We start from the raw sequence: 112,103 nt of genomic DNA on the forward strand, positions 1-112,103 counted from the left end.
TGTCAACGCCTTCCGACGCGTTCACCCGTTGACGGTCACCGCGATCATCGCGGCGGCGGCGATGACGTCGAGGAAGAGGCAGAACTCGGCCATCGAGCGGACCACGACCCGGCCGGTGCGGTGGTGCCACGCGTCCCAGGCGGCGTGGCCGAGGAGCCCGGCGGCCACGAGGTAGGCGGCGGTGTCGCCGCCGATCACCATGACCGCGACGGCGGCCCCGCCGAACAGGACCATCGCCAGCGACTGGAGCGGCAGCACCTCGGCCGGGCGGACCGCGCCGCGGACCAGGCCGTACAGGGCGAACGCGGCGGCGATGCCGAGCAGGACCCAGGTGGCCGCGTCCTCCCAGGGCGTGAACCCGGCCGCGCCGATGACCACGAAGGACAGCCAGAACACGGGCCAGGCGGCGCGGGGCCGCTGGAGCGCGGCCGCGCCGAGGTAGACGAGGCCGGAGGCGGTGAGCACGGGCGCGAGGTCCGCGCCGGCGGCGAGGTCGTAGGCGACGAACGCGCCGAAGGCGATGCCCGCGGCGACGGGCCAGAAGCGGAGCACCCCGCTGCGGGCGGGGGCGGTGGTGGCGGTCGACATCGGAAGCTCCTTGTATACCTGGAGGGGGTATCTGACGTCCTCAACCATCCGCTCCGCGGGGCCGCAGGTCAAGCCGGGAGCCGGTCGAGGTCCGAAATCTTGGCATCCTGGTCTTCCGGACACCGCGCTTCCGGGCTTAGCCTGGAGGCATGGACCCGCACCGCGTGGTCGTCGTCGGCTACGACGACGCCGAACTCCTCGACATCGCCTGCGTCACCACCACCCTCGACGCCGTCCGCCAGATCAACCCCGACCTGGGGTACGACCTCGCGCTGGCGACCCCCGGCGGCGGGCCGATCACCTGCTCGACCGGGCTCGTCCTGAACGGCCAGGCCGTGCTCGAACGCGTCCGCGGCCCGATCGGGACGCTCGTCGTCTCCGGCGGACTCGGGCACGCCGACGCCGCCCGGGACGAGCGGCTCGTCGGCCACGTGCGCCGCCTCGCCCGCGAGAGCGAGCGCGTCGCGTCCCTGTGCACCGGCGCGAGCGTCCTCGCCGCGGCCGGGCTGCTCGACGGCAGGCGCGCGACCACCCACTGGCACTTCGCCGAACAGCTCGCCGCGTCCTACCCGGCCGTCCGGGTCGACCCGCGGCCGATCTGGGTCCAGGACGGGAACGTCTACACCGCCGCGGGCGTGACCAGCGCGCTCGACCTCGCGCTGTCGTTCATCGAGGCCGACTTCGGGCCCGACATGGCCCGCTGGGTCTCCCGGGCCATGGTCACCTACCTGCACCGGCCGGGGAACCAGGCCCAGATGAGCATGTTCACCGCCGCGCCCGCGGCCGACCACGACACGGTCCGCAAGGTCGCCGACCACATCGCCGGGAGGCTCGACGCCGACCTCTCGACCGAGGCGCTGGCCCGGCTCGCGCGGGTGAGCCCGCGGCACCTGACGCGGCTGTTCCGCGCCCACCTGCACCAGACGCCGGGCCGCTATGTCAGGAAGGCCCGCGTCACCTCCGCGGCGCAGCTCCTGTCGACCACCGACCTCCCGGTGGCCCGCATCGCCGCCCGGTGCGGCTTCGCCTCCGCCGAGGCGCTGCGGCAGGCGTTCGCGAAGGAGTACGGCATCGCGCCATCGCAGTACCGGTCGGTCGCGTCCCGGACCTAGGCCACGGACCTGATGGGCCACACCAGGATGCCCCCGAGTAGGGTCACGGCGGCGGCGACCGCGTAGAGGCCGGCGTAGCCGCCGAACCCGGCGATGATCGGGGCGGCCAGCGCCGGCCCGAGGACCTGCGGGACCGTGGAGGCGATGTTGATGATGCCGAGGTCTTTGGCGCGGTCGGCGGCGGCGGGCAGGACCTGGGTGATGAGGGCCTGGTCGACCGAGAGGTAGACGCCGAAGCCGGCGCCCATGATCGCGGCGGCGGCGATCGCGGCCGGCCAGGTGTGCCAGAAGACGAGGATGAGCGCGGCCGCGGCGATGACCACTGAGGACGCGAAGACGAGGATCTTGCGGCGGCCGATGCGGTCGGAGACGACCCCGCCGGCGACCGCGGTGGCGACGACCCCGCCGGTGTACAGGAGCGTGAGGACGAGGACGCCTTCCTCGGGGTTCGGGTGGTGGACGGCGTCGTCGAGGAAGTACAGCAGGTAGAGCGTGCCGGTGGCGTTGCCGAGCATGACCAGGAAACGGGTGAACCAGGCCCAGGCGAAGTCGGGGTGGGCGCGCGGGGAGACCCAGAAGGTCTCCAGGAGGGCCTTCCGGGTGAAGGGCGGGCGGGCCGCCCGCGGCAGCGGCGGATCCGGAGTGGACAGGACGAAGGGGAGGGCCATGGCGGCGGCCGCGAGGCCGATCACGGCGTAGCCGGCGGCGGTGCCGGTGACGAGCATGGTGACGATGACGGCGCCCACGACGAGGCCGAGGGCCTGCGGGAACCCGATCCAGCCGGACACGACGGCCCGCTGGCGCACCGGGACGTGGTCGGGGATGCCGGCGTTGAGGCTGGCGTACCCGGCGTTGAGGGCGGCCTGGGCGAGGCACCAGAACAGGAGGACCCCGAGGACGGTGGTCTGGGTGCCCAAGAGGCACAAGGCGACCGCACCGACGGCGAGGCCGCCGAGGGTCCAGGGGTGGCGGCGGCCGAAGCGGCCGGTGGTGCGGTCCGACAGCGCCCCGGCGAGGGGGTTGGCGACGACGGCGACGAGTGCGCCCACGCCGGTGACGAGCCCGAACGCGGCGACCTTGCCGTCCTCGTCGATCGCTTCGAGCTGGATCGGCAGCAGCACCTGGATCGGGGTGAAGAAGGCCATGTAGAGGCCGAGCATCGCGGTGGTGATGCCGCCGATCCAGACGCGGCCGACGTCGCGGTCCGGTTCGGCCAGCGCGGGGTGGGCGGGAGGGCTGGGGGCGGGCGGGGCGTCGGTCATCGGCGCTGGTCGCGGATGAGCGCCGCGTAGCGGTCGAAGGAGTCCTTGGGGGTGCGCTCCTGGGTCTCGAAGTCGACGTGGACGAGGCCGAACCGCTGGTGGTAGCCCTCGGCCCATTCGAAGTTGTCGAGCAGGCTCCACACCAGGTAGCCGCGGACGTCGGCGCCCTGGTCGACGGCGGCGGCGACGGCCTTGACGTGGGCTTCGAGGTAGTCGATGCGGGCCTGGTCGCGGATGCGGCCGTCGGCGTCGGGGCCGGTGCCGTAGGAGCAGCCGTTCTCGGTGACCCACAGCGGCGGGAGGGCGTCGCCGTAGTCGGCGGTGAGGTCGAGGAGGGTCTGGGTGAGGCCGGAGGGGATGACGGGCCAGCCGAAGTCGGTGGTGTTGACGTGCTCGAACTCGGCGAGTTCGAACGGGAGCGGGGTCTGGCCGGGTTCGGGGGCGGTGACGCGGGTCGGGTTGTAGTAGTTGACGCCGAGTCCGTCGAGGGGCTGGTTGATCGCGGCGAGGTCGCCGTCCTTGATGAACGGGAGGGCGCCGTCGAGGCCGAAGGAGCCGAGGTCGGGGTAGGTGCCGAGGAGGACCGGGTCGGTGAAGACGCGGCGGTGGAGGGTGTCGTAGGCGCGGGCGGCCTCGGTGTCGGCGGCGCTGCCGCTGTAGGGGATCGCGGGCGTGTACGAGTTGGTGAGCATGACGTGGGGGGCGCCGGCGGCGCGGAGTGCGGCGGTGGCGAGGCCGTGCGCGAGGAGCTGGTGGTGGGCGGCCGGGAGGGCGTCGAGGAGGTAGGTGTGGCCGGGGGCGTGCTGGCCGAGCGCGTAGCCGAGCGCCATGTGCTCGAAGGGCTCGTTGAGGGTGATCCAGTGGGGCACGCGGTCGGCGAGGCGGGCGGCGACGATGGCGGTGTACTCGGCGAAGCGGTGCGCGGTGTCGCGGTCGAGCCAGCCGCCGCGGTCTTCGAGCGCCTGCGGGAGGTCCCAGTGGAAGAGGGTCGGCATGGGGGCGATGCCGGCGGCGAGGAGGGCGTCGACGAGACGGTCGTAGAAGGCGAGGCCGGGTTCGTTGGCGGGGCCGGTCCCGTCGGGCTGGATGCGGGGCCAGGCGATGGAGAAGCGGTAGGCGTCGACGCCGAGGCGCTGGAGGAGGGCGACGTCCGCTTCGTAGCGGTGGTAGTGGTCGCAGGCGGTCGCGGCGGTGTGGCCGTCGCGGACCTTGCCGGGCGTCGCCGTGAAGGTGTCCCATATGGATCGCCCGCGTCCGTCCTCGGTCGCGGCCCCCTCGATCTGGAACGCCGATGTGGCGGCGCCCCAGACGAATCCTTCGGGCAGGCGCGGTATCGCGGCCACAGGCACCTCCGAAAACGTGACGTGAGTAACGTTCGTGAAGATACCAGGTCGTGAACCGGTCGGTAACCCCTCTTCGGCCGGGGCCTCCCGGTTGTTCACCGCGCCCGGAAAGGACCGGGCGCGGCGGGGCGGCCCGGCCGGGAGGCGGCGCCGGTGCAGGCCGGGACGGTTGCGGCGCAGTGATCCGATTCGCCCTCGCGTCGGTCGAATCCGCAGTACCGTGACGAGGGCGTTCGCCGGGAGTTCACTCGACGTTGGTGGAACCGCATACCCGCCGCGCATAGCGTCCGGGGCGAGAGACAACCGAACGCGAGGAACCCCCGCACGCGTTCCCCATCGGACTGCCATGGAGAAGTGAATGCATCCCCAGAACCCGGAGCGCCGCCGCCTGCAGCTGTTCCCGTCCGTGCACGGCGGACGGTCGGCGATGACCTGCCTGTACCGCTGCGGCGACGCCTGCAGCCACCCGGTTCCGAACACCTCCGACAACGAGTACCTGGGCGACGTGATCGCCAAGGCCGTCTCGCGCCGCGGCCTGTTCAAGGGCGGCGTGGCGGCGGGCCTGGTCGTCGGTGCGACGGGTGCGCTCGCCGCTCCGGCCGCCGCGGCGGACGCCGACGACGCGCCGGCCTCGGCGCGCTGGGGCCGCGCCCCGCGCGGCCTCGACTTCGAGCCGGTCGCCCCCAACCGCGAGGACGCCGTCACCATCCCCGAGGGGTACGAGCAGCAGGTCGTGATCGCCTGGGGCGACCCGGTCCTCGAAGGCGCTCCCGAGTTCGACCCCGAGAACCAGACCGCCGAGGCGCAGGCCGGCCAGTTCGGCTACAACAACGACTACGTGGCCCTGCTCCCCCACCCCGACAGCAGCCGCAAGAAGGTCCTCGTGGCCAACCACGAGTACAGCGACGAAGTGCTCATGCTGCCGGACTACGACGCCGCCGCCCCCACCGAGGAGCAGATCAGGATCGGCCTCGCCGCGCACGGCCTGTCCGTGGTCACGGTGCAGGAGGACCGGCGCACCGGGGCGCTGACCCCGGTCGTCGGCGACGGGCTCAACCGCCGCATCACCGCCGAGACCCCGTTCGTGATCGCCGGCCCGGCCGCCGGCTCGGACCTGCTCAAGACCTCCGCCGACCCCGAGGGCACCACCGCGCTGGGGACGCTCAACAACTGCGCCGGCGGCATGACCCCGTGGGGCACGGTCCTCTCCGGCGAGGAGAACTTCAACCAGTACTTCGCGAACGCCGGCGCGGTGACCGACCCGGTCCAGAAGGCCCGGCTCGCCCGCTACGGCCTCTCCGGCGGCGCCAGCTCGCGCAAGTGGGAGACCTACGACAAGCGGTTCGACGTGCTCCAGGAACCGAACGAGCCCAACCGGTTCGGCTGGATCGTCGAGATCGACCCGTACGACCCGGAGTGGGCGCCGCGCAAGCGCACCGCACTCGGCCGCTTCAAGCACGAGGGCGCGGGCCCGCGCCTGGCGCGCGACGGCCGCGTCGTGGTCTACATGGGCGACGACGAGCGCTTCGACTACATGTACAAGTTCGTCTCCAAGGAGAAGATGCGGACGGGCAACTCGCGGCGCGCCCGCGAGCACAACCGCAAGCTCCTCGACGAGGGCACCCTGTACGTCGCCAAGCTGACCGGCGACAGCCCGGCCGCCGAGATCGACGGCTCCGGTGCGCTGCCCTCGGACGGCGCCTTCGACGGCTCCGGCGAGTGGATCAAGCTCGCCAGCGGCGACGAGTCCTTCGTGGAGGGCTTCACGGCCGAAGAGGTGTACGTGTTCACCCGCCAGGCCGCCGACAAGGTCGGCCCGACCAAGATGGACCGGCCCGAGGACGTCGAGCCGAGCCCGAAGACCGGCAAGGTCTACGTGGCGCTCACCAACAACAGCAACCGCGGCACCGGCACGAACGCCAAGGCCGACGAGGCGAACCCGCGCCACGCCAACCGCCACGGCCAGGTCCTGGAGCTGACCGAGCGCCACAACGACCCGACGGCGCTGACGTTCGGCTGGAACCTGCTGCTGGTCTGCGGCGACCCGGCCGCGGCCGACACCTACTTCGGCGGCTTCCCGAAGGACCAGGTCAGCCCGATCTCGTGCCCGGACAACGTGGCGTTCGACCCGCACGGCAACCTGTGGATCTCGACCGACGGCAACGCGCTCGGCTCGAACGACGGCCTGTTCGCCGTCGCGCTCGAGGGGAGCTACCGGGGCATGACCAAGCAGTTCCTGACGGTGCCGGTCGGCGCCGAGACCTGCGGCCCGGTCGTCCAGGAGAAGCACATCCTGGTCGCGGCCCAGCACCCCGGCGAGCTCACCGGCGCGAGCTTCGAGAACCCGCTCTCGGAGTGGCCCGACGGCCCCGGCTCGATCCCGCGCCCGGCGATCGTGAACGTGACCAAGGAGGGCTTCGACAGCATCGGCTGCTAGAAGCCCGACCGAACGGCGGCGTCCCTGGCCGGGCGCCGCCGTTCGGCATCTCCGGCGGTCCGCCGCCCCGGGCGGTGCCCTGTCGTTTGGCGTCGCCCGGTGCCCTGCTGTCCGGAATTCCCACGCCAGGCGTTCCCAGGGCCGGTGTGCGTTGCCGTCCGGTGGCCCGCCGCCGTCCGGAAGTCCGGCCACGCCAGGCGCTCCCAGGGCTGGTGTTCAGCCGCCCGATGACCGCCCTCCGGAAGTGCGGTAACCGTCGGGTGTTCTCAGGGCCGGTGCTCCTGCCGTTTGAGCGTTCTGCCGTTCGGTGTTCTGAGGGGCGGGACGGGCTTGGCGGACGGATGTGGTTCCGCCTAAGTTTGACCCGGCCGAGATCCGGCCCCGAATCGGAGGTTCCCCGCATGCCCGTCGCAACCGGTCCAGTCGCCCTCGTCTCCGGCGCTTCGCGCGGCCTCGGCGCCGTCATCGCGCGCCGCCTGGCCGCCGACGGCTTCGCCGTCGCGGTCAACTACGGCTCCAGCAGGGACGGGGCCGAGCGGGTGGTGGCGGACATCCGGGAAGCGGGCGGCACGGCCGCGGCGTTCGGCGCCGACGTCACCGACGAGGCCGCGGTCGCGGACCTCGCCGAGCGGGTCCGGGCCGAGCTCGGCCCGGTGACGGTGCTGGTGGCGAACGCGACCGGGCCGCAGCCGGAGGTGCCGCTCGACCGGCTCGAGTGGAGCGACCACCTGGCGCAGCTCGAGTTCTTCGTGAAGAGCCCGACGCTGCTGCTGAAGGCGTTCCTACCGGACATGCGCGCGGCCGGCGGCGGCCGGGTGGTGCAGATCGGCTCGGACATGTTCGAGCGGGCGCTCGCGGGCTGGTCGGCGTACGTGGCGGCGAAGGGCGCGCAGTGGGGCCTCACCCGCTCGTGGGCGCGCGAGCTCGGCCCGGACGGGATCACCGTGAACCTGGTGGCGCCCGGCTGGATCCCGGTGGAGCGCCACGGCGAGCTCACCGACGACGACCTGGCCGGGTACCTCGCCGACCTGCCGCTCGGCCGCATCGGCAAGCCCGACGACATCGCCGCCGCGGTGTCGTACCTGGCCTCGGACGCGGCGTCGTTCGTGACCGGCCAGCGCCTGACGGTCAACGGCGGCCACACCATCGACTAAGAGCCCAACCGAACGGCGGCGCCCGACCGGGCGCCGCCGTTCGGCGTCTCCCGGGCCGGTGTGCGCGCTCCGCCGGGCCGCTTCCGATTCCGTCGTGAACCCCCCGAGCGGGGTCTCCCGCGCTTGGGCCGACGCGCCGCGGGCGGCGGGAGGGTTCGCCGTCTCCTGCGGAGTGGGCGAACGGCGCAGAGCGCGTTTCGGCGCAGTTTTCATGACATCGGCGTGCCATGCGGCCTGGGGTCGGGCCGAAAAAATCGGGCAGGAGATTAATCGAACACCAGTTTGAGGTTGCGTCGCGCCCGCAGTTCGGTATGTTGATCTTGATACACATGTTCGACAGAGCACGGGGGAACTGGTGGCGACATCCGTCGCGGCCGCGCTGGCCGCTGAGCTCGGTCTGCGCACGGCCGCAGAGTTGCACCCGGCAGCCGGGGCGCGCACCGCTGACGCGCCGCGGCCCGCCGAGGCGGGCCCGGCGGCCGAAGCGCGCGCCGCCGCGCTCGTCGGTGCGGCCCGCTCGGAGGTGCTCCCGCCGCCGAAGGCCATCCTGCCCGTCACCCCCGACATTTCCGCCCTCCTGCCCTACGGCGGACTCGCAACCGTGACCGCAATCACCGCCTCGGCCCGAGGAGCCACCTCGCTGCTGTGGCGGCTGCTGGCCGGGCCCAGCCGGGCCGGGGCGTGGTGCGCGCTGGTCGGGATGCCGCGCGTCTACCCGCTCGCCGCGACCGCCGCCGGGGTCGACCTCGGGCGGGTGGCCCTGGTCGACCCGGGGCCGCGCATCGCCGAGGCGGCCGGGGCACTGGCCGAGGGCGTCGCCGCGATCGTCGTCCCCAGCGAGGCCCTGAGCCCCGCGCAGGCGCGGCGCCTGGCCGCCCGCGCCCGCGGCAGCGGCACCTCCATCGTGTGGTGGGAGACGCGGCCCGTGGCCGGCGCCGACGCCCGGCTCCAGGTGGCCCGCGCCCACTGGAAGGGCCTGCGCGAGAACGCCGGCCGCCGCTGGGGCGCCGGGCGGCTCGACGCCTGCGAACTCGAGGTCGCCGCCCGCTGGCGCTCCGGCGGCGTCCGGCGGGCCTCGATCTGGCCGTACGGCGGCAGGCCCGGGGAACCACTCCCCGATCCCCGCGGCCGTGCCGCTGAACCGCACGCCGAGCCGCGCGACAGGGCCGGGCACCGCACCGTCGTGAACCTGCGCTCCCGCGCCGCCGAACCGTCGAGCGGCGAACGGCCTGCCCAACACCTCACCGAGGCGGGCGACCCGGCCGAGTGCCGCACGGACGACCGGCCCGCCGACGGCACCGCGGGCCCGCAAGACGGCGCCACCGCGGTCGTGGACCTGCGCACCCGCGCCGCCGAACCGCACCGTCCCGAAGGCGCCGCGGAGGCGCGCGGCGTGTTCCGCCCCGCCGCGCGCGTCGGTGGAGGTGAGCGGCGATGACCCGGGTCGGCCGGCCCCCGAGCCGGGTCCTGGTCATGCGCCTCGTCGACTGGGACGGCGAGGACGCCGCCGCGTTCGAACCGGTCCTGGAGGCCCTCGACCGGCTCACCCCGTACGTCGAGGTCCTCGAACCGGGCTGCGCGGCCGTACCGCTGCGCGCCGGGGCCGGTGACGAGGCGGTGTTCTGCGAGCGGCTCATCGACACCGTCGCCGGTCTGGTCGACCAGGACTGCCTCACCGGGGTCGCCGACGGCCTGCTGGCGGCCGTCCTGGCTGCCCGCGACGGCCGGATCGTCCCCGCCGGCGGCGACGCCACGTTCCTCGCCGGATGCGACATCACCGACCTCCAGGTCACCGGCCTGGTCGATCCCGAGACGTGCGAGACCCTGCGGCACCTGGGCATCGACACGCTCGGGAAGTTCCGGGAGCTGCCGCCGCAAGCCGTGGCCGAGCGGTTCGGCGCGCCCGTGCGGCGGGCCCAGCTGCTCGCCGCGGGCCGGTTCTCCCGCCCGCTCGTGCCCCGCCCGGCCGCGCCGGAACTCGCGGTCACCGAGACTCCCGAGACGCCCTACGAGACCGTCGAACACGCCGTCTTCGCCGCCCGGCCCCTCGCCGAACGGCTCCTGCGCGTCCTCGACGAACGCAACCTCGCGTGCACCCGCATCACCGTCACCGCCCGCACCGGCAGCGGCCTGGAGCGGCGCCGGACCTGGCAGATCGACCCCGCGATCACTGCGGCCGACCTCGCCCGCCGCGTCCGCTGGCAGCTCGAGGGCTGGCTCGCCGCCGGGCCGCTCACCAGTGCCGTGGACGGGCAGCCCGGCGGTGACGAGGCCGCGAACGCCGTCACCTCCCTCGAACTCGCCCCCGGCGGCCTCGTCGGCCTCGTCGAGGCCGGGCGCGGATTGTGGGGCACGAAGACCGCCGCCGCCGTCAAGGCCGAGGCCGCCCTGCGGCACGCCCAGAGCCTGTTCGGCCCCGAAGCCGTCCGCATCGCCGGCCCCGCCGACGGCCGCGACCTCGACGAGCGGTACGCCAGCGCCGCCTGGGAGGTCGAGCCGGCCCCGCCGCCGCCGTCGGGGCCGTGGCCGGGCGGGCTGCCCGACCCGCTGCCGCAGCTGACCGGGACCGGGCAGGACGTCGAGGTCCTCGACGCGGCCGGCGCGCCCGTGGCGGTCTCGGCCCGCGGCGACCTCTCCGCGACGCCGGCACTGGTCGCATTGGGCGGCAAGCGGATCAGGATCGCGGCGTGGGCGGGCCCGTGGCCGGTGACCGAGCGGTGGTGGAGCGCGGGCGCCCGCCGGTACGCGCGGCTCCAGGTGGAGCTGACCGACGGGAGCTTCGCGCTGCTGGCCCGCGAGGACGGCCGGTGGAAGGCGGTGGGCTGGTATGACTGACTACGCCGAGCTGCACTGCCACTCGCACTACTCGTTCGCCGACGGCGCGGACGCCCCCGCGGCCCTGGCCGCCGAGGCGGTGCGGCTGGGCTTGAGCGGGCTCGCGATCACCGACCACGACGGCCTCTACGCCGTCTCCCAGTTCGCCACCGCCGCAAGGAACATCGGCCTCCCCACGGTCTTCGGGGCCGAGCTCGGCATTGAACTCCCGCGGGCCCGGCGGGGCCAGGCCGACCCGGCCGGACGGCACCTGGTCGTCCTCGCCCGCGACGCGCACGGGTACCGGGGCCTCTCGCGCGCCCTCACCGAGGCCAAACTCGAAGGCGGCGAGAAGGACCTGCCCCGGTACCGCCTCGAACGGCTCGCCGAGCACGCGGACGGCCGCTGGCAGGTCCTCACCGGCTGCCGCAAGGGACCGCTGAACGCGGCGCTCGACGCGGACGGGCCCGCCGCGGCCGAGCGGAAGCTGCGGGAGCTGACCGACCTGTTCGGCGCCGAACGCGTCGCGGTCGAGCTGACCTGCCACGACCTGCCCGGGGACACCGAGCGGATGGAGGCGCTCGCGGCGGTCGCCCACCGGTGCCGCGTCCCGGTGGTGGCGACGAACAACGTCCACTACGCGTCCCCGGCCCGGGCGAAGGCGGCCGCGGCGCTGGCGGCGATCCGGGCGCGGACGACACTGGACCAGGCCGACCCGTACCTGCCGGCGAACGCGGGCGCGCACCTGCGCAGCGGCGCGGAGATGGCGCTGCGGTTCGCGGACTTCCCCGAGGCGGTCGAGCGTTCGGCGGCGATCGCCGCCGAGTGCGCCTTCGACCTGCAGCACCTGGCCCCGCGGCTGCCGCACTTCCCGGTCCCCGACGGCCACGACGACGTCTCGTACCTCAGGGAGCTGACCGAGCGGGGCGCCGAGGAACGCTACCCGGGCCGGCCCGCGAAGGCGTGGGAGCAGCTCGAGCACGAGCTGCAGGTGATCAAGCGGCTGGGGTTCAGCGGGTACTTCCTCATCGTCGCCGACATCGTCGACTTCTGCCGCCGGAGCGGCATCTTCTGCCAGGGAAGGGGGTCGGCGGCCAACAGCGCGGTCTGCTACGCCCTCGGAGTCACCAATGTGGACCCGGTCGAGTTCGGGCTGCTGTTCGAGCGGTTCCTCTCCGACGACCGGGACGGCCCGCCGGACATCGACATCGACATCGAGTCGGGCCGCCGGGAGGAGGTCATCCAGTATGTCTACAACCGGTACGGCAGGGACCGCGCGGCGCTGGTGGCCAACGTGGTCACGTACCGGCCGCGTTCGGCGGTCCGCGACGCGGCCAAGGCGCTCGGCTACAGCCACGACCAGGCGGTGGCGTGGTCGAAGCGGCTGCACCGCTGGGGCGGCATCGACCCCGATGAGGCCGAGGGCATCCCGGCGGAGGTCCAGGCGCTCGCCGGCGAGCTGCGGGATCTGCCGCAGCACCTGGGCATCCACCCGGGCGGCATGGTGCTCACCGAGGAGCCGGTCAGCCAGATCGTGCCGGTGGAGCCGGCGCGGATGGAGGACCGGACGGTCCTCCAGTGGGACAAGGAGGACTGCGCCGACGCCGGGCTCGTCAAGTTCGACCTGCTGGGCCTGGGGATGCTGGAGGCGCTGCACCGGATGGTGGACCTGGTGGCGGACTTCCATGGGACGCGGGTGGACCTGGCGCACCTCCCGCCCGATGACGGCGACGTCTTCGCGATGCTCCAGCGCGCCGACACCGTCGGCGTGTTCCAGGTCGAGTCCCGCGCGCAGATGGCGACGCTGCCCCGGTTGAAGCCCAGGGAGTTCCGCGACCTGGTGGCGGAGGTGGCGCTGATCCGCCCCGGCCCGATCCAGGGCGGCGCGGTCCACCCGTACCTGCGCCGCCGCAACGGCGAGCCGTGGCGCGACAAGGTGCCCGAGCTCCTGCACCCGGCGCTGGAGAAGACGTACGGGGTGCCGCTGTTCCAGGAGCAGCTCATGCAGATCGCGATCGTGGCCGCGGGGTTCAACGGCGGGGAGGCCGACCGGCTGCGGAGGGCCATGGGCGCCAAGCGGTCGGCCGAGCGCATGGAGGAGCTGAAGGCCCGGCTGTACGCGGGGATGAAGGAGAAGGGCATCGCCGGCGCGCAGGCCGACCAGATCTACGAGCAGCTCAAGTCGTTCGCGGACTTCGGGTTCCCCGAGTCGCACGCGGCGTCGTTCGCGCACCTGGTGTGGTCCTCGGCGTGGCTCAAGTGCCACTACCCGGCGGCGTTCTACGCGGGGCTGCTCGCGAGCCAGCCGATGGGGTTCTACTCCCCCGCGTCGCTGATCGCCGACGCCCAGCGGCACGGCCTGGCCGTCCTCGCCCCGGATGTGAACGCCAGCAAGGAGACCGCCTCGCTCATCCCCGCCGACCGCCCGTGCGAGCCGCCGCTGCACGGGGTGGCGGACCTGTGGCTGGGCCTCGACAGCGTCAAGGGTCTCGGGGAGGCCGCGGGGAAGCGCATCGTCGCCGCCCGCGAGGCCGGCGGGCCGTTCACGTCCATGGCCGACCTGGCCCGCCGCGCCGGCCTCGACCAGGCCCGGCTCGAGAAGCTCGCCGTCGCCGGGGCCCTCGGAAGCCTCGAACCCGACCGCCGCCGGGCGCTGTGGACGGCCGGCACCGTCGACGAGCGCCCCGGCACGATCCCCGGCACCGGCCCCGCCGCGCCGCCGCCCACGCTCCCGGGCATGAGCGCGGCCGAACTCGCCCGCGCCGACTACACCGGCCTGGGCCTGTCGGTCGAGACGCATCCGATGGAACTGGTCCGCGACCTCCTCGACGCCGACGGGGTCCTCCCCGCCCGGCGCCTCCCGTTCGTGCCTGACGGCGAACGCGTCGAGGTCGCCGGGATCGTGACCCACCGCCAGCGCCCGTCCACCGCCAAGGGCGCGACGTTCCTGAGCCTGGAGGACGAGACCGGCATCGCGAACGTCGTCTGCTCCGAGGGGCTGTGGAAGCGCTGGCGGACCGTGGCCTCGGTCGCGAAGGCGATGCGGGTCAAGGGAACCGTGGAGAAGGCCGTCGACGCGGCTTCGGACACGATGCCGATGATCGTGGCGTACAAGCTCATCCAACTGGACTTGAACAGCCCGGCGGCCCCGTCCCGCGACTTCCGCTGACGCCGCCGGCCGACCGGCGGCGTCAGGTCAGACCGGGGGCGTTCATGATCTGGGTCTGCTCCATGGCTTTGACGTACTTCGGGTCCTGCATGCGCCGGGCCATCTGCGCGGGGTCGACTTCCTCGACTCGTTCCTGGAGCCAATAGAGGTTGCCGAGCGGGTCTTGTACTCGTGCTATGCGGTCGCCCCACGCCTGGACGTCGGTGACCGGGGTGACCACGGCCGCTCCGGCGCCGACGGCGCGCTGGAGTGCCGCCTCGGCGTCGGCGACGTAGAGGCGCAGCATCGCCGGCGTGCTGGTCGCGAAGGGCGAGTCGAACATCATGACGATGGAGGTGCCGATACGGACCTCCGCGTGTCCGATCGACCCGGGAGCGGCACCCGGGACGCGACCGAGTTCCTCGGCGCCGAACGCGGCCTTGAGAAAGTCGATCAGCGCCGCGGTGTCCTCGGAGAGGATCCAAGGGGTGACCGTGCCGTAGCCGTCGGGGATCGTGTCAGGTCGGGTGGTCATGGCGGTCGCTCCTCCATCGGCGTGCATTGTCCCGCCAGTATATCAGAACGGAATCATATGTTCCAATCTTTGGCGACTGGCGCGGCCGGCGGTTCAGCGGAGCGGATCGGCGAGCACTTCTTTCAGCGTGCGGCGCTGGACGCCTTCAGGGTCGGTCCCGGAGACGCCCGCGATCATGATGAGGGCCTTCCACAGGGTCCAGGCCCGGGCGCGCGCCCAGGTGGCGTCGTCGAGGCCGGCCGCTTCGCGGAAGACGCGGCGTTCGGCGCCGGTGAAGTAGCCCCAGGCGATCTGGAGGTCGCAGGCGGGGTCGCCGATGCCGCAGGTCCCGAAGTCGATGAGCGCCGAGAGCCGGCCGTCCGCGGCGAGGAGGTTTCCGACGGCGATGTCGCCGTGGAACCACACCGGCGGGCCCTGCCACACCGTGCGCATCCCTTCGGCCCAGACCGCTTCGCACGCGGCGGTGTCCACGGTGCCGCCCAGGCGCTCGAGGGCGCGCTGGACCTCGTGGCCGTAGGCGCTGGGGTGGCAGCCGCGGTAGAACGAGTGATGCCCGGCGACCGGGCCCTCCCCGGCGGGGGCCGCGCGCAGCGCCGTCAGGACGGCCCCGAGGTCGCGCGCCAGCCGGAACCGGTCCAGGTCGGGACTGTCCTGGACGGTGGTGCCGTCGAGCCAGCGCCGGATCGACCACGGGTGCGGGTAGTCCTCGCCAGGGCGACCGGTGGCGACCGGTTCGGGTACCGGCACAGGCAGGTGCCGGGCGAGGACGGGCAGCACCCGGTCCTCCTTCGCGACGGCCAGTGCGTACGTCGGACCGGTGGGCATGCGGACCGTGAGCCCGCCCCCGAGCCGGAACGTCCGGTTGTCCCAGCCTTGGCGCTCGACCGGGGTCACGGGCAGTCCGGCCCAGTGCGGGAACTGCTCGGCGACGAGGGCGCGGGCGAGGTCGGCGGTGGGTTCAACCATGCGGGGTCTCCGTCGTCGGGGGCCGGTGTCCGGGCGTGAGTCTAGAACGGTGACCGTGGTCGGGTCGATTGGTTTGCGGTGCGACCGCCGGTCGTCCGGCGGTCGCACCGCGTGGTGCTCAGGTCGGCCACGGGAAGCCGAGCGCGTCGGCGCGGAGCGCGTCCGGTGCCGCGCGGGGCCGGGTCTGCGACGGGCTCAGCCGGTGGCGATGCGCATGTAGTCGCTGCCGAACGCATCGTCCACTTCGGAGGGGTCGAGGCCGTAGCCGAGCAGGGAGTGCTCGTGTCGGCGCACGCCGTCGCGGCCGCCGCCCTGGCCGGTGCGGGTCAGGTGCTCCTCGAGGCGCGCCTCGTCGTCGGGGCCCCACGGCAGGTCGAGCTGCCGGAACAGGTCGGGCACGGCGGTGTGGGGCGACCCGGTCAGGCGGTGGTACTTGACGTCGATGAACCGGCCCGGCCGGCCCGAGGCGGCCCGGACCCTGCGGCACTCCTCCATGCCGTCGGCGAGTTCGCGCAGCCAGAACCGCCCGATCTCCTTGGGGTCGACCGCGCCGCGCTTGAGGTGGATGCTGTAGAGGCTCTCCACCATCGAGCACAGCGAGGACATGACCGTGTTCGGGTCGCGGTGGGTCAGGACGATCTGCGCGTCGGGGAACACCCGCAGGATCGAGTCGAGGTTGAAGATGTTCCCGGGGTGCTTGAGGACCCACCGGCGGTGCGGCCGCCCGGCCTGGAGGACCTGGAGCGCGTCGCGCACGAACCGGAAGTCGGTGTCGCGGTCGTACGACTGGCGGTACCAGTCGAGGTAGCCCGGGAGCGGGGCGACCGTGGTGTGGAAGGTGGCGTGGAACTTCAGCCAGTAGTCCTCTTCGGGCCATTCGGCGTTCGTGGGGTGGATGGTGGTCCACGACTTCGACAGCAGCAGCGTCATGTCCAGGCGCTTCTGGGTCTGGCGGATGCGGCGCTCGCGCTCCTCGGGGGTGGGTTCGAGCCCGAGGTAGTACATCTCCCACAGGTACGGGGCCCGTGCGGCGTCCGAGCCGGCGATGATGTGCTGCGTCAGCGTGGTCGCCGTTCGCGGCAGGCCGAGGACGAAGATCGGGCGCTCGATCACCTCGTCGCGGACCTGCGGGTGCTGCGCCTGGAGGCGGCGGACGGTGAGGAGGTTCGCGATCCGGGCGGCGACCATGTCCTTGGCCGAGCGCCAGCCCACCCCGGACAGGGCCGGCGTCGCGGCCCAGCAGTGGAGGAGGAACCGCAGGCTCTCCATGATCTCGGCGTCCGCCTCGGACAGGACGAGGCCGGTGGTGTCGGTCTCCTTGCGGGCTTTGGCGGTCATCTTGTCGAAGAGCGCGTCGACGTTGCGGGTGCCGCCCGACTCGGACCGGCGCCGGCCTTCCATGAGGACGTTGAGGACGCCCAGCATCGGTGTGGTGCGCTGCAAGAGAGGTCTCCTTACGAGGTGGCCGACGGGAGGGACGCGCCGTCCGGCCGATCTGACACGAACGGTGACGGATCATCCGCTTTCTCGGTGCGCCACACGATACGCCGCCCGCTCGGGACCCCCGCTCGGAGGCCCTGGAGCGCAAGGGGAACCGGGCCCGGCCGCTGTGCGGCCGGGCCCGGTTCTCGATCGCTCGATCAGTGCGCGAGGGCCGGTGCCGCGCCTTCGGTAGCGGGCTTGCGGACGAAGAACGCCGCGGCCACGGCGATGACGGCCATGCCGGTGCCCCACAGGAACGCGGTGTGGATGCCGTCGGCGGTCGCGGTGACCGCGTCGGCGCCGGTCTCCAGGCTCGCGGTCGCGCCGGTGGTCATCAGCGTGATGAACACGGCGGTGCCCACGGCGCCGGCGAACTGCTGGAGGGTGGAGAGGACGGCGCTGCCGTGCGAGTACAGGTCCATCTTCAGCGACCCGAGCGACGAGGTCATGAGCGGCGTCATGAGCAGGCTCAGGCTCAGGCTCATGACGACGTGGATGACGACGACGAACCAGACCGGGCTCGACTCGCTCAGCAGGGTCAGCCCCCCGAGCGCGCCGAGGAGCCCGAACGAGCCGGGGATCACCAGCGGGCGCGGACCGAACCGGTCGTAGAGGCGGCCGATCGTCGGGCCGGTCAGGCCCATCGCGAGTCCGCCGGGGAGGACCACCAGGCCGGTCTGGAACGTCGAGAGCTCCAGGACGTCCTGCAGGTACATCGGCAGCAGGATGAGCGACCCGAACAGGGCCGCCATCGAGACCAGCAGCATGACGATGCCGACGGTGAACGTGCGGCTGAGGAACACCCGCAGGTCCATCAGGGCCGAGTCGGTGCGCTGGAGCAGGAGCTGGCGGTACACGAACAGCGCCAGGGAGACCGCCCCCGCGGTGATCGCCATCCACGGTTCGACGAACGGCTCGTGCCCGGCGGCGGCTTCGCCGAGGGAGCTGAGGCCGTAGATGAGGCCGCCGAAGGCGACCGCGGACAGCAGCGCGGAGAGCAGGTCGAACTTGACCGGGCGGGGCTCGCCGAGGTTCTGGATCTTGAAGGCGCCCAGGACCAGGCCGAGGACGGCGATGGGCAGCACCGACAGGAACATCCACTGCCAGGGCAGGTTCTCGAGGATGAACCCGGAGAAGGTGGGGCCGATCGCCGGCGCGACGGCGATGACGATGGTGATGAAGCCGATGGTGCGCCCGCGCCGGTCGGCGGGGACGAAGGTCATCACGGTGGTCATGAGCAGCGGCAGCATCACGGCGGTGCCGCTGGCCTGGATCACGCGCGCGGCGACGAGGACGCCGAACACCGGGGCCGCCGCGGCGAGGACCGTGCCGGCGGTGAACAGGGTCATCGCGGCGATGAACACGGTCCGGGTGGTGAAGCGCTGGAGGATGAGCCCGGTCATGGGGATCACGACCGCCATGGTGAGCATGAAGGCGGTGGTGAGCCACTGGACGGTGGAGGCGGTCAGCGTGAACTGCTCCATCAGCTCCGGGAGTGCGACGCCCATGATGGTCTCGTTGAGGATCATCACGAACGCCGCCACCAGCAGCACGCCGAGCACGAGTTTGATCTGGGCCGGGACGCCCGTCTCCGCGGCGGGTTCGACCGTCTCAGGGGGTCCGGCCGCTTCGGGTGTGTCGGCCGGTCGCTGGTCAACGCTCATGGGGTTCCTTCAGGTGTGGTGGCCTTGCCGGTGCGGTCGGGTCCGCGCTGCGGTGACGACGCGGACGCACCGGAAGTGTCAGTGGCTGTCAATCATTGCAGTTGCTACCATCCGGTGCATGGCCGCCGGTGGGAGTCTGCGAGAAGTGTCACGTCGGGCCGTGCAGTCGCGCATTGCACGGACCGCCGAGTCGCTGTTCGTGGCCAAGGGATTCGAGGAGACGACCGTCGACGAGATCGCCGCGGCGGTCGGCATGTCGCAGCGGAGCTTCTTCAGGTACTTCTCCTCGAAGGACGAGGTCGTGCTCGACAGCCTGGAGCGGCTGGGAGAGGACCTCGCGGCGCGGCTGGCGTCGCGCCCGCCCGGCGAGCCCGAGTGGGACTCCCTGCGGCGCGCGTTCGACCCGGTGGTGGAGCGCTTCGGCGACCCAGTATTGCGCAGCCACGACGCCGCGATCCAGCGAATTATCGACGGCAGCCCGCGCCTGCTCGCCTCGTACCTGTGCCGGCTCGAGCGCCTCCAGCGGGTGCTGACCGAGGCGCTCATGGAACGGGCCGGCGACGGCGCCGACGCGGTAGTGCTGCGCGCCATGGTCGGCGGGGCCTTCGCGTGCCTGCACGCCTCGGCGTTCCCGACGATCGAGGACCCTGAGGCGTTCGGCCCGTGCCTGGACCGGACCATGGCGGCGCTCAGGCCGGTCGCCGCGCGCTGACGTTTGCGCCGAATGCCCGGTGCCGGGCCCCCGCGCGGTGGAAGATCCACGGTGACGGGAGGGGCGCGGCATGGGCGAGCGGACGGGACCGGCGGCCGGGAAGACGGCGCCGGCAGGCGGGTACGCGCGCCTGCTCCTGCTCGCCGGCCTCGTCGGCGTCCCGGTGTCCGTGGCGGCGTTCGCGTTCCTGGCCCTGCTGCACTGGATGACCGCGTTCGTGTGGGAGGACCTGCCCGCCGACCTGGGCCTCGACCCGCTGCCGTGGTGGTGGCCGGCGCCGTGGCTGCTGGCCGCCGGGATCATCGTGGGCGCGGCCGCCGCGCGGCTGCCGGGCGGCGGCGGACACCGGCCGCTCGAGGGCCTGTCGGTCGAACCGGCGCCGCCCTCCTACCTGCCCGGTGTGCTGCTCGCGGCACTCGGCGGCCTGCCGCTCGGCGCCGTGCTCGGCCCCGAGGCGCCGCTCCTGGCCGTCGGCGGCGCGACCGCGCTGCTGCTGGCGCGGCGCCGGGGTCCCCGGCACGGGACGCCCGAAGCGGCCGTCCTCGGCGTCGCCGGCTCGGCCGCGGCCATCGCGGTGGTCTTCGGCGGCCCCCTCATCGCGGCCGTGTTCGTCCTCGAGGCCGTCGCCTCCTCGGGAGCGAAGCCGACCCGCGTGGTCCTGCCGTGCCTGCTGTCGGCGGGCGTGGGCGCGCTCGTGTTCACCGGCCTCGGCGACTGGACGGGGCTGCCGGTGTCGTCGCTGCACCTCCCCGGGCTCGAACCCGCGGCCCTGCACCTGGCCGACCTGCTGTGGACCGTCCCCGCGGCCGCCGCGATCGCCTTGGGCGTCAAGCAGATCCATGCGCTCGGGCACCGGCTCGTCCCACTCGCCGAGCGCCGCCCGACAGCCCTCGCCGTCGCCGCGGGCCTCGTCACCGCGGTGTGCGCCGGCGCGTACGCGCTGGCGACGGGCCGATCCCCCGTCGAAGTCGTCCTCTCCGGGCAGGACTCGCTCGCGCGGCTCAGCACCGACCCGGCCGGATTCGGCGCGGGCGCGCTCATCGCACTGATCGCGTGCAAGGGCGTCGCGTACGCGATGTCGCTGGCGGCGCTGCGCGGCGGGCCGATCTTCCCCGGCCTGTTCCTCGGCGCCGCCGCCGGCGTGCTGCTCGGCGCCCTGCCCGGGTTCGGGAGCGTCCCCGCGCTGGCGGTCGGAATGGCCGCGGCGACCGCCGCGATCCTGCCCCTGCCGGTCTCGGCGGCGGTGCTCGTGACGCTGCTGCTGGGCGCCGACGCGGCGCCGATGGCGCCGGTCGTGCTCATCGCGGTCGTGGTCGCGTTCGCGACCGGGCAGGTCCTCGAACGGCCGCGGACCGCGGAGGCGGCGGCATGAACCGGCCGAGGATGCCCGCGCCGGCGAGGTACGCGATCGCCTGCGCCGCGCTCGCCGTCGCGTACGCGGTCGTGCCGATCCGCGATGCCGGCGCGGTGTCGCTGGTCGTCCGCTGGGTCGCCACGGCCGCCATGCTGGTGGTGCTCGCGGTCGCCATCCGCTGGCAGGCGGTGCGGCAGCTGCGCGACCCGCGCGCGCCGCTGGGCGCGCTCATCGTCGGCATCGTCGCCGGGGTCCTGCTGTTCGCGCTCGTCGACTTCGCCCTCGCCGTGCACCGGCCCGGCGAGTTCACGGGCCTGGAGACCCGCGTCGACGGCCTGTACTTCGCGATGAGCACGCTGCTGACCGTCGGCTTCGGCGACGTGCACGCGCAAGGCCAGGTCGCTCGGGCGGTCCTGTGCGTCCAGATGGCGTTCAACATCACCGCGATCACCGGCTCGGCGTCGCTGGTCGCCCGCAAGCTCACCTTGCGCGCCCGCCTCCCGGGACGCGGCCGCGGCGGCGGTCAGCCGGGCCGGTAGCCGCGCCCGGGGTCGTCGCGATGACCGCGGGTCCGCCGAGCGTTCAAGGCCCGTCGAGCAGCGCCGCGTACAGCGTCAGGCCGGGGCCGAAGGCGAGCATGACGATCGGGCCGTCGGGCGGGCCGGTGCGGAGGATCTCGTCGAGGACCAGGAGCACGGTCGCGGAGGAGCAGTTGCCGTGGTCGGCCAGGACCCGCCGGGACGGATCGAGTGCGGTGGGGCCGAGGTCGAGGCCCTCGGCGACGGCGTCGAGGACGCGGGGACCGCCGGGGTGCACCGCCCAGGCGGCCACTTCGGAGCGGTCGAGGCCGTGCCGGGCGAGCAGGTCCTTCACCAGGGGGCCGACGTGCTCGGCGAGCGCGTCGGGGACCTCCGGCGACAGGCCCATGCGGAAGCCGAGATCGGTGACGCGCCAGGTCATGTGGCCGCGGCGGGCGGTGTCGGTGCGGGCGGCGACGTCGACCACGCGCAGGCGCGGGCGCTCGGCGTCGGGACGGAGCACGACCGCTGCGGCGGCGTCGCTAAACAGCGCGTGCACCACGGCCTGGTCGATGTCGCGGGTGCCGGGCTGGACGTGGAGCGAGGTGAGTTCGACGCAGAGGAGGACCGCGGGACGCCGGTGGCCGGCGACGTAGTCGGCGACCGCGCCGAGGGCCGGGATCGCGGCGTGGCATCCCATGTGGCCCACCAGGAGCCGCCGGGCGTCGGCGCGCAGCGGGAGCGCCTCGGCGAGGTCGATGTCGGTGCCCGGGGTCCCGTAGCCGGTGCAGGTGGCGACGGCGAGGAGCCCGATCTCGTCGGGCGCGGTGCCGGCGGCGGCGAGGGCCTGGCGGACGGCGCGCAGGCCGAGGGCGGGGGCGCGCTCGGCGTACCGGCGCATCCGCTCCTCTGTGGACCACTCGGCGGCGACGGCGAGTTCGTACGGCGGAGTCGAGGAGTGCCGGCGCTCGACCCCGGCGGTGTCGAACATGCGCCCGGCGATGCGGCTGCCGCCGAAGTGGTTGCGGAAGACGTCGTCCCACAGCCGCTGCTGCTCGTACTGCGGCGGCAGGGCGGTGCCGATCCCGGCGACGCGGGCGCTCACCACCGCGGGACCGCCGTGTCGCGGTCGGGGTCGCCGCCGAGGGCGGCCGCGCCGAGCCAGTCGGCGCAGACGTCCGATGTGGCCGGTTGAAGGGCGCCGCAGCGGGCGTCCCGGTAGAGCCGTTCGAGCGGGTGGCCGCGCCGCGAGGCCGAGGTCCCGGCCGCTTCGAGGAGCGAGGAGGCGACCTGGAACGCGGTGTCGCCGGCGATGAGCTTGGCGCGCCACACCCACCGGTTGGTCGTGTCGTCGCCGGGGTCGGCGTCGATGCGCCGCGCGGCTTCGGCGACCACGAGTTCGGCCGCGGCGACGGCGGCCTCGGCGCGGCCGATCCGGGCCCGGACCGGCGCGAGGGCGTCGAGGCCGCGGCCCCTGACGTGGTCGGCGGCGGCGTCGACGGCCGCGTGCGCGACCCCGGTGTAGACCGCGGCGTAGGAGGCCACGAGCCATTGCGGCATCGCCTCGGCGAGCAGCAGCGCGAGCCCTTCGACGCCGCCGAGGAGCGCTTCGGGGCCGACCTCGACGTCGAAGTGGACGTCGTGGCTGCCGGTGGCGCGCATGCCGAGCGAGTCCCAGGTCTCCTCGACGCGGATGCCGTCCCCGGCGGGGACGAGGAAGTGCGAGACCAGCGGCTCCTCGGAGTCGGCGTCGCGGGCGGTCACCAGGTAGGCGTCCACGTGGCCCGAGCCGGACACGAACGCCTTGGCGCCGGTGATGCGGAAGCCGTCCCCTGAGCGGCGGTAGGAGGTCGTGGTCCGCGAGAGCCGGGAGCCGCCGCCGCGCTCGCTCATGGCGACCCCGTAGAGCGCGCCGCCGGCGGCAGCTTCGAGGGCCTTGTCCCTGGCGGCGAAGAAGCTCTCGGGTGCGCCGAGCGCGCGCACCAGGTGCTCGGGGGTCTGGGCGAGCGCCCCGGTCACCGAGGCGTGCATGTTGAAGATGAGGGCCGTCGAGCCCGCGCCGCGCGCCAGGGCCGCCGCGACGGCCGCGTACTCGGCGAAGGAGGCGCCGAACCCGCCCAGGCGGGCGGGGACCATGAGCCCGGTCAGTCCGGCCTCGCGCAGCTCCGCGAAGTCGGCTTCGGGGAACCGGCCCCGTTCGTCATGCTCCGCAGCGCGATCGGCGAACCGCGGCGCCAGTTCGCGCGCCAGCGCGAGGGCTTCGCCGCCTCTGGACTCGGTCGGTGCTGGCATGGGCGCTCACTCCTCGGGTCGGCGGACGCGGCCGCGCGCGGGGCGCGCCGGCCGTCCGACCGCTGTGCCCCGGCGGCGGGATGCCGAAACCGGTTGGAGCGGCCCGGTCGGCCTGGGACGCACTGGTTCGCAGGGCGGCCCTCAGCCGGCGGGCACCCCAGTATGGAGGAGCAGGGCGACGTCGACAAGGGCCACGAGCAGCACGGCGTGGAACGCCGCCCGCGAGCCGGGGCGGCGCCCGAGGGCGAGGCCGGCGGCGAGGACGGCCGCGGCGAACGGGACGGCGGCGAGGACCAGCGGCGAAGGCGGACCGGGCGGGCCGAACGCGAGCAGTGCGGAGGCGGTGAGCACGAGGGCCGCGGCGAGGAAGCGGGTGGGTGCGGCGCCGAGGCGGTGCGGGAGGCCGCGGACGCCGGTGGCGGCGTCCGCGTCGAGGTCGGGGAGCACGTTCACGAAGTGGGCGCCGGAGCCGAGTGCGGCCGCGGCCGCCGTCAGCCACAGCGGCGGCCACGGGGAGCCGGGTTCGCCGAGGGAGACGATCGCGGGGAGGAGTCCGAAGGAGAAGGCGAAGGGCAGCACGGAGAAGGGCGTGGACTTGACGCCCAGGTCGTAGGCCCAGGCGGAGATGAGGGCGGCGAGGTGCGCGAGGGTGGCGGGGACGCCGGTGGCGAGGGTGAGGAGGACGGCGGCGGGGGCGCTGACGGCGACGGCGGCGCTGACGACGGCGGGGTGGAGTTCCCCCGAGGCGATGGGCTTTCCGGCCCGTTCGGCCTGGGCGTCGCGGGGGGCGTCGACGAGGTCGTTGAGCCAGCCGACCGAGAGCTGTCCCATGAGGACGGCGGCGGCGACGGCGACGATCCCGGGAATCGAGCGGCCGGTGGAGACGGCGAGGCCGGCGGTGACGAGGGTGACGGCGAGGGCCGGAAGCGGATGGGACGCTTGGATGAGCGACCTGCACATCGCCGCGGCCGGCCTTGCGAGGGTCAGCATGGGCCTCAGTGTGCCACTCTGGCCGTATGCGACGCCAGAGCCGAAGACCCGCCCCGGACGGCAGTGCCGCTGCGACGCGCGGTGTCATTCCGAACGATCCTGCCCTGTACGACCGGCTCGCCGGCGAGTGGTGGCGGCCGCGGGGCGTGTTCGCGGTGCTGCACTGGCTGGCCGCGGCCCGCGGCGCGATGGTCCCGGACGCGGAGCGGCCCGGCGCGGTGCTGGTGGACCTCGGCTGCGGGGCGGGGCTGCTGGCGCCGCACCTGGAGGGCAAGGGCTACACGCACATCGGGGTGGACCTGTCGCTCGAGTCGCTGCGGCGGGCCCGGTTGCACGGGGTCCTGGCGGTGCGCGGGGACGTGCTCGCGGTGCCGCTGGCGGACGGGTGCGCGGACGTGGTGGTGGCCGGGGAGATCCTGGAGCACGTGCCGGACCTGCCGCGCGCGGTCGCGGAGGCGTGCCGGCTGCTGCGTCCGGGCGGCCTGCTGGTGGTCGACACGCTGGCGGCCACGGCGCTGTGCCGGTTCCTGGCGATCACGGTGGCCGAACGCGTTCCGCGGATCGCGATGCGCGGCGTCCACGACCCGGCGCTGCTGGTGGACCGCGGCGTGCTCGTGGAGGAGTGCGCCCGGCACGGAGTGGCCCTGGAGCTCAAGGGCATCCGTCCGTCCATGGTGGATGCGGCGCTGTGGGCGCTCAAGCGCCGGGCGACGGTGCGGATGGTGCCGGTGGCGACGACGGCCGTCCTGTTCCAGGCGCGGGGCCGCAGGCGCGGCTGAGGCCGCGCCCTCGAAGGGCGCGGCCTCGGCGACGTCGAGCGGCCCGCTAGTGGGCCGTGCTGCGGTGGCTCCGCGAGGCGATGGCCTCGGCGACACCGATGAGCAGCACCGATGCGATCACCGCGACCACGAAGCCGAGGACGTTCAGCTCCCAGATGTCGCCGGTGCCGAGCAGGTTCGCGATGGTCCCGCCGATCACTGATCCGACGAGTCCGAGGAGCAGGGTGGCGAGGATGCCGAGCGACTGCTTACCGGGCTTGATCAGGCGCGCCAGCGCGCCGATGATGAGTCCGGCGACGATGAAACCGATCATGTTGGAACCTCCAGGTTCGTTGCGTTGGGAATGGCAGGTGGCGGTGCGTCAGCGCCGGGCGCTCCGGGCGAACGCGGCTCCGAGGCCGATCATGCCGACGGCCAGGATCAGGTGGAGCCAGTTGTCGGCGTCGTTGACCGGCACGAAGTTCGCGCTCGAGTCGAGGTCGATGAGCAGCCCGTACAGCCACAGCACGAAGTAGATCGCGCCGCCGACGATGAGATAGGTGACCGATCCGCTCACGGACCGGGCCATCAGGAAGCCGACGACCCCGAACAGCAGGTGGACGAGGTTGTGGAGCACCGACACCTCGAAGATGCCGAAGAGCTCGGCCGACGAGTGGTGGCCGGCGAATGTCATGGAGTCGTAGTCGGTGGTGATCCCCGGGACGAACCCGAGCAGGCCCACCAGTACGAACACCAGGGCGACGAACATCGTCGCTTTCTGCACCGGCGCACGTCCCCGTGGCGTCGCCCCCGCGTGTGCATGTGACATCTCTGCCTCCCTTTTCGATGGGCTGAGGTGTCTGGTGTGTACCCGCTGAAGCCGGTTTCACACTGGCGGACCGCTTGATGCGGCCCGGTTCAAGCGCTGGGCGCGGCGGCGTTTGGCGACGCGCAGCACGTACCGCACGAGCGCCATGCCGATCGCGATTCCGATGTTCCTCAGAATCCAGGTCATCATGCGCTTTCCTCCCCTCGGTGCACCCGGGTACCCGGGTGCGCCCAGAAGAATGCGCGACGGCACCGTGTCCTGGTTCAAGGTGAAGCCGACGTCCCGGGGCTTGTCGATGCCGGGGTCCGGGTTCGAGCCCTCGGGTGCACGGCAGCGATCGCCGCATCCGGACAGAGCTCAGTGGAGGTCGGATTAGGGGCGGCGCCGCCGGAGGGGCGCCCGGTCAGCCGGACCGCGGCGGGGACCAGACCCCTTCGGCCGTACCGGCGTTGACGCGGGCCTCGTAGATCACGACCTTGGCGTGGACGACCTGGAGGCAGGCGTCGAGCTCGGCGATCTTGGCGCGCACGTCGGCCTCGTGGCGCTGGAGGACCTTGAGGCGCTCGGCCTCGTTCCCGGGCCCGGCGGCCACCAGGCCCGCGAACTCGCGGATGGTCGCGATCGGCATGCCCGAGTCGCGCAGGCGGTTGAGCAGCGCGATCCAGTCGACGTCGGTCTCGTCGAAGACCCGGCGCCCGGCGGCCGAGCGCGGGATCTCCCGCAGGAACAGGCCCTCGCGCTCGAAGAAGCGGAGCGCGTGCACGCTCAGGCCGGTGGCCTCGGCGACCTCGCCGATCGAGAGTCCCTGGACGTCCATGGGCGACATCCTAGCCCGGTCCCGCCCGCCGTGATATTTAGCGGTCAACCGGCTTCCACCTGTCGAAATGGTTTGTCGAACGGGCCGATCGGATGCAAGCTGGTCCGGTGCCCGGCCCCGCTCGGGCACCCGTACGCCCGAAACATTCGATTGGACCGACGTGACCGAATCCTCCGTGCGCGAGCGCTCGCCCGGCACCGACCCCGTCCTGACGCGCTGGCGCAACGCCGTGTTCACGATCTTCGCGCTGTCGGGGTTCGTGTTCGCCAACTGGGCGGCGCGGGTGCCGAACATCCGCGACATCCTCGGGGCCTCGACGCAGGAGATGGGGGTCCTCATCCTCGGGCTCTCGGGGGGCGCGATCCTCGGGCTCGTCGCCTCCAGCCACGTGATCACGCACCTGGGCGTCAACCGGGCGATCCGCTGGTTCCTGGCGACCGCGGCCGTCGGGCTCATCGGTGCCGGGCTCATCGCCGGTTTCGTCCCGAACTTCTGGCTCCTGTTCGCCGCCCTCATGGTCTCGGGCGCGGGCAACTCGGTCCTCGACGTGGCGATGAACGTCGCCGGCGCGGCCAACGAGCGGCGCATCGGCAAGACCCTGATGCCGATGTTCCACGCCGGGTTCAGCGTCGGCACCATGCTCGGCGCCGGCTGCGGCGCCCTGACCGAGCAGCTCGGCATCCCCGTCGCGGCCCACCTCGGCGTCACCGGCGCCCTGGTCATCGCCGTCGACCTCTGGGTGGTCCGGTACCTCCAGCCCGCCGAGGAGCCGCACGAGCCGGGGACGGCCGCCGGCTGGCGCACCCGACTGTCCGCCTGGACGGACCCGCGGATCCTCCTCATCGGCCTCATCATCCTCGGCATGGCCTTCACCGAGGGCACCGCGAACGACTGGCTCGGTCTGGCGATGGTCGACGGCTACGGCCTGACCAACCCCGGCGGGGCCGCGGTCTTCGCCGTGTTCGTCACCGCCATGACCGCCGGGCGGATGTTCGGCGGAGCCGCGCTCGACCGGTTCGGGCGCGTCCCGGTCCTGGCCGGGTCGGCGTTCCTGGCGTTCGCCGGGCTCCTGCTGGTGATCATCGGCCCGACCGCGCCGATCGCGATCGCCGGATCGGTCCTGTGGGGCTTGGGCGCCTCGCTCGGCTTCCCCGTCGGCATGTCCGCCGCCGCCGACGACCCGCGCAAGGCCACCGCGAACGTCGCCGCCGTCGCCACCATCGGCTACCTGGCGTTCCTCGTCGGCCCGCCGCTCATCGGCCTCCTCGGCGACAGCGTCGGCCTGCGCAAGGCGTTCCTCGTGGTCCTCGTCCTGGTCGCGGTCGCCCTCATCTGCTCCCCCGCCGCCCGCAAGCCGAAGGTCCCCGCCGAGGACGGCGGGGACCGCGCGTGACGGCGGCGCCGGAACCCGGCGCCGCGATCATTCGCTGCGCAGCGCTTCGGCGATGGTCAGGCGGGCGGCCCGGCGCGCCGGCAGGTAGGCCCCGGCGACCGCGATCGCGAGCCCCGCGAGCGCCAGGAGCACGAGCAGCGGCGCGTTCCAGGTCCGCAGCAGCGAGTCCGGCATGTCGATCTGCGAGGCCGCCGCGGCCAGGCGCATGACCTGCCGGTGCGCGAGCACCCCGAGGCCGATGCCGGCGAGGCCGCCGATCACGCCGAGGGCCGCCATCGACGTCACCATCATCGCCTCGACCTGCCGCGGGGTCATCCCGATCGACTTGAGCATCGCCAGGTCGCGGCGGCGCTCGCGGGCGTCGAGGGCGACGGTGTTGAAGACCCCGAGGGCCGCGACCGCGCCCAGCATCAGCGCGAAGGCCGTGGCGAGGGCGACCACGGCGATGCCGGTCGCGTCCGACTGCCGCGTGGTCTGCCCGAACAGGCCCTCGTCCTCGACGGCGGCCAGGAACGCGGCCGGGTCGGTCCCGGACTCGAGCGCGACCTCGTAGACGATCGGCTGCCCCAGGCCCTCGACGTCCGGAGCCAGGCCGGTCAGGATGCCCCAGTCGGTGTAGACGGTGCCGGTGCCGCTGCCCATGACGACGCCGACGACCGACACGGTCGCGGTGCGGCCGTCGAGTTCGAGGGTGATCTCGTCCCCGGGCTCCACGCCGTTCTGGTGGACGAGCTTCGAGGAGACCACGGCCTCGCCGGGTGCGCCGAGCCAGCGGCCGTCCACGAGCTGCTCGTCGAACCCCATGTCAGAGGAGTCGCCGCGGATGAACCACAGCGTCGGCGTCTTCGCGAAGCCGAGCGCCGACACCGGCATCCGCAGGTTCGCCGTCACATTCGACACGTCCTCCATGCCCGCCAGCAGCGCCTCGGTCTCCCGGTCGCCCAGGGCGGTCCCCGATTCTGCGGCGGGACCGCCCGGGCCGCCCAGCACCTCGACCTCGGCGGCCTCGTGCCGCTGGATCATGGCGTCGACCTCGGTCGCGAACGCGGCCAGGCCGGCCGTGAAGGTCGCGGTCGTCACCCCGAGCACCACGGCCGCGGCCGTCAGCGCGGTGCGGCCGGGCCGCGCGAACGGCAGCCCCAGACCCAGGCTCACCGAGCGCGGCAGCGGCGTCCCGCTGAGCCGCCGCTGCACGCGCAGGCCGCGCCCGCTGCGGGGCGCGCCGCCCGCGCTGATCGCCTCGGCTGCCGAGAGCCGGTGGGCGCGCAGCGCGGGCGCCAGCGCGGCCAGGACCACCAGCAGCGGCATCCCCGCGAACGCGGCGGCGTCAGCCCACGGGCTGACCGTAGGGGACCCGAGCCCGGCGTCGCGGAACGTGTCGGCCATGACGCCCGTCGCCAGCAGGTGCCCGAGCACGGTGCCGATCGCGGCGCCGGCGAGCGCCGGGAGCGACACCATCGCCAGGTACACCAGCACCACTTGGCGCGGCGTGAAGCCGAGGGCCTTGAGGATGCCGATGTGGCGCAGCCCCGAGACCACCGCGCCGCCGACCACGTTGGCGACGATGAGGACCGCCACGGCGAGCCCCAGGATCCCGAACACGGTGAGCAGCACCAGGAAGATGCCGAGCTCCGCGGAGACGTCCTCTTTGAGGGCGAGGTAGGACTGGGCGCCGGTGAACGCGTCGGCGGGCACGGCGGCGGTGATCGCGGCCAGGGCCTCGTCGATGTCGGCGTCGGTCTCGTGCTCGGTGAGGCGGTACAGCATCTGGGTCGCGGTGGGGCCCATGGCGGCCATCTGGTCGGCGGTGACCCAGGCGCCGGCGGTCCGGCCGAAGCTGGAGGCGAAGCCCACTACGGTGAAGCCGGTGCCGTCCGAGGCGGTGAGATCGGTGCCGACCTGGAACGGCGACGCCGAGCTGCCCTGGTCGGCGAACGCGCTGCTCAGCACGATCTCGCCAGGGGCCTCCGCCCAGCGGCCCTCGCGCAGGTCGACGCGGTCGACCGGCCCGCCCGGATCGTCCCGGCCCGCGATCGTGACCGGGAGCTGGACGCCGTGCTCGCCCGGCAGCTCGAGGACGGTGGCGATCTGCCCGAAGGGTCCGGCCGCGGCCGAGACGCCCTCGAGGCCGGCGGTCGCGGCCACGTCGGCGTCGGAGGCCAGCGCGGCGTCGAAGGTGACGGTCACGTGGGCGCTGCGCTGCTCGGCGAAGACCCGGTCGAACGGTTCGGAGGAGGCCGCGAGGAGGGCCAGCGCGGCCACGGCGGTCGCGCTCGAGAACAGGACGACGAGTGCGATGGCGAGGGTCTGGAAGCGGCGTCGGCGCACCGCCGCGCGCACGACCGACCAGACGGCGCTCACGACGCGCGCTCCAGGGTGCGCTCGCCGACGATGCGCCCGTCGGCGAACTCCACGATGCGGCCGGCGCAGCGGACGGCCAGGTTCGGGTCGTGGGTGACGATCAGGAGGGTCTGGCCGATCTGGTTGAGGTCGATGAGAAGGTCCATGACCTGCTCCCCCGCCTGGCTGTCGAGGGCGCCGGTCGGCTCGTCGGCCAGGAGCAGGGCCGGGCGGTTGACCAGGGCGCGGGCGACGGCGGCGCGCTGGCGCTCGCCGCCGGAGAGCGTGGCCGGGTACAGGTCGCGCCGGTCGGCGATGCCGAGTTCGTCGAGCAGGTCGAGGGCGCGCTTGCGGGCCTGCGGGGCGCGGGCGCCGGCGAGCTGGGCGGCCAGGGCCACGTTGTCGAGGACGGTGAGGTCGTCGAGGAGGTTGAAGAACTGGAAGATCATGCTGATGGTGCGGCGGCGGAACAGGGAGCGGCCGGTCTCGTCGAGACCGCCGATCTCCTTGCCGTCGACGGTGACCGTCCCGGAGGTGGGTCGGTCGAGGCCCGCGATCATGTTGAGCATCGTGGACTTGCCGGAGCCGGAGGGCCCCATGACGGCGAGGGCCTCGCCGCGGCGGATGGTGAGGGAGACGTCGTCCAGGGCGGTGGTGTCGCCGTACTCCTTGCGGAGCCGGTCGAGTTCGACCAGGACGGGAGGGGGGTCGGTCGCATCGTTCATGCCGTCAACGTACGGCCGGGCGCGGGGCGGTCGCATCGGTCGCGGGAGGCATGTTCGCAGGCGGGTCATCCCGGCGATGTACGGGCGTGGACCCCGCGACCGATGCGCGGCCGGGAGCGGGCCTGCGAGACTTGACCGGTGTGGACATTCGGAGCGATCCTCGCGTCGGCGTGCGCGGTCGCGCTGGGCGCGGCGCTGTTGCGTTCCCGTCTGGCGCACCGGAAGGCGCTGGAGGAGCAGCGGTGGCTGCTCGAGCGGGAGCGGGCGAACGCGACCCGGGTGGCCGTCGGCGCCGAGCGGGAGCGGATCGCCAGGGAGCTGCACGACATCGTGAGCCACAACGTGAGCCTGATGGTGGTCCAGTCCGCGGCCGCGCGCGAGGTGCTCCAGGCGATGCCCGAGGCGGCCGCGGAGGCGATGGCCGCGGTCGAGGAGGCCGGCCGTTCGGCGCTGACCGAGCTGCGGCACCTGCTGGGCGTGCTCGCACCGGCGCAGGGCGGCGAGGACGACGGGACCGGGCTGGGTCCCCAGCCGGGACTGGACCGGCTCGATTCGCTGGTCGACCGGTTCGCGTTCGCGGGGCTGCCGGTGGAGGTGCGGATCTCGGGGTCGCCGCGGGCGCTGCCGCCGGGGATCGACGTGACGGCGTACCGGATCGTGCAGGAGGCGCTGACGAACGCGCTCAAGCACGCCGAGGGCTCGCAGGCGCAGGTGACGGTGCGCTACAGCGACCGCTCGCTGCGCGTGGAGGTGCTCAACGGCGGGCCGAGCGTCCTCACCGGCGACCGCCCGCCGCGTGCGGACCGGCCGGGCGCGGGCCGGGGGCTGGTGGGGCTGCGGGAGCGCGTGGGCGTGTACGGCGGCGACCTCGACGCGCGGCGGCGGCTCGGCGGCGGTTTCCGGGTGCGGGCGCGGCTGCCGCTGGGGCGGCCGTGAGCGGCGGGCCGCGGGTGCTGGTCGCCGACGACCAGGCGCTGGTGCGGGCGGGCTTCCGGATGATCCTGACGGCGCGGGGCATCGAGGTGGTGGGCGAGGCCGCGGACGGTGCCGAGGCCGTCGCGGCGGTGCGCCGGCTCGTCCCGGACGTGGTGCTCCTCGACATCCGAATGCCCAATATGGACGGACTGGAGGCGGCGCGGCGTATCCTCGCGCTCACGCCCTCGTGCCGGGTGATCATGCTGACGACCTTCGACCTCGACCGGTACGTGTACGCGGCGCTCGCGGCGGGGGCGAGCGGGTTCCTGCTCAAGGACGTCACGGCCGAGCACCTGGCCGCCGCGGTGCGGCTGGTGGGGACCGGGGACGCCCTGCTCGCGCCGTCGATCACCCGCCGCCTCGTGGAGCGGTTCGCGGCCGAGCAGCCGCCGGGCGCGGCCGCGGCCCACGGCCGCCTGCGGGAGCTGACGCCGCGGGAGCTGGAAGTCCTCGGGCTCCTGGGGCGGGGCCTGTCGAACGGCGAACTGGCCGAGCGGCTGACGCTGAGCGAGGCCACGGTCAAGACCCACGTCGCCCGGATCTTCGCCAAACTCGGGCTTCGCGACCGGGCCCAGGCGGTGGTCGTCGCGTACGAGACGGGCCTGGTGGTCCCCGGAGGCGGCGGGCCGCAGGACTGAGCGCCGGTGCGGCGAGCGGACCCGGCCGGACGGCGGCCGCCCGGGACGCTCGACCCCTGAAGGGGCCGAAGTCGTCCGGTTCGGACGGCTGTCCGGCCGGGTTCCCTCAACCGAGTCCGCAGGAGGGACACCGGCGGCGCCGACGCAGGTGATACGCGAGGGCGGCCGCGCCGAGCCCGGCGCCCCACAGGGGGAAGAACAGCTGCGGGACGTACATCGCCCAGGAGTCCCAGGCGATGTCGGCGCCCCCGAGGGTGTAGTGGCGGACATAGGAGAGCCCGGTCGAGGTGATCAGGAGGGCGATCACCGAAGCCGGGACGATCGCCGTGCGCGGGCGCACCGTCCGGCCCCGCAGCCCCGGCATCCAGCGCGGATACACTTCGCCCCACTTCTGGACCAGGCCCAGCGTGAGCACCGCGCCGCCGAGCGCCAGCGTCGCGAGCAGGGCGCCGGCCCACCAGATGCCCGGGCTTTCGGCCTCCAGCTCGTCCAGGCCCTCCTGGGGCACCCCGAGCGGGATGTCGAGCGCCCACGCCCACCTCGTGGCGGCGTACCCGACCGGCACGGCGACGGCGACCGCGACGGCCCAGCGGCCCCATCGAGCGGCGGCCGCCGGCGAGGTCCACCGGGACGCCTCCCGGTCGGATCGCCCGCAGCGCCGGCACGCGTCGTCGAGCCGCCGCCGGTGGGCGACGGCGGTTCCCGCCCACAGCAGGCCGCCCGCCATCAGCACGAGCTGGTTGACGACCGGCCAGGGCAGGAACGCGGAGAAGTAGTCCGCGGCCGTGAGGTCGTCGGGGACCAGGCCCAGTGGCGTTCCGATCAGCATCATGGGCGCGCGGATGAGGGCGATCATCGGCCGGGAGTCGGGGATCAGGACCGTCAGGCCCGCGGCCAGCGTCCAGGCGAACGCGGTCGGGCCGACCAGTCGGCGCCGCGGCCGCGGGCGGCTCATCGCCACCGCGATCACGGCTCCGAGCAGGCCCAGCGATGCCGCCGCCCATCCCGTCGGCTCCGGCTCGGCGCCGGCGAGGAGCGTGTTCTCCTCACCGAACGGGAAGGCGGCGCCGCCCAGCGCCCAGGAAAGGCCCAGCAGGCCGTAGGCGCCGGACCACACGGCCGTGACGTATCCGATCCATTGTGGCCAGTTCGTGGCGGTTCTCTTGCGGTGCTCGGCTTCAGCGTCCGAGGTGCTCATGGTCATGCGTAATTGTGGACGTTCGGCGAGGTCCGGCGCATGTGCCGTTGTGCAGCGATTTCGTCCGGCGGAACCGCTACGCCTGTGCCGTTGGGCATGGGCCGGGCCGTCCGGATGCGGATAGAGTCGAGCGGTGGCGACAGGGCAGCTCGATGCGTGAAGGACCGCACTGGCGAGTACGTGCCGCGGTCGTCGCCGCCACGGGGGTGGCGGCGGCCGGACTGGGCATGACGCCGTTCTTCAGCGCCTGGATGACCGTACCGGCGGCGACGGCCGTGGCGGGCGCTCTCGCAGTGATGGTCGCGGGGCCCCGTGCGCATGGCGCGACGGTGTGCGTCACCGGCGCCGTCGCGGTGGTCTCGTTGACGGCGACCGCGGGCATGATCCTCATGGATGCGACGTACGCGGAGCACGCCCGCGCCGCGACAGTGTGGGCGGTGGCCGAATCCTCGGCGCTGCTCGCCTTGATCGCGGTGACGGTGCGGGTCGCCCCTCGGAGCACCGGGAGTGCGGCGGCCGCCGCGGCGGCCGGACTGGCCGTCCCGGCATGGCTGCTGCGATTCACGTCGGGCCCGTGGGAACCGGAGATGCTGGCCGGGCTGGCGGTGTGGGCACTGGCGGGCGCGCTGGGGGCGACCGTCGGCCTCTACCTGCGAGCACTGGACGAGCGCCGGATCCGGGCCGTGGCCGAGGCGCGGAGCGTCCAGCGCCTCCAGCTCGCCCGCGACCTGCACGACTTCGTCGCGCACGACATCAGCGCCATGCTGGCGCAGGCGCACGCCGGCCAGATCCTCATCGAACGGGACACGGCCGCCGCGGCGGACGCGTTCCGGTCCATCGCGGACAGCGGGGAACGGGCCATGGCGTCCATGGACCGCGCCGTGCATGCGCTCCACGACGCCGAGGTCGGCGATCTCCGGTCCCTGGTGCCGGCGCTGACCGACCTCCCCGGACTCGCGGCGAGGTTCTCGGCCGCCGGTGCCGCGCAGGTGCGCCTCGACCTCGACCCGGATCTCGAGGCGCTGCCCGGCGAGATCACGGGCCTGGCGTATCGGATCGTCGTGGAGGCGCTCACCAACGTGCGCCGGCACGCGAACCGGGCGCAGCGCGTGGACGTGGCAGTGCACCGCACCGCCTCCGGGATCGCGATCACGGTCGCCGACGACGGTCCTGGACCGCGATCGGCGCCGGCCCCGCGCCGCAGCGGTCTGGGCCTCGCAGGGCTCACCGCGCGGGCGAGGACCCTCGGGGGATCGCTCGCGGCAGGCCCGGCCGAACCGACCGGCTGGCAGGTCACGGCGTTCCTGCCGGTTTCGACGCACCGTCCGGAGCACCATGGGTAGCACCCCGATTCGCGTGCTGATCGCCGACGACCAGGCAGAGGTCAGGGGCGCGTTCCGCATCATCATCGACGCCGAGCCGGACATGGCCGTGGTCGCCGAGGCGGCCGACGGCGCCTCGGCCGTCGACCAGGCCCGCCACCTCAGGCCCGACGTGGCACTGGTCGACATCCGGATGCCGCGGATGGACGGACTCGAGGTGACCCGCCGGCTCGCCGGACCAGAGGTCGCCGACCCGATACCGGTCGTCATCGTCACCACGTTCGACCTCGACGAGTACGTCCACTCGGCGCTGTACCACGGCGCGTGCGGCTTCCTCCTGAAGCGCTCCGGTCCCGCCCTGCTCACGGCGGCGGTCCGCGCGGCCGCGGTCGGCGACACCCTCATCAGCCCGCAGATCACGGTCCGCCTGCTGCGCCATTTGCGGGGGCGCGGCGGTTCGCCGAAGGAGCGGGCCGCCCCCGGGCTGACGGAACGGGAGATCGAGATCGCCCGCATCCTCGCGCACGGCAAGACGAACGCCGAGATCGCCGCCGAGCTGTCGCTCGCTCCAGGCACGGTCAAGAACCACGTCGCCGCCATTCAGCGCAAGCTCGGCACGCGCAACCGGGTGGGAATCGCCGCGTGGGCCTGGGGAACCGGTGTCGTGGGCGACGATCGCCGAGGACCATGAGCCGGCGCGGTCGGCGCCGCTGGTCAGCCTTCGAGCCCGGTCAGCCTTTGAGCCAGGTCGCCCAGGTCGGGACCGCGTCGAGCATCGTGGTCAGGGCGGTGACGGAGCCGCGCAGGTCCCGCCCGAACTGCGCCTGCTGCTCGGCGCTGCCGCCGCGGTGGCCGCAGGCCATCCACAGCTGCCACGCGGCCGAGGACAGGCGGCCGGCGAGGATGCCGATGAACGCCGACTCGCCGGCGTCCTGGATCCGGCCGCCCGCGGCGGCGTAGCCGGCGAGGCAGGCGTCGATGCTGGCCCGGTCGGGCTCCATGACGCCGAGTCCGGGGGCGCCCATCTCGATGGCGATCGCGACGAGCTCCCACCAAGGCACGTTCGGTCCGCCGGAGTCGAAGTCGATGAGCTTCGGGCCGTCGGGGGTCACCATGATGTTCAGGTGGCTGAAGTCGCCGTGGACGACCAGCGTGGCGGGCTTCGCGGCGACGGCGGCTTCGCCGATGGCGGCGATCCGCAGCGCGGCGTCCTTGAGCGCGCGGGCCCCGGCGGCGTCGAGGACGCCCAGGTCCCGCGCCTGACCGAGCCATTCGTCCCAGTCGGATTCGGGGTGGAACCGGAAGGCGTAGTCGCCGGCTCCGTCCGGATCGGGGGCGATCGCGAGCCGTTCGAGGGCCGCGAAGGTCGCGCCGGCCCATTCGGCGAGGTGCGGCGGGACGGGGGCGGGGGCGGGCGCCCCTTCGAGGAATCGCGCGGCCCGGGCGTGCACACCGTCGCCGACCGGCGCCCACATGCCGGACGCGTCACCGGCGGGGAAGAACGGCTCGGCCATGTCGACGCCGGCCCGCCAGGCCGCGGCCTCCAGCCGCCCGGTCTGCGCCACGTCGTCGAACCAGTAGTCGCCGTGCGGCGCTATGGCCTTGACCACCCACGCGCCGGAGTCGGTCTCGAGCCGCCACACGGGCGACAGTTCATCGCGTTTGAGGATGCCGACCGGTCCGCGGAGGTCGCCGAGGCCGAGTGCGGCCGCTGCCGCTGCTGGTTCCATGGCGGCCATTCAACCGCGACGCGATGTTCGGGCACAACCGAATTGCGGCCCGACGGACGGCCCCGATTTAGACTCTGTCTAAACTGCGAGTAAGTTGTTGTTTAGACCCGGTGTAGGGCCGCCCTGGCAGGGGTTCGGGGCCCCCGGCGATCGAGGAGGGAACTTTTTTCATGTCTCAGGACCACGAGGCCATCGTCCACGACCCGGACGCGGGGGCCGAGTCGAAGTGCCCCGTCGCGCACGGTCGGGCGCCCGTCCCGGCGCAGGGCGGCGGGAACCGCGGCTGGTGGCCGGACCGGCTCAACCTGCGGCTCCTGGCCAAGAACCCGGCCGAGGGCAACCCCCTCGGCGAGGACTTCGACTACCGCGAGGCGTTCCTGTCGCTCGACCTCGACGCGGTCAAGGCCGACATCGAGCAGGTCCTGACGACCTCGCAGGACTGGTGGCCGGCCGACTTCGGGCACTACGGCCCGCTCATCATCCGCATGGCCTGGCACAGCGCGGGCACCTACCGCATCAGCGACGGCCGCGGCGGCGCCGGCTCCGGCCAGCAGCGCTTCGCACCCCTGAACTCCTGGCCCGACAACGGCAACCTCGACAAGGCCCGCCGCCTGCTGTGGCCGGTCAAGCAGAAGTACGGCCAGCGCCTGTCCTGGGCCGACCTCATGATCCTGGCCGGGAACGTGGCGCTGGAGTCCATGGGCTTCCAGACGTTCGGGTTCGCCGGCGGCCGCGAGGACGTGTGGGAGCCGGACGAGGACGTGTACTGGGGCCCGGAGACCACCTGGCTGGGCGACGCCCGTTACTCGGGCGACCGCGAGCTGGAGAACCCGCTCGCCGCGGTGCAGATGGGCCTGATCTACGTCAACCCCGAGGGCCCGAACGGCGAGCCCGACCCGATCGCGGCGGCCCGCGACATCCGCGAGACCTTCGCGCGCATGGCCATGAACGACGAGGAGACCGTCGCGCTCATCGCGGGCGGCCACACCTTCGGCAAGACCCACGGCGCCGGCCCGGCCGAGCACGTCGGCGCCGAGCCCGAGGGCGCCGCGCTCGAGGAGCAGGGCCTGGGCTGGAAGAGCACCTACGGGACCGGCAAGGGCGGCGACGCCATCACCTCCGGCCTCGAGGGCATCTGGACCAACACGCCGACCCAGTGGGACAACAGCTTCTTCGAGATCCTGTTCGGCCACGAATGGGAGCTGTTCAAGTCCCCCGCCGGCGCCCACCAGTGGCGGCCGAAGGACGGCGGCGGCGCCGGGACCGTCCCGGACGCGCACGACCCGACCAAGAAGCACCAGCCGACGATGCTCACCACGGACCTGTCGCTGCGGTTCGACCCGGTCTACGAGCCGATCTCGCGCCGCTTCAAGGACAACCCGCAGGAGTTCGCGGACGCGTTCGCGCGCGCCTGGTTCAAACTGACCCACCGCGACATGGGCCCGAAGGTCCGCTACCTCGGCCCCGAGGTCCCCGAAGAGGACCTGATCTGGCAGGACCCGCTGCCGGAGGCCGACCACGACCCGATCACCGAGGCCGACATCCCCGACCTGGAGGCGCGGATCCTCGACTCGGGCCTGACCGTGCAGCAGCTCGTCTCGACCGCGTGGGCCGCGGCGTCCTCGTTCCGCGGCAGCGACAAGCGCGGCGGCGCCAACGGCGCCCGCATCCGCCTCCAGCCGCAGCGCGGCTGGACGGTGAACGAGCCCGACAAGCTCGGCCTCGTGCTCGGCAAACTCGAGGAGGTCAAGGAGGCGTTCAACTCGGCGCAGCTCGACCGCAAGCGCGTCTCGCTGGCCGACCTGATCGTCCTCGGCGGCACCGTCGCGGTCAAGAAGGCGGCCAAGGACGCCGGGTTCGACATCGAGGTGCCGTTCGCGCCCGGCCGCGTCGACGCGACCGAGGAGCAGACCGACGCGGACTCGTTCGCGCCGCTCGAGCCGACCCACGACGGGTTCCGCAACTACCTCGGCAAGGGCCACCGCATCCCCGCGGAGTTCCTGCTGGTCGACAAGGCGAACCTGCTCACGCTGACCGCCCCGGAGATGACCGTCCTCGTCGGCGGCCTGCGCGTCCTGGGCGCGAACTACGAGGGCGCCCCGCACGGCGTGTTCACCGACCGCCCCGGGCAGCTGACGAACGACTTCTTCCGCAACCTGCTGGCGCCGGGCGTGACCTGGAAGGTCGCCGACGACTCGACGTACGAGGCCCACGACGACGCCACCGGCGAGATCAAGTGGACCGGCACCCGCGTGGACCTGCTGTTCGGCTCGAACTCCGAGCTGCGGGCCCTCGCCGAGGTCTACGGCAGCGACGACGCCGCCGAGAAGTTCGTGAAGGACTTCGCGGCCGCATGGGTCAAGGTCATGAACCTCGACCGTTTCGACCTGCACCGCTAGGAGACCGCGCAGGGGAGGCGGGCCGGTCGGCCCGCCTCCCCTGTCGCCGTCCGCGGTCGGCGACGGCCGCCGGGATGCCCGCGCGTCAGCGGCGTGCGGTGCGAACGGCGAGCCACCCGGCCATGGCGCGGACGCCGTGGCCGATCGCGCGCTCGTCGGGGTCGAAGGTCGGGAAGTGCGGTGCGGCGGTCACGATGTCGGCGCCCGGGCGCAGGACCCCGAGGAAGCTGAAGGTGCCGGGGACCTCGTCGAGGAAGAGCGCGTAGTCCTCGCCGTTGAACGGGAACGCGGCGTGCATGACCGCGGTCGAGTCGCGGCCGGTGGCGCGGCGCAGGTGGCGCCCGAGGGCGTGGGCCTCGCGTTCGGGGCAGACCATCGCCGGGAACGGATCGGTCGGGAACTCGACCTCCGCGTCCCCGTAGCCCGCCGCGGCGGCTCCGACCGCTTCGCGGATCTCGGTGTGGCGCTCTTCGGGCCAGCAGCGGTACACGACCTCGACGGTCGCCCGATCCTCGGTCGGGTCCTCCCCGGGGAAGGCACGCATGAAGATGAACTCCGCGAGCGGCCCGTCCGGGGTCTGGACGTCGGCCATGAGCCGTGCGACGTCGTCCGACGTCTCCGGGAACGGCACCGTGTTCAGCGCGCCGATGTCGGCGGCGAGCCGCTCGGCCCGCCCGGCGGCGTCGGCACCGGTCAGCACCACCCGGCCCCGGTCCTGGCCCGGCAGGCCCGACCCCGGAGTGAGGGCGACGACGCCCAGCGGGAACGGGCCGCAGTGGAGGCCGTGGATCTCCTCGGGGGCGAACCGCTCCATCACGCCTTCGGCGATCATCGCCCGCGCGCCCTTCAGCGACTCCTCGGCGGGCTGGAAGAAGAACACGACGGTGCCGCTCAGCTCCCGGCGCAGGCCCGCGAGCACTTGTGCCACACCGACGCCGATCGCGGTGTGGAGGTCGTGCCCGCACAGGTGCTCGGCCGCGGGGTTCCCGCTCACCGGGTCGGCGCCGGGGACGGCGTCCATGTCGGCCCGGTAGGCGACGGTCCGCCCGGGGCGACCGCCTTCGAGCACGCCGACGACACCGTGGCCGCCGATGCCGGGGTGGACGGTCAGGCCCGCGGCGGCGAGGTGCTCGGCGACGAGCGCGGCCGTCCGCTCCTCCTCCCCGGGGCCTTCGGGGTTCGCGTGGAGGTCGCGGCGGAGCGCGATGAGCGCGGGCTCGAGGTCCTCGGTCGCCGCATCGATCTGGCGCTGGCGGATGCCGCATGGTGCGGCGTTCGCGGCACTGGGCGAAGCGGCCGCGACGACGGCGGCCGCGGCGCCGCCGATCACGGCTCGGCGGGTCAGGGATTCGGGTCGGATCATGGTTCCTCCAAGGGTGTCGGCGCTCCTTGCGCGGTCTGGCCGTGTCAGTGTGCGCCGATCGGCCCTTGGAAGTCAGTAGTGCTCGCCCCCGGCTCCACCCTGAAGCCAGCCTCCGCAACATGCCTGCGCCGCAACAGGAGTAGCTTGGGGTCACTCTGGTCGCGCGGCGGGTGCGGGCGGGGCGGCGGACCGGGCGGCGTCAGCCGGGTCCGGTTGAACGCGGGCGGGTGCGAGCAGACGCCGGGCGGCGTGCGCGGTGAGGTCGTCTCGGACGTGTGGAACGCCGGTGGTCCCTCACCTGGGGTCGCAGCGTTCGCGGAGCGTGGCGGCTCCGTCGCCTTCGAGCTCGTCGCAGTAGACCGAGCGACCGGTCAGGGCCATGAGCAGGGCGATGGTCCTGCCGGTGACGAGCGGGCCCTCGCCCGCCGCGAACGGCCCGTCGGTCGCTTCGAGCCGCAGGCCGGCGGCGCGCTTTCCGGAGGGAACGGCCAGATTGGTGCGGTGGAAGAACTCGGCGGCCGCCGTCGCGGTCGCGACGGGATGGCGGCGCCGGATCCCGAGCGGGCGGCGGATGTCCTCGCCGTGCACGACGATCTCGCCGAGCATCGCCTTCGCGGGGAGCGGGCGGGTGGTGCTGGTGACGACGCCTTCGAACCGCTCCAGGGTCTCCGCGCCCGACCGTCCGAGCCGGCGCCGGAGCTGCATGTCGGACTGCCTGTCGAAGTCGAAGCGGCACTTGAGGACCCCGGCCATCCACCGGGGCCAGCTCAGGCTCGCCCCGGCGGTCAGGTGCGCGAGCACTTCGCGGACCGAGAGCCCCTCGCACAGCGAGGGCGTCGCCCACGCCTCGGCGTCGAGGCCGGCGAGGTCGGCCGCAAGGGCGCCGCGCTCTTCGAATATCGCATTCCACACCGCCGCCCTCGGCGGCTTCGCATCGGCCATGTTCGGATCTCCTCTCTTCTCCCGCTGGGACCGTTCAGCGGGCGGGACTCATCGCGGCGCATCGGACCGGTCGCACTAAGGACGACGGCAAGGCCGCTCCGGCACTCAGCCGAACCGGTCGAACGCGGGCGCGTACGAGTAGACGCCCCGCAGGTCCGGTCGCCAGGCGGCGAGGGTGCGGATCTGGAAGTAGTAGCCCCATTCGGGGTGCTCGGACTCGACGCCGTGGTCGGCGGCGGGGACGAACCCGAAGCGGCCGTAGAAGCCCGGGTCGCCGAGGAGGAGGATCGCGGGCTCGTCCCGGGCGTCGGCGGCGGCGATGGCGGCGTGCATGAGGTCGGAGCCGATGCCCTGGCCGTGCCGGGCGGGGTCGACGCCGATGGGCCCCAGGCCGAGGACGGGTTCGCCGTTCAGCCGGCCGTAGCTGGAGACGACGTGGCCGGCGACCTTCCCGTCGATCTCGGCCACGAGCGAGTACTGCGGGGCCCAGCGGTCGGTGCCGCGGAGGGCGTCGACGAGGTCGGCCTCGTGCCCGGAGGCGTGCACGGCGGCCGCGAACGCGGCCTCCTGGAGGGCGTGGACGGCTTCGCGGTCGCCGTCGGTCTCGCGTCTGATGAGCGTCACCGGACGAGTATCACCGAGCGGTCAGGATCGCCCGGGCGCGGCCCAGCATCGCCGGGTCGACCATCTCACCGTCGGGAAGGGTCGCCACTCCCCCGCCCTCGAGCGCGGCGACGACCGCCTCGGCCCACGCGGTCTCCTCCGGGGTGGGCGCGAAGACCTCGCGGATCACCGGGAGCTGCTTGGGGTGCACGGCCGTACGGCCGCGCAGGCCCAGGGCCCGGCCGCGCTCGGTGTCGGCGCGCAGGCCCTCGAGGTCCTGGATCCGGGGGTAGACCGAGAGCATCGGCGCGGGCAGCCCGGCGGCGCGGGCGGCGACGAGGACGCGGATGCGGGCGTGGTCGAGGACGGCTTCGGCGGTGGAGCCGAGGTCGCTCGCCAGGTCGGACTCGCCGAGGGCGAGCGCGGAGACGGCCGGGTGGGCGGCGATCGCCTCGGCGTTCCGGAGGCCGCGTGCGGACTCGATGAGGGCGGTGAGCGGCAGGCCCGCGGCGAGGGACGCGATGATGCCGAGGTCTTCGGGCGCTTCGACCTTTGGGATGCGCAGGCCCGCGTGCGCGCCGGTGGCGCGGACGGCCCGGATCTCGTGGTCGGCGCCGACGTTGACGCGGACCTGCACCTCGGGCCCGCCGCTGCGGTCGCGGAGCCAGTCGGTGACGTGGTCGAGCGCGGCGGCCTTGGCCGATTCGGCGACGGCGTCCTCGAGGTCGAGGATGACGATGTCGGCGCCGGAGGCCGCGGCCTTGTCGAAGCGGTCCGGGCGGTCCCCGGGGACGTAGAGGGCGCAGACCGGATTCATACGATCCCCTTCTCCCGCAATCGTTCCAGTTGCTCGCGGGTCACGCCGACCTCCGCGAGGACCTCGTCGGTGTCCTGGCCGTGGCGCCGTCCGGTCCAGCGGATCGCGCCGGGCGTCCCGGAGAGCCGGAACAGGACGTTCTGCATCTTGACCGGGCCGAGCTCCTCGTCCTCGACGGTCTGGACGGTGCCGATGGCCTGGTACTGCGGGTCGGCGAGGACCCCGCGGACATCGTAGACCGGGGCGACGGCGGCCTGGGCGGCTTCGAACGCGGCGACGACCTCGGCCGCGGGGCGGGCGCCGATCCAGGCGGCGACGGCCTCGTCGAGCTCGTCGGCGTGCTCGGCGCGGGTGTGCCCGGACGCGAACCAGGGCTCGTCGACGAGGTCGCCGCGGCCGACCAGGCGCATGACGCGCTCGGCGATGGACTGGGAGCTGGTCGAGACGGCCACCCATGCGCCGTCGCCGGTCCGGTAGACGTTGCGCGGCGCGTTGTTGACCGAGCGGTTCCCGCTGCGCGGCTGGAGGACCCCGAGCTGGTCGTAGGCGGTGATCTGGCCTCCCAGGAGCATGAGGATCGGTTCGATGATGGCGAGGTCGATGACCTGGCCGGCGCCGTCGCGGTCGGCGGCGCGGAGGGCGACCATGACGGCGTAGGCGGTCGCCAGCGCGGCGATGCCGTCGGCGAGGCCGAACGGCGGGAGCGTGGGCGGGCCGTCGGGCTGGCCGGTGAGGGCCGCGAAGCCGCTCATGGCCTCGGCGAGGCTGCCGAAGCCGGGGCGGCCGGCGTAGGGGCCGGTCTGGCCGAACGCGGTGACGCGGGCGATGACGAGCCCGGGGTTGGCCTCGTGGAGCCGCTCGGGGCCCAGGCCCCAGCGTTCGAGGGTGCCGGGCCGGAAGTTCTCGATGAGGACGTCGGCGCCGGCGGCCAGGCGCAGCAGCAGGTCGGCGCCTTCGGGGGTGGCGAGGTTGACCGTGACGGTGCGCTTGTTGCGGCCGAGGGTCTTCCACCACAGGTTGACGCCGTCCTTGGCGGGGCCGTGGCCGCGGGCGGCGTCGGGCCGGGTCGGGTGCTCGACCTTGATCACGTCGGCGCCGAAGTCGCCGAGGAAGGTCGCGGCGATCGGCCCGGCGAACAGGGTCGAGACGTCGAGGACGCGCAGGCCCTCCAGCGGTGCGGTCATGAGGTCTCCTTCGCGGGCAGGTCCCAGGCGATGCGGAAGCCGATGCTGGGCGAGCGTTCCAGGCCGAGGCCGGGGAGGAGGAACTTGAGGCTGAACTCGGGGTCCCGGACGCCGCCGTCGGTGTACCAGTCGGAGCCTTCGGCGCGGTAGGCGCCGCCGCCTTTGAGCATCGCGAAGCGGGTGACGCCGTCGGAGTGCTCGCTCTCGGTCCAGTTCCACACGGCCGGTTCGCGGCGGGTGAAGCCGGGCCGGCCGGCGGCGAGCTGCCACTCGAACTCGTCGGGCAGGCGCGCGCCGGCCCAGGCGGCGTAGGCGCGGGCGTCCTCGAGGGACACGCCGGTCACCGGGGCCGCGGGGTCGGCGTCCTCGGTGCCGCACAGGAAGCGGTGCGGGACCTGCGGCTCGTAGCCGCTGCGGTCGAGGAAGATCCGGTACTGCATGACGCTGACCTCGTTGGCGGCCACGGCGACCGGGCCGGTCTCGACGTCGAGGACCGCCTCGCGGTGGTCGTGGAGGCGCGGCGGGAGCGGCTTCCACTCCTCGATGTAGGGGGCGCCCTGGTAGAAGCCGGTCTCGCGGCGGCGGTAGGCGACGGTGAGGCGGTGCGGGCCGGGTTCGACGCGGACGGCGGTGTTCGGCGGGCTCGCGATCGCGGACGGCCGCGGGCGGACGCGGACGGCCTCGCGCGCGGGGAAGCGGGCGTCGGCGGAGCCGGGGTCGGCGGCGGCCTCGCGCAGGAGCCCGTCGAGCCAGGCCGGGGGCGCGGCGCCGGGGGCGAGGTCGAGGACGCCGGCGATGCCGCGGGCGGGGACGGCGATCGCGCCGTGCACCTCGGTCCCGGCGGTCACGTCGAAGCGGCGTCCGGTCGGGGGCGCGGCGAGGGGGTCGCCGACCCAGTCGACGTCCCGCCGGTTCACGATGGTCCACAGTGTCATGTCGTCGAGGGTCCAGCGGGAGACGTGGACGCCGGCGGCGACCGCTTCGGGGGTCGCGCCTTCGAGCGGCGCCCATTCGCCGCCGATGAGGAGGTCGGCGGCGGCGCGCTGGACGCGGAGCATCCGGCGCAGGGTGGCCTCGTCGCGGCGGTTCCAGCCGACCCAGACGCCGAACACGGCGTCCCACACCAGGATCCCGGTGCCGTTCATCCACGCGGACTGGAGTTCGCCGGAGTGGTCGCGGTTCCAGCGGCGGATCGAGTGCATCATGTGGCGGCGCTCGTACCAGTGGGCGCGCTGCACGCCGGGGGCCTCGGAGTCGGCGAACCACTGGGCCCAGGACAGGAGGTGGTCCTCGACGCGCTGGTTGGGGACGCGGGACTCGCCTTCGAGGACCTGCGGCGGCTCGGTCGCGGTGAGCGCGCGGGTGAGCTTCGCGTCGCCTTCTTTGAGGGTGTCGAGGAAGACGCCGTCGGCGCCGATCTCGGTGACGAGCGCGGCGAGTTCGTCGGCGTCGTCCTGGCCGGTGCGGCGGGTGCCGGTGTCCCACGGGTTGTAGTCGACGAAGACGCGCAGGCCGCGGTCGTGGAGCTCGCGCACGAGTCCGGCCAGGCCGGGGACGTCGCGGTAGTAGTCGAACTGGTTGCGGTCGTCGATGCCGATCACGGGGTAGGCGTGCCACAGGACGAGGCCGTCGAGGCCGCCTTGGGAGGCGGTGGATTCGAGGAACCGGTCGACGGTGAAGCGCTGCTCGGCGTGGTCGAACAGCCGCTCGTCCCACAGCCAGACCTGGGCGACGGCGTACGCGCGGGAGGCCCAGCGGGTCCGCGGGTCCTCGTAGGCGGTGCCGCGGTAGGCGAGGCGCTCGCGGGCCTCGTCGCGCCAGGCGGCCAGGTCGGCGCGCCAGGCGGGCCAGTCGGCGGGGTCGGCGGGCGCGGCGAAGATCTTGGCGACGTCGCCGGCCTCGGGGTCGATCTTCCCGCCGGGCGGCAGGGTCGTGGGCAGGTCGATGGGCCTGGGCACCAGCGGGTCGAACGTGTTGGTGGCGGCCTCGTCGGGGTCAGTGTGCGTCACGGGACCCGCGCACCTCCTCCAGGGTCGGAATGGACGGGACGGCGCCTTTGCGCTGCACGGCGATCGCGGCCGCGGCGGTGGCGAAGGCGGCGGCGCCGGCGAGCGCCGCGGCCCCGGTGGCGTGCCGTTCGTCGGCGTCGATGGCCGCGGCGAGGTAGCCGACGAACGTGTCCCCCGCGCCGGTGGTGTCCACCACCGGGACCGGGACCGCCGGGACCTTGACCGGCTCGCCGCCGGGTGCGGCGACGAGGCAGCCGGCGGCGCCGAGGGTGACGACGACGGTGCAGCCGTACGCGGTCAGGGCGTCGACGGCCGCGTCGAGGTCGGCGCCGGGGTCGCGGCCGAGCAGGCCGTTGGCCTCGTGCTCGTTGACGACCAGGACGTCGACGTCGCCGAGCAGGTCTTCGGCGCGCCGGTCGGCGGGGGCCGCGTTCAGCACCACGGCGGTCGCGGCCGCGCGGGCCGCGCGGGCGGCCTCGGCGACCGCGCCCGGCGGGGTCTCGAGTTGCAGGACGAGCACGTCGGCGTCGCCGATCGCGGCCAGTTCGGTCGCGGTGAGGGCGGTGAGTTCGGCGTTGGCGCCGGAGTTCACGACGATCGAGTTCTCGCCGCCGCGGTCGACGTAGATCGAGGCGGTGCCGGTCGGTGCGTCGACGCGGCGGTCCAGGAGCGCGATCCCGGCGGCGCGGGCCTCCTCGGCCAGCCGGTCGCCGTTCTCGTCGCGGCCGAGGGCGGCGATGAACCGCGTCTCGGATCCGGCGCGGGCGGCCGCGACCGCCTGGTTGTTGCCCTTGCCGCCGGCGAAGGCGCCGTAGCCCCGGGCCAGGACGGTCTCGCCGGGCGCGGGGATGCGCTCGACGTCGTAGACCAGGTCGAGGTTGGCGGAGCCGAGCACGACGACGCTCATCGGGACACCTCCGGGGTGGAGGCGGTGGGTTGCGGGCCTTGCGCGGCGGGCGCGCCGGGGCCGGCGGCGTCCATGGCCTCGTTCATCGGGACACCTCCAGGGTGCGGGCGGCGAGGGCGGTGAACCGGGCGCCGGCGAAGCCGGGGACGGAGGTCGCGAGGCGGTCGTCGAGCGGTTCGATCCATTGCGCGGGAAGGGCTTTCGCGCCGGTCATCGCTCCGGTGAGCGCACCGGCGGTGGCGCCGACGGAGTCGGTGTCCCAGCCGCCGGAGACGGCGAGGGTGATGGTGCGGTGGAAGTCGCCGCCGCCGCGGGCCAGCGCGAACGCGAGCAGGGCGGCGTTGTTGAGGACGTGGACCCAGTGCATGTCGCCGAAGGCGCGGTGGAGTTCGTCGACGGCGTACTCGTCGGCGAGGCCGCTGGCGGCCATGTCGATGCCGTACCGGATGGCGACGGCGTACCGGGAGCGGGCCGGGACGACGGAGAGGCCGGTCTCCAGCACAGTCGCGACCGGCGCGCCGGCCACTGCGGCGGCGCTCGCCGCGGCTGCGAACATGGCGCCGTAGAGGCCGTTGCGGCCGTGGGAGAGCCGTGCGTCGGTCCAGGCGAGGCAGGCCGCGCCGAGCGGGTCGCCGGGGCGGGTCCAGCCGTAGAGGTCGGTGCGGATCTGGGCGCCGATCCAGTCGCGGAAGGGGTTGCGCACGCGTCCGGCCTGCTCGGGTTCGATGCCGTCGAGGAGGTTGCGGTAGGCGATGCGCTCGGCGGTGAAGACGCGGCCGCCGGGGAGGAGGTCGAGCCAGGCCTGGGCGACGTGGTCGGTGGTGAAGCCGTCGCCGTGCCGTTCGAGGAGGTGGAGGGCGATGAGCGGGAAGTTGAGGTCGTCGTCCTCGGGCATGCCGTCGATGTTCTCGGCCAGGCTGGTCGGGCGCGACCGGCGGTTCCACGGGTACTGCGCGGCGATGGCGGGGTCGAGGCCCTGCTCGGTGAAGTAGCCGTTCAAGGGCCAGTTGCCGGTGGACTTCGCGATGGCGCGGATGCCTTCGAGCGGGAGCTTCTCGACGGGTTTGCCGAGGAGGCATCCGGCGGCGCGGCCGAGCCAGGCGCCGAGCACCCGGTCGGCGGTGTCGCCGGGTTCGGGGAGGGCGGGCGGTGCGGCGCCGGCGAGGATGGCGTCGAGGTCGTCGGGTTCGACCAGTTGCAGCCCTTCGGGATCGGGGAGTGCGTCGAGGACGGTGAGCACTTCGCGGGCGAGGTCGCGCAGCGTCTCGGAGGCGGGTTCGGGGGTGGCGCCGCTGACCGGTGCGAGGGTCGAGCCGCCGGCGGCGGTCCAGCGCTCGCGGATGCCGGCGGTGTCGCGGCCGTCGAGTTCGGCGGCGACGAGTGCGTGCGGGACGAGGTCCTCGGGCTGGGTCCAGGACAGGCGGATCATGCGGCGGCTCCGGTGAACGCGGTGCGGGCGGCGGCGACCTGCGCGGCGCGGGCGGCGTCGGCGGCCCAGACGTCGCGGGCGACCGCGGCGATGACCGGGCCGGTGGCGGTGACGTCGATGCGGCTGCTGTCGCTGACGTCCTTGATCCAGGTCGGGGGCACGGCGTCGAGGCCGCCGAGGGCGCCGGCGATCGACCCGGCCATGACGGCGATGGAGTCGGAGTCGCGGCCGTAGTTGACCGCGCCGAGGACGGCTTCGCGGTAGTCGCCGCGGGCGGCGACGAGCATGCCGAGTGCGATGGGGAGCTCTTCGATGGCCTTGGTGCGGCTGGGGATGCGGGCGTCCATCGCGGGGGCGCGGTAGTCGGGGCCGACGGTGTCGTACGGTTCGACCGCGCGGCGCAGCTCGGCGAGGCCGGTGCGCCAGTCGGTGACGCCGCGGGCGGTGTCGACGACCGCGGCGATGGCGGCTCGGGTGCCGTCCTTGGCGAGGCGCAGGGCGGTCGCGACGACGGATTCGACGTCGGCGCCCGGGCGCATGGCCTCGGCGACCGCGGCCGCGTACACCCCGGCGGCTTCGCGGCCGTAGGAGGACTGGTGGGCGCCGGCGACGTCGATGGCCTCAGCGTAGGCCGCGTCCGGGGCGCCGGCGTTGACGATGCCGATCGGGGCGGCGTACATGGTGGCGCCGCAGTTGACGATGTTCCCGACGCCGGCTTCGCGCGGGTCGACGTGTCCGTAGTGGAGGCGGGCGACGAGCCACTTCTCGGCGAGGAAGATCCGGTGGAGCAGCAGCGCCTCGGACTCGAACTCGGGGATCCAGCGCTTCTCGCCCATGAGCAGCGGCACGAGGTGCGCGGCGATCGCGTGGGCGTCGAGGTGGTCGCGGACGGTGTCGTAGACGTCGACGAGCGCGCAGGTCATGAGCGTGTCGTCGGTGATGTGCCCGTCGCCTTTGTGGTAGGGGGCGATGGGCCGGGCGTTGCGCCAGTCCTCGTTGAAGGGCGGCACGATCCCCTCGATGAAGCCGCCGTACCGCCGCTGGATCGCCTCGGGCGTGTTCCCTTCGGCGGCGCCGCCGAGCGCGTCGCCCACCGCGGCGCCCGCGAGCGCGCCCGTCGCCTTGTCCGCCAGCACGTCGCCGTGCGGCGCTGCGGGCGCGGGGTTCGAGGCGGGGTTCAGCGGCTGGGTCATCGTGTCTCCTCAGGTTCGTTCGGTGCCCGCCGGGGCCCAGGCCCCGGCGGGCGTGGCGGGTCCGGGCGTCAGCCCAGTTCGTTCCAGCCGTCGGTGAGCTGCGTCTGCAGCTCCTCGAGGGTGATCTCGTTCGCGAAGTACTGCTGGAGGGCCGGCGTGGCGTATTGGTCCTTCCACTGCGGGTAGTTCACGACCGACTGGAACGGCGCGGCCGACAGGCCCTCGCCGGAGGCGAGGATGGCGTCCCAGCCGTTCTCGCCGGCGGTCTGCTCGGCGACGAGCTCGCGGGCCGGGGTCGAGGACGGGATGAGCCAGTCGCCCTGGGCGAGCGCGGCCTGGTGCTCGGCCTGCATGAAGAAGTCGATGAACGCGGCCGACTCCTCGACGTGCTCGGACTCGGCGGCCACCGACATGGTCTGCGGGTTGGCGGCCTGGGTCGCGCCGGCGGTGCCCGCGAGCGGGGGCAGGACGGCCCAGTTGAAGCCCTCGGGCGCGGATTCGGTGATCTGCTGGGCGATGTAGTTGCCCGCCACGTACATGGCGTACTTGCCGTCGAAGAAGCCCGGCAGGACGTCGGAGCCGGACTGGGTGAGCGAGACCGGGTCGAGCGAGGCGTCCTCGTAGGCCATGGCGTGGATGCGCTCGGGCACGGCGAGTTCGTTCTCCCCCACGGTGATCTGGTCGCCGTCGAAGTAGGTGCCGTCGAAGCCGAGCGAGAGGTTCATGACCGTGGCGGTGGGCTGCTGGAGGCCCCACCCGACGCCGAAGCCGCCGTCGCCGCCGAGCTGCGAGGCGAGGGCCTGGAAGTCGTCCCAGGTGAGGGACGCCCCGGTCGGGATCTCGACGCCGGCGTCGGCGAACGCGTCGGTGTTGGCGAAGACCACGTAGGACTGGAGCAGGGTCGGTGCGGCGACGATCGCGCCGTCGGAGGCGGTCACGGTGCCCCAGATGTCCTCGGAGACGGCGGACTTGGTGTCCTCGCTGAGGTAGGGCTCGAGGTCGGCGAGGTAGCCCTGCTCGGCGAAGCCCATGATGTCGGCCGACTCGTCGTGGATGACGTCGGGCGCGGTGCCGCCCTGGAACTGGGTGACGAGCTGGTCGTGGACGTTGTCCCAGGAGCCCTGGACGAGTTCGACCTGGACGTCGGGGTTGGCCTCGTTCCAGGCGTCGACGATGTCCTGCGTGGCGGCGATCGTCGTGTCCTGGTAGGCGAGGGACTGGAAGGTCAGGGTCACGGCCCCGCCTTCGTCGTCGTCGCCGACGCCGAAGGCCGAGCACGCCGTGAGCGCGAGGGGCAGGGCGAGGACGCCTGCTACCGCGGCGACGCTGGCGCTGGTGCGAGTGCGCATTTCGATCTCTCTTTCCATAGTGGTCGGCCCGGTCAGCCTTTGACCGCGCCGCTGAGGAGTCCGGCGGTGAGCCGTTTCTGGATGAGCATGAAGAACACGAGGCTGGGCAGGCACGCGAGGAGCGCGGCGGCGGCCAGCGGCCCGAGCTGGACCTGCCCCTCGGCGCCGACGAATCGGGCGAGGGCCAGCGGCAGGGTCTGCATGTCCGGTTCCTGGATGAGTACGAGCGCGAAGAAGAACTCGTTCCAGGAGTTGATGAACGTGAACAGGCTGGTCGCGACCAGGCCCGGCGCGAGGAGCGGCAGGACGATCCTGCGGAGCGTCTTGAACCGGCCGGCGCCGTCGACGGCGCTCGCCTCCTCGAGCTCGACCGGGATCGCGGCGACGTAGCCCTGGAGCATCCACAGCGCGAACGGGAGCGCCCAGACCGCGTACACCAGGACCAGGCCCAGCAGCGTGTTCACCAGTCCGATGTTCTTGAGCAGCAGGAACAGCGGGATGATGATGAGGATGAACGGGAACACCTGGCTGAGCAGGATCCACCCGGTGGCCACCATTCGCAGCCTCGTGCGGAACCGCACCAGCGCGTAGGCGGCGGGCAGCGACACGGCCGTGACGATGACGGTGGTCGTGACCGCGGTCAGGAGGCTGTTGCCGGCGGCCCGGAACAGGTCGGCCCGTTCGATCGCGGCGGTGAAGTTGTCGAGGTTCAGGCTCTCGGGCAGGAACGACGGCTCGGGCGAGCGGATCTCTCGGTCGGTCTTGAACGCGGTCGTGAGCAGGAAGATCAGCGGGAACGCCAGGAAGCACATGTACGCCAGGAGCGCGAGGTACTGCAGCGGCCGGGTCAGGGGGTTGCGTCGGGTCATGGCTACCGCCTCCGCATCTGGGCGCGCAGGTACACGAAGAGGAAGGCGCCGATGAGGACCACCATGACGTTGCCCATGGCGGCGGCGTAGCCGAAGTTCCCGTACCGGAACGCCTCGTTGTAGGCGAACAGGCTCGGCAGCATCGTGGTCCCGCCCGGGCCGCCCGCGGTCAGGACGAACACCAGCGCGAACGAGTTGAAGTTCCAGATCAGGTCGAGCGTCGTGATCGCGGTGATGATGGGCCGCAGCGCCGGCAGCGTCACGTGCCAGAACCGCCGCCACGTGGACGCGCCGTCGATCGCGGCCGCCTCGTTCAGTTCGGCCGGCACGGACTGGAGCCCGGCCAGGAGCGTGATCGTGGTCTGGGGCATTCCGGCCCACACGCCCACGATGATCACGACCGGCAGTGCGATCGCGGACTCGCCGAGCCAGTTGATCGCGCTCGGCAGACCGAGGGTCTCGAGGGTCCGGTTGACCGGCCCGTAGTTCGGGTTGAGCATGAGCTGCCACATGATCGCGATGATCACCGGCGGCATCGCCCACGGGATGAGTGCGAGGGTCCGCGCCAGCCAGCGCAGCCGCAGGTCGAGGTTGAGCAGCAGCGCGAGTCCGAGGGAGGCCAGGAACTGCAGGGCCGTCACGGCGAACGCCCAGATCAGGCCGATCTTGAAGGAGTTCCAGAACAGCTCGTTCCCGGCCAGCGCCGTGTAGTTGTCGATCCCGTTGAAGTGCGTCTCGGCGTTGAGCCCGGCCTCGGCGTCGGTGAAGCCGAGCATCACGCCGTACACGAGCGGGTAGACGCTGAACAGCATGACCGGGAGCAGGGCGGGCAGGACCAGGAGCCAGGCGTCGCGGCCCTCGGTCGAGCGGCGGCGCTTGGGGGCGCGGGTCGGGGCGGGGGCGGCGAGCGCGGTCATGCCGGGCCTCCCGTGGACTCGCGGACCGACAGGGCCGGGGGGATCACGATCCGGCTGACGGGGGCGTCGGGTTCGGCGATGCGGCGGATCAGGAGCTTCGCGGCGGCCTTGGCGCGCTTGGCGGAGCCGAGGTCCACCGAGGTGAGCGACGGGGTCGCGAGTTCGGCGGCGTCGGTGTCGTCCATGCCGACCACCGCGACGTCGTCGGGGACGCGGGCCCCGGCGGCCGCGAGCTCCTTGAGCGCGGCCACGCCGAGGAGGTCGTTCGCGCCGATGATCGCGTCGGGGCTGGCCTGGCCCAGGAGCGCGGCCGTGGCCTTGCGGCCGGCCCGGTAGGTGAACGCGGTCGCGGTGACCTGGAGTTCGCTGGAGGTCGGGAGGCCGAACCGCTCGACCGCCGCGAGGTACCCGGCGAGGCGGGCCGACCCGGGGACGGTGTCGACGGGTCCGTTGACGAGCGCGATGCGCCGCCTGCCCTGGGCCACCAGGTGCTCGACGGCGAGGCCGATGCCGGTGGCGGAGTCGGCGCGCACGTTGTCGAGCGCCACGTCGGCGGGGAGGGTGCCGATGACGACGATCGGGAGGCGGCTGGAGCGCATCGCCTCGATCAGGTCCTCGGTGATGCGCAGCGGGCTCATGAGCAGCCCGTCGGCGTAGCCGCGGTTGAGGCTGGTGACCAGGTCGATCTGCGCCTGCGGGTCGCTGCCGGTGGAGGAGACGACGAGCCGGTACCCGGCCTTGGCGACGATCCCGGTGACGGTGCGCATCATCTGCACGTAGACGGGGTTGCCGACGTCGGCGACGGCAAGGGTGATCTGGTCGGTGCGGCCGGTGCGCATGCTGCGGGCGCTGGCGTGGGGCACGTACCCGAGTTCGGCGGCGGCGTCCCTGACTTTCCGCGCGAGTTCCTCGGAGGCGGAGCCGCCGTTGAGGACGCGCGACACGGAGGACACGGACACGCCGGCCTTGGCGGCCACGAGTTGGAGGTTGGACTGCGGTCCCGGCTTCTTCGGCTCGTGCGTCGAGCCCGACTTCATCGTCTCGGCCATCCTCGTTCCCTGCGTTCGGAGGGGTTTGGGAACGTTCTTAAGAACGTTCCCAAGAACGATACCAAACCATCCGGAGAACGCAACACCAGTCACACCGGTGTCGCACCCGGGGAGTGATCCCGGAGGTGGGAGGCAAAAAGCGCGCCCACGGAACCCTCCGTGGACGCGCTCGTGAAGCGTGCAGGCCCTAGGCGGGCTGGACCCCTCGTTCGGCGGTGAGGAAGTCGTCGCGCTTGCGGTGGTGGAACCAGAACGGGGCGAGCGGCACGACGGCGCACACGAGCGCGAGGAGCGTGGTGCCGAAGCCCCACCCGAGGCGGCGGCGGATGAGGAGGGTGGAGCCGATCAAGAGCACGAACAGGGCGCCGTGGAGGGCGCCGAGCGGCATCACCAGGTCGATCTCGGAGACGCGGCTGAGCACGGACCCGAAGACGAGGAGGAGCACGAAGGACCAGCCTTCGGCGAGGGTGAGCATCCGGTACAGGAAGACGGGGTTCTTTACCACCGCGGGCCCCTTTCAGAGTGGTTCCGCGCCGAACCTAGCACTGGGCCTTTGGAGGCGACCCGGCGTGGAGCACGCCTGCGCCGCAGCCCACCCGCGAGCGGTTGACGAACCGGCCCGTCCCGGTATATGAATGAAGCGGTATATAACCGAGGGAGTATGCAATGGTGGTGTCCGCGGTCTTCGAAGTGCTCGCGCTGCCGGCGCGGCAGGCGATCGTCGAGCGGCTCCGGGAGGGGCCCGCGACGGTGGGCGAGCTGGCCGGGGCCCTGGGGCTGAGCCAGCCGCTCGCGTCGAAGCACCTGCGGGTGCTGCGGGATTGCGGGTTCGTCAGCGTCCGCGCCGATGCGCAGCGACGCTGGTACGAGCTGCGGCCCGAGCCGCTGCGCGAGGTCGACCGGTGGCTGGAGCCGTACCGCTGGATGTGGGAGGAGCGCCTCGACCGGCTCGGGGACCGCCTGGACGCCATGGCCCGGCACGAGAACGAGGAGAAGTGATGTCCGATCCCGAGATGCTCGCCGACCGCGGCCGACCGGCCGTCCGGATCGTGCGGCGCTACGACCACCCGATCGACCGCGTCTGGCGCGCGGTGACCGAGCCCGCGCACCTCGCGCAGTGGTTCCCGTTCGGTGCCGACCTGGAGCTGCGCGCGGGAGGGAAGGCCGATTTCGGCGAGGGCGGCGAAGGCGAGGTCCTCGCCGCGGACCCGCCGCGGCACCTGGTGTTCACGTGGGGCGGCGACAGGCTGGAGTTCACGCTGGCCGAGGAGGGCGGCGGGACGCGGTTCACGCTCGTGCACGGCTTCGACGACCGCGGCGGGGCGGCGAGCTTCGCGACCGGGTGGGAGCAGTGCATGGCGGGCTTGGACGAGGTCCTCGCCGACCGGAAGCCGGGCGATCCGGGCCGCGGCGTCGCCCGCCATGAGGAGCTGGCAGCGCGATTCGGGCTCAACGAGCCGCAGGTGGACGAGAGCCCCGGCGGCTGGACCGCGCGGTTCGAGCGGCAGCTCGTGTGCCCGGCGGAGACCGCGTGGGATCTGTTCTTCGGCGGGAAGCGGGCCCCGGGCGCGGGCGCGGAGTTCCGGGCGCCGCAGGCCCCGCATGTGCTGCTGGGCACCGTGATCGAGTGCGAGAGGCCGACGTCGTTCGCGTTCGTCGTCGCGGAAGGCGAGCCCGGAGGGGAGGTGCGGCTGCGCCTGGGCGAGGGCACCGGTCACGGCGCGCGGCTGTTCCTGGAGGTGCGCGGAGCCGACCCCGCGGAGCTCGACGCGGCCGTCGAGCAGTGGGGCGTCGGCGCGGTCGAGCACGTTGCGGCCGAGGCGGCGAGGCTCGCGACCGCATAGAGCAGGGCCCGCCGATAATCGGCGGGCCCTGCCGTGCCGCTAGAGCGAGCGGCTCTTGAACGAGCGCAGCCGCAGGCTGTTGCCGACCACGAAGACGCTGGAGAAGGCCATGGCCGCTCCGGCGAGCATGGGGTTGAGCAGGCCCAGGGCCGCCAGCGGGATCGCGGCGACGTTGTAGGCGAAGGCCCAGAACAGGTTCCCCTTGATCGTGCCGAGGGTGCGCCGCGAGAGCCGGATGGCGTCGGCCGCGCCGCGCAGGTCCCCTCGGACGAGGGTGATGTCGGCGGCCTCGATCGCCACGTCGGTGCCGGTGCCCATGGCCAGGCCGAGGTCGGCCTTCGCGAGCGCGGCGGCGTCGTTGACGCCGTCGCCGACCATCGCGACGACCTTGCCCTGCCGCTGGAGCCGGTCCACGGCCGCGACCTTGTCGGCCGGGAGGACTTCGGCGATGACCTCGTCGATGCCGACCTCGGCGCCGATGCGCTCGGCGACGGCCCGGTTGTCGCCGGTCAGCAGGACCGGCGTCAGCCCGATGGCCTTGAACTGGGCGACCGCTTCGCGGCTGGTGGGCTTGACCGTGTCGGCGACGACCAGGACGCCGCGGGCCTCGCCGTCCCAGGCCACCGCCACGGCGGTCTTGCCCTCGGCTTCGGCCGCGGCCTTGGCCTCGGCCAAGGCCGGGTCGAGTTCGAGAGTCCAATCCTCGAGGAGGCCGGCGCGGCCCACGACCACGTAGTGGCCCTCGACGACGCCTTGGACGCCTTTGCCTTCGACGTTCTGGAAGTCCTCGACCGCCGGGAGCGGGCCGGCCTCGGCGGCGCCCTTCGCGATCGCCTGGGCCACCGGGTGCTCCGAGGCGTGCTCGATCGCGCCGGCGAGCCGCAGCAGCTCGGCCTCGTCGACGCCGTCGGCCGCGACGGTGTCGACCAGGGTCATCTTGCCGGTGGTGACGGTGCCGGTCTTGTCGAGCACGATCGTGTCGACCTTGCGGGTCGACTCCAGGACCTCGGGGCCCTTGATGAGCACGCCCATCTGCGCGCCGCGGCCGGTGCCGACCAGCAGCGCGGTCGGCGTGGCCAGGCCCAGTGCGCACGGGCAGGCGATGATGAGGACCGCGACGGCGGCGGTGAACGCCGTGGCCGCGGGGAACCCGGCACCGAGCCAGAACCCGAGGGTGCCGACCGCGATCGCGATGACCACGGGCACGAAGATCCCCGAGACCCGGTCGGCGAGGCGCTGGACCTCCGCCTTCCCGGACTGGGCCTCCTCGACGAGGCGGGCCATCTGCGCGAGCTGCGTGTCGGCGCCGACACGCGTGGCCCGCACGACCAGGCGGCCGCCGGCGTTGACGGTGGCGCCGGTGACCGGGTCGCCCTCGGCGACCTCGACCGGCACGGACTCGCCGGTGAGCATCGAGGCGTCGATCGCGGAGGTGCCCGAGACGATCACGCCGTCGGCGGCGAGCTTCTCCCCCGGGCGCACGACGAACTCGTCGCCGACCGCGAGCTGCGCGATCGGGACGCGGGTCTCGGCCCCGTTGCGCAGGACCGCGACGTCCTTGGCGCCCATCTCGAGCAGGGCCCGCAGGGCCGCGCCGGCCCGGCGCTTGGACCGCTTCTCGAAGTACCGCCCGGACAGGAGGAACATCGTGACGCCCGCGGCGACCTCGAGGTACAGGTTCGAGGCGCCGTCGCTCGGCTCCACCGTGAGTTCGAACGGGTGCTTCATGCCGGGCGTGCCGGCCGTCCCCCAGAACAGGGCGTAGATCGACCAGGCGAACGCCGCGAGCGTGCCGACGGACACGAGCGTGTCCATGGTGGCCGCGCCGTGGCGCAGGTTCTGGAAGGCCGCCTTGTGGAACGGCCACGCCGCCCACAGGACCACCGGCCAGGCCAGCGCGAGCGAGAGCCACTGCCAGTAGTCGATCTGGAGGGCCGGGACCATCGACATGGCGATGACCGGGATCGACAGGACGACGGAGGCGATGAGCCGGTTGCGCAGCGAGGTGAGCTCGGGGTCGGGGCGGTCCTCCTCGTCGGCCTCGGGTTCGGCGGCCTTGGGGAGGGCGGCGGTGTAGCCGGTGCGCTCGACGACGGCGATGAGCTCGGCCGGGTCGATGCCGTCGGGGGCGTCGATGCGGGCCTTCTCGGTGGCGTAGTTGACGCTCGCCGTGACGCCTTCGAGCTCGTTGAGCTTCTTCTCGATCCGCATGGCGCAGGAGGCGCAGGTCATGCCGCCGATCTCGAGTTCGATGCGGTTCGCGGCGGCGGGTGCCGATGCCATGGGCCTGTCTTTCAAGATGCTCAGCCTTCCTCTGCTCAGTATCGCTCAGTCGTCGTGCGAGGGCTCGGTGCCGTCGTGCCCGTGCGGGGACGCCGACTCGGTCGGGTCCTCGTGTCCGGGTTCGGCAGGCGCGGTGCCGTCGGTGTCGAGGACGAAGGGCGCGGTGTGGACCTGGCCGTCGACCTGGAAGTCGAGGTAGAGCAGGTACCGGCCTTCGGTGGGCGCCGCGGTCGCGAAGATGATCGCGGGGCCTGAGGTCGTCCCGGGCTCGGGCTCGTCGCCTTCGGGGTGGACGTGCAGGTAGCCGAGGTCGCCTTCGCGGAGGGCGACGAGGTGGCCCCAGGCGCCGAGGTACGGCTCGAGGGCGGTGACGGGCGCGCCGTCCTTGGTGACCTCGACGGTGAGTTCGGTGGTGGTGCCCGCGGCGAGGTCGCCGGTGAGGGTGACGTCGAAGCCGTCGACGCTGGCGGTCCGGGTCACCGGGTTCGTTTCGCGCGGCGTGTAGTGGCCGGCGACCTCGACGGTCTGCGAGAGCGTCACGTCGAGTTCCTCGGCGGCGTCGCCGGGGACGAAGTCGGCGAAGACGCGGTAGGTGCCCGGCTGGTCCCAGGACCAGGGCAGGGACCAGGTCTGGCCGTCGAATTCGGGGTGGACGTGGCGGAACTCGGCGCCGTCGGCGCGGACGACGATGAGGTGCAGGTCCTTCTCGTGGGACTCGGTGTACTCGGTCAGCGGCCCGCCGTCGGGGGCGGTGATGCCGAAGGCGAGCACGCCCGCTTCGCCGACGGTCTGGGGGGCGGCGACCTCGCTCATGAGGTAGCCGTCCTGCTCGATCGAGAGGCCGCGCACCGGGTCGGCCTCGTGGCCGCCGTGGTCTTCCACTTCGGTCTCCATGTCCATGTCGTGCTCGGGTTCGGCGTCCGCCAGCCGGTCTTCGACGACGCCGTCGGGGACGACGTTCGCGGCGAGCGCGAACGTGCCCCCGAACAGCGCGGCGAGTCCGAGGCCGAAGGCGCCCAGTCGGACGGGGGTTTTCATGAGACCCGCACCGCCTGGTAGCCGGCCTCGTCGACGGCGGCGATCACCGCGGCGTCGTCCACCGGCGCTTCGGCCGTGACGACGAGCTTCCCGGTGGCGGCGCTGACGTCGATGTGCTTGACGGGGCCGATCTTGCCGACCTCTTCGCGCACGGACATCTCGCAGTGGCCGCAGCTCATTCCGGTGACCTGGTACTCGATGACGCTCATGACGACTTCCTCTCGGTCGATCATACCCCTGGAGGGTATCTCCTTGATCTGAATTTATACCCCCTAGGGGTATCGCGTCAACAGATGGGTCTCACTTTTTTCTCCGACCGCCCCCTCGTGATTCCGCCGTGGGCGTAACCGGTGGAATCCTCCGGTCCCGCCGGTTTACCGTGAGTCATGGCTGAGACTTCCCCGAACCCGGTCGCCGCGCCGGAGAAGACCCGAACCAGCGAACCCCGGCGCCGCGAACCGCTGTGGCGCGACGTCCTCGGCGAGCAGCTCCGCTCCACCCGCCGCGAGCGCGGCGAGACCCTGAGCGAGACCGCCGACCGCGCCGGCATCTCCCCGCAGTACCTCTCCGAGATGGAACGCGGCGTCAAAGAGCCCTCGAGCGAGATGATCGCCGCCGTCGCCGGCGCCCTCGACACGACCCTCGGCGACCTGGTCCTGCAAGTCGCCGAACGCATCATCCTCGAACGCACCGAGACCCCGTCCGGTCCGGTCTGCCAGGCGGCGTACGCGCTCGCGGCCTAGCGCCCGTCCGAAACGATCAGGGCGGCGCCGTCGGCGCCGCCCTGTCGCCTCACGTCTGCCCGGCGACCTCGTACCGCAGCCAGAGCATGCCGTCGTCCTCGGCGTCCGCTGACATGAGCCGCAGGCGCACCGGGGCGTCGCCTTCGGCGAGTTCAGGGCCGTCGAACAGCGACGGCACGCCCGTGCCGCCGATCGCCGCAGGCGCCACCAGCAGCTCCACCTCGTCGACCAGGCCGGCCCGCAGCAGCGCCCCGCCGAGCCGGCCGCCGCCGGTGGCGACCACGCACGCCACGCCCAGCCGCTCCCGCATCCGCCGCAGCGCCGCGCCGAGGTCCACCCGCTCCTCCCCCGCCACCAGGTACGGGATGCCTTCGGCGCGGAGGAACGAGAGGTACGCCGCCGGCGCCGCCCGAGCGGTCAGGACCAGCAGGTCCGCACCGCCCACGCGCTTCATGGTCCAGCGCACGCGGCCGCGCCCGTCGACGACCGCGAACCAGCTCTCGTGCCCCTCGCGCCCGACCAGCTCGGGCGGCAGGTGGTCGGCGAGCAGGTCCGGCTTTGACTCGTGCCCCGGACCGAACGGCGAGGCCGCCGCGTCGGCCACGAGGCTCCCGCTGCCTTCGAGCGTCGCGTAATGCCCGTACCGGTCGCGCAGCCGCTCGGCGCGCAGCGCCTCGAGGCGCTGCGCGCTCTCGGGCAGCATCGACTGCCAGGCGTCGGCATTGGCCGGCTCGATCAGGCGCCGGTCGCCGCCGAGCGTCAGCCGCCCGTCGACCGAGGTCGTCACGGAGACCACCACGCGCGGGCGCTCGGTTTCGGAGGCCATCGCCGCTCCCTTCGACGTCGCACCTCCATGCATACCGCGGACCTCCGACAATCGCGTCCCGACGTTCGCGTCTCGTCGATGCGAAGCGGCGGTCCCGGGGCGCCCCGGGACCGCCGCGCTCGGTTTCCTTGTCGCGGTGTTTCCTTACTGCGGTTCGAGGATGTTGTCGATCAGGCCGTAGTCCCGGGCCGTCTCGGCCGTGAAGACGCGGTCGCGGTCGGTGTCGGCGCGGAGCTGCTCGGCGGACTGGCCGGTGTGGCGCGCCAGGATCTGCTCGATGCTGTCGCGGACCCGCACGACCTCGTCGGCCTGGATGATCAGGTCCGGGATCGTCCCGCGGCCCTGCGCCGCGGGCTGGTCGAGGACGATCCTGGCGTGCGGCAGGGCCGACCGCTTGCCCTCGGCGCCGGCCGCGAGCAGGACCGCGCCGACGCCCATGGCCTGGCCGACGCAGAGCGTGGCGACGTTCGGCCTGATGTATCGCAGCGTGTCGTAGACCGCGAGCATCGCGCTCGGGTCGCCGCCCTCGCAGTTGATGTAGAAGTTGACGTCCTTGTCGGGGTTCGCCTCCTCCAGGTGCAGCAGCTGCGCCACCAGCGCGTTCGCCACTCCCGCGTCGATGGCCGTCCCCAGGTAGATGATCCGCCCGGACAGCAGGTGCGAGTACACGTCCATGACGCGCTCGCCGCGGCCCTGGTCGACGATCACGTTCGGGATCATGTAGCTGCTCATCGGGTTCCCCTCTCCGCTGCGACGCGCAGGCCGATGCCCGGGCGCTCCTTCGGTGCGATCTCGTCGAACGAGGCCACGATGCCGTCGATGAACCCGTATTCGCGGGCCTCCTCCGCGGAGTACCAGCGGTCGCGCAGCGAGTCCTCGAAGATCCGCTCGACCGGCTGGCCCGTGTCCTCCGCGATCAGGCCGAGGACCGTGTCCCTCGTGTAGCGCAGGTCGTTGGCCTGCAACTCGATGTCGACCGCGGCCCCGCCGATGCCCGAGGACCCCTGGTGCATGAGGATCCGCGCGTGCGGCAGCGCCCGCCGCTTCCCCCTCGTCCCGGCGGAGAGCAGGAACTGCCCTGCGCTGCAGGCGATGCCGAGGGCCAGCGTCGCGACGTCGCACGGCACCAGCCGCATCGTGTCGCGGATCGCCAGCATCGCCGGGACCGAACCTCCCGGGGAGTGGATCCACAGCGAGATGTCGCCCGACGGGTCCTCGATCGCCAGCGACAGCATCTGGGTCGCCAGCAGCGTCCCGTTGTCGTCGTCGAGTACGCCGTCGAGCACGAGCACCCGCTGCTGGTACAACTCGCGCCGCACGCGTTCGGAGAACTGCTGCGGCCTCTTGTCTTCGCTCATGCCGCAACCCTGCGCGACACGGCCCCTTCCCCGCCACCGAATCCGCCCTGAGCAGATCCGCTCTGAGCAGCGCGGCCGCCGCGGGAGTCCAGAGCGGACTCTCGCGGCGCGGCGGTGCTCCTCGTGTCGGGTCAGGCGTTGAGGGCCTCGGTGATCTTGCGGGTCATCTCGGCCATGACCGGGCTCGGCGCGCCCTTGTGCGCGCGGTTCGCGGCTTCGACCGCGATGGCGACCGTGGTGCGGAAGTTCTCCGCCTCGGCCTCGTCCTGCGCATTGAGCAGTGCGACCGACTCCGACAGGGCCGGAAGGACGTAGTCGGCGATCTCGGCGGCGGACTTGCCCTTGACGTTGAAGTCGTTCTTCTTGGAGGCCAGCACGTGCCCGACCTCGCCGGTGGCGGAGGCGTACGCGAGCGAGCCCTCGGTGGCGACCTTGTGGGCCGACCCGGCGATGCCCGCGAAGGACAGGAGGGTGACGGCGCCGAAGGCGGCGGTGCGAATGGTGGACTTGTCCTGGGCGGTGAGGTTGATCGACATCGTGTGCTCCTTGGCTTGTCATCCGGGCGTTTCCCGTTGATGAAGCAACTGTCGGCGGTCGCCCTGACGGGGCGCTGACACGCGGCTGACACCGCCGGCGTCGCGGTTCCTCGGACGGTGTCAGCACGGCACGGGATCGCTTCCGCCCCCCGGACCGGACGGTGGACGAAGGGCGGCCGGCGCCAGCCGGGGCACGCCGCACCTGCGCCGTCGAAGTCCTGGTTTCGGAGGAGGCCCGCTCCGAGGTGGTCCGAAATCAGCCGCGCGGTCCTGACCTGTGCCGATTCCGCGCACGCCGAGGGAGGCGTTCGACCAGGACGATCCCCGCTGCCGAAGCGGTCATGGCCGCGAGCGCGGCGAACATCTGGGGGTAGCCGCCCGTGAAGGCGGCGAGGTGGGCACCGGCCCAAGGACTGAGGGCGATGGCGATCGTCGCCGGGGCGGAGAGGATGCCGTGCAGGGTCCCGTAGCCGGCCGGCCCCCAGCGGTCGGTGACGGCGGTGGCGTCGAGGAGGGTGAACGCGCCGCGGGCGGCGCCGAGGACGATGACGGTGGCGAAGACCAGCGCGAAGGGCCCGGCGGTGATCGCGACGGCGAAGGTGGTCGCGGCGGCGACGGCGAGGATGGCGACCGTGCGGACCGTGGGGCGGGTGCGATTCGCGATCGGCGCGTATGCGATGCGGCCGAGGAGTTGCCCGGCGCCGCAGATGCCCAGGGCCCACGCGGCGGTAGTGGTGTCCATGCCGCGGCCGGTCAGAAGCGGGACGAGGTAGAGGTTCGAGGCGGACATCGCGAACGCGGCCAGGGCCATCGCGGCGGCAAGGGCGATGAACGTCGGCGACAGGACGATCTGTTTGCGGCGCAGTGCAGGCGCGTCGATCTGCCTCCTGCCGTCCGCCGGCCTCGTTCCCGGCCAGGGCGGGCTGAGGGCGATGGCGTGGAGGGGGATCGTCGACGCGGCGAGGACGGCGGCGAGGACGAGGTAGACGCCGCGCCAGTCGAGGTGGTCGGCGAGCGTGGCGGTGAGGGGCGCGTAGACGGTGCTGGCGAGTCCTCCGGCGAGGGTGACGATGGTCAGCGCCTTGACGCGGTCGCTTCCGTACCAGGCGGTGATGGCGGCGAACGCGGGTTTGTAGAGGACGCCGGCCTGGGCGGCGCCGGAGAGCATCCAGGCGGCGGTGAACCACCACAGGTCGGGTGCGACCGCGATGGCCAGCACGGCGCCGGTGGCGATCACCGACCCTGCGGTCATGACGATGCGGGGCCCGTACCGGTCGAGGAGGTGCCCGGCCCCGATGCCGGCGAGTGCGGAGACCGCGAGTCCGGTCGAGAACGCGCCCATGATCCCTGCGGTGGACCAGCCGGTGTCGGCGCGGATGTCGCCGAGGAGGACCGGGAGGGTGTAGAACAGGATGCCCCAACTCGTGATCTGAGTGGCGCACAGGGCGATGAGGACGCGGCGCGGAACGGGTGTGCGCGGCTCGGTGGTCTCGGGGGGTGCGGTGCGGGCGGTCATCGGTCAGGTCTATCCGATTTGCTTGCGGGAGTTCAACACCAATGCGATGAAGGACCCGGCGACGCGGGAGGAGGCGTCGCAGGAGACGGCGAGCCGGTCCTCGTCGCCGAACGCGGGCCGGTCGATCTTCCACCAGGGATCGACCGGCCCGCGGGGCGAAGCCGCATTCAGCACGGCTTCGCGGGGCAGGGTCCGGCGGTCGGATCGGGCCGCGACCGGCGCACGTCCTGGGGGAGCGTGCCGGCGGCCCGCCGCCGCACCCGGGCATCGGGGTCCGCTCGCGCTCAGGTGTTCCGGGGCTCGGCGATCAGCCGGCGGGCCTGAGCGAGGATCCACTCGCACCACTCGTCGCCCTGCCAGGCGCCGAACCACTCGGGTATCGCTTCCGGTTCGTCGGCGAACCGGCAGATCTCCCGCGCCCCGGCCCCGTCGTTGCAATCGATCCGGTACATGGGCGGGCCGAGCGGGTGACCGCCGTTCACGGGGCCGAGACGGTGGAGCGCGAACACCGCCGGGCCCCTGTGGAAGTCGCCGAGCCAGCCGTCCGAGTCCGGTTCACCCATTACAGAACCTCACGGCGCCACCGTGGTCCGGACGGTTCGCGATGAATCTTCCCGTGTAGAAGACTTTGAAGGCGGCGTCTTCCACCCACACCTTCCAGTCGGGCGCGAAGGTGCGCCAACCCTGGCCCCAAGTCGCATGCAGACGACCGGAGTTGAGCCCTGAGACGATCAGAACGATGTCGGCCGAGTTCCGATTCGCGCTGACCTGAAACGAGTCCGGCGCGACGGCGCTCGACGCGCGAACGGTGAAGTCGGTGTGGCCGTCGCTGAAACGCCCGCGCACCAACGCATCGGGGACCTCGGGTGTGTCTTGAAGCGTGTCCATCATACTCTGCCTTCCTCTCGATCGGATGTCCTCGGCAAGCCCAGCACAACGTAAGCCCAGGTCAACGCGCATCGCCATGACGTCTTCTCCGCGCGGCACCGTCCTGCCGACCCGGCGCGGATTCGCCGCGCGGAAAATCCGATCGGGAAATCCGCTCCGAACCCCAGGGGAGAATCCGCCGGGCTTTTCCAAGCGGAGAACCCGTGGGCGCGTTGAGGTTGACACGTTATGAATACGCAATGCGACCATCGTTGAATGGCAGCCAGATTCGTGCAATCGCACCTTGCGAAGCTCCTGATCCACTACCGCGAGCTTCGCGGACTGTCCAAGACAGAGGCCATGTGGTTTCTCGGTACGTCGAAGGACATCATCGAGTCCTACGAGAGCGGCGAGCGCCAGTACATGGAGCCGCATGTCGTCGAAGGCTGGCTCCGCGACTACGGGGCGCCCGAAGAGGTCATCATCCAAGCGAAGGAGCAGGCCCGCTGGGTCCGTTTCGGCGATCCGGCCCGGATGCAGGAGAACACTCCGCCGTGGTTTAGCCGCTTTGTCCAGCTAGAAGCCACAGCCACCAGCATCGACATCTTTGAAGATGTCTACATCACCGGCCTGGGTCAGACTGCGGCATACGCCAAGGGGGCCCTGAGCGCAAGTCCCCTGCTCACTGCCGAAACGCTTCCGAAGACACTTGCTCTTCGAGCCCAACGCCAGACACTCGTCCTCAACCGCGATGGGGGCGCGCCACTGATGCGAATCATCCAAGCAGAACATTCCATCACCCGCCTTCGCGGCATGCCGCTATACGAACAGCAGCTTGACTGGCTATCAGAGCTCAACGAACTCGAGGAAGTCAACATCTTCGTCCTACCAGCAGACGGGTTTTACCCGCTGATGGGGCAGCCGTTCAGCATCCTGTCATTTGACGATGCGAAGGAACCCGATGTGATCTACCAGGAGCATCTGTTCGGATCGCAGTACGAGGCTGATCCTTCAAGAGTTGATCAGATGCGTGCCGTATTCTCTGCCCTACTTGCGTTGACCATCACGCTAGAGGAGTGGAGAGAATCCGATGCTGACAGGTGAATGGAAGAAGTCCTCTCGTAGCGGGCAGACTGGTGGGCAGTGCGTCGAGGCCAGGTGGAAGAAGTCTTCACGCAGCGGGAGCACTGGTGGCGCTTGTGTGGAGGTCCGCGGGCAGGGAGATGTCATCCAGGTCCGCGATACCAAGCTAGGGGAAGACTCGCCGATCCTCGATGCGTCCCCTTCCGACTGGCGCGGTTTCCTCACGGCCGTCGCGAAGTAGCGAGTTTCCCGCGGTGCCCCACGCCGCGAACCTGACTGACCAGGGCTGGGAGCCAACGGCTCCCAGCCCTGAGCCGTTTGTCGAAGGAGGCGCCGACCCGGCCCTTTCAGTTGAGCAGACCGGACAGCAGCTTCGTGAGAGCGGCTTTGCGCCGCTCCTCGACCGAAACCTTCGCTGCGGCCAGGTCGCTCAGCACTGCGGCAATGCGCGGGTGGTCTCCAGTGGCGGCGACGTGGCCCAAGTAGGCGACCGCCTGCCGGGGCCGGTCGGCGGCGGCGCGCTCGTTGAGGGCGAAGGTGGCGACCACGGCGTTCAGGAGCGCGAAGATCTCGAGCTTCGCCGCGCCGTCCCCGGAGTGGTCCTCCAGTACCTCCAGGACGTGGTCCAGAACCCTGACGCCGTTGGGCCCGAGCGAGGGCCGCGTCAGGACGAGCTCCGGCAGCCATCGGTGCCGGGCCATGACCGCGTACATCCCCTCCCCCACTGCCACGAGGTCGCCCACCGGGTCCCCGGTCGGCGGTTCGAGACGGATGTCGCCGGCGGTCGCGTCGACCATGAGGTCCAGGAGGTCGTCGCGGCTTGAGACGTACCGGTACAGGGACGCGGCGCCGGTGCCCAGTTCCGCGGCGACATTGCGCATCGAGACCATCTCCAGGCCCTTGCCGTCCGCGACGGCCAGCGCGGCGGCGGTGATCTCGGGTCGGCTCCGCACTGCGGGCCGGCCGGTGGCGGCCCTTTCGGGCCGGAGCCAGATCGGCTCGTCGTAGTCGGCCACGTCACTCCCCTCGGTCTTTGCGAACACTGTACCCGAAGGCTAGACTTCGGGAACACCGTTCGCGAACTCTGAGGAGGCGCCATGGACCAGCACCCGACTCCCACTCCCCCTCCCACCGGCTATGCGACCAACGGGGACGTCCGCCTCGCCTACGACGACCTCGGCGGCTCGGGCGGCGAGCCGCTGCTGCTCGTGATGGGCTCGGCCGTCACCCGGTTCTGGTGGCCGGCCGGGTTCGTCGACGAGCTCATCGACCGCGGCTTCCACGTCGTGGCCTTCGACAACCGCGACTCCGGCCAGTCCACCCACTTCCCAGCGGCACCGGCCCGTCCGGTGAGCGCGCTGTTCCGCCGGGAGATCCCCGCCTACACCGGCGAGGACGTGGCCGACGACGCCGTCGCCGTCCTCGATGCGGTCGGCTGGGACTCGGCCCACCTCTTCGGACATTCCAACGGCGGCCTGCGCGCCCAGCGCATCGCCCTCCGCCACCCCGGCCGGGTGCGCAGCCTCGCGGTCTCCGCCGCCGTCTCGTCGGACGCGGGCCGCTGGAAACTCCTGCGCTCCATCCGCTTCGGGTTCGTCGCCAAGATGGCCCGCCTGCGCTTCCCCGAGACCCGCGAGGGCGACCTCGCCATGGGCCTCGCGGTCTCCCGAGCGCTCGCCTCGCCCGGCTACCCCTTCGACGAGGCGGAGGCCCTGTCCCGCATCGAGAGGGACGCGACCAGTTCCGTGCGCGACCCGAACACGATGGGCCGCCAGCTCGGCGCCCACTGGTCGGGCCCCGCGCTCGGGGCGATCCGGGTCCCGACCGTGGTCCTCCACGGTGACTCCGACCAGCTCCTGCGCATCTCGGCAGCCCGCGACCTCGCCGCGGCGATCCCCGGCGCCCGCCTCGTCATCACTCCCGGGGTGGGCCACGACATCCCCGGCCCCATGTGGCCGGTCTACGCCGACGAGATCAGAGCCAACGCCGACCGCGCGAACCGCCCGCGAGCGGGCTAGGGTCCGCCGGAGAGGATCCATCCGACCGAAGACCGGATCGCCCCGATCGAGGCGTCCGAGCCGTCGGTGCGACGGCGAGGATCGCGCCCGCCCTGTGCCATTCCGGTTTCGCCTGCGTGTGCCGCTACACCCCAGGCAGGTGCATGGCGCCGGTTCCGAATCTCCGCGGAACCTGTCGAGCCTCCAGGTCGGACTCCCCATGGTCTCGCGTTTTCGAGTTTCCCTGGAATTCGGCCGGGCGCGGCTTATCGTGAGGTCGATTCGCGGACATCTGTCGATCGGCTCGCCTTCATGACGGCTCGACCCTGCAACCCGGGCGTTCGTCGGCGCTGAGCGATGCGCCGCAACGTATGCCTAGGAGGGCACCGCACCATGCTGAACCGTCACAAGTCCATTCTCACCGCCATCATGGGATTCGTCCTGGGAGCCGCGCTGACCGTCACGCTACCCGCGGGCCCGGCGTACGCCCGGCCGTGCAAGGGATACGTGGGGCTCACCTACGACGACGGGCCCGAGAGCACGACCACCCTGCACCTGATCGACGCGCTCACCGAGAACGACCTCAGGGCGACCTTCTTCAACACCGGCCGCAACAGTGCGGCCCATCCGAACCTGGTGCGCGCCCAGCGGAACGCCGGCATGTGGATCGGCAACCACTCCTATTCGCACCCGCACATGACGGAGCTGTCGAGGAGGGAGATGGCCTCGGAGATCCGGCGGGCGCAGCGGGCGATCAGGAAGGCCACGGGGACGGCCCCGGAGTTGTTCCGTCCGCCTTGGGGCGAGACCAACGCGAAGCTCAGGGCGGTGGCGGCCGAGTTCGGGCTGACCGAGGTCCTATGGGACGTCGACTCGCGCGACTGGGCCGGTGCCTCGACCGATGCGATCGTCAGGGCCGCTCGCAAGTTGCGCGATGGCGACATCATCGTCATGCACGAGGACGACTGGGACACCATCGACGCGGTTCCGCGGATCGCCCGGGATCTGCGGTCCCGCGGCCTGTGCTCGGGCATGATCTCGACCTCGACCGGCAACGCGGTCGCGCCGGACTGAATCGGACGCGCCGATCGTACTCCAGGAACGGGCACCGCGACATGTCCGGTCGAATGTGCGGTCAGGACGTCCCGGTTCGCATCCGTGGCCGGAGCGGTGACAGGTCGAGCCGGTCGCGCCCCGGCGTAGATCCGCGCGCCCGCATCGGCGTCATCCATGCCCGGGAGCGCAGGGGCGCCGCCGGGCATGGATGCCGTGTCACCCTTCGGTTTCGAGCCATTCCGCGAAGGCGGGTCCGGCGAGGGTCGCGTGCGGGCCCGGCAGAAAGGCCCCGGCCGCGGCGATGCCAGCGTCCGGGATGTCGGGGTCGTCGATGCCGACGACCTCGACGCCCCGGCGGGCGCCCAGGAGGGCCGCCGCTTCGGCCATGAGTTCCCTGCGGGGTCCGGCGATCTCGGGAATAGGGGTGCCGGGCGTGTGCCGGGCCGGTGCGGCGGTGGCCAGGCGGACCAGTTCCTCTGCGACCGTGCGGGCAGCGACGAGCTGGGTGGGGAGGTTCGGGATGTAGGCGACGTCGCCCTGCCGCCATTCCAGGAGCTGTCCGACGAACTCGTGGAACTGCGCGGCCCGGAGGATGCGGGCCGGGAGGGCGCCGGACAGGTTGGCCTCCTCGTGGACCTGCTGGGCGGCGATGAAGCCGGCGGTGGCCTTGTCAGCGCCGATGATGGAGGCGGCGACGATGCCGCGGGCACCGGCCGCCGCGCCGGCCTCGTGCAGGTTGCGGGTGGCCGTGCGGAAGAACTCGGCGGCCGCTTCCTGGTCGGAGGCGTGCCATGAGGCGACGTCGATGATGACGTCGACCCCGGTGAGCGCCTCCGCGAGACCCTCGCCGGTGATGACGTCGACGCCCGTGGCGCGGGAGATCGGGACGAACGGGTGGCCCCGTTCGGTGAGGACGTCGGCGACGTGGCGGCCCAGGCGTCCGGTGGCTCCGGCCACTGCGATGGTGCCGATGGTCATGTTCGTTGCCTCTCTTCGGTTTTCGTCGCTACTGGTGGTAGTTCTGGCCGGGCGGCATGCCGGGGATCGGTTTGGCGATGAGCGCGGCGGGCGTGAAGAACCCGATGTGGGCGATCGCCATGACGAGGTCCCAGAGCTGCTTGTCGTCGTAGTGCGCGGCCGCTCTCGCGTGGAGCTCGTCGGCGACCCGCTCCCCGAGCGGGTTCGGGGTGAGCACGGCTTCGACGAGCTCCAGAGCGACCCGTTCGGCGTCGGTGAAGTACGGGGCGGTCCGCCAGGTCGCGACCGCGGTGATGCGCTCCTCGGATTCGCCCGCGGCGCGCAGGTTCGCGGTGTCCCGGACGGTGAAGTAGGTGCTGCCGAGGATCTGGCCGGCGCGCAGCTCCATCAAGCGGATGGTGGACTGCGGGACCGAACTGCCGAGGATGAGCTTGTGCAGGCCCTCGGCGAGGCCGGCCATCTCGGGGAGGAACGGCAGCGGGTTCGGCATGCGCGAGCGCAGGTGCTCGGTGCCGTTCGCGGCGGGTGTGCTCATGGCGGGTCGTCCTTTCTCGATCGCACCGGGCCGTGCGGCTCGGTGCGTGCGGTGTGCCGCCTATCAGGCGGCGTCCTGGTGCACACGAGACGTCGGCGGCGCCGGGCCTGTGACAGGTGCGGCGCTGTGACGAGGACCGCGGCCCGCTGTTGTCACAGAGCGGCGGCGGGCGGCGTCTCGTGCGTGTGACAGTGGGCAGGACGCGCAGTGAGGAGACCGGGATGAGCGGACGGGACGCGGAGCCGTTCGGCGGCGGGCGGGCCGAGGCCGTGGACACCGCCACGGAAGTGTTCGTCGCCCATCGGAACCTGCTGTTCACCGTCGCCTACGAGATGCTCGGCTCGGCCGCCGACGCCGAGGACGTTCTCCAGGAGACCTGGCTGCGGTGGGTCGGCGTCGACATCGACACCGTCCGCGAGCGGCGCGCGTTCCTGGTGCGGATCGTCACCCGGCAGGCGCTGGACCGGCTGCGGGCGCTCGGCCGCCGCAAGGAGTCCTATGTGGGCCCTTGGCTGCCCGAGCCCTTGCTCACCGCGCCCGATGTGGCCGAGGACGTCGAACTCGCCGAGAGCGTCTCGATGGCGATGCTGCTGGTCCTGGAGACGCTCGCCCCGACCGAGCGGGCGGTCTTCGTCCTGCGTGAGGTGTTCGATCTGGGATACGACGAGATCGCCGAGGCCGTCGGCAAGACGCCCGCCGCCGTCCGCCAGATCGCCCACCGGGCCCGGGCGCACGTCGCCGAGCGCCGCCCCCGCGGCGCCGCCTCCCCGGCCGACACCCGCAGCGCGCTCCGGGCGTTCCAGCTCGCGGTCGAGACGGGCGAGCTCCAGCAGCTCCTCGACATCCTCGCCCCCGACGTCGTCGCGCTCAGCGACGGCGGGGGCGTCCGGCACGCACTGCTGCACCCGGTCGTCGGGGCCGACAAGGTGGCGCGCCTGCTGGCCGTCGGCTGGTGGCGCCGCGACGCGGAGCGGACGGTCGAGCAGGTGCAGGTGAACGGGAGCCCCGGGCTCCTGGTCCGCATCGACGGGCGGATCGACGGCGTGGTCGCCGTCCAGGTCGAGCACGGCCGCATCACCGGCGCCTACCACGTCCGCAACCCCCATAAGCTCTCCCGCATGGAGGCGGAGACCGGCGTGAGCCGCTGCCCCGGGCCTTCCGCGCGGCCCTGACGGGTCGCAGCGGCGGCGCACGCCCGCCGGGACCGGTCCCGGCGAGGCCCCGGCATGATCGAGGCCGATCGACCCCGATGCCCGTCCCCTCCGGACGGGTGCCGACCGGCGAAGAGGAGACACCGATGCGCGCACGTCCGCTTGTCGTCGCCGTGCTCGCCGCGCTGCTCAGCGCGGCGTGCGGGGAGTCCGGCGCCGAGGAACCCGACATCGCGGCCGAGTACGTCCGATCGAACCAGGTGCTCAACGACCCCTTCGCCACCGAGTCGTGCTGCGAGGACCGGATGGCGCAACTGGCCGCCATGGGCAGCCCGTCTGCGGTCGTGGGAAGTGTGCTGGGCGTCGCGCCGTGCGAGGACTCCTGCGAGTTGAACGACGCGGAGGCCGCGGCCGTGCGAGCGGCCGCCGGAGCCGACGCCGACGTGTACGTGCGCGGGATGCTGGTGAAGCACGGGGACGGCCTCCTGGAGGCGGCCTCGGTGCTCATCGCCCGCGGGGAGGGGAACGCCGTCATCGTCGACGCCGACGGCGGCACCTATGAGGACCTCGACGATTTCAGGGCCGGGAACGACCTGTTCGAGCGCGAGGACTGGCTGCTGGTGGCCGAGGACATGACGTCCATCAGCGGCGGGGGTCCGATCGTGACGGTCACCGCCCGCACCACCCCGCCGCTCGTGTGGTGGCTGGTCGGCACCGGCGCGGCGGTGGTGGCCGCCTCGGTGGCCGCGGTGCTCGTCCGCGCCCGGTTCCGCAGGCGCATCGGTCTCGCCGAGGCGATGCGGCCGGTGTCGCCGGCCTCGCCGACCGCGTAGGGCCCGGGGCCGGGTCAGTTCGCGGGTTCGGCCGGCTGCGGCCGGCCCAGCAGGCGCTCGATCAGTCGCGGCTCGCCGGGCCAGGCCGCCAGGAGGACCTCGCGCGGCACCTGCGGGCCGGCGTAGCGCAGGCACAGGGCGACCACCACGATGTCGTCCAACGGGCCGATGACCGGGATGAACTCGGGGATCAGGTCGATCGGGCTCGCCACCCAGACGCCGGCGAGGACCACGGCGATCTTCGCGCGCCGCGGGACCCGCGGGTCCTTGCGCAATCGCCGGGCGGTCGTCACGCAGTCGGGGATGAACGCGGCCAGGTCCCGCAGGATCCCCGGAGGGAGGCGCTTGGCGAGCACGAACAGCAGTCCCCAGGAGAGCAGCAGGGCTCCGAGCAGGACGCCGAGCCCGATCAGCCATTCCGTCACTCGCCGACTCCCAACGCAGACACCGGTACCGGTCGGCTCTGTCGCCCACCGGCCTCACTCGCGGACGCCTGAACCGGCGTTTCCCTCACCCGCGGGCCCGCCGCCAAGTGGTCGCGGCGGGTCCGGTTCGGATGCTACGCCTACGGCCGGGACGGGACCGGTTCAGCGGACGCGCGGGCGGGACGCGCCATGGCCAGCGATGCCCCGCGGCACCGCTGAATTTCGGCGGCGCGCGTCGTCTACTCCTCGTGCAGCACGGTTCGATTCGTCTGGAAGGGGCGCGGTATGCGCAATGAGAGACTGGAGCGGCTCGAGGTGCTCCTCGGCTCGTGGAAGTTGACCTTGTCGGACGCCTGGTTCCTGGAGCCGGCCGGCATCGAGGTCCACGGTTCGGCCACTGTGGAGTGGCTCGGCGATGCGTTCCTGGTGATGCGCTGCGACCTCGACGGCGACTTGACGATGGTGTTCGGGCGCAGCGACGCGAACGACGCCTATACGGCGCTGTACCACGACGACCGGGGCGTGTGCCGGGTGTTCGCGGTGACGCTGGAGGGCTCGCATCTGGAGTTCGTGCGCGAGGACCCCGACTTCCACCAGCGGTTCGTCGCCGAGGTCGAAGAAGGCCGGATCCTCGGACGCTGGGAGGCGTCCGAGGACCAGGGCCAGACGTGGCGCAAGGACTTCGACCTGGTCTACGACCGGGTCGAGAACTGACCGCGGTTCAGCGGCGGGTGTAGACGACGCCGATCTTGTCGACCTCGGCGCCCGCGCGGCCGTGGAAGCCGGCGATCTGCCAGCCGTCCGGGGCGGTGTAGGTGGTGCAGTCGCCAGTGGCGGTGCCTCCGGCGAGAGTGCGGCCGGTGCTGGTGGTGAAGCGGGCGTAGAAGATCCGTGTGTGCCCGTCGCGTTCGGCGCGGCACAGGTGCAGTGAGACGGGGTACTCGCCGGCGCCGAGCGTCAGCGTGGCGAGCGTGCCGCCGCTGCCGCCGTGGTCGAGGACGGTGCCGTCGGCGAGGGTCAGGCCGATGAGGTCGACGCGGGAGCCGGCGCGCAGCCGCAGGACGGCGGGGTCGTCCTGGGCGTCGAGGTCGTCCACGTCGGTGAAGAAGTCGCCGTGCGGGCCGCCGAACTGGTCGCTCAGGGTGAAGTCGCCGCTGGTGGTCCAGGAGAAGTCGACCGCGATCGGGTAGTGGTCGGAGAGGTTCTCGCCGTCGCCGTCGCGGAAGGCGGCGTGGTCGTTGCGGTAGTCCACGGCGTCCAGGCGGACGTGGTCGCCGGAGCGGTAGAGGACCTTGTCGACCACTTCGCAGGTCGCGTCGACGGTGGCGTCGTCGCAGACGAGCGCCGGGTCGCCGGCGTTCGGGGCGTCGCCGCCGCGGACGAGTTCGACCCAGGCGTCGGTGAGACCGCTGCCGGCGGCGAACGCGGCGATGCCGTCGCCGCGGGTGTAGCGGGTGTTGGTGTCGCCGTAGACGATCACGGCGTTCCCTGCGGAGTGCTCGGCCATGTACGCGGCGACCTGCGCGAGGTTGGCTTCGCGGGCGGCGATGTCGGCGGGCTCGCTGCCGGCGTCGGTATGCAGGTTGTACAGGTCGACCCAGACGCCCTCGGCGAGCCGGGCGCGCATGAACGTGAAGCCCTTGGGGGTCAGGCAGTCCCCGGACCCGGAGGCGCAGTCGTCCCAGGTGACGCGTTCGAAGTCCTCGAACGGGTGGTCCGAGAGGGTGTTCAGTCCGGAGCCGAAGGGCACGCCGCCGCTGGTGGCGGTGCGGTGCGGATGGTCGTCGGCGGCGTACAGCGCGGCGTGGTAGTTGAAGTCCTCCTGGACGTGCACGATGTCGTAGGCGCCCAGGCGGGAGCCGATGATCGGCGTGTTCGTCTCGGGGTCGCCGTCGCCGAGGCCGAGCGGCAGGCCCGCGATGTTGTAGGACAGGACGGAGAGGTCGCCGCTTTGGACGGCGGCCTCCTGGGCCGCGGCGGGCGCGGGCGGGGCGGTGAACGGCAGCGCGGCGGCGGCGAGCGCGGTGAGCGCGGCCAGGCGGAGCGGGGTGCGCATGGGTCTCCAGTCATGGGTGCGGCCGAGGGGGCTCGGCTGATACGACAGCACGACCAGATTGCCCGAAATACACGAAATGCTCAAGACGTCGAAGATAACGCTGTCCCGACGCTTCGTGAAATGCGGACGCACGGGCTTCGGCCGCCGTACCTCCTGCGGCCCTTCAGGAGTCGTCGCGCACACCCCGACCGCCTCGGCTTTATGCGTCGAAGACGGCTTCGGAGCCCTCGACTTCGGGAGCCCGGACCGGGGGTCGGGCCCGGTCCGGAGCCGTGCGACCGGGACCTGAAGCAGCGCACCGGCTCCCCGCACGAGCCGTCGTCGGCGACCGGCAAACCCCAGGCGTGCGTCCCACCGGAGCGGGCCGACCGGCTCGCCGCGCAGGGCGGCGGTCTCACCGGCGGCGCAGCGGCGTGCGGCCGCCCGCTCCCGTCACCGCCCTTCTGCGACCGCCTTGACGCCGGCGAGCCAGGAGTCGACGCCCGCTTGGAGGGCGGCGCTCGGGATGAGTGCGGCGATGACCGGCCCGGCGAGGGTCTCCCTGCACGACAGCCTGGTCTGGCCCTCGTCGGTGCGCTCGGTGCGGTAGACGTGGGTGAAGTTCGCTCCGGCGCTGGTGCTCACGTAGGTGAGGAGCCGTCCGGGTTCGACGGCACCGAATATCGAGGTGATCCGGTTGGGTCCGGCGCTCCATGTGAACGCGCCGCCGGGTCGGGCGGCTTCGTCGGCTTCGACGCTGTGGATGTCGGCGCGGACGGTCGGCCAGCGCTCGACGTCGGCGAGGACGGACCACACCGCCTCCGGTTCGGCGTCGATGAGGATCTCGCCCGCGGCCTGCGTAGGGGCGCGTTCGTCGACGAGGCCGTCGGCGACCGCGTCGAGGAGGGCGTCGAGTCCGGGTCCGGTGTAGAGCGCGGGGCCGAGCGGCGGAGCACCGCCGGCGAGCCAGCCGTCCGGGTCCTCCAGGACCGCGATCCCGGCCGCACCCGGGAGGGTCAGCCCGTCGGGTGCGGGTTCTTCGACGGCGCTCGGCTGCGCGCCGGGAGTGAGGGCGAGGACCGAGCGGCGGCCGTCTTCGCTCCAGCGCAGGATTCTGATGGTGCCCATGGTGTTCCTTTCGTTCCCGTACATCGTACCGTACAACATACGGCAATCGGCCGGGTGTGGCAACTCGCGCGGCATTAGAATCAGGTCGTGGATTCACGATGGCCTGACCCCGGCACTGCGCTGCCGCTGCTGTGGCGGACCGCCGAGCGTCCCAGCCGCGGCAGCGGCCTGACCGTCGGGGCGATCGTGGAGGCGGCCGTGGCGATCGCCGACGCCGACGGGATCGGCGCGGTGACCATGCGCAGCGTCGCCGAGCGGCTCGGCGTGGGCACGATGTCGCTGTACACCCATGTACCCGGCAAGCGCGAGCTGCACGCGCTCATGCTCGACCAGGTGTTCGCCGACGGCGCGGAGGCGCCCGAGGGCGGCCGGGACTGGCGGGAGCGGTGCGCGGCGATCGCGCGGCGGGACCGGGAGCGGTACCTGCGGCACCCGTGGCTGCTGGAGCTGCCGGCCGCGCGGCCGGCGTTCGGGCCGGGCGTGGCCGCGAAGTACGACCGCGATCTGGCCGCCTTGGAGGGGACCGGGTTGAGCGCCGCGGAGATGAATGCGGCCGTGATGGCGCTGACGAGTTTCGTGTACGGCGCGGCGCGGTTCCAGAGCCAGGCCCGGTCGGACGAGCGGGACGGCCGGACCGAGCAGCGGTTCTGGCAGGCGCATGAGCCGTTCCTGCACCTGGTGCTCGATCCCGAGCGGTTCCCGACCGCCCACCGGGTGGCCGAGGCGGCCCGGCGCGAGGGGGACGCCGACCACGACTCGTCGTTCGAGTTCGGCCTCGAGCGGCTCCTGGTCGGCATCGGCGACCTCGTCGCACGCCGCCGCTAGACGGCCCGGCCCAGCCGAGTCCTTTCGACCGCCCGCGGGACCGCCCCGTTCTGCGACACCGCCCGGGGCCTGTCCGGTGAACCGGCCGGGCCGGAGGCGGCCTGGCGCGTTCACTGGACGGGCCCCGGGTGCCGGATCGCTGCGGCTTGCGGGTCCGGGTGCGGTGCTTCGGTTCCGGTCAGCCGGTGCGGCGGCGCCCGGCGAGGGCCAGGATCAGGCCCGAGAGCAGCGCGGTGGAGGCGGCGGCGATGAACCAGGCCGTGGAGGCCCCGGTCACCGGCAGCTTCGGCCCGCCGCCGCCGATCGTCAGGTCGGCGGTGCTGTTCCGCAGGTCCGCGTCGAGGGCGCCGGGGTACTCCTCGTCGCCGAGGGTGACGACCTGGACGGAGCCCTTGTCGGTCGACCGCTTGTCGGTGATCTCCACGGTCAGCCGGTACTCGTGCACCGTTCCGGGGTCGGTGCCGTAGAACAGGCACACGAAGTCGGTCTCGTCCTCGTCGACCGCGGGCATGGAGTCGTTGAGGAAGTCGCTGTCGCCCTCCTCGCAGTGCCAGCCGTCCTCGGGGGCCTCGATGCCGACGAACGCGACGCCGGCGGGCAGGTCGCCGACGAGCGCGTACGAGCCGGGTCCGTCCATGAAGGTCGGTGCCTCGGCCGGGCCGCGGTTCTCGACCGGGATGGTGACGGTGACCTCGTCGCCGTTGCCGCCCTTGAACTTCGCGCCGTCGACGGCGAGGTCGTAGGGCTGCTCGGCGCTCCAGATGTCGATCCGGCCGGTCTCGGGGTCGGCGAAGTCGGACTCGGGCTCGCTCACGGCCTGGAATCCGAGCACGTCATCGGAGCCGTCCCAGGTGACGCCGCCGAACCAGGACTCGAGCGACTCCGCGTCGATCGGGAACACCGCGTAGCTGCACCCGCAGAGGTGGATCGGGCCGGGCGCGGTCGCGGCGACCTCGTAGCGGATCGGTTCGGTGAAGGTGAAGGCGGTGCCGCGCGCGTCCTCGAAGTCGGTGACGGCGCAGACGAGCGCGCCGTGGTCGTCCATGCAGTTGTCCCAGTCGTCCTGGGGTGCGACGAGGCCCTGCGGCAGGTAGTCGGCGGCGAACGCGGACACGACGACGGCGGCCGTGTCGTCCGGGAGCGCCTTGTCCTGGAGGAACTCGGGCCGGACGGCGGCGGCGTCGCCGGGCGCGATGCCGTCGTAGGCGACATGGCTGTGCATGTAGGGGTCTTCGGTGTCGGGGGCGACGACCTCCATGTCCTCGTCGAGGACCAGGACGGTCTCCCCGTCGACGGCGATGGTCACGGTGTACGGGTGGACGCCGAGGTCGGCGCCGGGTTCGGCGGCGTAGAGGTAGCTGAAGTCGACGGTCCGGCCGGCGTCGGGGGCCTCGCAGGCGAGGAGGCCGGTGGCGGCGTCGGGGCTGCAGCCGCCGTACTGGGGGTCGTGGTGCTCCCGGTACACGACGCCCGTGTCGGGGGCGAGCGAGAAGTCCGCGGTGACGTCGTGCGCGCCTTCGGTGAAGTCGTCGCCGAACGCGATGGTGAGCGAGCCGTACCACTCCTCGCCGTCGGCGGTGATGCGGTGGGAGCTCGGGTGGACGACGTCGACGGGGACCGGCGCCTGGGCGGCGGCCGGGTGTGCGAAGGCACCGGCGCCGGCCAGAGCCGCGGCAATGGAGGCGGCGACGGCGCGGCCGGCGCGTGAGGGGTTGCGGTGACGCATGGTTCGATTCCTTTCCGGCCGGGCGGCCGTCTCCCGGCCGCCCGTGGAATGACGGGTTCGATTACTACACGCATCCGCATCGTCACCGGATGCAGTCCGGCGCGGTGTTCTTCGGATCGTTACAGCGCCAGGTCCAGGGCGAGTGTGGCGATCGCCAGGCCGAGGAACGAGAAGGTCCCGACGGTCTCCTTCGGCCAGAAGTCCGCGAGGACGTGGGTGTAGACGGCGCAGGTCCAGAACAGGACCAGGCCGGCCGCGGCGGCGGTGCCGACCAGGGGGAGCCCGGCCAGTCCGGCGAGCAGGCCGATCCCGCCGAGGGCCTTGAGGACGCCGATCGGGAACACCAGCATCGAGTGCGGCACCTTCGCGCCGTCCATGAGCGGCAGGATGACTCTGAGGCGGGCCATGGCGCCGAGCCCGGATCCGAGGTTGGCGAGGCCGCCGACGAGGGCGAGGACGAAGTAGAGGGTCGACATTGGCGTCTCCTTTGCGGTGGCGGTCGGATGGGCGACGCGGTACAGGCCGGTGCGGTGGTGGCGGCACGGCCGAGGCACGCCCGTCGCCCGACGGGTGTCGTGGTCTCGTTCGGTTTCAGCGGAGCCGGGTGAGCTTCTCGGGGTTGGTGACGGCGTAGACGCCGGTGACGGCCCCGTCCTCGGGGCACAGGTCGAGCATGAGGACGCCGACGAGGTGACCGTCGCGGATCATCAGGGCCGACGGGGAGCCGTTGACGGGCCGGAACTCGACCGCGAGCCCTGCGGAGCGGCGGTAGGTGCGGCCGGTCAGGAGGCGGGCGATGCGCTCGGCGCCGTGCAGGGGCCGGGGCCCGGCGGCGGGGGCGAGGCCGCCGCCGTCGCAGGTGAGGACCACCTCGGGGGCCATGAGTCCGATGAGCGACGCGAGGTCGCCGCCGGCGACGGCGTCCATGAACCGCTCGGTGACCTGCCGGTGCAGCGCCGGGTCGACCCGGTGCTTGGGGCGCCGGGACTGGACGTGCGCCCGGGCGCGGTGCGCGGTCTGGCGGACCGAGGCCGGAGTGCGGTCGAGCATCGCGGCGATCTCGTTGTGGCCGTAGCCGAAGACGTCGGCGAGGACGAACACGGCGCGTTCGGCGGGGGTGAGGGATTCCAGGACGACCATGAGCGCCATCGACACCGACTCGGCCAGGACGGCCCGTTCGGCGCCGTCGCCGGCGGACCCGTCGAGTGCGGCGCGGTCGTAGGCGGTGCTGCCGGGTCCGGTCGGGAGCGGTTCGGGCAGCCACGGTCCGATGTAGGTCTCGCGGCGGCGCCTGACCGCGGCCTGCCGCGCGATGGCGGCGTTGATCGCGACGCGCACGAGGTAGGCGCGGGGATGCGCGATCGGCGCGCCGTGCGAGCGGGCCTCCCAGGACAGCCAGGTCTCCTGGAGGACGTCCTCGGTGTCGGCGACGGTGCCGAGCATCGCGTAGACGATGCCGAAGAGCAGCTCGCGGTGGTCGGTGAACACCGCGGTGGCCGAGCCTGCGTCCGCGTCCGGTTCCATTCGTCGCCTCCTCGATCGGCGGGTGGTGTCGCCGATCTGAGAGCGGTGCGGGGCCCGGTTCGTGACAACCGGGCCCGTAATGTGACCGAGACCGCAGGGCCCCGGTCGTGCGGGGCCTACTCGGTCCCGATGTAGATGAGGGACTTGAGCACGTACTTCCCCGGTTCGAGGACGCCCCTGAGCACCGGGAGCACCGTGGCCGGCCAGTACAGGTGGGTGCCGGGCATCGGTTCGATCAGGTCGGCTTCGCGGCCGGTCCCGCTGTCGATGATCTCCGAGCGCAGTCCCTGGCTGGTGACGAGGGCCTTCGCCTCGCCGACCTGGGCGACGTGCCCGGACTTGGGCACGCACCAGCCGCCTTCGCCGGTGTAGAGGAGCCGGCCGGTCTCGATGACGTGGACGCGCGCGTGCCAGCCGTCCACGGCCGCCTCGAGCGAGGTCGTGATCGACACGTCCTCCCACGGCTGCCAGTTGACCGTCAGCACGCCGTTCTCGTCGATCGAGCCCTCGTCGGAGTCCTCGCGGCCGCGCCAGTGCCGGCCGTCCTCGGACAGGAGCAGGGCCCCGTCGGGGACGGCGGCCTCCAGGCCCGGTCCGGGGGTGGCGTGCGAGAACCCCGCCAGCGTGGAGTAGGCGAACTTCGCGTACGCCGCTTGGCCGCCCCGGGCCCACGGGTGCCACGCCTGGCCGTTGAGGCGGGTGACGTGGCCGGCGCGGTCGCGCACGTGGACGGCACGGGCGGCCTTGTGCGGCTCCACCACCGGCGCGGGCGCGACGGCCTCGGCGGTCCAGAAGGGATGCTCGGGGCCGGCGAGCAGCCCGATGAAGACCTTGGAGGCCCACCAGGGCGAGCCGGCGGTCAGGTACTGCTCGACGACCGCGTCGTTGGGGTAGGAGTAGCCCACGGTCAGGCGCCCCTCGGGGTCGAGCATCGGCCGGCGCCACCACCAGTCGAGGTGGCGCCGCGCGTATCCGGCGGCCTCGCCCCACGGCACGGCCTCGACGTTCGCGGCGGCCAGCGCGCCCCACAGGCAGCCCTGCGCGAACCGGTACCCCAGGCTCCGTCCATAGGGGACGGCGGCGCCGTCGGCGGCGAACCAGGACCCGAACCGGCGGGCGAACGCGGTCGCGCTGGGCACGAACCGGTCGTCCCCGGAGAGGCGGTAGTGCAGCAGCGCGTACGTGTGGAACGCGAACGGGTTGTAGTAGTCGACGCGGCCGCCGAAGCCGTCCTCGAACACCGAGTCGCCCAGGAGCATCTCCCCCATGCGCTCCAGGTGCGCGGTCGCGACGGCGCTGTCGTGCTTGACGCCGATGCGGGCCAGGCCGTGGCCGGCGAACACCGGGAAGTAGTGCCAGTTGGTGTCGGCGACCTCGGTCGTGTACGCGGCGGACAGCCAGGCGGCGACGTTGTCCTTCGCCTTGGCCTCCAAGGGCTCCCAGAGCTTCTCGGGTGCCTGGGCCAGGCCCCAGCCGACGGAGGCGGCCTCGACGCAGCGCTGGCTGGTGGCGTTCATGTCGCCGACGTACCAGTCGTCCTCGGGGTCGAGGGCGCGGGCGAGGGCGGCGGCGAGCGGTTCCCAGACGGCGTCGGGGACGTGGTCCTTGGCGGCGGCCAGCCCCCACAGCGGGCGGGTGAGGAGCTCGAACCAGTTCTCGCGGTGGGAGTGGTTGGACATGGTGACGGGCATGGCGCCGGGCCCCTGAGCGGCGAGTTCGACCGCTGGCCGGCCGATCGCCAGCGCGGCGGCGCCCCATCCTGCATGGCTCTGGTCCAACGGTCCGAACAAACGCTGCGGAGAAGTCACGCTGGCAGACGCTATCAACGCGGGTCGGCTCCCGCAACCCCGGCGGGGTATGCGGCGGTATCGGACCCGTGGGTTATTCACAGGTCGAATCGTGTCAAACCGGGGTGGATTCGTCGGAGCGTTCCCAGGACGATGAGTGGCAGTCGCAAGTCGCGCTGGACCGGGAGGGCACGCATGGGAGATCGGTACGAGGCGTTCTGCATGGCGGACCCGTCGTTCTACGACGCGATGCACTCGGAGGCGACGGCCGGCGCTTCGTACGCGGTGGCGGCGCGGCCGCTGCCGGAGGGGTGGCGGTGCTCGGCGAAGGACGACTGGCTGACCGTGCGCCGCGACGAGGCGCCGCTGCCGCTGCAGGGCTGGAAGATCCACGCCTCGGCGACGCTGGACGCGGCCGAACGGGTCCTGGAGGCGGTGTGGGACTACTGCGTGCCGCGCGGGATCCAGTTCAAGTTCCTGCGCTCGCCGGGGGCGTTCCGGGCGCGGGTGTCGAAGTACGCGCCGCGGGGGTTCTCGGGGAAGCTCGTCACGGTCTACCCGGGCGACGACGCCGAGTGCGAGCGGATCCTGACCGAGCTGGGGGCCGAACTCGACGGCGTGCCGGGCCCGTACATCCTCAGCGACCTGCGCTGGGGCTCGGGGCCGCTGCATGTGCGGTACGGGGCGTTCGCCAACCGGTTCACCACGGACGCGACCGGCGCGGTGGTGCCGGCCCTGGAGGACGGCGAGGGGAATCTGGTCGCCGACCGGCGCGACCCGGTGTTCCGGGTCCCGGAGTGGGTCGAGCTGCCGGGGTTCCTCGAACCGCACCTGAAGGCGCGCAACGCGGTCACGGTCACCGACATCCCTTACACGATCGAGCGGGTCCTGCACTTCTCCAACGGCGGCGGCATCTACCTGGCCCGGCACGAGGACGGCAGGCAGGTGGTCCTCAAGGAGGGCCGCCCGCACGCCGGGCTCGACGCGTGGGGCGAGGACGCGGTGCAGCGCGTCGAACGCGAGCACGAGATCCTCTCGCTCCTGGCCGGAGTGCCGGGGATCCCCGAGGTGTACGAGCTGTTCTGGCTCGGGGAGCACCGGTTCATGGCGATGGAGTACATCGAGGGCGAGGTCCTCAGCAAAGCGGTCGTCACCCGCTACCCCCTGGTCGATCCGGCCGCGACGGCCGAGGACTACGCGCGGTTCGCCGACTGGGCCCGGGGCGTGTACGACCGGCTGGCCGCGATCGTCGCGGCCGTCCACGGCCGCGGGATCGCCTACGGGGACCTGCACCTGTTCAACGTCATGGTCCGGCCCGACGGGAGCCCGTGCCTGCTCGACTTCGAGGTGGCCGGGCCGATCGGCTCCGAACGCAAAGCGGGCCTGGGCAACCAGGGCTTCGCCGCGCCCCGGTCGATGGCCGGCGCCGAGGCGGACCGGTACTCCCTCGCCTGCATGAAGCTGGCGCTGTTCCTGCCGATGACGAACCTGCTGGGCCTGCACCGGCTCAAGGCCCGGCACTTCGCCGAGATCATCACCGGGCACTTCCCGGTCCCGGCCGACTGGTTCGACGACGCGCTCGAGCGCATCGCCCCGGCCGCGTTCGCGTACGAGCCGCCCCGCATCGACGCCGATCCCGGCGCGTGGCCGGGCGTGCGCGACGCCATCGCGGCCGCGATCACCGCCGCCGCCACCCCCGACCGGGACGACCGGCTGTTCCCCGGCGACGTCGAGCAGTTCGAGTCCGGCGCCCTCGGCCTGTCCTTCGGCGCCGCCGGCGTCCTGTACGCCCTGGACGCGGCCGGCGCGGGCCGGTTCGAGCAGTACGAGGCGTGGCTGCGCGACCGCGCGACCGCCCCCGCCACGGGCTCGCGCCTCGGCCTCTACGACGGGCTCCTGGGGGCCGCGTTCACTCTGGGCCGCTTCGGGTACGCGCAGGACGCGCTCGACATCGCCGACATCGTCCTGCGCGAAGACTGGGAGACCCTCGGCGGCGACCTGTCCGGCGGCATCGCCGGCATCGGCCTCGGCCTCCTGCACCTCGGTGCGGCGCACGGCGAACCGGACCTGACGGCGGCGGGGCTGCGCTGCGCCGGCATCGTCGCGGACCGGCTCGGCGCGGAGACCGGCACCGCGTCGACCAGCGGCGGCCGCGAACCGTGGGCGGGCCTGATGCGCGGCGGCGCGGGCCGCGCGGTCCTGTTCATGCGCGCCGCCGACGCGACCGGCGACGCCGGCTACCTCGACGCCGCCGAGGCGGCGCTGCGTGCCGACCTCCGCCGGACCGTCGTGCGCGACAACGGCTCCCGCGAGGTCGACGAGGGCTGGCGCACCATGCCGTACCTCGACGCCGGCAGCGTCGGCATCGGTCTCGTGCTGGACGCCTTCGCGTCCCGCCGCCCGGTCGCCGACTTCGCGGCGGCCGCGGAGGGCATCGCGGTCACCGCGTCCTCCCCCATGTACATCCTGCCCGGCCTATTCACCGGCCGGGCCGGGATCCTCCTCTACCTGGCCGCACGCACCCAGACTTCCGCTTCGGAACCCTTGGTGCGCAGGCAGGTCGAGGCGCTCGCTTGGCATGCACTGCCGTACGGCGACGGGATGGCGTTCCCCGGCACCGGGCTGCTGCGGCTGTCGATGGACCTGGCCACCGGCGGTGCGGGCGTCCTGCTCGCCCTCGGCGCCGTCCACGGCGGGCCCGGACTGCCGCTGGTCGACGACGCCCTCGCCCCACAGACGCCCGCGCCGCCGGCGCGGGTCAGCGAAATCATCTCCCGATGAACCGATGAAAGGAAGAAGACATGGCTCTTCTCGATCTGCAAGGCATGGAGAACGAGGTCGCCACGAAGGGCGGCGGGTCCAGCGCGAGCGGGCACTCCTGCCCCAGCAACCTGAGCGCCACGCTGTGCGGGGGCACGAGCGGCCTCTCGGTCCTGCTCTGCCACTAGAACCACCCGCCGCGGCCCCGGACTCGGTCACCGAAGTCCGGGGCCGCGGCCCCGCACGGGACCGGCCGACGCGGCCGCCGGGAACGCACACCGACGCCCGCGACCGAACGCGGAGCTCGATCGCGGGCCAGGAGGGCGGAGGCATCGGACGAGGTCGAACCACCGAGGCAGGTCCCGGACGGCCGTGCACGGCCCTCCCCGGCCCCGCTCACCGCAAGGAGCCGCCCGTGATCGCCGAACCTGCCGCGCCCGAAGGGCCGCTGCGCATTCAGGTCCGTGCCGGCTCCCGGCGCCGGACCGGTCGGCCACCCGCACCCGCGGCTGCGGCCGGCGAACGGAGCCGCACACGACCAGCACCCGGCTGCGCGACCGCACCGCCTTCGACGGGTCACCGGTGTCCACGACGTTGGAACGCCGCTTCCAAGGACGACCCTCCCTGACCGGCACGACTGCCGGCATCCGGTGCGGCGGTCGGCGAACGGGGCCGCACTTGACCAGCACCCGGCTACGCGACCGCACCGCCCTTGTCGACTCATTCGTGTTCACGGCTATGGAGGTCCGCTTCCCCGGTCGACGCAGACTGGTCGGCGCGATCGCCCATCGGCCACCGTCCTCCGTTGCCGGGGGCTGCGGCCGGCGATCGGAGCCGCACATGACTGGCCCCCTGCTGTGCGGTCGCGCCGCGGTGGACCGCCCGCCGGCGCTCACGGCTATGGAACGCCACCACCGTGGCCGGCCTCCACTCACCGATACGGGTCCCGGCCGGCCACCGGCCTCCGGGACTACGGCCTAGGAAAGGAGTCGCCCGTGACCGCTGAAACCGATGCTACGACCGAGGTGCCGCTAACCTTCGGGGCCGTGGTGCGGCAGTCGCGGGCGTGGCTGCCGCTGATCGGGGCCGCCGCGCTGCTCGGGTCACTCGGCATGCTCGCGCTGCCGCTGGCGCTGGCGGCCGCTGTGGACACCGTCGCCGCCGGGCGCGACGCGACCGGGCCGGTCGCCGCAGCCGCGGGGCTCGTCCTGCTCGGCGTCGCCTGCGATCTCGCCGAAGCCGCAGCGGAGACCTCCTGCGCCGCCGGCGCCTCGGCGCGCCTGCGCACCGGACTGGTCCGGCGGATGCTCGCCGCACCACACCGCATCGCGCGGTTCGAACCGGGCGACCTCGTCGCGCGCATGTCCGCGGGCGCGGCCGACGCGGGCCATGCCGGACCGAGCACCGTCGGCGCGATCGCCGCGGCACTGCCTCCGCTGGGAAGCCTGGCAGTCCTGGTCTGGCTCGACTGGCGGCTCGCCGCCGCATTCGCGGCCGGGCTCGCCCTCGTCGCCCTCGTCCTGCGGCTCTTCGCCCGCCAGACCGCGGCCGCAGCGCAGCAGTACCAAGCGGCCCAAGGCGAGATGGCCGCCCGCCTCACCGAGGCGATCGAGGGCAGCCGCACGATCGCCGCCGCCGGGACAACCGGCGCGGAGACCCGACGCGTCCTCGCCGGCCTCCCCGATCTCGCCAGGCACGGCCTCGCGACCTGGAAGGCCCTGTCGGCCGCCGGGGCACGGGCCGCGATCGCCGGTCCACTCGCGACGATCGGCGTCCTCGCCGTCGCCGGGTTCCTCGTCAGCGGCGGCAGCCTCACCGCCGGCGAGCTCCTCGCGGCCGGCCAGTACGCGATGATGGGCGCCGGCCTCGGCTCCCTCACCGGTGTCGTCGCCGCCGTCGCCCGGGCCCGCGCGGCGGTCGCGCGCCTCGCCGACGTCCACGACCTCAGTGCCATGTCATACGGCACCGACGACCTCCCCGCCGGTCCGGGCGGGCTCGAGTTCACCTCCGTGACCGTCCGCGGCGACACCGGCCCGATCCTCCGCGACGTCACCTTCCGCATCCCCGGCGGCGCACTCGCGGCCGTGGTCGGCACCGCGGGCTCGGGGAAGTCGACCCTCGCCGAGACCGCCGTCCGCCTCCGCGACCCCGACAGCGGCACGGTCACGCTCGACGGCCGCCCGCTCCCTGCATTGAGCCGCACCGCACTCCGCACCGCCGCGGGCCTCGCCACCGCCCGCCCCGCCCTCGCCGGCGCGACCCTCGCCGACGCCATGGGCCCGGGCCGGCCCCGGGCCGCGGTCACCGCGGCCGCGACCGCGGTGGGCGCCCACGATTTCGCGGCCCGCCTTCCCGCAACATATGACACACCACTGCCCGAGGTTCCCATGTCGGGCGGCGAAGCCCAGCGGATCGGCCTCGCCCGCGCCTGGCACGCCGAACGGCTGCTGGTCCTCGACGACGCGACCTCCAGCCTGGACGTCCTCAGCGCCCGCCGCATCGAGGACGCGCTCGCGTCGACCGGCCGCACCCGGCTCGCAGTGACCTATGACGCGGCACTGGCCGCCCGCGCCGACCTCGTGGTCTGGCTGCACGAGGGATCGGTCCGCGCGGTCGGACGGCACGAGGCGCTGTGGACCGACCCGGACTACCGGGCGGTGTTCGCCCGATGAAGCGCGAGATCCGCTACGCCGCATCGGGATTGCGACCCCGCGCAGTCGCGGCCCTGCTGGCCTGGTCGGCGCTGGAGGTCCTGCCGACGGCCCTGTTCGGCCTCATGCTCGCCCGCGCGGTCGACGAGGGGTTCCTGGCGGGGCGGCCCTGGACGGGCGCGGCCTGGCTGGGCGGGGTCCTGGTCGCCGCGATCGTGGGCGCCCTGGGGGCGGGGCGCGTGTATGCAGTGCTCGGTGCGGTGGTCGAGCCGTTCCGCGACCGCCTGGTGCGCCGGGTGGTCCACCGCTCGCTGCATCGGGCGGTCGCGGGGCGGCCCGAGATCGGGGCGCTGTCGCTGCTGACCCGGCAGGTCGAGATCGCACGCGACGCGTATGCCGGCATCGTGGTCTCGGTGCGCGGCTGCCTGGTCACGACGGTGGGCGTCGGCGCCGGGCTGCTGGCGCTCGACCCGCGGCTCGCGCTCCTGGTCCTGCCGCCGTTCTTCCTGGGGCTGTTCGCGTTCGCGGCGACGCTCGGTTTCGCTGCCGGCCGCCAGCGGGACGCCGCGGACGCCGACGCGGACTTGACCGACCGCGCCGGCCAGGTGGCCGCGGCCGCCCGGGACCTGGCCGCCTGCGGCGGCGAATCCCAGGGTGAAGCGCTGGCGGCCGAGCCGATCGCGGCCCTGGCGAAGGCGGAACGGGCCCTCGCGGCGGCCGCCGCCCTCCGCACGCTCTGCTTCGCCGTCGGCGGCTGGCTTCCGCTGCTCATCCTCCTGGCCGCCGCCACGTGGCTGCTCGACCGGGGCGTCACCGCCGGGGCCCTCACCGGCGCCCTCCTTTACGTCCTCACCGGGCTCCAACCGGCCCTCGCCTCCCTGATCTCCGGCCTCGGCACCAGCGGTCTGCGCCTCTACATCGCCCTGACGCGCATCCTCCCGGCCTTGTCGCACCCCGAGAGCACCATCGAACCGGGGGCGACACCGAACCAGAACACCACTCACCTTGACCGGCCTCGCACCCCCGACCCGACCGCACCGTCGGACCCCCAGGGCACTATCGAAACGGGGGCGCCAGACAATCCGACGCCTGCTCGCATCCACGCCTCCCAGGCCGCCGGTCCGGCCGAGCAGCCAGGCCGGCAGGTCACTCCCGAAGCGGAGACGGCACCGAAACCGAGCAATGGCCATCTTCGGCTGCGACCCAAGGTGTCGGACCTCTCCAGCATGATGGCAACGGGAAGCCCCCCGGGCACCCGAGTTGAAGGCAGCGGGCTGGCGGATTCCGATCGCTCGACGTCCGCTTCGGCCGCCGGGCGCCCAGTCGGCCCCCGGAGCGCACCGGCCCCGGTCCTCGCGGCGCACGGCCTGACCTTCGCGTACGGCCCGCACTCCGCGCCGGCCGTCGAGGATCTCGAGCTCGCGATCCAGGCCGGCGATCACCTGGCGGTCGTCGGGCCCAGCGGCATCGGCAAGTCGACACTCGCGGCACTCCTGTGTGGACTCATCCGCCCCGACCGCGGCACGGTCGCCTACGCCGGTGCCGACGCCGCGCGGCTGTCGCCGCGCGCGCTCGCCCGCCGTCGCGTACTGCTGCCGCAGGGCGGGTACGTCTTCACCGGGACCGTCCGCGCGAATCTCGCCTACCTCGATCCGACCGCCGCTGACGAGGCGATCACCGCCGCGGCGGCGGCGGTCGGCGCCGACGGGCTCGTCGACCGGCTCGGCGGTCTCGGCGCCGCGGTGGAACCGCGCAGCCTCTCCAACGGCGAACGCCAGCTCCTCGCCCTCGCGCGGGCGTACCTGTCGCCCGCGCCGCTCGCGATCCTCGACGAGGCCACCTGCCATCTCGACCCGGCCGCCGAGGAGCGGGCCGAGCGGGCGTTCGCCGAACGCGGCACGCTCGTGGTGATCGCGCACCGTCCGTCGTCCGCCCTGCGCGCCGAGCGGGTCCTGGTCCTCGACGGCGGCACCGCCGTCCAAGGCGACCGCGAACTGCTCCAAGGCATCTCGCCGCTGTTCCGTGAACTCGTCGCCCAAGGATCCGGGACGCCGGCGGCGACCTCGTAGCAGAACCGGGGCGGCCGGCAGTGCGGACTCCCGGGATCGGCCATGGTCGAGGCGGGGCGGTCAACGCCGGGAGAGCGAGCGCGTTTGAGGTAGGAGTGCTCCACCGGCGCTCGGAGCCTCCTCGAAGTGGGCTCCGGTGCTGCGGAGACGTCCGGGTCCGGGTGCGGCACAGGGAGCACAACGCAGGTGACTTCGGCTGTGCCACAGGGAGTCCTGTCGAAGCCGGAACACCGCAGGGGGTGGGGTTGGAGGTATCCGAACTGCATACCGCTGCGTCATGCGTCTTCCTTCCGCAGCGGGCGGTAGCGTCGGGCTGATGGAGTTCGAGCAGCCGAGCGCGTGTCGCTTGCACGGCGCTGGGATCGCGCCGCAGGAGCTGGTCGGTCGTCGCCTGGTGAGCGTCACCGCCTCCTGGTTCCGGCATGAGTGCGTCCAGCCCGCGGAACCTGTGGAGGTGTGGCTGACCGATGAGCGACACGAGTCGATCCGGATCACCACCGGCTCGGATTGGTGTCTGATCGTCGAGGCGTCCGAGCCTCACAGGGGCTACGACATGAGCGAAGCGGGCCGCGTCGAGGTGCGTGAGAGCAGCTGCGAGACGCCGTTCGGCGACCACATCGGGGAGCCCGTCCTCAGCGCAAGGGAGGACTGCGAGCCGTTCACCGGGCGCATGGCACTCGACTTGACCTTCCCTACCGGTCGAGTGCGCTGTGAGAGCTGGGCGGGTGACCTTCGTCTGCGGCATGCTTCATGAGCCCATGCTCGTCGCCCGTCTCTGCAACCTCGTCCGCGCCGCCCGCCCCGAAGCAGGTGGTTGACAACGCGACTCGGACGGCACCGCGGAACCGGCAGCGACCTCATCGGCCCACACGGCCCGACGCCTGCGGTCGCGGGTCAGATCCAGCCGGCCTCTTGGGCGATCCGGATCGCGTCGATGCGGCTGCGCGCGCCGGACTTGTGAATCGCGTTCGACAGGTGGTTCCGCACCGTCCCGACCCGCAGGAACAGCTTGTCGGCGATCTCGCACGTGCGCGCCCCGGTCGCGGCGAGCCCGAGGACCTCCCGCTCGCGCGGGGTCAGCGGGTTGGCGCGCGAGCGGATCGCGGCCAGGGCGATGTCGGCGTCGAGGACCGGCTCCCCGCGAGTGAGCTTGCGGATGCCCTCGACGAAGCGGTCGAAGGAGTCCCCGGTCGTCATGATGCCCACGCGCGGCGCGAAGCGGGTGAGCTCGGGCCGGACCTCGCCGGGCCGGCGCGGGTCCATCAGCAGCAGGACGTTCGACTCCGGCAGCGCCGCGCAGACTGAGGCCACGTGGTCGTGGGTCAGTAAACCGGCTTCATGCACCACGACGTGCGGCCGCACCCGGCGGGCCACCGCGATGACGTCCTCGCCTTCGGGGAGGTCGTGCACCGCCGCGATGTCGCGGACGCCGTCGAGGCAGCGCGCGAGCGCGGTCCGCCAAAGGTCCTGGTCGTGCTTGAGGAGAACCCGAATCATCGATACCCACCCGGTAACGTCGAGCGGACGACGCCCCCACCACACCGCCCTCGGACTACGGCTTCCCTGCCAGGCTTGAGGTTACCGGTCCCGATAGGACACTAAACATCCCCCGCGTGTCCGATCATTGACATATCGGCATCTATTCATACAAGTGTGCTTTGTTCCGTACGGTTGACGGATGCGCTCCAGACGAGAGAGCGCCATTGCGGGGCCCGTCCAACTTGGACGGGCCTCGCAATGTGTGACATGTGATGTACTACTGAAGCGACTTAAGGCGGCCTGCGCCGGACCAGCCGCGTCCGATCCCGACTCGGCCGCCGCATCCGGCACCGACTCGCCCACCGCATCCGTCGGCCTCGGACCGGCGTTCGCGAGCGGCACGACGCGCGCCCCCTCGGAAACCGACGCCCCGGCCGCGAGCGGCACCGCCGGCGCCGACTCGACGACCCGAGTCTGCTGCCAGTGCTTCGCCGCCCAGCCGAGGATCCCGCCCACCGCCAGCACCGTCAGGACCGAACCGAGGAGCGACTGCAGACCCGGCCCGGCGATCCAGGCGATGAGCAGGCCCAGACCGACCGTGTACACCGCCCACAGGACACCGCCCAGGGCCGCCATCCGCCCGTACGGCGCACGGCCCTCGCCCGCGGCGATCCACGCCAGCGTGGTCCTGCCCGCCGGAAGGAACCGCGCGATGACCGTCGTACGGTACGGATGCCTCGCCACGCTCTTCCCGAGCAGATGCTCGAGCCGGCGCACCGCGCGCATCACCGACCGGTCCGCCAAGCGCGCGACGAACCGCGGCGGCCGCCGCCGCAGCCCCGCCCGCACCGCGCAGAACACCTTGTAGCCCATGAACTCGCCGAACCACGACGAGCCGGCCGCGCCGACCAGGAGGACGGCGATCAGCCACGGATTCCCGAACACGAGCCCCGCCGCAGCGGTCACCAGGGTCGCGCTCGGCAGCATCGGAACGAAGAAGTCCGCCGTGATCATGCCGATGAGGATCACCAGCGCCCAGAAGAAGACCATCGGGTCCCCCGTTCACCGAACCCCCGCGGGGACCCGGGCCGGGGGTCGGCCCGAGTCCCCTTGGGGCATCGGCTACTTGGACGCTCCGACGAGCTCGCGCTCGTCCTCAGGGGCGTCCTTGGCGAGGTGCTGCTGGAGCCGCTCCCCCTCGACGTCGACGTTCGGCAGGATCCGGTCCAGCCACTTCGGGATCCACCAGGCGCCCCGGCCGATGAGGGCCATGACCGCCGGGATGATCGCCATGCGGACCACGAACGCGTCGAACACGACCGCCGCCGCCAGCGCGAAGCCCATCGCGGCGATGAACGACTCGGCGCTGAAGATGAACGCCGCGAACACGCTGATCATGATCAGCGCGGCCGCCACCACGACCCGCGAGGAGTGCCCGTAGCCCTCCACGATCGCGGCCTTGGGATCGGCGCCGTGCACGTACGCTTCCCGCACCCGCGTGACCAGGAAGATCTGGTAGTCCATCGCCAGGCCGAACACGAGGCCGATCATGAGGATCGGCATCATCGACATGATCGGACCCGGCTGGTCCACGTTGAACAGCTCCGCGCCCCAGCCCCACTGGAAGACCGCGACGAGCGCGCCCAGGGCCGCGAACACGCTGAGCATGAACCCGAGCGTGGCCATGAGCGGCACCAGGATCGACCGGAACACCAGCAGCAGGATCAGCGCCGCCAGACCCACGACGATGAGCATGTACGGCAGCAGCGCGTCGTTGAGGTTGTCGGAGATGTCGATGCTGATCGCGGTCGTGCCGGTCACCGCCCAGTCCGCGTCCGCGTCGTCGGCGAGGACGCCGCGGATGTCGTGCACGAGCTGGTTCGTGGCCTCGTCCGCCGGGGCGGTCTCGGGGATGACGTTGACCAGGACGGTGTCGCCGGCCTGGTTCGGGAAGGCCTGGCCGACGACGGCGATGCCGTCGATGCCGTTCAGCTCCGCGGTGACGTTCTCGGCGGCGGTGATCGCGTCGACCCCGTCGCCGAGGTCGCCCACGATCATGAGCTGCCCGTTGAAGCCCTCGCCGAAGCCCTCGCTGATCAGGTCGTACGCCTGCCGCTGCGTGGTCTCCTCACCCGAGGACCCGGCGTCGGGCATGCCCAGCTCGAGGTCGGTGGCCGGGTAGGCGAGCGCGCCGAGGCCGATGATCCCGATGAACGCCACCAGGATCGGGTGGCGGGTGACGAACCCGGCCCAGCGCTTGCCGCCGTTGGGCTTGGAGCCGTGGACGCCGGCGGCGATGCGGCGGCGCTGGCGTCCGGTGAAGACGCGCTTGCCGGCGAAGCCGGCGAACGCGGGCAGGAGGGTCACGGCGATGAACACGGCGATGAGGACGGTGATCGCGGCGGCCACGGCCATCTCGGTCAGGAAGGGGATGTTCACGACCGACAGGCCCAGGAGGGCGATGATGACGGTGAGGCCGGCGAAGAACACGGCCGAGCCGGCGGTGCCGACGGCGCGGCCCATGGCTTCGGCGCGGGCCTGCCGGTCCTCGACGCGGCCGTCCTTGGCCAGTTCGCTGCGGAAGCGCGAGAGGATGAACAGGGCGTAGTCGATGCCGACGGCGAGGCCGATCATCGAGGCGAGGGTGCCGGTGGATTCGCTGACGTTCATGAAGGACGTGGCGGCGAGGATGCCGGCGGTGGTGAGCATGACGCCCAGGACCGCGGTGATGATGGGCAGTCCGGCGGCCAGGAGGGCGCCGAAGGTGATGACGAGGACCACGAGCGCCACCGCGATGCCGATGAGCTCGGTCGCGCTGGTCTCGGGCATGGACTGGAGGACGTCGCCGCCGACTTCGACGCGGACGCCCTGGTCTTCGGCGTGGGCGACGGCGTCTTCGAGGTAGGTGACGGTGTCCTCGTCGAGCTCCATGGAGGGTTCGGCGTAGGCGACCTGCAGGACGCCGATGGTCTGGTCCTCGGCCGAGAGCATGCCGATCGGCTCGCCGTTCGGGCCGGTCGCGAGGGGGCTGGTGACGGAGGCGATCTGCGGGGAGTCCTCCATGACGGCGACGAAGTCGTCGATCACCGCGGCGTTCGACTCGGCCGTGAGGGGCTCGCCGTTCTCGGACTGGATCACGATCTGGGCGGAGCCGCCGTCGGCCGCCATTTCGGGGAAGCGGTCCTCGAGGAGGTCGAACGCCTCCTGGGATTCGGTGCCGGGGAGGACGAACTCGGGGTTCGTCTCCTGTTGCAGGGTGGCGGCCGCGGTGGCGACGCCGCCGACGATGAGGATCCAGACGGCGAGGACGAGCCATCGCAGTCGGTAGGACCCTCTGCCGAGACGGTAGAGGAAGGTGGCCACGGTCGGGTGCTCCAATCGGATGATTGGCCGGCCCCGCCTGCTGGGCTGTGCCAGCGGGTTGGGTGTGGTGCGGCGGGACCGGTCGGGTGGTGTTCGCCGACGGCGTCGTCGGCGGTGGGTTTCCTGGTGTTCCTTGTTCAGTTGTGGGGTCGGGCGTCCGGGGAGGTCTCGGGCGCGGGCGGCGGCTGGGTGATGCCGCGTTCGAAGACCGCGAAGGCTTCGGTGATGGTCTGGGCGAGGGTGCGGTCGCCGGGGTCGGCGATCCAGTGCTCGGTGGACGACTTCATGGTCACGAGCGCGGCGCCGAGGAGGAGCCGCGGGTAGAGGTCGTCCTTGCTGGTGCCGGTCGAGGCGGCGACGATGTCGATCGCCTCGGTGAAGAGGGCCATGAACTGGCCGGACTGCTCCTTGATGAGGGAGGGCGAGGCGTGGATGAGCTGCTCGCGGCAGCGCATGGCGTCGATGTCGAACTTCTCGTCGAAGCGCATGTCGATCATGGCGTCGCGGAAGGCGTGCCAGATCGGCTGTTTCCGGGAGCGCTCCCGGAGGTGGGCGAGGAGCTGTCCGGTGGTCTGCTCGAAGTCGTAGAGGAGGGCGGCTTCCTTGGAGGGGAAGTAGTTGTGGAAGGTGCGGGTGGAGACGCCGGCCTCGGCGGCGATCTCCTCGGCGGTGACGTTCTCGACACCCTGCTTCGCGATGGCGAGGCGGAAGGTCGCCTCGCTGAGGGCCGCCTTGGTGGCGGCCTTCTTCCGCTCGCGGAGCCCGGTGGATTCGGCCATGCCGCAACCCTAGTCGGGGTTGCCGGTGTTTACAAGATTCGGATGATGAAATTTTGCAGATCACGCAAGTTTTACTATGTGAGAGGCGCCACGCAGGTCACCCCGGGCACCGACCACTCCGTCACCGGCGGCCGCTCACCCGTCGGGTCCACCCGGGTCACCTGGCCGCCGTGCTGGCACGCCACCAGCACCGTCCCGTCGCCGGTGAGCACCGCGTCGCGCGGCCACGCCGCACCGACCGGCACCGACCGCACCAGGGCTCCCGCTACCGGGTCCACCACGGCGAGCTGGTCCGGGCCGCGCACGGTGATGTAGACGAGGCCGCGCTCGGGATCGGGCACCACCGCGGCCGGCAGCGGCCGCGGCGCCTCCTCGTCCAGGCCGATGTCCGGCATCGCCGCGTAGTCGACGGCCTCGCCGCTCGGCAGCGCCACCGGCGCCTCGAACGCGAACGTCGCCGACTCGTCGTCGTAGGCGCCGACCGCGAACGCGTTCGCCAGCTCGCCCGCGATCACCGCGCGGTCGCCGACGAACGCGAGGTGGCGGGGACCGAATCCCGGCTCGAGCTGCGTCGTGGCCGCCGGTGTCAGCTTGCCGTCCTCGCCCAGGTCGAGCGCGTGGATGCGATCGGAGCCCAGATCGACCACCAGCACGCGCGACATGTGACATACCACCTGGTGGGCGTGCGGCCCGGACTGGCGATCCGGGTCCGGACCCGAGCCCGACAGCCGGTACACGTCCACGGCCTCGCCGAGGGTGCCGTCCTCGGCGACCGGCAGCACCGCCACCGACGCCCCCGACCCGTCGCCGGCGCCGTAGTTCGCCACGAGCAGCCACCGGCCCGACGGGTCGACGGTCGCATGGCAGGGATTGTTGCCTTCCGTCGACCGGCCCTGGCCCGCGCGGTCCAGCGCGAAGTCCTCGCCGATCCGCCAGGCCGCCGCGAACCCCGGCTCGGTCTCGGTCAGGGTGTACACCGCGTCGGGCCCGACATGGACCCACGACGGATTCACCACCGCCGCCGGCTCGCCCAGCCCGTCGGGCCCGGCCGCGACCAGGCCCGGGCCGCCTTCAGTGGTGTAATCGCCAAGGAGGTACCGCATGCGCCGATCCTAGCGGCCCGCCCCCGGCCCGGCGCGCGCTCGGCCTCCCCCGCGCCGACACGCTGTCGGGGCCGGATCGCCGCTGCGGGTTCTAGACTGGAGGGCATGGGTCCTGAACGCGGAAACGACGAGCAGTGGCGTGAGAAGCTCACGCGCGACGAATACCGGGTGCTGCGCGAAGGCGGCACCGAGGCGCCGTGGACCGGCGAGTACGTCGACGAGAAGCGCCGCGGCGTGTACCGGTGCCGGGCGTGCGGATCGGAGCTGTTCGCCTCCGACACGAAGTTCGACTCCCACTGCGGGTGGCCGTCCTTCTGGACGCCTCTGGCCGGCGACAAGGTCCGCCTGCTGAGCGACGACAGCCTCGGCATGCAGCGGACCGAGGTCCGCTGCGCGAACTGCGACTCGCACCTGGGGCACGTGTTCTACGGCGAGGGCTGGGACAACCCCGAGGACGCCCGGTTCTGCATCAACTCGATCAGCCTCACACTGGAGCCCGAGACGCCCGCCGCGTAGCGGACTCCCCGAACGCCGACACGACCGACAACGGCGGAGAAGGAACGCCCCGCGCGGGCCGTCCCGCTTCGGCACCGCCTCATCCCGTTCCCGCCAGCGCCTTCGTGCACTCCCGCTTCGCGGCGTCCCGTTCACGGGACGCCGCGCGGGCTCGCCGAGGGCGTGTTCGCGGCACCCGACTAAGCTCACCCTCGTGCCCTGCTCCCGATGACGAAAGAGGCCGAGGGTGGAACCCGGGAACCTGATCGCTGGCCGTTACCGCCTAGAACAGCGCCTTGCCGCGGGCGGCATGGGCGCGGTGTGGCGCGGCACCGACACCCGGCTCAACCGCGTCGTCGCCGTCAAGCTGCTCCACTCCGGACTGTCGGGCAACGACCGGTTCCGGGCCCGGTTCCACCAGGAGGCGCAGGCGGTCGCCCAGCTGCAGTCGCCCGGGATCGTCGCGCTCTACGACTACGGCGAGGAGCACGCCCCCGAAGGGCTCGTGTCCTACCTCGTCATGGAGCTCGTGCGCGGCGAGGCCCTCGACAACGTGCTGCGCCAGCGCCGGCGCCTGTCCCCCGGCGAGACCCTGAAGATCATGGCCTCGGCGGCCGAAGCGCTCGACGTGGCGCACCAGGCCCACATCATCCACCGCGACATCAAGCCCGGCAACCTGCTCGTCGGCGCCGACGGCAGCGTCAAGATCGTCGACTTCGGCATCGCCGCGGCCAAGGGCGGCGCCGGGCTGACCGAGACCGGCACCGTCATGGGCACCCTCGCCTACGCCTCGCCCGAGCAGCTCCAGGGCGCGCAGCTCACCGGCGCGACCGACCTGTACTCGCTCGGCATCGTCGGCTACGAGGCCCTCGCCGGGCGCCCGCCCTTCGCGGGGAACGAGCCGACCGCGGCGATCGCCGGCCACCTCACCGGCCAGCCCGCCCCGCTCCCGCCCGACGTCCCTGCGCCGGTCGCCCAGATCATCATGCGCTGCCTGGCGAAGGACCCGCGCCAGCGGTTCGCCTCGGCCGCCGAACTCGCCCGCGTCTGCCGCGCCGGCGGCATGGGCGGCGGCACGACCGCGATCCTCGCCTCTCCTCCGCCGCCGTCCCCCGGATTCCAGGACCCCCAGTCGACGCGCGTCATGTCGCCCGGGGCCGCCGGGGCGATGGGCGCGGCCATGGGCGCGGGCGTCGTCCAGGCGCACACCAGCCCGCAGCAGCAGCAGTTCCTTGACGACTACGCCCCCGCCGCGGGCACCGGCCAGTACCGCACCGGCGCCGCCGGCGAGCGGCCCCTGCCGCCCCCGCGCGAGATGGAGGACGCCAAGCGCAACCCGACCGGCCCGATCCTCATCGTCGCCGCCGGGCTCGCGGTCATCCTCATCGCGTTCCTCCTCTGGTCGCCGTGGAACGACGAGGACGAGAACCCCTCGGCCGGCTCAACGGGCGACTCGACCGACGCCACGCAGGCCGTCGAAGAGCCCGAGACGAGCGCCGAAGAGGAGGAGAGCACCGACGAGGGCGACGGCGAGGACTCCGGCGACGGCGAAGAGGACGAAGAGACCACCGAGGAGGAGTCCACCGAAGAGGAGCCCGACCTCGTCGACCTCGACGACTTCCGCGGCTGGGACGTCAACGACGCCATCGAGCAGCTCGAAGGCGACGGCTTCACCGACGTGACCGCGAGCCCGACCGCTCCCGAGAGCGACGAGCACGACACCTGCGAGGTCCTCTACCAGACCCCCGAGAGCGGCAGCGAGGTCGGCTACGACACCGCGATCGAGTTCGCCTACGTCGCCAACGACGAATCCTGCCCCGACGGGGTCGTCGACGGCGCCTGACGGCGGACGGCGGTCATCACCGACCGCCGAACGGGGCGGAGAAACCCGGATCGGCTGAACGGGCGGTGGACGGACCCAGCGTCCGGCCGCCGCCCGTCTGCTCATCGATCGGTCTGCACATCGATGCGACCTGCCGGCCGCCTGAGGACGGGTTCATCCGAACGTCGTGGTGCCCAACGGGAAAGCACTCCCCCGGTACTGGAACCCTCGGGATCTCGAACCTCCGGGAACGGACGCCCCTCAGCCGGTCACCACTGGAACAGGCCGATGATCGTGTCCGACCGGAGCAGCAGGGCCGCGAGACCGGCACCGATCGCCAGGAACACGACGCCGGCGAACCGCTTCCCGAGCAGGAACTCCAGCACCGCGATCGCCAACGGCCCGACGACGAACAGGACCACCGCGGCCTGCATCGCCGCGACCCGGAGGTTGGTCACCAGAACGGTCTGATGGTGGTCGTCGGCGCCGCCTCCGCCGCCGAATCCCGCGATCCACAGAAGCCCGGAGCCGAAGAGCCAGACGGTGATCGCCGCGAGCACGACGACGCGGAGCCGCGACCCGGTCTCGGGAGAGGGGTGATCCATGAGCCTGCATGCTACCGGCGAACGACCGCGACCGGGATGCGCACCAGTGCGAGCGGGCCGAACGCGCCCGATACGCACGACCGGTCGAGCCGGGGCCGCCGGCGAGCGTCTGCCGAGGCGCGAACCGCAGTTCACGATGCGGCATCGCGACCGCGGTGCGGGGCGGCGGGGGCTCGGCGAGAATGATCGGCATGCCGCAACCGCCCGCGCTGCCCGACCTGCCGATCCGCGAATCGCTCCCCGCACTCCTGGAGGCGGTGGCGCGCACCGGGACCGCTGTGCTCGCCGCGCCGCCCGGGACCGGGAAGACCACGCTCGCGCCGCTCGCGCTCGCCGGACTCATCGAGACCGCGACCGGTGCCGGGCCGGGGCAGGTGACACGTGACATGCCACAGCGGCGGGTGCTCGTCGCCGAGCCGCGCCGGCTCGCCACCCGCGCGGCCGCCTCCCGGATGGCCGCCATCCTCGGCGAGCAGGTCGGCGAGCGGGTCGGCTTCCAGATCCGGGGCGAGACCCGCCGGTCCGCGGCGACCCGCGTCGAGGTCGTGACCACCGGGGTCCTGCTCAACCGGCTCCTGGCCGACCCCGAACTGCCCGGCGTCGACCTCGTCGTCCTCGACGAATGCCACGAGCGGCACCTCGAGACCGACACCGCCTGCGCCTTCCTCATCGAGTCCCGCCAGATCCTGCGACCCGACCTCGGGCTCGTCGCCGCCTCGGCCACCGCCGATGTCGCACTGTGGACCGGGCTGCTCGCCGGCGACGAAGGCCCCGCCCCCGCCATCGCCTCCGAGCCGATGCGCCACCCGGTCGCGATGCACTGGGCGCCGCCGCGAGAGCGCCTCAGCCCGCCGGACGGGATGCGGGTCGACCCCAAGTTCCTCGGTCATGTGTCACATATCGTCGGCCGGGCCCTCGACGCCGACGCGGGCGACGCGCTGGTCTTCCTTCCCGGTGCCGCCGAGATCCGGCGGGTGGCCGAACAACTCAGACACCTCGATTCCGATATACATCAATTGCACGGCTCGGTGTCGCCGTCCGATCAGGACCGGGCCATGCGCGTCGGCGAGCGCCGCCGGGTCGTCCTCGCCACCGACATCGCCGAATCGAGCCTCACCGTGCCCGGGGTGCGGATCGTCGTCGACGCCGGACTGGTCCGGCGTCCCGTCGTCGACCACGCCCGGGGCCTGCCGGGCCTGACGACCGCGCCCGCCTCCCGGGCCGCGGCCGACCAGCGCGCCGGACGCGCCGGACGCGAAGGCCCGGGCGCGGTGTGGCGGTGCTGGAGCGAAGCCGAGCACACGCGCCGCGCCGCCCAGCCCGTGCCCGACGTCGCCGCCGCCGACCTCACCGCGTTCCGGCTCCAGGCGGCCTGCTGGGGCACCCCGGTCGCCGACCTCGCGATGCCCGGTCCCCCGCCGGCCGGCGCGATCGAGGCCGCCGAGGCGACCCTGATCGCTTTGGGCGCCATCGACGAGCACGGCGCCGCGACCGACCGCGGCCGCGTCCTCGCCAAGGCCGGGCTCCACCCGCGCCTGGCGCGGGCGCTCGTCGACGGCGCCGCCCGGGTCGGCTCCGAGAAGGCCGCCGAAGTCGCCGCACTCCTCGGACTCGACAAGCGCGGCAAGGGCGACGACCTCCTCGCCCAGTGGCGGCAGCTCCGCACGAGCCGGGACCGCCGATGGGAGCACGAGGTCAAGCGCCTCGCCCGCGCCGTCCCGCGCATCGACCGGCAGGCCGGCGACGACGAGGCCGCCGCCACCGTCATCGCCCTGGCGTTCCCTGAGCGGGTCGCCAAGCGCGCCGGCGGCCAGTGGCGCACCGCGGGCGGGACCGGCGCGGTCTGCGCCGAGGGTTCGGCGCTCTCCGGCAGTGAATGGCTCGCCATCGCCGACGCCGACCGCTCCCCAGGCCGGGCCGCCGCGATGATCCGCGCCGCCGTGCCGATCGACGGGGACCTGGCCCGCGAACTCGTGGGCGAGCGGCGCGAGCAGCGCGTCGAATGGGACCGGGAGCGGCGGGACGTCGCGGCGCGGTCCGTGCGCCTGGTCGGCGCCATCGAGGACGCCGCCCGGCCGATCGAGGACCCCGACCCGGAGCTGGTCCGGGCGGCGCTGCTCGACGGACTCCGCGACGAGGGCCTGGGGCTCCTCGGCTGGTCCGCCTCGGCGCGGCGGATGCGGGAGCGGATGGCGTTCTGCCACCGGGAGGTCGGCGACCCGTGGCCGGACGTGGGCGATGCCGCGCTGCTGGCCGACCCCGCCTGGCTCGAGCCGTGGTGGAGCCGGGCGCGGCGCCGCCGCGACCTGGAGCGGATCGTCGCAGAGGAGGCGCTCAAGAACCTCGTCCCGTGGTCGGAGGACCTCGAGAAGACCGCCCCGCGCCGGCTGCGCCTCCACAACGGCATGGAGGGGACCGTGGACTACTCGACCGGGCACCCGGTCCTGTCGATGAAGCTCCAGCTCTTCTTCGGCGCGACCGCGATCCCGCGCATCGCCGGCGTCCAGGTGCAGGCGCACCTGCTCGACCCGGCCGGGCGGCCGCTCGCGGTCACCTCCGACCTCGAGTCGTTCTGGAAGGGCCCGTACGGGCAGGTGCGCAAGGAGATGCGCGGCCGCTACCCGAAGCACCCGTGGCCCGAGGACCCGGCGGCGGCCGAGCCGACCGCGTGGACGAACCGGCGGTTGCGCGGGGGTTAGAGCGAGTCGAGCCAGGTGTCGATCGGCAGGAGCATCCACGTGCCCCAGAACGCGGCCGCGATCGTGGCGAGCATGAACAGGAAGATCCAGAACGCGGCCGGGAACGGGGTGATGCCGGCGAGCTGGTCGGCGTCCGACTGGCCCGAGCCGCGGCCGCCGCGCCGGCGCGACCCCAGCTCCAGGACCGGCTTGACCGCGCCGAGCAGGAGCAGCCAGACGCCCAGGTACGCGGCGGCGGTCTGCACGATCGCGGTGCCGTACCAGGTCGCGGCGAACACGCCGGCGCCGACGACGAGGAGCGCCAGCGCCCCGTACCAGTTGCGGATGAACACCAGCATCACGGCCAGGAGCACGAGCGTGATCCACAGCAGCAGCACGATCCGGCCGGCGCCGACCAGCGCGGCGGCGCCGAGGCCGAGGAGGGCCGGGGCGGTGTAGCCGGCGACGAGGGTCATCGCGGCGCCGAACCCGGTGGGGCGGCCGCGCGAGAACGTGAGTCCCGAGGTGTCGGCGTGGAGGCGGATGCCGGTGAGGCGCCGTCGCATGAGGACGGCCATGAGCGCGTGCCCGCCCTCGTGGGCGATGGTGACCAGGCCGCGGGTCCAGCGCCACACCGGCGCGTAGAGGACGGCGGCGGCCGCTGCCGCGAAGCAGGCGAGCATGACGCCGACCGGCGGGGCGGACTGGGTCTGGGCGAGGGTGTCGATGACGGACTCGATCGGTGGCACGGGACCTCGTCTTCGGGGTGAAACGGACGCGCGGTGAAGGATGATCGTAGCGGCGGGCATATGGTAGAGGGGGAAGAGGCACCTCCTCCTGGAAGGACGGCCCCCATGGGCACCGACGACCGCACCGACCCGCACCTGGGCTTCCTCGAGATGAGCGACCGGCTCATGGAGGACCTGGCGGTGCACAACCTGAAGGCGCGCGAGCGGCTCCGGGAGGGGATCGCCTGGCTGGAGGCGCGGCGGGCGGATGCGAACGAGGCCGAGCACGCCGACATCGAGATCCTCGTGGCGCAGTGCCATGACGCGCTCAAGCGGATGGAGGCGCTGCGGGGCGCCTACCAGGACGTGCGGGCGATCAACGCGGCCGCGCACGCCGAGCACCTGGAGTGGCTGGACAAGCGGATCCTCGGCGGGACCGAGTCGCCCGGGGAGCGCGCCGAGCGCCAGCAGCGGCTGGAGCGGCTCCGGGAGGAGCGGCAGGCCCGCATGGGCGAGCTGCGGCGCCGGGCCGAAGACGCGCAGCGGCCGCCGCAGACCGACGGCGAGGACGGCTCCCGCTGACCGGGCGCCGGGCGCGGACCCGGCGGTGAACGTTCGCACCCGGAGTGCCTCCTGGGTCGGGTTCCGCTGAGCCGCAACGGCTCCCTTCGCGGCGGAGGGCCGCCGTCGATAACGGTTCGGTCACGAGCCATTGACATGTCCCTATCCACTCGGGTACGAATGAGTCCTGGACCAAATGAGAGAGCGCTCTCTCACCATGATCTGTTTGCAGATCAGCATGGAGAGAGCGATCTCTCCTCCCCGGCAAAGGAGCCGTCATGGCAGACGTTCAGACCTCCGTACGCACGAGAACCAGGCGGCGGCTCGCCCGCGCGATCGCCGCCGTGACCGCCGGCGCCGCACTCATCGCGAGCGTCGGCCTCGCCATCGCGACCGCCGGCGCCCAGACCCAGGACGCCGAGGCCGCGCAGGCCTGGAACCTCGTCTGGTCCGACGAGTTCAACGGGTCCGCGGGCCAGCTTCCCTCGACCGCGAACTGGCAGTTCGACATCGGCAACTCCTACCCCGGCGGGCCCGCGAACTGGGGCACCGGCGAGATCGCCTACCACACGAACAATCCGGCGAACGTCTCCATGGACGGCTCCGGGAACCTCAAGATCACCGCGCTGCGCGACGGCTCGGGCGCGTGGACCTCGGCGCGGATCGAGACCGCCCGCGCCGACTTCAAGGCCCCGGCCGGCGGCACCCTGCGGATCGAAGGACGCCTCCAGCTCCCGCAGGTCACCGGTGACGCCGCGCTCGGCTACTGGCCCGCGTTCTGGGCCCTCGGGTCGCCGTTCCGCGGGAACTACTGGAACTGGCCGGGCATCGGCGAGTTCGACGTCATGGAGAACGTCAACGGGCAGGGCACCGTCCACGGCGTCCTGCACTGCGGCGTCGCCCCCGGCGGGCCCTGCAACGAGTTCAACGGCCTCGGCGGGACCACCCAGTGCGGCGGGTCGTGCCACAACGGCTTCCACACGTACGCGTTCGAATGGGACGACTCCGGGCCGTCGGGCCAGCTCCGCTGGTACGCCGACGGGCAGCTCTTCCACACGGTGAACGAGAGCGCCCTGCCCGCGGACACGTGGGCGCAGATGACCGACCACGCCGGGTACTTCATCCTCCTGAACCTGGCGATGGGCGGGGCCTTCCCCGACGGGGTCGCCGGGCACGCGACGCCGACCGCGGCGACCCAGCCGGGCGCCTCGCTGCTGGTGGACTACGTGCGGGTCTACACCGCGGGCGGCTCGGGCGAGCCGACCGGCGAGCCGACCACGACGCCCGGCGGAGGCGGGAACCGCGACGCCTACGCCGCGATCGAGGCGACCTCCTTCAACGGGTCGTCGACCGGCCTGCCGGCCGCCGGCGGGGCCATCGGGCCGCTCGGCAACGGCGACTGGGTCCGCTACGACGACGTCGACTTCGGGTCCTCGAGCCCGCTCGACTTCACCGCCCGCGTGGCCTCGGGCGCCGCGGGCGGGGTGAGCGGCCTCGTCGAAGTCCGGATCGACTCGCGCACGGCCGCCCCGATCGGGACGTTCGCCGTGGCGAACACCGGCGGCTGGACCTCGTGGCGGGACGTGCCGGGGAACGTGTCGGCGGTGACCGGCGTCCACGACGTGTACCTGACGTTCACCTCCGGCCAGCCCCAGGACTTCGTGTCCGTGGACCAGTTCCACTTCCGGCGCTGACCCCCCGGTGTGCGGGCGGGCCGCGGCAAACGCGACCCGTCCGCACGGCCCGGGCAGTGGCACATCACATGTCACACATTGCTTGAGAGGGCGAATCCGACGGCGGCGAATCCTCGCCGCCAGAGAGCGCTCTCTCATCGCGCGCGAGCGTGAATCCCTCATCCGAGTCCAGAACGACAGTGGAGTACCAGTGAAGACAACCAGACCGATCCGCGCCGCGGCCGCCCTCGCCGCGGCCCTCGTCACCGCGGGCGGGCTCACCGCCTGCTCCGGCGGCGAGGACGACGGCAAGATCACCTTGAGCGTGGGCCTGTTCGGCGACTTCGGCTTCGGCCCGCTCTACGAGGAGTACACGAAGCTCCACCCCGACATCGAGTTCGAGGAGCGCATCTCCGAGTTCGCCGACCACCACACGAACCTGACCACGCACCTGGCCACCGGCTCCGGCGCGGCCGACATCGAAGCGGTCGAGGTCGGCTACATCTCGCAGTACACCGCCCAGCCCGACCGGTTCCACAACCTCCTCGACCTCGGCGCCGACGAGCTCGAAGGGCAGTGGCTCGACTGGAAGTGGCAGCAGGCGCTGTCGGCCGACGGCGAGTCGCTCATCGGCCTCGGCACCGACGTCGGCGGCATGGCCATGTGCTACCGCCGCGACCTGTTCGAGGCCGCCGGCCTCCCCGTCGAGCGCGACCAGGTGTCGGCGCTGTGGGCGCAGTCGTGGGAGGACTACGTCGCGGTCGGCGAGCAGTACACCGCCGACACCGGCGGGTACTTCTTCGAATCCTCCGGGAACATGTTCCGCGCCATGGTCGAACAGGCCGAGGAAGGCGTGTACGACCGCGAGGACAACCTCATCGTCGAGTCGAACCCGGCGATCGGCGAGGCGTGGGACCTCACCGTCCGCGCGATCGAGGCCGGCATGTCGAACCGGCTCGCGGCCTGGACCCCGGAGTGGAACGCCGGGTTCAACGAGGGCACCTTCGCCACGATCATCTGCCCCGCGTGGATGACCTCCTACATCGAGACGAACGCCCCCGACGCGACCGGGCTGTGGGACATCGCCACCGTCCCCGGCGGCGCCGGCAACATGGGCGGCTCGCACCTGGTGCTGCCCGCGCAGGGCGAGCACGCCGAAGAGGCGTACGCGTTCATCGAATGGCTCACCGCCCCCGAGCAGCAGCTCAAGGTGTTCGAGGCGACCGGGAACTTCCCGTCCACTCCGGAGCTGTACGAGGACCCGGCGCTCACCGGCCTGACCAAGCCGTACTTCAACGACGCCCCGGTCGGCGAGATCTTCACCGCCGCGGCGCAGGCCGTGCAGCCGCAGTACCAGGGCCCGCTCCAGGGCGACGTGCTCGCCACCATCGGCCAGGGCCTCGGCCGCATCGAGGACGGCAGCCAGACGCCGGAAGAGGCGTGGAGCCAGGTCCTCTCGGACCTCGAATCGTTCTAGCCCCAGAGCGGGGCGGCGGGCCCAAGGGCCCGCCGCCCCATCCGCCCCGCGTCCCCCCGCGACCGTGCCTCTTCCCACTGCCCCACCCCACCGCCCCTCCCCTGCTCCCTCCGACCGTGAAAGCGACCCGATGACCATCGCCGCCAAAGGGACCGGCACGCGAGGCGGCCCCACGGGCCTCCTGCGCTACCGCCTGGACCTGAAAGCCTCCCCGTACCTGTACATCGCCCCGTTCTTCGTGCTGTTCGCCGTGTTCGGGCTCTTCCCGCTCGCGTTCACCGCGTGGGTCTCGACCCACGAGTGGAGCCTGCTCTCCGACGAGCACGCCTTCATCGGCCTGGGGAACTACGAGACGCTGCTGAGCGACCCGTACTTCTGGAACGCCCTGGGGAACACCATGTCGATCCTGGTGCTCGCCACGGTCCCGCAGCTCTTCGCCGCCCTGCTGCTGGCGCACCTGCTCACGATGCGGCTGCGCGCGCAGACGTTCTGGCGCATGGGGATGCTCCTGCCGAACGTCGCCTCCGTGGTGGCGGTCGCGGTCATCTTCAGCCAGCTCTTCGGCCGCGACTTCGGGCTCATCAACTGGGTTCTGGAGTCCCTCGGCGCGGGCCGCATCGACTGGCAGGCCGGCAGTGCCACGTCACATGTCGCCATCGCGGTCATGGTCGCGTGGAAGTGGACCGGCTACAACGCCCTCATCTACCTCGCGGCGATGCAGGCCGTCCCGAGGGAGGTGTACGAGGCCGCCCACCTCGACGGCGCCTCGCGCATGCAGCAGCTCTTCCACGTGACCGTGCCGATGATCCGCCCGACCATCGTCTTCACCGTGATCGTCTCGACGATCTACGGCCTCCAGATCTTCGCCGAGCCGCAGCTCTTCGGCGGCGGCGGGCAGAACGGCGTCACCGGCGGCGCCTCCCGCCAGTTCCAGACGCTCACGCTCTACCTGTACGAGCACGGCTTCAACCGCGGCTTCGAGTTCGGCTACGCCTCGGCCGTGGCCTGGACGATGTTCGCCGTCATCGTCCTCGTCGCCCTCCTCAACTACCTGTTCATCCGCCGCATCAGGAGCGCCTCGTGACCGCATCCGACCTCGTCGACCTCTCCGCCGACAGCTCCCCCGGCGGCCGCGCCGCCGACGGCCGCGGCTCCACCGACTCCCGGCGGCCGGTCCGCACAGCCTTGCCGGGCCGGCCCGGCCGCCGGGCCCGGGCGCGCCTGCGCGCCCTCCGCGAGCAGCCCGGCCGCCTCGCCTACCTGACCCTGGTGGCGGTCCTGTTCTTCTCCGGGTTCCCGCTCTACTACAGCTTCGTCGTCGCCTCCCGGGACAACTCGGCGCTCGCGACCGTCCCTCCCCCGGTGCTGCCGGGCGCGAACCTCGTCGAGAACGTCGAGCGGGTCTTCGCCACCGTCCCGTTCGGGACGGCCCTGGTGAACTCGGTGATCGTCAGCGGCACCGTGACCGCCTCGGTCGTGTTCTTCTCCACGCTCGCCGGTTTCGCGTTCGCGAAACTGGAGTTCAAGGGCGCCAAGGTGCTCCTGGTGTCGGTCGTGGCGACCATGATGGTGCCCGTGCAGCTCGGCGTCATCCCCCTGTTCATGCTCATGGTCGAGCTGGAGTGGACGGACACGCTGTGGGCCGTCATCGCGCCGGGCCTGGTGAACGCGTTCGGCGTGTTCTTCATGACCCAGTACCTGCGCGGGGCGCTCCCCGGCTCGCTCATCGAGTCGGCCCGGATGGACGGGGCCTCGACGTTCCGGATCTTCTGGCAGATCGTCATGCCCGCGGCCCGGCCGGCCGCGGTCGTCCTCGGCGTGCTTACGTTCCTGACCGCGTGGAACGACTACTTCTGGCCGCTCATCGTCCTCTCCAGCCCCGAGAACCAGACCGTGCAGGTGGCCCTGTCGACCCTCTCGGGCGGGTACGTGACCGACCAGTCGCTGGTCCTGACCGGGACGATGCTGGCTACGCTTCCACTGCTGGCGGTGTTCGCGCTCTTGGGCAAGTACATGATCAGCGGGATCATGCAGGGCGCGGTCAAAGGCTGACACGGAGACGGAGGCGGACGCGATGCGGCGTGCGGAAGCGGGACCGGTGCGGAGCCCGCGCCAGGGCCGGCCGACCCTGGAGGAGGTCGCCGAACGGGCGGGAGTGTCGCGCGCGACCGTCTCCCGCGTGGTGAACGGCCAGACCACGGTCAACGAGGAGCTGCGGCGGGCGGTCGAGGCCGCCGCCGCCGAGCTCGGGTACGTCCCCCACGCCGCCGCGCGGTCCCTGGTGACGCACCGGACCGACTCGGTGGCGCTCATCCTGCCGGAGTCCCCGAACCGGGTGTTCTCCGACGACCAGTTCTTCCCCAGCGTCATCCGCGGGGTCGCGACCGAGCTCGACGCGGCCGGGAAGCTCCTGGTCCTCATGACCACCGGGTCCCCGGAGGCGCGCCAGCGCGCCGAGCGGTACGCGGTCGGCGGCCACGTCGACGGCGTCATGTTCGCGTCGCTGCACGACGCGGACCTGCTGCCGGAGCTGATGATCCGCCGCGGCGTCCCGGTGGTGTGCAACGGGCTGCCGCAGCTCGAGGCGCCGTGCATCGACGTCGACCATGAAGGCGGCGTGCGGGCGGCGGTGGAGTACCTGGTCGCGCAGGGCCGGCGGCGGATCGCGACGATCGCGGGGCCGCTGGACATGGTCGCGGGCCGGGCCCGGCTGGACGGCTACCGGGAGGCGCTCGCGGCCGCCGACCGGCGGGCGATCGTGGCGGTCGGGGACTTCACGGCCGAATCGGGGCAGACCGCGATGCGGCAGCTTCTGGCGGACGAGCCGGAGCTGGACGCGGTGTTCGTCGCCTCGGACCTGATGGCGCACGGGGCGCTCCAGGCGCTGCGGGACGCGGGGCGGCGGGTCCCCGAGGACGTGGCGGTGGTGGGGTTCGACGACATCGCTCTGGCGTCGTACTCGGATCCGCCGCTGACGACGGTGCGGCAGCCGATCGCGGAGATCGGCCGGACCATGGCGCGGACGATGCTGCGGGTCCTGGAGGGGTCCGAGGTGGCGCCGATGACGATCCTGCCGACCGAGCTGGTGGTGCGCGAGTCGGCTTGAGGGCGCGCTGGAGCCCGGTCCGCACTCGCGGACCGGGCATCGGTCCTGTCGGGGCCGCGACCGCGCGCCCGCCGGGCGCGTGCGGTGCGGCCTTTCTAGGTGAAGACGCTCACCCCGCCGGGCCCGACGAGCAGGCCGACGATGATGACCACGATCCCGAGGAGTACCTGGCCTCGGAAGATCATGTAGATACCGTAAACCACGAGAAGGACCGCAAGGATCCAGAGAATCAGTGCCATGCGGTCCGTGTACCCATAGGCCCGAGGAATATGTCTACAATCCCCGAACTACTCTCCGTAGCCTCTCCAGTGCGCGCGGGGCCGGATTGTCGGTGGGGTGTGCTCCACTGGTGTCGTGGAGGTCGCTCTGGTGCACGGGAGGGCCGGGGAGGGCTGGACGATGCCCCTGCCCGGCGGCGCGGTGACCCGCCACCCGGATCTGGCGGCCGCGGTGCGCAAGGCCGAGGCCGAGGAGCCGCCGCGGTGGGTGGTGGCGGACGCGGCCCGGGACTACCCGCCGCTGATGGCGGCGGGGGCGCGGCTGGACCGGGTGCGCGACCTGCGGTTGGCCGAGCGGATCCTGTCGCGGGTCGAGGCGCACGAGCCGCCGGCGTACGTGGTCGAGTCGGATCCTGACGCGGGGACGCTGTTCGAGCGCGAGCCGGGGCCGGTGGACGGGCCGGCCGAGCTGACGCGGCTGCAGGCGGCGTGGCTGGACCAGCGGCGGCGGACGGCGAACGCGGCGATCCCGGGCCTGGGGGCGCTGCTGGCCGCGGAGTCGGCGGGGGCGCTGGTCGCGGCCGAGATGGGCCGCACGGGCGTGCCGTTCGACCGGGAGGTCCACGACCGGCTGCTGCGGGACCTGCTGGGGCCGCGCCCGTCCAAGGGGATGCGGCCGCGCAAGCTCCAGGCGCTGGCCGACCGGGTCGCGGAGGCGTTCGGGCACCAGTTGAACCCGGATTCGACGAAGCAGGTCCTGGCCGCGTTCCATGCCGCCGGGGTCGATGTGAAGACCACGCACGCGTGGGAGCTCCATTCGGTGGACCATCCGGCGGTGGAGGCGCTGAAGGTGTACCGGGAGCATGCGCGCGTGTGGAGCGCGTTCGGCTGGAACTGGGCCGACGCGTGGGTGCACGACGTGGAGCGGGACGGGCGGACGGCGAGCCGGTTCCGGCCGGTGTACATCGTCGGCGGGGCCGACACGGGCCGGTGGGGCACCGACGGCGGCGGGGCGCTGCAGCTCCCCCATTCGGTGCGGGAGGCGATCCGGGCCGACCGGGGCTGGAAGCTGGTCGCGGCCGACGCGGCCCAGTTGGAGCCGCGGCTGCTGGCGGCGATCAGCGGCGACCGGGCGATGATCGCGGCGACGGCGGCGGACGACCTGTACACGGAGTTGGCGCCGAGCCTGGGCGGCGAGCGCGGGAAGGCGAAGATCGCGCTGATCTCGGCGATGTACGGGGGCACGGCCGGGGATGCGCGGCAGCTGGTGCAGCTCATGCGGGACCGGTTCCCGGACGCGTTCGAGCGGGTCGAGTCGGCCGCGCGGATCGGCGAGAAGGGCGGCCTGGTGCGGACCTGGCTGGGGCGGACGGTGCCGGCGCCGAGCGAGCGGTGGTGGCGCAAGCTCAGTTCCGAGGACGGCACGAAGGCGGCGGCGAGCCGGGGCCGGTTCACCAGGAACTTCATCGTGCAGGGGACGGCCGCGGAGTGGGCGCTGGTGCTGCTGGCGCTGATCCGGCGCGAGCTGCACGTGCACGGCCTGGGCGAGTTGGTGTTCTTCCTGCACGACGAGGTGATGGTCCACTGCCCGGCCGAGCGTGCGGCGGAGGTGTCGGCGGTGATCGAGCGTGCCGCCGCGGAGGCGACCCGGACGCTGTTCGGTGCGATGCCGGTGCGGATCCCCCTGCGTCCCAAGGTGGTCGACAGCTACGCGCAGGCGAAGTGACCGGCTCGCGCGGGGGCCGGCCGACCGGCCGCGAGGAGGAGCCGCGGCGGCGCGGACCGCTGCTCGAGTCGTAGTACCGGGGTACCACTCGCGTCCCGGAAGATCGCTCTCGAAACGGATGGAGCGCCGCCCGGCGCGCCGTAGCGTCGTGGGCATGATCGAGATCGAGCACTTGACGAAGCGCTACGGCAAGAAGACCGCCGTGGACGATCTGACGTTCGCCGTCAAACCCGGCGTCGTGACGGGGTTCCTGGGGCCGAACGGCGCCGGGAAGTCCACCACGATCCGCGCCATCGTGGGACTGGACGCGCCGACCGCCGGCCTCGCCCGCGTCAACGGCAAGCACTACTCGGAGTTCCGGTCGCCGCTGACCGAGGTCGGCGCGCTCCTGGAGGCCAAGTCGGTGCACGCCGGGCGCAGCGCGTACAAGCACCTGCTGGCGCTCGCCCGCACCCACGGCATCCCGACCCGGCGCGTCCACGAGGTCATCGACCTCGTCGGCCTGCACGAGGTCGCCGGGAAGCGCGTGGGCGGGTTCAGCCTCGGCATGGGCCAGCGCCTGGGCATCGCGGTGGCGCTGCTGGGCGACC

Annotated in this window: 104 protein-coding genes (1 of these 104 running past the window's edge); 43 read left to right on the forward strand and 61 right to left on the reverse strand. The window is 72.8% G+C overall.

Annotated features, from left to right (window positions below):
• Positions 1-21 precede the first annotated feature (21 nt).
• Positions 22-588 (reverse strand): hypothetical protein, encoded by a 567-nt coding sequence (locus GFD30_RS00560; RefSeq protein WP_194201798.1) that lies wholly within the window; start codon positions 586-588, stop codon positions 22-24.
• Between the two features lie 149 nt (positions 589-737).
• On the opposite strand from GFD30_RS00560, the gene GFD30_RS00565 reads away from it, so the two are divergent.
• Complete coding sequence (locus tag GFD30_RS00565; RefSeq protein WP_153023273.1) at positions 738-1,700, forward strand: GlxA family transcriptional regulator; 963 nt, start codon at positions 738-740, stop codon at positions 1,698-1,700.
• Here the strand turns inward: GFD30_RS00565 and GFD30_RS00570 are convergent.
• Positions 1,697-2,962 carry an MFS transporter gene (locus tag GFD30_RS00570; protein ID WP_153023274.1) on the reverse strand — a complete coding sequence of 422 codons (1,266 nt, stop codon included), beginning with the start codon at positions 2,960-2,962 and terminating at the stop codon, positions 1,697-1,699. The genes GFD30_RS00565 and GFD30_RS00570 overlap by 4 nt on opposite strands.
• Positions 2,959-4,305, reverse strand: a complete 1,347-nt coding sequence (locus GFD30_RS00575; protein ID WP_322632788.1) for a GH1 family beta-glucosidase — start codon at positions 4,303-4,305, stop codon at positions 2,959-2,961. The genes GFD30_RS00570 and GFD30_RS00575 overlap by 4 nt, the downstream gene beginning before the upstream one ends.
• 358 nt (positions 4,306-4,663) lie before the next feature.
• Between GFD30_RS00575 and GFD30_RS00580 the strand changes: the two genes are divergently transcribed.
• The 5 genes from GFD30_RS00580 (at position 4,664) to GFD30_RS00600 (ending at position 13,879) form a co-directional block, all read left to right on the forward strand.
• The gene (locus tag GFD30_RS00580; RefSeq protein WP_153023276.1) at positions 4,664-6,742 is read left to right on the forward strand and encodes a PhoX family protein; all 2,079 of its coding nucleotides are present in this window, start codon (positions 4,664-4,666) and stop codon (positions 6,740-6,742) included.
• A gap of 401 nt (positions 6,743-7,143) precedes the next feature.
• Positions 7,144-7,896, forward strand: a complete 753-nt coding sequence (locus GFD30_RS00585; RefSeq protein ID WP_153023277.1) for an SDR family oxidoreductase — start codon at positions 7,144-7,146, stop codon at positions 7,894-7,896.
• Between the two features lie 355 nt (positions 7,897-8,251).
• Positions 8,252-9,334: a hypothetical protein gene (locus tag GFD30_RS00590; protein ID WP_153023278.1), complete on the forward strand. Its 1,083-nt coding sequence runs from the start codon at positions 8,252-8,254 to the stop codon at positions 9,332-9,334.
• Positions 9,331-10,731 (forward strand): DNA polymerase Y family protein, encoded by a 1,401-nt coding sequence (locus GFD30_RS00595; protein ID WP_153023279.1) that lies wholly within the window; start codon positions 9,331-9,333, stop codon positions 10,729-10,731. The genes GFD30_RS00590 and GFD30_RS00595 overlap by 4 nt, the downstream gene beginning before the upstream one ends.
• A complete protein-coding gene (locus GFD30_RS00600; protein WP_153023280.1) occupies positions 10,724-13,879 on the forward strand; it encodes an error-prone DNA polymerase in 3,156 nt (1,051 codons plus the stop codon). Before GFD30_RS00595 ends, GFD30_RS00600 begins: the two co-directional genes overlap by 8 nt.
• A 22-nt stretch (positions 13,880-13,901) precedes the next feature.
• Here the strand turns inward: GFD30_RS00600 and GFD30_RS00605 are convergent, their stop codons facing one another.
• The 4 genes from GFD30_RS00605 to GFD30_RS00620 all read right to left on the reverse strand — a co-directional run bounded on the left by GFD30_RS00605 (position 13,902) and on the right by GFD30_RS00620 (position 18,505).
• Positions 13,902-14,393 (reverse strand): VOC family protein, encoded by a 492-nt coding sequence (locus GFD30_RS00605; protein ID WP_153023281.1) that lies wholly within the window; start codon positions 14,391-14,393, stop codon positions 13,902-13,904.
• Between the two features lie 93 nt (positions 14,394-14,486).
• Positions 14,487-15,359, reverse strand: a complete 873-nt coding sequence (locus tag GFD30_RS00610; RefSeq protein ID WP_153023282.1) for an aminoglycoside phosphotransferase family protein — start codon at positions 15,357-15,359, stop codon at positions 14,487-14,489.
• Between the two features lie 195 nt (positions 15,360-15,554).
• Positions 15,555-16,802 (reverse strand): sulfotransferase family protein, encoded by a 1,248-nt coding sequence (locus GFD30_RS00615; RefSeq protein ID WP_153023283.1) that lies wholly within the window; start codon positions 16,800-16,802, stop codon positions 15,555-15,557.
• Positions 16,803-16,999: 197 nt separating this feature from the next.
• Entirely contained in the window at positions 17,000-18,505 is a 1,506-nt protein-coding gene (locus GFD30_RS00620) for an MDR family MFS transporter (RefSeq protein WP_153023284.1), read from the reverse strand.
• A 160-nt stretch (positions 18,506-18,665) separates the two neighbouring features.
• On the opposite strand from GFD30_RS00620, the gene GFD30_RS26110 reads away from it, so the two are divergent.
• From GFD30_RS26110 to GFD30_RS00635, 3 genes are all read left to right on the forward strand, one after another.
• A complete protein-coding gene (locus GFD30_RS26110; RefSeq protein ID WP_194201799.1) occupies positions 18,666-19,217 on the forward strand; it encodes a TetR/AcrR family transcriptional regulator in 552 nt (183 codons plus the stop codon).
• Positions 19,218-19,287: 70 nt separating this feature from the next.
• Positions 19,288-20,589: a chloride channel protein gene (locus GFD30_RS00630; RefSeq protein ID WP_153023286.1), complete on the forward strand. Its 1,302-nt coding sequence runs from the start codon at positions 19,288-19,290 to the stop codon at positions 20,587-20,589.
• Entirely contained in the window at positions 20,586-21,110 is a 525-nt protein-coding gene (locus tag GFD30_RS00635) for a potassium channel family protein (RefSeq protein ID WP_153023287.1), read from the forward strand. Before GFD30_RS00630 ends, GFD30_RS00635 begins: the two co-directional genes overlap by 4 nt.
• Positions 21,111-21,153: 43 nt before the next feature.
• On the opposite strand, the gene GFD30_RS00640 is transcribed toward GFD30_RS00635, so the two are convergent.
• The 3 genes from GFD30_RS00640 to GFD30_RS00650 form a co-directional block, all read right to left on the reverse strand.
• Positions 21,154-22,194, reverse strand: coding sequence for a type III polyketide synthase (locus tag GFD30_RS00640; protein ID WP_322632789.1), 1,041 nt, complete (start codon positions 22,192-22,194; stop codon positions 21,154-21,156).
• A complete protein-coding gene (locus GFD30_RS26560) occupies positions 22,191-23,381 on the reverse strand; it encodes an acyl-CoA dehydrogenase family protein (protein ID WP_153023289.1) in 1,191 nt (396 codons plus the stop codon). Before GFD30_RS26560 ends, GFD30_RS00640 begins: the two co-directional genes overlap by 4 nt.
• 141 nt (positions 23,382-23,522) lie before the next feature.
• The gene (locus GFD30_RS00650) at positions 23,523-24,371 is read right to left on the reverse strand and encodes a UbiA family prenyltransferase (protein ID WP_227995694.1); all 849 of its coding nucleotides are present in this window, start codon (positions 24,369-24,371) and stop codon (positions 23,523-23,525) included.
• A gap of 26 nt (positions 24,372-24,397) precedes the next feature.
• Here GFD30_RS00650 and GFD30_RS00655 point away from each other — a divergent pair, with 26 nt between their 5' ends.
• On the forward strand, positions 24,398-25,150 hold the full coding sequence (locus tag GFD30_RS00655; RefSeq protein ID WP_153023290.1) for a methyltransferase domain-containing protein: 753 nt from the start codon (positions 24,398-24,400) through the stop codon (positions 25,148-25,150).
• A gap of 46 nt (positions 25,151-25,196) precedes the next feature.
• Here the strand turns inward: GFD30_RS00655 and GFD30_RS00660 are convergent, their stop codons facing one another.
• The 4 genes from GFD30_RS00660 to GFD30_RS00670 all read right to left on the reverse strand — a co-directional run bounded on the left by GFD30_RS00660 (position 25,197) and on the right by GFD30_RS00670 (position 26,775).
• Entirely contained in the window at positions 25,197-25,463 is a 267-nt protein-coding gene (locus GFD30_RS00660) for a GlsB/YeaQ/YmgE family stress response membrane protein (protein ID WP_153023291.1), read from the reverse strand.
• Between the two features lie 48 nt (positions 25,464-25,511).
• Positions 25,512-25,958: a DUF4383 domain-containing protein gene (locus GFD30_RS00665; RefSeq protein WP_153023292.1), complete on the reverse strand. Its 447-nt coding sequence runs from the start codon at positions 25,956-25,958 to the stop codon at positions 25,512-25,514.
• A gap of 57 nt (positions 25,959-26,015) precedes the next feature.
• Positions 26,016-26,147 (reverse strand): hypothetical protein, encoded by a 132-nt coding sequence (locus GFD30_RS27420; protein ID WP_265575377.1) that lies wholly within the window; start codon positions 26,145-26,147, stop codon positions 26,016-26,018.
• A gap of 214 nt (positions 26,148-26,361) precedes the next feature.
• Complete coding sequence (locus GFD30_RS00670) at positions 26,362-26,775, reverse strand: MerR family transcriptional regulator (protein WP_227995695.1); 414 nt, start codon at positions 26,773-26,775, stop codon at positions 26,362-26,364.
• A 160-nt stretch (positions 26,776-26,935) separates the two neighbouring features.
• On the opposite strand from GFD30_RS00670, the gene GFD30_RS00675 reads away from it, so the two are divergent.
• Positions 26,936-28,168, forward strand: a complete 1,233-nt coding sequence (locus tag GFD30_RS00675; RefSeq protein WP_322632791.1) for an MFS transporter — start codon at positions 26,936-26,938, stop codon at positions 28,166-28,168.
• A 27-nt stretch (positions 28,169-28,195) separates the two neighbouring features.
• On the opposite strand, the gene GFD30_RS00680 is transcribed toward GFD30_RS00675, so the two are convergent.
• Together GFD30_RS00680 and GFD30_RS00685 are read right to left on the reverse strand one after the other, a co-directional pair.
• Positions 28,196-30,529, reverse strand: coding sequence for an ABC transporter permease (locus GFD30_RS00680; protein ID WP_322632792.1), 2,334 nt, complete (start codon positions 30,527-30,529; stop codon positions 28,196-28,198).
• Entirely contained in the window at positions 30,526-31,233 is a 708-nt protein-coding gene (locus GFD30_RS00685) for an ABC transporter ATP-binding protein (RefSeq protein WP_153023296.1), read from the reverse strand. Before GFD30_RS00685 ends, GFD30_RS00680 begins: the two co-directional genes overlap by 4 nt.
• A gap of 138 nt (positions 31,234-31,371) precedes the next feature.
• On the opposite strand from GFD30_RS00685, the gene GFD30_RS00690 reads away from it, so the two are divergent.
• Both GFD30_RS00690 and GFD30_RS00695 read left to right on the forward strand, forming a co-directional pair.
• Positions 31,372-32,169 (forward strand): sensor histidine kinase, encoded by a 798-nt coding sequence (locus GFD30_RS00690; protein ID WP_322632793.1) that lies wholly within the window; start codon positions 31,372-31,374, stop codon positions 32,167-32,169.
• The gene (locus tag GFD30_RS00695; RefSeq protein WP_322632794.1) at positions 32,166-32,846 is read left to right on the forward strand and encodes a response regulator transcription factor; all 681 of its coding nucleotides are present in this window, start codon (positions 32,166-32,168) and stop codon (positions 32,844-32,846) included. Before GFD30_RS00690 ends, GFD30_RS00695 begins: the two co-directional genes overlap by 4 nt.
• 106 nt (positions 32,847-32,952) lie before the next feature.
• Here GFD30_RS00695 and GFD30_RS00700 read toward each other — a convergent pair whose 3' ends face one another.
• Entirely contained in the window at positions 32,953-34,044 is a 1,092-nt protein-coding gene (locus GFD30_RS00700) for a hypothetical protein (protein ID WP_194201800.1), read from the reverse strand.
• A 152-nt stretch (positions 34,045-34,196) separates the two neighbouring features.
• On the opposite strand from GFD30_RS00700, the gene GFD30_RS00705 reads away from it, so the two are divergent.
• Both GFD30_RS00705 and GFD30_RS00710 read left to right on the forward strand, forming a co-directional pair.
• The gene (locus tag GFD30_RS00705) at positions 34,197-35,387 is read left to right on the forward strand and encodes a sensor histidine kinase (protein WP_153023298.1); all 1,191 of its coding nucleotides are present in this window, start codon (positions 34,197-34,199) and stop codon (positions 35,385-35,387) included.
• The gene (locus GFD30_RS00710) at positions 35,380-36,057 is read left to right on the forward strand and encodes a response regulator (protein WP_153023299.1); all 678 of its coding nucleotides are present in this window, start codon (positions 35,380-35,382) and stop codon (positions 36,055-36,057) included. Before GFD30_RS00705 ends, GFD30_RS00710 begins: the two co-directional genes overlap by 8 nt.
• Before the next feature lie 40 nt (positions 36,058-36,097).
• On the opposite strand, the gene GFD30_RS00715 is transcribed toward GFD30_RS00710, so the two are convergent.
• Positions 36,098-37,096, reverse strand: coding sequence for a phosphotransferase (locus tag GFD30_RS00715; RefSeq protein ID WP_194201801.1), 999 nt, complete (start codon positions 37,094-37,096; stop codon positions 36,098-36,100).
• 170 nt (positions 37,097-37,266) lie between these two features.
• On the opposite strand from GFD30_RS00715, the gene katG reads away from it, so the two are divergent.
• Positions 37,267-39,495, forward strand: a complete 2,229-nt coding sequence (katG, locus tag GFD30_RS00720; protein ID WP_153023301.1) for a catalase/peroxidase HPI — start codon at positions 37,267-37,269, stop codon at positions 39,493-39,495.
• Between the two features lie 85 nt (positions 39,496-39,580).
• Here katG and GFD30_RS00725 read toward each other — a convergent pair whose 3' ends face one another.
• The 14 genes from GFD30_RS00725 to GFD30_RS00790 all read right to left on the reverse strand — a co-directional run bounded on the left by GFD30_RS00725 (position 39,581) and on the right by GFD30_RS00790 (position 54,631).
• Entirely contained in the window at positions 39,581-40,858 is a 1,278-nt protein-coding gene (locus GFD30_RS00725; protein ID WP_153023302.1) for a M20 metallopeptidase family protein, read from the reverse strand.
• 294 nt (positions 40,859-41,152) lie between these two features.
• Complete coding sequence (locus GFD30_RS00730) at positions 41,153-41,800, reverse strand: maleylpyruvate isomerase family mycothiol-dependent enzyme (protein WP_153023303.1); 648 nt, start codon at positions 41,798-41,800, stop codon at positions 41,153-41,155.
• Positions 41,801-41,905: 105 nt separating this feature from the next.
• Positions 41,906-42,424, reverse strand: coding sequence for a GNAT family N-acetyltransferase (locus tag GFD30_RS00735; RefSeq protein ID WP_322632795.1), 519 nt, complete (start codon positions 42,422-42,424; stop codon positions 41,906-41,908).
• Between the two features lie 10 nt (positions 42,425-42,434).
• Positions 42,435-43,220, reverse strand: a complete 786-nt coding sequence (locus GFD30_RS00740; protein ID WP_153023304.1) for an HpcH/HpaI aldolase/citrate lyase family protein — start codon at positions 43,218-43,220, stop codon at positions 42,435-42,437.
• On the reverse strand, positions 43,217-44,404 hold the full coding sequence (locus GFD30_RS00745; protein ID WP_153023305.1) for a CaiB/BaiF CoA transferase family protein: 1,188 nt from the start codon (positions 44,402-44,404) through the stop codon (positions 43,217-43,219). Before GFD30_RS00745 ends, GFD30_RS00740 begins: the two co-directional genes overlap by 4 nt.
• Positions 44,401-46,413, reverse strand: coding sequence for an SUMF1/EgtB/PvdO family nonheme iron enzyme (locus GFD30_RS00750; protein ID WP_322632796.1), 2,013 nt, complete (start codon positions 46,411-46,413; stop codon positions 44,401-44,403). The genes GFD30_RS00745 and GFD30_RS00750 overlap by 4 nt, the downstream gene beginning before the upstream one ends.
• A complete protein-coding gene (locus GFD30_RS00755; RefSeq protein ID WP_153023306.1) occupies positions 46,400-47,320 on the reverse strand; it encodes a ribokinase in 921 nt (306 codons plus the stop codon). Before GFD30_RS00755 ends, GFD30_RS00750 begins: the two co-directional genes overlap by 14 nt.
• A gap of 82 nt (positions 47,321-47,402) precedes the next feature.
• Positions 47,403-48,749 carry an ADP-ribosylglycohydrolase family protein gene (locus tag GFD30_RS00760; RefSeq protein ID WP_153023307.1) on the reverse strand — a complete coding sequence of 449 codons (1,347 nt, stop codon included), beginning with the start codon at positions 48,747-48,749 and terminating at the stop codon, positions 47,403-47,405.
• A complete protein-coding gene (locus GFD30_RS00765; protein WP_153023308.1) occupies positions 48,746-49,942 on the reverse strand; it encodes an ADP-ribosylglycohydrolase family protein in 1,197 nt (398 codons plus the stop codon). The genes GFD30_RS00760 and GFD30_RS00765 overlap by 4 nt, the downstream gene beginning before the upstream one ends.
• Before the next feature lie 68 nt (positions 49,943-50,010).
• A complete protein-coding gene (locus GFD30_RS00770) occupies positions 50,011-51,291 on the reverse strand; it encodes an ABC transporter substrate-binding protein (protein ID WP_153023309.1) in 1,281 nt (426 codons plus the stop codon).
• A gap of 32 nt (positions 51,292-51,323) precedes the next feature.
• A complete protein-coding gene (locus GFD30_RS00775) occupies positions 51,324-52,160 on the reverse strand; it encodes a carbohydrate ABC transporter permease (RefSeq protein WP_153023310.1) in 837 nt (278 codons plus the stop codon).
• A 2-nt stretch (positions 52,161-52,162) separates the two neighbouring features.
• Complete coding sequence (locus GFD30_RS00780) at positions 52,163-53,077, reverse strand: carbohydrate ABC transporter permease (RefSeq protein WP_153023311.1); 915 nt, start codon at positions 53,075-53,077, stop codon at positions 52,163-52,165.
• The gene (locus GFD30_RS00785) at positions 53,074-54,126 is read right to left on the reverse strand and encodes a LacI family DNA-binding transcriptional regulator (protein ID WP_227995696.1); all 1,053 of its coding nucleotides are present in this window, start codon (positions 54,124-54,126) and stop codon (positions 53,074-53,076) included. The genes GFD30_RS00780 and GFD30_RS00785 overlap by 4 nt, the downstream gene beginning before the upstream one ends.
• A gap of 187 nt (positions 54,127-54,313) precedes the next feature.
• Complete coding sequence (locus GFD30_RS00790; protein ID WP_322632797.1) at positions 54,314-54,631, reverse strand: DUF3817 domain-containing protein; 318 nt, start codon at positions 54,629-54,631, stop codon at positions 54,314-54,316.
• Between the two features lie 161 nt (positions 54,632-54,792).
• Here GFD30_RS00790 and GFD30_RS00795 point away from each other — a divergent pair, with 161 nt between their 5' ends.
• A complete protein-coding gene (locus tag GFD30_RS00795) occupies positions 54,793-55,125 on the forward strand; it encodes an ArsR/SmtB family transcription factor (protein WP_153023312.1) in 333 nt (110 codons plus the stop codon).
• Positions 55,125-55,970: an SRPBCC family protein gene (locus GFD30_RS00800; protein ID WP_153023313.1), complete on the forward strand. Its 846-nt coding sequence runs from the start codon at positions 55,125-55,127 to the stop codon at positions 55,968-55,970. Before GFD30_RS00795 ends, GFD30_RS00800 begins: the two co-directional genes overlap by 1 nt.
• Before the next feature lie 39 nt (positions 55,971-56,009).
• On the opposite strand, the gene GFD30_RS00805 is transcribed toward GFD30_RS00800, so the two are convergent.
• Genes GFD30_RS00805 through GFD30_RS00815 form a run of 3 tightly spaced genes read right to left on the reverse strand, consistent with a single transcriptional unit; the run spans position 56,010 to position 59,500 of the window.
• Positions 56,010-58,253, reverse strand: a complete 2,244-nt coding sequence (locus GFD30_RS00805; RefSeq protein ID WP_153023314.1) for a heavy metal translocating P-type ATPase — start codon at positions 58,251-58,253, stop codon at positions 56,010-56,012.
• Between the two features lie 45 nt (positions 58,254-58,298).
• Positions 58,299-59,291, reverse strand: coding sequence for a heavy-metal-associated domain-containing protein (locus GFD30_RS00810; protein WP_153023315.1), 993 nt, complete (start codon positions 59,289-59,291; stop codon positions 58,299-58,301).
• Positions 59,288-59,500: a heavy-metal-associated domain-containing protein gene (locus GFD30_RS00815; RefSeq protein WP_153023487.1), complete on the reverse strand. Its 213-nt coding sequence runs from the start codon at positions 59,498-59,500 to the stop codon at positions 59,288-59,290. The genes GFD30_RS00810 and GFD30_RS00815 overlap by 4 nt, the downstream gene beginning before the upstream one ends.
• A gap of 177 nt (positions 59,501-59,677) precedes the next feature.
• Between GFD30_RS00815 and GFD30_RS00820 the strand changes: the two genes are divergently transcribed.
• Complete coding sequence (locus GFD30_RS00820; protein WP_153023316.1) at positions 59,678-60,034, forward strand: helix-turn-helix domain-containing protein; 357 nt, start codon at positions 59,678-59,680, stop codon at positions 60,032-60,034.
• Positions 60,035-60,083: 49 nt separating this feature from the next.
• On the opposite strand, the gene GFD30_RS00825 is transcribed toward GFD30_RS00820, so the two are convergent.
• The 8 genes from GFD30_RS00825 to GFD30_RS00860 form a co-directional block, all read right to left on the reverse strand.
• Entirely contained in the window at positions 60,084-60,860 is a 777-nt protein-coding gene (locus GFD30_RS00825; protein ID WP_153023317.1) for a dihydrofolate reductase family protein, read from the reverse strand.
• Positions 60,861-61,004: 144 nt separating this feature from the next.
• A complete protein-coding gene (locus GFD30_RS00830; protein WP_153023318.1) occupies positions 61,005-61,592 on the reverse strand; it encodes a ClpP family protease in 588 nt (195 codons plus the stop codon).
• A complete protein-coding gene (locus GFD30_RS00835) occupies positions 61,589-62,218 on the reverse strand; it encodes a ClpP family protease (RefSeq protein ID WP_153023319.1) in 630 nt (209 codons plus the stop codon). The genes GFD30_RS00830 and GFD30_RS00835 overlap by 4 nt, the downstream gene beginning before the upstream one ends.
• Positions 62,219-62,349: 131 nt before the next feature.
• On the reverse strand, positions 62,350-62,754 hold the full coding sequence (locus GFD30_RS00840) for a hypothetical protein (protein ID WP_153023320.1): 405 nt from the start codon (positions 62,752-62,754) through the stop codon (positions 62,350-62,352).
• 256 nt (positions 62,755-63,010) lie between these two features.
• Positions 63,011-64,270 carry an MFS transporter gene (locus GFD30_RS00845; RefSeq protein WP_153023321.1) on the reverse strand — a complete coding sequence of 420 codons (1,260 nt, stop codon included), beginning with the start codon at positions 64,268-64,270 and terminating at the stop codon, positions 63,011-63,013.
• Between the two features lie 9 nt (positions 64,271-64,279).
• On the reverse strand, positions 64,280-64,444 hold the full coding sequence (locus GFD30_RS00850; RefSeq protein ID WP_153023322.1) for a hypothetical protein: 165 nt from the start codon (positions 64,442-64,444) through the stop codon (positions 64,280-64,282).
• 110 nt (positions 64,445-64,554) lie between these two features.
• Positions 64,555-64,833 (reverse strand): hypothetical protein, encoded by a 279-nt coding sequence (locus GFD30_RS00855; RefSeq protein WP_153023323.1) that lies wholly within the window; start codon positions 64,831-64,833, stop codon positions 64,555-64,557.
• On the reverse strand, positions 64,826-65,161 hold the full coding sequence (locus tag GFD30_RS00860) for a hypothetical protein (RefSeq protein ID WP_153023324.1): 336 nt from the start codon (positions 65,159-65,161) through the stop codon (positions 64,826-64,828). Before GFD30_RS00860 ends, GFD30_RS00855 begins: the two co-directional genes overlap by 8 nt.
• 252 nt (positions 65,162-65,413) lie before the next feature.
• Between GFD30_RS00860 and GFD30_RS00865 the strand changes: the two genes are divergently transcribed.
• Positions 65,414-66,241: a helix-turn-helix domain-containing protein gene (locus tag GFD30_RS00865; RefSeq protein WP_153023325.1), complete on the forward strand. Its 828-nt coding sequence runs from the start codon at positions 65,414-65,416 to the stop codon at positions 66,239-66,241.
• Positions 66,228-66,461 (forward strand): DUF397 domain-containing protein, encoded by a 234-nt coding sequence (locus tag GFD30_RS00870; RefSeq protein ID WP_153023326.1) that lies wholly within the window; start codon positions 66,228-66,230, stop codon positions 66,459-66,461. Before GFD30_RS00865 ends, GFD30_RS00870 begins: the two co-directional genes overlap by 14 nt.
• Positions 66,462-66,567: 106 nt before the next feature.
• Here the strand turns inward: GFD30_RS00870 and GFD30_RS27710 are convergent, their stop codons facing one another.
• Positions 66,568-67,263: a TetR/AcrR family transcriptional regulator gene (locus GFD30_RS27710; protein ID WP_322632798.1), complete on the reverse strand. Its 696-nt coding sequence runs from the start codon at positions 67,261-67,263 to the stop codon at positions 66,568-66,570.
• 54 nt (positions 67,264-67,317) lie between these two features.
• On the opposite strand from GFD30_RS27710, the gene GFD30_RS00880 reads away from it, so the two are divergent.
• Together GFD30_RS00880 and GFD30_RS00885 are read left to right on the forward strand one after the other, a co-directional pair.
• Positions 67,318-68,238, forward strand: a complete 921-nt coding sequence (locus tag GFD30_RS00880) for an alpha/beta fold hydrolase (RefSeq protein WP_153023327.1) — start codon at positions 67,318-67,320, stop codon at positions 68,236-68,238.
• Between the two features lie 372 nt (positions 68,239-68,610).
• Complete coding sequence (locus GFD30_RS00885) at positions 68,611-69,291, forward strand: polysaccharide deacetylase family protein (RefSeq protein ID WP_153023328.1); 681 nt, start codon at positions 68,611-68,613, stop codon at positions 69,289-69,291.
• Between the two features lie 198 nt (positions 69,292-69,489).
• Here GFD30_RS00885 and GFD30_RS00890 read toward each other — a convergent pair whose 3' ends face one another.
• Both GFD30_RS00890 and GFD30_RS00895 read right to left on the reverse strand, forming a co-directional pair.
• Positions 69,490-70,251, reverse strand: coding sequence for an SDR family oxidoreductase (locus GFD30_RS00890; RefSeq protein ID WP_153023329.1), 762 nt, complete (start codon positions 70,249-70,251; stop codon positions 69,490-69,492).
• A gap of 28 nt (positions 70,252-70,279) precedes the next feature.
• On the reverse strand, positions 70,280-70,786 hold the full coding sequence (locus tag GFD30_RS00895) for a carboxymuconolactone decarboxylase family protein (protein WP_194201802.1): 507 nt from the start codon (positions 70,784-70,786) through the stop codon (positions 70,280-70,282).
• A gap of 221 nt (positions 70,787-71,007) precedes the next feature.
• Here GFD30_RS00895 and GFD30_RS00900 point away from each other — a divergent pair, with 221 nt between their 5' ends.
• Positions 71,008-71,958 (forward strand): RNA polymerase sigma-70 factor, encoded by a 951-nt coding sequence (locus GFD30_RS00900; RefSeq protein WP_153023330.1) that lies wholly within the window; start codon positions 71,008-71,010, stop codon positions 71,956-71,958.
• A 125-nt stretch (positions 71,959-72,083) separates the two neighbouring features.
• Positions 72,084-72,770, forward strand: a complete 687-nt coding sequence (locus tag GFD30_RS00905) for a hypothetical protein (RefSeq protein WP_153023331.1) — start codon at positions 72,084-72,086, stop codon at positions 72,768-72,770.
• Positions 72,771-72,784: 14 nt separating this feature from the next.
• Here GFD30_RS00905 and GFD30_RS00910 read toward each other — a convergent pair whose 3' ends face one another.
• Positions 72,785-73,195: a YkvA family protein gene (locus GFD30_RS00910; RefSeq protein ID WP_322632799.1), complete on the reverse strand. Its 411-nt coding sequence runs from the start codon at positions 73,193-73,195 to the stop codon at positions 72,785-72,787.
• 285 nt (positions 73,196-73,480) lie between these two features.
• On the opposite strand from GFD30_RS00910, the gene GFD30_RS00915 reads away from it, so the two are divergent.
• On the forward strand, positions 73,481-73,909 hold the full coding sequence (locus GFD30_RS00915) for a hypothetical protein (RefSeq protein WP_153023332.1): 429 nt from the start codon (positions 73,481-73,483) through the stop codon (positions 73,907-73,909).
• A gap of 7 nt (positions 73,910-73,916) precedes the next feature.
• Here the strand turns inward: GFD30_RS00915 and GFD30_RS00920 are convergent, their stop codons facing one another.
• Together GFD30_RS00920 and GFD30_RS00925 are read right to left on the reverse strand one after the other, a co-directional pair.
• The gene (locus tag GFD30_RS00920) at positions 73,917-75,251 is read right to left on the reverse strand and encodes a jacalin-like lectin (protein ID WP_153023333.1); all 1,335 of its coding nucleotides are present in this window, start codon (positions 75,249-75,251) and stop codon (positions 73,917-73,919) included.
• A 432-nt stretch (positions 75,252-75,683) separates the two neighbouring features.
• Complete coding sequence (locus GFD30_RS00925; RefSeq protein ID WP_194201803.1) at positions 75,684-76,358, reverse strand: SRPBCC family protein; 675 nt, start codon at positions 76,356-76,358, stop codon at positions 75,684-75,686.
• 87 nt (positions 76,359-76,445) lie between these two features.
• Here GFD30_RS00925 and GFD30_RS00930 point away from each other — a divergent pair, with 87 nt between their 5' ends.
• Positions 76,446-77,183: a TetR/AcrR family transcriptional regulator C-terminal domain-containing protein gene (locus GFD30_RS00930; protein ID WP_322632800.1), complete on the forward strand. Its 738-nt coding sequence runs from the start codon at positions 76,446-76,448 to the stop codon at positions 77,181-77,183.
• Between the two features lie 178 nt (positions 77,184-77,361).
• On the opposite strand, the gene GFD30_RS00935 is transcribed toward GFD30_RS00930, so the two are convergent.
• The 4 genes from GFD30_RS00935 to GFD30_RS00950 form a co-directional block, all read right to left on the reverse strand.
• Positions 77,362-78,909 carry a hypothetical protein gene (locus tag GFD30_RS00935; RefSeq protein WP_153023335.1) on the reverse strand — a complete coding sequence of 516 codons (1,548 nt, stop codon included), beginning with the start codon at positions 78,907-78,909 and terminating at the stop codon, positions 77,362-77,364.
• Positions 78,910-79,028: 119 nt separating this feature from the next.
• Positions 79,029-79,385, reverse strand: a complete 357-nt coding sequence (locus GFD30_RS00940) for a DoxX family protein (protein WP_153023336.1) — start codon at positions 79,383-79,385, stop codon at positions 79,029-79,031.
• A gap of 115 nt (positions 79,386-79,500) precedes the next feature.
• Positions 79,501-80,433 carry a sigma-70 family RNA polymerase sigma factor gene (locus tag GFD30_RS00945; protein WP_153023337.1) on the reverse strand — a complete coding sequence of 311 codons (933 nt, stop codon included), beginning with the start codon at positions 80,431-80,433 and terminating at the stop codon, positions 79,501-79,503.
• Between the two features lie 116 nt (positions 80,434-80,549).
• Complete coding sequence (locus tag GFD30_RS00950; RefSeq protein ID WP_194201804.1) at positions 80,550-82,211, reverse strand: DUF2264 domain-containing protein; 1,662 nt, start codon at positions 82,209-82,211, stop codon at positions 80,550-80,552.
• A gap of 204 nt (positions 82,212-82,415) precedes the next feature.
• On the opposite strand from GFD30_RS00950, the gene lanKC reads away from it, so the two are divergent.
• The 5 genes from lanKC to GFD30_RS00975 all read left to right on the forward strand — a co-directional run bounded on the left by lanKC (position 82,416) and on the right by GFD30_RS00975 (position 90,454).
• Positions 82,416-85,001: a class III lanthionine synthetase LanKC gene (gene lanKC / locus GFD30_RS00955; RefSeq protein WP_153023339.1), complete on the forward strand. Its 2,586-nt coding sequence runs from the start codon at positions 82,416-82,418 to the stop codon at positions 84,999-85,001.
• A gap of 20 nt (positions 85,002-85,021) precedes the next feature.
• A complete protein-coding gene (locus GFD30_RS00960; protein ID WP_153023340.1) occupies positions 85,022-85,168 on the forward strand; it encodes a SapB/AmfS family lanthipeptide in 147 nt (48 codons plus the stop codon).
• An 807-nt stretch (positions 85,169-85,975) separates the two neighbouring features.
• On the forward strand, positions 85,976-87,652 hold the full coding sequence (locus GFD30_RS00965) for an ABC transporter ATP-binding protein (protein WP_322632801.1): 1,677 nt from the start codon (positions 85,976-85,978) through the stop codon (positions 87,650-87,652).
• Positions 87,649-89,700: an ATP-binding cassette domain-containing protein gene (locus GFD30_RS26565; protein ID WP_227995698.1), complete on the forward strand. Its 2,052-nt coding sequence runs from the start codon at positions 87,649-87,651 to the stop codon at positions 89,698-89,700. The genes GFD30_RS00965 and GFD30_RS26565 overlap by 4 nt, the downstream gene beginning before the upstream one ends.
• A 316-nt stretch (positions 89,701-90,016) precedes the next feature.
• Entirely contained in the window at positions 90,017-90,454 is a 438-nt protein-coding gene (locus GFD30_RS00975) for a hypothetical protein (protein WP_153023341.1), read from the forward strand.
• Between the two features lie 140 nt (positions 90,455-90,594).
• On the opposite strand, the gene GFD30_RS00980 is transcribed toward GFD30_RS00975, so the two are convergent.
• The 5 genes from GFD30_RS00980 to GFD30_RS01000 all read right to left on the reverse strand — a co-directional run bounded on the left by GFD30_RS00980 (position 90,595) and on the right by GFD30_RS01000 (position 96,424).
• Positions 90,595-91,197: a response regulator transcription factor gene (locus GFD30_RS00980; RefSeq protein ID WP_153023342.1), complete on the reverse strand. Its 603-nt coding sequence runs from the start codon at positions 91,195-91,197 to the stop codon at positions 90,595-90,597.
• 81 nt (positions 91,198-91,278) lie between these two features.
• A complete protein-coding gene (locus tag GFD30_RS00985; protein WP_153023343.1) occupies positions 91,279-92,229 on the reverse strand; it encodes a DedA family protein in 951 nt (316 codons plus the stop codon).
• A gap of 72 nt (positions 92,230-92,301) precedes the next feature.
• Positions 92,302-94,542, reverse strand: coding sequence for an MMPL family transporter (locus GFD30_RS00990; RefSeq protein WP_322632802.1), 2,241 nt, complete (start codon positions 94,540-94,542; stop codon positions 92,302-92,304).
• Between the two features lie 137 nt (positions 94,543-94,679).
• On the reverse strand, positions 94,680-95,321 hold the full coding sequence (locus tag GFD30_RS00995) for an acyl-CoA-like ligand-binding transcription factor (RefSeq protein ID WP_153023345.1): 642 nt from the start codon (positions 95,319-95,321) through the stop codon (positions 94,680-94,682).
• 74 nt (positions 95,322-95,395) lie between these two features.
• Positions 95,396-96,424 (reverse strand): lactonase family protein, encoded by a 1,029-nt coding sequence (locus tag GFD30_RS01000; protein ID WP_153023346.1) that lies wholly within the window; start codon positions 96,422-96,424, stop codon positions 95,396-95,398.
• Between the two features lie 105 nt (positions 96,425-96,529).
• Here GFD30_RS01000 and msrB point away from each other — a divergent pair, with 105 nt between their 5' ends.
• Together msrB and GFD30_RS01010 are read left to right on the forward strand one after the other, a co-directional pair.
• Positions 96,530-96,940 (forward strand): peptide-methionine (R)-S-oxide reductase MsrB, encoded by a 411-nt coding sequence (gene msrB, locus GFD30_RS01005; protein WP_153023347.1) that lies wholly within the window; start codon positions 96,530-96,532, stop codon positions 96,938-96,940.
• A 226-nt stretch (positions 96,941-97,166) separates the two neighbouring features.
• The gene (locus GFD30_RS01010; RefSeq protein ID WP_153023348.1) at positions 97,167-98,762 is read left to right on the forward strand and encodes a serine/threonine protein kinase; all 1,596 of its coding nucleotides are present in this window, start codon (positions 97,167-97,169) and stop codon (positions 98,760-98,762) included.
• A gap of 248 nt (positions 98,763-99,010) precedes the next feature.
• On the opposite strand, the gene GFD30_RS01015 is transcribed toward GFD30_RS01010, so the two are convergent.
• Positions 99,011-99,346: a hypothetical protein gene (locus GFD30_RS01015; RefSeq protein ID WP_153023349.1), complete on the reverse strand. Its 336-nt coding sequence runs from the start codon at positions 99,344-99,346 to the stop codon at positions 99,011-99,013.
• A gap of 191 nt (positions 99,347-99,537) precedes the next feature.
• Here GFD30_RS01015 and hrpB point away from each other — a divergent pair, with 191 nt between their 5' ends.
• Complete coding sequence (hrpB, locus tag GFD30_RS01020; RefSeq protein ID WP_153023350.1) at positions 99,538-102,045, forward strand: ATP-dependent helicase HrpB; 2,508 nt, start codon at positions 99,538-99,540, stop codon at positions 102,043-102,045.
• Here hrpB and GFD30_RS01025 read toward each other — a convergent pair.
• On the reverse strand, positions 102,042-102,773 hold the full coding sequence (locus GFD30_RS01025) for a M50 family metallopeptidase (RefSeq protein WP_322632803.1): 732 nt from the start codon (positions 102,771-102,773) through the stop codon (positions 102,042-102,044). The genes hrpB and GFD30_RS01025 overlap by 4 nt on opposite strands.
• A gap of 105 nt (positions 102,774-102,878) precedes the next feature.
• On the opposite strand from GFD30_RS01025, the gene GFD30_RS01030 reads away from it, so the two are divergent.
• The 6 genes from GFD30_RS01030 (at position 102,879) to GFD30_RS01055 (ending at position 109,569) form a co-directional block, all read left to right on the forward strand.
• On the forward strand, positions 102,879-103,334 hold the full coding sequence (locus GFD30_RS01030; RefSeq protein WP_153023351.1) for a hypothetical protein: 456 nt from the start codon (positions 102,879-102,881) through the stop codon (positions 103,332-103,334).
• A 257-nt stretch (positions 103,335-103,591) separates the two neighbouring features.
• Positions 103,592-105,007, forward strand: coding sequence for a glycoside hydrolase family 16 protein (locus GFD30_RS01035; RefSeq protein WP_153023352.1), 1,416 nt, complete (start codon positions 103,592-103,594; stop codon positions 105,005-105,007).
• 190 nt (positions 105,008-105,197) lie between these two features.
• On the forward strand, positions 105,198-106,463 hold the full coding sequence (locus GFD30_RS01040; RefSeq protein WP_322632804.1) for an ABC transporter substrate-binding protein: 1,266 nt from the start codon (positions 105,198-105,200) through the stop codon (positions 106,461-106,463).
• A 130-nt stretch (positions 106,464-106,593) separates the two neighbouring features.
• Positions 106,594-107,547 (forward strand): carbohydrate ABC transporter permease, encoded by a 954-nt coding sequence (locus tag GFD30_RS01045; RefSeq protein ID WP_153023354.1) that lies wholly within the window; start codon positions 106,594-106,596, stop codon positions 107,545-107,547.
• Positions 107,548-107,684: 137 nt separating this feature from the next.
• Positions 107,685-108,515, forward strand: a complete 831-nt coding sequence (locus GFD30_RS01050) for a carbohydrate ABC transporter permease (protein WP_153023495.1) — start codon at positions 107,685-107,687, stop codon at positions 108,513-108,515.
• A 22-nt stretch (positions 108,516-108,537) separates the two neighbouring features.
• Entirely contained in the window at positions 108,538-109,569 is a 1,032-nt protein-coding gene (locus GFD30_RS01055; RefSeq protein ID WP_153023355.1) for a LacI family DNA-binding transcriptional regulator, read from the forward strand.
• 95 nt (positions 109,570-109,664) lie between these two features.
• Here the strand turns inward: GFD30_RS01055 and GFD30_RS26570 are convergent, their stop codons facing one another.
• Positions 109,665-109,808, reverse strand: a complete 144-nt coding sequence (locus tag GFD30_RS26570) for a GPGG-motif small membrane protein (RefSeq protein WP_176953224.1) — start codon at positions 109,806-109,808, stop codon at positions 109,665-109,667.
• Positions 109,809-109,923: 115 nt separating this feature from the next.
• Here GFD30_RS26570 and GFD30_RS01060 point away from each other — a divergent pair, with 115 nt between their 5' ends.
• Both GFD30_RS01060 and GFD30_RS01065 read left to right on the forward strand, forming a co-directional pair.
• Positions 109,924-111,513: a bifunctional 3'-5' exonuclease/DNA polymerase gene (locus GFD30_RS01060; RefSeq protein ID WP_322632806.1), complete on the forward strand. Its 1,590-nt coding sequence runs from the start codon at positions 109,924-109,926 to the stop codon at positions 111,511-111,513.
• A gap of 154 nt (positions 111,514-111,667) precedes the next feature.
• A protein-coding gene (locus GFD30_RS01065; protein WP_153023356.1) for an ATP-binding cassette domain-containing protein crosses the window boundary here: on the forward strand, positions 111,668-112,103 show its 5' end (the start). 482 nt of this gene lie beyond the right edge of the window; the window shows 436 of its 918 coding nt (coding positions 1-436); the start codon lies at positions 111,668-111,670; its stop codon lies beyond the right edge, outside the window.

It is taken from the genome of Glycomyces albidus (assembly GCF_009451885.1).
GTDB lineage: Bacteria > Actinomycetota > Actinomycetes > Mycobacteriales > Micromonosporaceae > Glycomyces > Glycomyces albidus.

What these genes read in the sequence shown, in the direction of transcription:
- GFD30_RS00845 (WP_153023321.1), bottom strand. Translation starts at nt 64,270, where the DNA reads ATGACCGCCCGCACCGCACCCCCCGAGACCACCGAGCCGCGCACACCC.
- GFD30_RS00890 (WP_153023329.1), bottom strand. Translation starts at nt 70,251, where the DNA reads ATGACCATCGGCACCATCGCAGTGGCCGGAGCCACCGGACGCCTGGGC.
- GFD30_RS00570 (WP_153023274.1), bottom strand. Translation starts at nt 2,962, where the DNA reads ATGACCGACGCCCCGCCCGCCCCCAGCCCTCCCGCCCACCCCGCGCTG.
- GFD30_RS00650 (WP_227995694.1), bottom strand. Translation starts at nt 24,371, where the DNA reads ATGCTGACCCTCGCAAGGCCGGCCGCGGCGATGTGCAGGTCGCTCATC.
- GFD30_RS00820 (WP_153023316.1), top strand. Translation starts at nt 59,678, where the DNA reads ATGGCTGAGACTTCCCCGAACCCGGTCGCCGCGCCGGAGAAGACCCGA.
- GFD30_RS00985 (WP_153023343.1), bottom strand. Translation starts at nt 92,229, where the DNA reads ATGGTCTTCTTCTGGGCGCTGGTGATCCTCATCGGCATGATCACGGCG.
- GFD30_RS26570 (WP_176953224.1), bottom strand. Translation starts at nt 109,808, where the DNA reads ATGGCACTGATTCTCTGGATCCTTGCGGTCCTTCTCGTGGTTTACGGT.
- GFD30_RS00925 (WP_194201803.1), bottom strand. Translation starts at nt 76,358, where the DNA reads ATGGGCACCATCAGAATCCTGCGCTGGAGCGAAGACGGCCGCCGCTCG.
- GFD30_RS01045 (WP_153023354.1), top strand. Translation starts at nt 106,594, where the DNA reads ATGACCATCGCCGCCAAAGGGACCGGCACGCGAGGCGGCCCCACGGGC.
- GFD30_RS26560 (WP_153023289.1), bottom strand. Translation starts at nt 23,381, where the DNA reads ATGCCAGCACCGACCGAGTCCAGAGGCGGCGAAGCCCTCGCGCTGGCG.
- GFD30_RS01055 (WP_153023355.1), top strand. Translation starts at nt 108,538, where the DNA reads ATGCGGCGTGCGGAAGCGGGACCGGTGCGGAGCCCGCGCCAGGGCCGG.
- GFD30_RS00935 (WP_153023335.1), bottom strand. Translation starts at nt 78,909, where the DNA reads ATGCGTCACCGCAACCCCTCACGCGCCGGCCGCGCCGTCGCCGCCTCC.
- GFD30_RS26565 (WP_227995698.1), top strand. Translation starts at nt 87,649, where the DNA reads ATGAAGCGCGAGATCCGCTACGCCGCATCGGGATTGCGACCCCGCGCA.
- GFD30_RS00865 (WP_153023325.1), top strand. Translation starts at nt 65,414, where the DNA reads ATGGCAGCCAGATTCGTGCAATCGCACCTTGCGAAGCTCCTGATCCAC.
- GFD30_RS00580 (WP_153023276.1), top strand. Translation starts at nt 4,664, where the DNA reads ATGCATCCCCAGAACCCGGAGCGCCGCCGCCTGCAGCTGTTCCCGTCC.
- GFD30_RS00940 (WP_153023336.1), bottom strand. Translation starts at nt 79,385, where the DNA reads ATGTCGACCCTCTACTTCGTCCTCGCCCTCGTCGGCGGCCTCGCCAAC.
- GFD30_RS27420 (WP_265575377.1), bottom strand. Translation starts at nt 26,147, where the DNA reads ATGATGACCTGGATTCTGAGGAACATCGGAATCGCGATCGGCATGGCG.
- GFD30_RS00775 (WP_153023310.1), bottom strand. Translation starts at nt 52,160, where the DNA reads ATGACCCGACGCAACCCCCTGACCCGGCCGCTGCAGTACCTCGCGCTC.
- GFD30_RS00760 (WP_153023307.1), bottom strand. Translation starts at nt 48,749, where the DNA reads ATGATCCGCCTGTCCTGGACCCAGCCCGAGGACCTCGTCCCGCACGCA.
- GFD30_RS00660 (WP_153023291.1), bottom strand. Translation starts at nt 25,463, where the DNA reads ATGATCGGTTTCATCGTCGCCGGACTCATCATCGGCGCGCTGGCGCGC.
- GFD30_RS00945 (WP_153023337.1), bottom strand. Translation starts at nt 80,433, where the DNA reads ATGGAACCGGACGCGGACGCAGGCTCGGCCACCGCGGTGTTCACCGAC.
- GFD30_RS00980 (WP_153023342.1), bottom strand. Translation starts at nt 91,197, where the DNA reads ATGATTCGGGTTCTCCTCAAGCACGACCAGGACCTTTGGCGGACCGCG.
- GFD30_RS00860 (WP_153023324.1), bottom strand. Translation starts at nt 65,161, where the DNA reads ATGATGGACACGCTTCAAGACACACCCGAGGTCCCCGATGCGTTGGTG.
- GFD30_RS00995 (WP_153023345.1), bottom strand. Translation starts at nt 95,321, where the DNA reads ATGGCCGAATCCACCGGGCTCCGCGAGCGGAAGAAGGCCGCCACCAAG.
- GFD30_RS00895 (WP_194201802.1), bottom strand. Translation starts at nt 70,786, where the DNA reads ATGAGCACACCCGCCGCGAACGGCACCGAGCACCTGCGCTCGCGCATG.
- hrpB (WP_153023350.1), top strand. Translation starts at nt 99,538, where the DNA reads ATGCCGCAACCGCCCGCGCTGCCCGACCTGCCGATCCGCGAATCGCTC.
- GFD30_RS00805 (WP_153023314.1), bottom strand. Translation starts at nt 58,253, where the DNA reads ATGGCATCGGCACCCGCCGCCGCGAACCGCATCGAACTCGAGATCGGC.
- GFD30_RS00920 (WP_153023333.1), bottom strand. Translation starts at nt 75,251, where the DNA reads ATGCGCACCCCGCTCCGCCTGGCCGCGCTCACCGCGCTCGCCGCCGCC.
- GFD30_RS00785 (WP_227995696.1), bottom strand. Translation starts at nt 54,126, where the DNA reads ATGGCCGAGACGATGAAGTCGGGCTCGACGCACGAGCCGAAGAAGCCG.
- msrB (WP_153023347.1), top strand. Translation starts at nt 96,530, where the DNA reads ATGGGTCCTGAACGCGGAAACGACGAGCAGTGGCGTGAGAAGCTCACG.
- GFD30_RS01035 (WP_153023352.1), top strand. Translation starts at nt 103,592, where the DNA reads ATGGCAGACGTTCAGACCTCCGTACGCACGAGAACCAGGCGGCGGCTC.
- GFD30_RS00815 (WP_153023487.1), bottom strand. Translation starts at nt 59,500, where the DNA reads ATGAGCGTCATCGAGTACCAGGTCACCGGAATGAGCTGCGGCCACTGC.
- GFD30_RS00740 (WP_153023304.1), bottom strand. Translation starts at nt 43,220, where the DNA reads ATGAATCCGGTCTGCGCCCTCTACGTCCCCGGGGACCGCCCGGACCGC.
- GFD30_RS00725 (WP_153023302.1), bottom strand. Translation starts at nt 40,858, where the DNA reads ATGATCCGACCCGAATCCCTGACCCGCCGAGCCGTGATCGGCGGCGCC.
- GFD30_RS00795 (WP_153023312.1), top strand. Translation starts at nt 54,793, where the DNA reads ATGGTGGTGTCCGCGGTCTTCGAAGTGCTCGCGCTGCCGGCGCGGCAG.
- GFD30_RS00800 (WP_153023313.1), top strand. Translation starts at nt 55,125, where the DNA reads ATGTCCGATCCCGAGATGCTCGCCGACCGCGGCCGACCGGCCGTCCGG.
- GFD30_RS00830 (WP_153023318.1), bottom strand. Translation starts at nt 61,592, where the DNA reads ATGAGCAGCTACATGATCCCGAACGTGATCGTCGACCAGGGCCGCGGC.
- GFD30_RS00620 (WP_153023284.1), bottom strand. Translation starts at nt 18,505, where the DNA reads ATGAGCGTTGACCAGCGACCGGCCGACACACCCGAAGCGGCCGGACCC.
- GFD30_RS00630 (WP_153023286.1), top strand. Translation starts at nt 19,288, where the DNA reads ATGGGCGAGCGGACGGGACCGGCGGCCGGGAAGACGGCGCCGGCAGGC.
- GFD30_RS01000 (WP_153023346.1), bottom strand. Translation starts at nt 96,424, where the DNA reads ATGCGGTACCTCCTTGGCGATTACACCACTGAAGGCGGCCCGGGCCTG.
- lanKC (WP_153023339.1), top strand. Translation starts at nt 82,416, where the DNA reads ATGGGAGATCGGTACGAGGCGTTCTGCATGGCGGACCCGTCGTTCTAC.
- GFD30_RS00975 (WP_153023341.1), top strand. Translation starts at nt 90,017, where the DNA reads ATGGAGTTCGAGCAGCCGAGCGCGTGTCGCTTGCACGGCGCTGGGATC.
- GFD30_RS00870 (WP_153023326.1), top strand. Translation starts at nt 66,228, where the DNA reads ATGCTGACAGGTGAATGGAAGAAGTCCTCTCGTAGCGGGCAGACTGGT.
- GFD30_RS00835 (WP_153023319.1), bottom strand. Translation starts at nt 62,218, where the DNA reads ATGAGCGAAGACAAGAGGCCGCAGCAGTTCTCCGAACGCGTGCGGCGC.
- GFD30_RS00730 (WP_153023303.1), bottom strand. Translation starts at nt 41,800, where the DNA reads ATGGCCGATGCGAAGCCGCCGAGGGCGGCGGTGTGGAATGCGATATTC.
- GFD30_RS00605 (WP_153023281.1), bottom strand. Translation starts at nt 14,393, where the DNA reads ATGACCACCCGACCTGACACGATCCCCGACGGCTACGGCACGGTCACC.
- GFD30_RS00595 (WP_153023279.1), top strand. Translation starts at nt 9,331, where the DNA reads ATGACCCGGGTCGGCCGGCCCCCGAGCCGGGTCCTGGTCATGCGCCTC.
- katG (WP_153023301.1), top strand. Translation starts at nt 37,267, where the DNA reads ATGTCTCAGGACCACGAGGCCATCGTCCACGACCCGGACGCGGGGGCC.
- GFD30_RS01015 (WP_153023349.1), bottom strand. Translation starts at nt 99,346, where the DNA reads ATGGATCACCCCTCTCCCGAGACCGGGTCGCGGCTCCGCGTCGTCGTG.
- GFD30_RS00655 (WP_153023290.1), top strand. Translation starts at nt 24,398, where the DNA reads ATGCGACGCCAGAGCCGAAGACCCGCCCCGGACGGCAGTGCCGCTGCG.
- GFD30_RS00745 (WP_153023305.1), bottom strand. Translation starts at nt 44,404, where the DNA reads ATGACCGCACCGCTGGAGGGCCTGCGCGTCCTCGACGTCTCGACCCTG.
- GFD30_RS00700 (WP_194201800.1), bottom strand. Translation starts at nt 34,044, where the DNA reads ATGAGCACCTCGGACGCTGAAGCCGAGCACCGCAAGAGAACCGCCACG.
- GFD30_RS00765 (WP_153023308.1), bottom strand. Translation starts at nt 49,942, where the DNA reads ATGACCCAGCCGCTGAACCCCGCCTCGAACCCCGCGCCCGCAGCGCCG.
- GFD30_RS00915 (WP_153023332.1), top strand. Translation starts at nt 73,481, where the DNA reads ATGCGCAATGAGAGACTGGAGCGGCTCGAGGTGCTCCTCGGCTCGTGG.
- GFD30_RS00905 (WP_153023331.1), top strand. Translation starts at nt 72,084, where the DNA reads ATGCGCGCACGTCCGCTTGTCGTCGCCGTGCTCGCCGCGCTGCTCAGC.
- GFD30_RS00885 (WP_153023328.1), top strand. Translation starts at nt 68,611, where the DNA reads ATGCTGAACCGTCACAAGTCCATTCTCACCGCCATCATGGGATTCGTC.
- GFD30_RS00565 (WP_153023273.1), top strand. Translation starts at nt 738, where the DNA reads ATGGACCCGCACCGCGTGGTCGTCGTCGGCTACGACGACGCCGAACTC.
- GFD30_RS01030 (WP_153023351.1), top strand. Translation starts at nt 102,879, where the DNA reads ATGGGCACCGACGACCGCACCGACCCGCACCTGGGCTTCCTCGAGATG.
- GFD30_RS00705 (WP_153023298.1), top strand. Translation starts at nt 34,197, where the DNA reads ATGCGTGAAGGACCGCACTGGCGAGTACGTGCCGCGGTCGTCGCCGCC.
- GFD30_RS00770 (WP_153023309.1), bottom strand. Translation starts at nt 51,291, where the DNA reads ATGCGCACTCGCACCAGCGCCAGCGTCGCCGCGGTAGCAGGCGTCCTC.
- GFD30_RS00635 (WP_153023287.1), top strand. Translation starts at nt 20,586, where the DNA reads ATGAACCGGCCGAGGATGCCCGCGCCGGCGAGGTACGCGATCGCCTGC.
- GFD30_RS00900 (WP_153023330.1), top strand. Translation starts at nt 71,008, where the DNA reads ATGAGCGGACGGGACGCGGAGCCGTTCGGCGGCGGGCGGGCCGAGGCC.
- GFD30_RS00825 (WP_153023317.1), bottom strand. Translation starts at nt 60,860, where the DNA reads ATGGCCTCCGAAACCGAGCGCCCGCGCGTGGTGGTCTCCGTGACGACC.
- GFD30_RS00810 (WP_153023315.1), bottom strand. Translation starts at nt 59,291, where the DNA reads ATGAAAACCCCCGTCCGACTGGGCGCCTTCGGCCTCGGACTCGCCGCG.
- GFD30_RS00840 (WP_153023320.1), bottom strand. Translation starts at nt 62,754, where the DNA reads ATGTCGATCAACCTCACCGCCCAGGACAAGTCCACCATTCGCACCGCC.
- GFD30_RS00855 (WP_153023323.1), bottom strand. Translation starts at nt 64,833, where the DNA reads ATGGGTGAACCGGACTCGGACGGCTGGCTCGGCGACTTCCACAGGGGC.
- GFD30_RS00755 (WP_153023306.1), bottom strand. Translation starts at nt 47,320, where the DNA reads ATGAGCGTCGTCGTGCTCGGCTCCGCCAACCTCGACCTGGTCTACGAC.
- GFD30_RS00960 (WP_153023340.1), top strand. Translation starts at nt 85,022, where the DNA reads ATGGCTCTTCTCGATCTGCAAGGCATGGAGAACGAGGTCGCCACGAAG.
- GFD30_RS00715 (WP_194201801.1), bottom strand. Translation starts at nt 37,096, where the DNA reads ATGGAACCAGCAGCGGCAGCGGCCGCACTCGGCCTCGGCGACCTCCGC.
- GFD30_RS00665 (WP_153023292.1), bottom strand. Translation starts at nt 25,958, where the DNA reads ATGTCACATGCACACGCGGGGGCGACGCCACGGGGACGTGCGCCGGTG.
- GFD30_RS00670 (WP_227995695.1), bottom strand. Translation starts at nt 26,775, where the DNA reads ATGGACGTCCAGGGACTCTCGATCGGCGAGGTCGCCGAGGCCACCGGC.
- GFD30_RS00710 (WP_153023299.1), top strand. Translation starts at nt 35,380, where the DNA reads ATGGGTAGCACCCCGATTCGCGTGCTGATCGCCGACGACCAGGCAGAG.
- GFD30_RS00685 (WP_153023296.1), bottom strand. Translation starts at nt 31,233, where the DNA reads ATGAACGATGCGACCGACCCCCCTCCCGTCCTGGTCGAACTCGACCGG.
- GFD30_RS00585 (WP_153023277.1), top strand. Translation starts at nt 7,144, where the DNA reads ATGCCCGTCGCAACCGGTCCAGTCGCCCTCGTCTCCGGCGCTTCGCGC.
- GFD30_RS00610 (WP_153023282.1), bottom strand. Translation starts at nt 15,359, where the DNA reads ATGGTTGAACCCACCGCCGACCTCGCCCGCGCCCTCGTCGCCGAGCAG.
- GFD30_RS00600 (WP_153023280.1), top strand. Translation starts at nt 10,724, where the DNA reads ATGACTGACTACGCCGAGCTGCACTGCCACTCGCACTACTCGTTCGCC.
- GFD30_RS00560 (WP_194201798.1), bottom strand. Translation starts at nt 588, where the DNA reads ATGTCGACCGCCACCACCGCCCCCGCCCGCAGCGGGGTGCTCCGCTTC.
- GFD30_RS00880 (WP_153023327.1), top strand. Translation starts at nt 67,318, where the DNA reads ATGGACCAGCACCCGACTCCCACTCCCCCTCCCACCGGCTATGCGACC.
- GFD30_RS00780 (WP_153023311.1), bottom strand. Translation starts at nt 53,077, where the DNA reads ATGACCGCGCTCGCCGCCCCCGCCCCGACCCGCGCCCCCAAGCGCCGC.